The organism is Flavobacterium luteum (assembly GCF_008806775.1).
GTDB lineage: Bacteria > Bacteroidota > Bacteroidia > Flavobacteriales > Flavobacteriaceae > Flavobacterium > Flavobacterium luteum.
The window spans coordinates 1-115,343 of sequence record NZ_WAEM01000004.1; the positions used below are offsets into that span (position 1 = coordinate 1).

A 115,343-nucleotide genomic window follows, 5' to 3' on the forward strand; every position below is an offset into this window, starting at 1 on the left:
CGAACAGAGTAGTTAAGCCCGCCTGCGCAGATGGTACTGCAGTTATGTGGGAGAGTATGTCGTCGCCTTTCTTTTTAAAAACCTCGTTCTAAAAAACGAGGTTTTTTGTTTTATTGGATACTGTACTAAAAAAGTGTGTAAAGTTAAAAATTTGTAATTTTAAATTACTAACGATAAACTCACAGACTAATGAACTTTACACAAGAACAAATTTCTGAATTAATGTTGAATATAGCAAATTCAGAAAATGGCACCAATTTACTAATGCAAATGATTTTGAACACTTTTATGAAAAGTGATCGTCATCTTCATCAACAAGAAAACCCTGATACCTATGCCAATGGTTATCGAGAGAGATAAGCACGCGGTTTTGGTAAGGAAATGGTTTTAAAAGTTCCTAGAACCCGCGATGGTGGATTTTATCCTGTATTACTAAATGTACTTAGAGATGGAGATGAAGAACATGGCAAACTTATTTTTAGTTTGTATAAAAAAGGTTTAACTACCGAGCAAGTCAGCGATGTTTATCAAGAAATTTACGGAAATGATTATAGTAAACAGCAGATTAGTTACTTGATGAAAGATAGCCGAGAAGAAGTTTCAGTTTGGTTAAATCGTAGATTAGATACACATTATTTAGTTCTTTATATCGATACAACTTTTGTACATACACGACGAGATAAAACTGTAAGCAAAGAGGGGTATTATACTATTTTAGGTATAAAAGAAGATGGTTCAAGGGAAGTTTTGAGTATTGTAAATCATCCAACAGAAGGTGCTACTTTGTGGCAATTAGAGCTAAATTCATTACAAAAAAGAGGTGTTCAAAGTGTTGGTTTGATAGTCTCGGATGGTCTGGCCTCTATTGAAAATGCAATTGCAAAATCCTTTCCAAATGCACAACATCAACTCTGTGTAGTACATATTAAACGCACGATTTTATAAGTTTTTCCAAGAACAAAAAGATTAGAAATAGGAAAAGAATTGTTGGAAATATTTGCTATTGAAACAAAAAAAGTTGCTCCACTAGTAGCATTTGAAAATTTATGTAAATTTACAGAGAAATATAAAAAGAGTTACCCGAGCTTAAAAACACTTTCAAGTGATAGAAATGTAGCTTACTTTTCTTATTTAGAGTACCCAGCTACAATACAACGAATGAATTATTCTACTAATTGGATTGAGCGTTTAAATCGAGATTATAAAAGGGTCTTAAAAATGAGAGGTGCAATGCCAAGCCCAGAGGCAGTTTTATTTTTAATGGGATCGGTTGCTATGGAAAAAGAATACAAATCGTATAATTATCCCGTGTCCGTATTTAGATATGTCGACGAATTAAAAAGAAAAGTAATAATAAATAAATAAGAAGTTTAGTGAAGCGTAGCGGAACTAAACTTCTTATTTATTTGATGAAAATGATAATAGTAACAAACAATTTTACACACTTTTTTATACACTACCCCTTTGCTTCGCCTATTCGGATAACATCTCGGGTTTTTTGTTTACAGAGGTATGTCTTTAACAAATTCATCATATTCTAAATAAAACAACTCTAAAGTATTCATTTTCTCATTAAAAAAATTGAAAATGTCATTCCAATAGGAACGATTACTTACGGTAACATCTGTTTTTTCAACCCAAATGCGGCTGATGGTTTTGCCGTTTTCTAGCGTGTAGTTTTTTTCGAAAATCAAATCGGGAATGAATTCATCTTCTAAAATATTTTTTAAGGCTACAATTTTTTCAAAATAGGCTAGGCGTATTTCTTCATTGCGATGTTCGATATCAATACTTACTTGTGCTTTTTTATTGTCTACAAAAAATTTAAAAGAGAAATCTTTAATTTTGGTGTCGTAAAGAATCCATTTGCGTGGATATTTTTCTGCAAAAGTAATCCAGAATTCTTGTTTTAACTTTTGATTTTCTTGCTTGGAATACATATCTAAATACAAAATTTATTAAGTAAGTAATTGAATTTATGTAAATTCGTTGTCTTGAGTAGTTCTCGATACATTTTTTTTTGGTTGCACTACACAAAAACACCCAAACTGACGTTTAGGTGATTACAAAAATAAGCGTTGATTATGGATTTTCAAGATTTTCTTACTAGTATTCCTAAAATGGAAAAAGAGCCACTTCTTGCTAATTTGGCTCATCAAATTATGGTTCCGCCAGAACGTGCAGAATTGATGAGAAATTTGAATGTTGAAGAAGAAAATCCAAGAGCTGCAGCAGTTATGATGTTATTTTATCCTAAGAATAAGAAGACGCATTTGGTTTTAATTATTAGAAATTCTTATTTTGGAGTTCATTCGTCTCAAATTGCATTTCCTGGAGGTAAAGTAGAACACAACGATAAGTCAATTGAATATACTGCTTTGCGGGAAACAGAGGAGGAAATAGGCGTAGCAATTGATAAAATAACTGTCATTAAAGCTTTTACAGAAGTATATATTCCTCCAAGTAATTTTATGGTTTTTCCTTTTTTGGGTTATTGTAAAGAGGAGCTTGTTTTTAAACCTGATCCGAAAGAAGTGGCAGGAATTCTCGAACTCTCATTGGCCGATTTCTTAGATGAAAACGTTATTGTAAACAAATCGATGTCGACTTCCTATTCTGAAGACATTGTTGTTCCTGCTTTTAAAGTTCAAGAGCATTATGTATGGGGAGCAACAGCAATGATGATGAGTGAATTGAAAGAAATGCTCAAAAAAGTACTATAAATTATAAGATTTTGTATGTTTGTAGCTAATGATTTTTTAATATAAATTTATTATGGGATTCTTAAGACGAAATCCTTTTGGTCATATTCTAATTATAAAAAAATGGTTAATCCGAATTTTTGCGGTTCTAACCCATAGACGCTATAGAGGGTTTAATGAATTGCAAATAGAAGGTTCTGAAATTATTAAATCTTTACCAGATACCAATGTACTCTTTATATCCAATCATCAAACGTATTTTGCTGATGTTGTCGCTATGTTTCATGTTTTTAATGCCAGTTTAAGTGGTCGTCAAGACAGCATTAAAAACTTGGGGTACATTTGGCAACCTAAAATGAATATATATTATGTGGCCGCAAAAGAAACCATGGAAGCAGGTTTACTCCCTAGAATTCTTTCCTATGTTGGGGCCATCACAGTAGAACGTACTTGGCGCGCCAAAGGAAAAGATGTTACAGAGAAACGCGAAGTCAACCCAAACGATACAGAGAATATAAAAATAGCTTTGGCTGATGGTTGGGTGATTACTTTTCCGCAAGGCACAACCAAATCGTTTAAACCTGTTCGAAAAGGAACGGCACACATCATAAAACAACACCGTCCAATTGTTGTACCTATTGTAATTGATGGTTTTCGACGTTCGTTTGATAAAAAAGGACTCCGAATGAAGAAGAAAGGTATCTTACAATCGTTTATTATCAAAGAACCTTTAGTTATTGACTATGAAAATGAAACCATCGAAGAAATTGTTGAAAAAGTAGAATTTGCAATAGAGCAACATCAATCTTTCTTAAAAGTACTTTCTGCAGAAGAAATTGCCGAACAAGAAAAGTTAGACAAATTAAGAGAATGGGAATATTAACTATTTTTTATTACAAATCTATTTTCTTTAATTCATGGTAATTTTTATATAACTTCTTAAGTAAAATGCCATAAATTAGTCTATAAAACAGCCAAAACAAACCTACAAAAAGCAGTAAAAATGCACCGCACAACAAAATTGTCAATGTAAATACTTTAGTATTTAAGGTAAGTTCATGCACCTTTGGATTTAACGAAAAAGCTAAAATAAAGCCCATTATCATACTAAAAACTATCATTCCTAAATTATACCAAACGTAGTATTGAACCGTTTTTCTGGTCTTTAAAATATCCTTCATTAATTGTTTGGTAGAAGTAATAGTAGAAATGTTTTTATAATTTTTATAAAAAATCAGAATAAAAACCGCTACAACAGCATAATTAAAAACTGTTAGAAATTTTAAATACTCGATATACGCTTCTCCATGCACCTCTTTTAAATAATCGTCAGTGTTAAAAAGCAAACTAATTCCTGTCCATAACAAAACCTCTAAAATGCTAATAATCAATATCCACTTCACTATCGAAGACGATTTTTTATGCAACATCTTATAGATTTCCATTTCCGAAACTTGTTCAAAAGAATTTTCATTCTTTTGCCAGTCTTTTTTCAATAAATCCAACTCCTCCATAATCCTTAAGGATTTAATATTTTTTTCAATTTCCCTTTTATTCTATTCATTTTCACTCTAGCATTCACTTCGCTAATTCCTAAAGTTTCCGAAATTTCAGTGTAATCCTTATCTTCTAAATACATAAAAACTAATGCTTTCTCAATGTCATTCAACTGATAAACCGCTTGATACATCAATTTAATTCGCTCCTCTTCTTCGTAATTGTAATCTTCTTGGCTAATAAAAAATTGATGTTTTTCATAATCAACTGTTTGTACTGATTTGGTGCTTTTTCTGTACAAAGTAATTGCTGTATTCAAAGCCACACGATACGCCCATGTCGAAAATTTACTGTCGCCACGAAACTTCGGGAACGCTTTCCACAATTGTATCGTAATTTCCTGAAACAAATCCTTGTGTGCATCATCACCAGCAGTATACAACCTACAAATTTTGTGGATTATATTCTGATTTTCTCGCAACTGCTTTACAAAAGATTGTTCTAAACCCTCACTCATATCTTATTAGTAATCCTGTACTTCATTTTGTTACAAAGTACAATAAATTATTTAGGAGCACAAATTTTAGGCATTTCTTGGCAAGTTTGGTCCCGCTGTATATTACAATCTGACATTGCAAGGTACAAAGCAATCTTTAACTGGATTGCTTCGTGCCCTGCCATGTCAGGATTTCCATTGCCATCGGGGCTAGGAAGTAATGTTTGGGATTCTTTATAAATTTCAATGTAAGCAAACCTTGAAACTTTGTATCTTTGAATCTATACAAATTTGAAATATTTTAAAAATGAATATTCCTAATACTACAAAACCAAGAATCGTAATTATAGGCGGAGGTTTCGCAGGCATTGCAATTGCCAAAAAACTGAGAAATAAAAAGGTTCAAGTGGTATTAATCGACAAACATAATTACCATACTTTTCAACCATTGTTATATCAAGTAGCCACTGGCGGACTCGAAGCGGGTTCAATAGCCTATCCCATTAGGAAAGTAATTCAAGAATACAAAGATTTTTATTTTAGGTTAACATCAGTTGCCGAAATTGATACTAAAAACCAAAAAGTTATTTCAGAAATTGGAGAACTTCACTACGATTACTTGGTCATTGCAACGGGGTCTAAAACCAATTTTTTTGGCAATAAAGAAATAGAACGCAATGCTATGGGAATGAAAACCATTCCGCAATCGCTCAATATTCGTAGTTTGATATTAGAGAATTTTGAACAAGCTGTTCTTACTAATGATATTTTAGAAAAAAACAGCCTTATTAATTTTGTTCTCGTTGGCGGAGGACCAACAGGAGTTGAACTTGCCGGAGCATTAGCCGAAATGAAAAAAGCCATTCTCCAAAAGGATTATCCAGATTTAGATATCAATAAAATGCAAATCAATCTTATTCAAAGTGGTGACAGAATACTCAATACCATGAGCGAAATATCATCCCAAGAAGCAGAAGAATTTCTAAAAAATTTAGGGGTTAAAATCTGGAAAAATGTCCGTGTCACTAATTATGATGGAAAGACTATATCCACTAATTCTGATTTAACTTTTGAAACCGCAACTGTAATTTGGACCGCAGGTGTAAAGGGCGCTCTAGTTTCTGGACTTGATGCACAATCATTAGTAGAAAATGTAAAGCGCATTCGAGTAAATCAATTCAATCAAGTTAAAGGGTATGATACTATTTTTGCAGTAGGTGATATCGCAATGATGGAATTGGAAAATTATCCCGAAGGACATCCCATGATGGCACAACCAGCAATACAACAAGGAAAATCACTTGGGGAAAACATTATAAAATTAATCAACAAACAGCAAATGTCTCCTTTTGAATACAATGATAAAGGAGCAATGGCGACTATTGGTCGCAATAAAGCCGTTGTCGACTTACCCAAATTTCATTTTAGTGGCGTTTTTGCTTGGTTTGTTTGGATGTTTGTACATTTATTTTCATTAATTGGCTTTAAAAATAAAGCGGTCGTTTTCCTAAATTGGGTGTATAATTACATTCGTCTCGATCGAGAAGGGCGACTGATTATTAGACCTTTCAAGCGAAAAAGTTTTGTAACCTTTACCAGTGATGAAGTATAGTTTATTGTATTTACAATTGTTTGTTCTTATAATAATTAATCAACAAATCCACAAACTTGCTATAACTGTCCATACCGTCTTCTTGTTGGTTGAACTTTAAGAATTGATCGTAAAAAGCATGAAATCCTTTGTCAATGAAAGTATCGTATTGTTCCCAAAAAACATCACTCTCTTTGTAATTGGCTATAATTCCGGGGTTGATTTTTGATTTTAAAATTTTGAATTTCGTTTCGTCTTTCATACCAATATTAGCCATACAATACCGTAAAGCATTGCTGTAAGCCGAATATTGAAAGTATAAATCCTCATTTTTGATGCTGGCTAAAAACCCAATAAAATTGCACTCACTTTCACTTGCAAAACCTATTTGATGTGCCATTTCGTGACAAACCACGTTAGGAAATCCATACGTTGGTAATTTGTCATTGACTTGCGCTTCATTGGTAAACGGATTCAAATAACCTCCAAATCCCATATAAGTCAATGGCAAACTGAACAACGATTTCTTTATACTTGGTGATTGATAGGTGAAAAATGGATATTGTTGAGCTAAATTATCATAGCCATTTTGTGATATTTTAAAAACAGTGTCTTGAGAATGAGGATTGATTACTTTCAGGTTTTTATTTTTTGCAATTTCAAATTGAATCGCATTTGTTTTCACAATTAATTTTTCGGTGAAAGCAAACAAATCTTCATAAGTATATTCTCTTTGAATGTTCATTTTTTCAAAAAGGGGCACACGATAATAATTTAATGCCCAAAGAAAATGAAATAGAAAATACCCGACAGAAACAAAACTTGTAACCTTTAGTAATTTATCTTTCCAAGTTGTTTTTCTTGATTTTTGAATTCTCCGAATTGAAATCAATAGGTAAATAATCACAAAACCATAAAGTAAATCTCCAACTGAAAAAGGAATCCACCCCAATGAAATTCGAATTGTTTTAGATAACAAAATATACAAATCATTGCTATAAAATCGCTCTACAACTTCTGGAAAAAAAGCAATCACTTTAAGGAAAATAATTTGGAAGATTAGAAATATTGGAAGGATATATTTACGTTTCACTTAATTGATTTTAAAACGTAAATATAATCACAATAACAATTCCTAAAGAAATTAAACTTTGTAACTTTGATGCTCTTAAACATTGAAATTTATATAAAAGAATGAGCCAAGAAATTAGAAACCTAGAACCAAAAGACCTTTGGAATAAATTTGCCGATTTAAACGCAGTGCCAAGACCTTCTAAAAAAGAAGACAGAGTAATTAAATTTATCAAAGACTTCGGAAATAGTTTAGGATTGGAAACGTTTGAAGACGAAATTCGTAACGTAATTGTCCGCAAACCGGCAACTTCCGGAATGGAAAATCGTAAAGCCATAGTGTTACAAGGTCATTTAGATATGGTGCATCAAAAAAATAATGATACAGTTTTTGATTTTGATAATCAAGGCATCGACATGTATGTAGATGGCGACTGGGTTCGTGCTCGCGGAACCACTCTTGGCGCTGATAACGGTTTAGGAGTTGCAATGATTATGGCAATTCTTGAATCAAAAGAAATAAAACATCCAGCTATTGAAGCATTGTTTACTGTTGATGAAGAAACTGGAATGACAGGAGCTTTAAACTTAAAAGGAGGGGTGCTTCGTGGTGACATTTTATTAAATATGGACACTGAAGAGGATGACGAAATTGATATTGGTTGCGCAGGTGGTATTGATGTTACTGCCAATCGTTCGTACAATGAAGAAGAAACCCCAGAGGGTTCTGTAGGGTATGGCATTACCGTAAAAGGATTAATAGGCGGACATTCAGGAATGGACATTCACAAAGGTTTGGGGAATGCCAATAAAATTATGAATCGATTGTTGTTTGACGGATTTGAAAATTTTGGTTTACAAATAGCTGAAATATCTGGAGGAAGTTTACGCAATGCTATTCCTAGAGAAAGTGTAGCCAAAGTAATTGTTGCAGGAATGTATGACGAGGCTTTTGTTTTTGATATGCAAGAAATTATTGGGGATATTAAAACCGAATTCAAAACAATGGAGCCTAATTTGGCTATCGAAATTGAGAAGACAGATGTGCCAAGCAAAGTAATGGATTTAGGTGTTCAAGAAGGTTTGCTTCGTTCTATTTATGCAGCTCACAATGGAGTTTATCGAATGAGTGCAGACATGGAAGATTTAGTAGAAACTTCTAATAATATTGCAAGAGTAATTGTAAAAGATGGGGAAATCTCTATTCAAAATTTAACACGTACCTCAGTTGAAACTTCTAAAATAGATTTGGCGAATAGTTTGCGTTCGGCATACGAATTATTTGGTTGCGAAGTTACTTTTGGAGGAAGCTACCCCGGTTGGACTCCTAATGTAAAATCGGAAATATTAGATGTTTTAACTTCAATTTACGAAAAGCAAAATGGTAAGAAAGCCAAAGTTGTTGCTTGTCATGCGGGATTAGAATGTGGTATTTTAGGAACTAATTACCCAGATATGGATATGATTTCATTTGGGCCTACGATTCACGGCGCGCACTCGCCAGACGAAAGAGCTTCGATAAAATCTTCTCAGAAATTTTATAAATTTGTGTTAGAGATTTTAGAAAATATTCCAGTAAAAAAATAGAAAATTAATTTAAAGAGCCACTTTGTCAAATTACGTAGTGGCTCTTTTTATTAATTGAATGTACCTGAAAACCCAAAATACAAACTTCTGCCCACAGCAGGAATTATTCCTGGTCCAGGATATTCGTCAGTTCTTCGGGTAAAATAGGAAGTATCCGTAAGATTGTTTACTCCAAATTTAAAGGAATAATTATTTATTCTGTAGGTTCCGCTCCAATCAAGAACTGTGTACGATGGAATATAACCAGCAATCGGGTCTTCACTTACCATTTGATTAGAAGCATCTCCAAAAGCGTCTCCAGTATAGTTAACTTGAAAAGTGGTAGATAATTTTGAGGTGCTAAAAATCAATCCAACTCGGTTTATGTTTCTTGCTGCAGCTTCTACTCGTTTTCCTTTAAAATCTCCTGTTGTATATTTAGCATCAATAAAAGCATAAGAGTTAAAAATACTCAAGCCATATTTTGATTGAGAATTTAAATATTTTAAAATATTAAACTCTACATAACTTTCAATTCCTTTATGCACACTATTAGCAATGTTTTTTCTAATCGAAAATAAATCGCCAGTAATAGGATCTATTTCTAATGTAAGTCCAATGCGTTTGTTGTAAGCGAGATAGAAACCTCCAATATCAAAATTTAAATAGTTCTTAATGGTGCCTCTATATCCCAAATCACTGTTATAGCCTTTGCTGTCTTTTAGATTGGGGTCAATTTTTGAAGCAATACCAAAAGGTTCTAATTGGCTGTAATCTATAGGTCGAAAAGCCTGACTGATATTAGCATAAAAATTGGTGTTTTTTGATGGTTTTAATTCGAAACCAATTCCGCCTAAAGCAAATGTTCGATTTCTAATTTCATTTGAAATCAGAATATCACCATCCACTTCTTTTACTCCTTTTGAAGTACTTCTTAAATATTCAAAACGCATCCCAGGAGTTATAGTAAAGTTTTTTGTAATCTTGAAAATGTTTTCTACAAAAGGGGCAATATTTGTTGTAGTAAAATCTAAGTCATATCCCCAATTTCCATTTATTGATATATTGAAATCACTGCCAGTTGTGCCCTCTCCTCCGCCTTGTCGTTTAAACCAAGCATAACTTTGACGAATGCCGCCTGCAAAAGTCGACTTCCCTTTTCCTAAAGTATAGTTTTGAGAAAATCGAATTTCAGTTGTTGAATTGTTCATTTTTTCGATACCTACTTCTCTAGGTACAAAATCGTTGGTTGCGGGATCTATTGCGTCTATAGCCTCAGCTCCACCGTCTTCATTTCTCCATACTAAGGAACGGCCACTAAATAAAAAACTCGATTTTATACTTAATGTGCTATTTGTAGAAGGCGAATAATTTAAATAAGCAGTTACAATATTCCAAGGACTTTTTAGCCAGTTTCGGGCTCTTGTAGATTGCTGTGGGTCGTTTTTAAACTGGGTATCTGTTAACCCTCCTGGCATTTTTATTTTGTTTCGTAATAACGAATATTCTAGCCCAAAATTCAATTTTTCAGATTGGTTGTACTGCAATTTACCAAATCCCGAAACTTGAGTTTGTTCACTGTTTGGTCTATATCCGTCAGCATTTCGGTATTGTAAAAAGCTATAATAACTCCATTTTTTATAATTGCCTCCAGCTGAGTTAAACGAGTTAAATAATCCATAACTTCCAACGGTTTGTGACGATACAAATTCAAAGGGTTTGTCAATTGGAGCCTCTTTGGTAACATAATTTACTAAGCCGCCAAATTGAGAGCCAAATTGTAGAGAAGCGGCACCGCGAACCATTTCTATTCTAGAAACTCCTTCCATTGGGGGTAAATAGTAGGCTTCGTTATAACCATAAATATCGGCACTAACATTATAGCCATTTTGACGTGTATTCATTTCAATGCTTTGAGAAGGATTTAGACCTCGAGTGGCGATTCCGTTGGCTGTAAAACCGCTACTTTCAGTTTCTACTATATTTAATCCTGGAATTCTGCCTAATATTTGTCTAGTATTATTTACGGCTTTATTAGCATCTAGACTGTCAATTAAAATGATTTCATTTTTCTTTCCGGCATAAATAATTCCGTTTTTTGTTTCCTGTAAGTGTCCCAACCCATTTACGGTTTTAAATCCTTTTAATGTTATTTCTTTTAATTTGGTGGTGTCTTTTGTTTGAGCATTTGAATTTTGAAAATAGAATAATAAAAATGCTAAAATGAGTATGATTTTTCGAAAGTTCATAGAAAGTGTTTTATTTATTTTCGGTAATGGTCAGTTAATGTTTCTAGAAATTTTTCCAATTGCAATTCCTCTTTAGGAGTTAGTTTTAAATCGCCAAGCTCATCATTATTAACGTTTTGATTCAATTCTGGTCCTGCAAATTCTCCAGTTTTCAAATCTCTAACATTGTAAAAATGAATGACTTCTTTCAATGTTTTAAATGAACCGTTATGAAAATAGGGGCTGGTAATGGCAATATTTCTTAATGTAGGTACTTTGAATTTGCCATTATGTTGCGGTTGTTTTGTTATTGCGCCAATTCCTAAATCAACAAAGTTTGTTCCAAGAGGATTTACTGATGTTGGCTGCGAATAAAATGGATTTGTAGCGTTTCTAGGAACACCAATGTTGTCGTAGCTAAAATCGGTAAATAATACTTTTCCAGTATTTTCATCGCCATCAAGAATATGACATTGTGCACATTTCCCCTTTTCTTTAAAAATAGTTAAACCGTTTTTTTCGTCATCAGTATATTGCAATAAACCTCTAGAAACATAATCAAATTTTGAAGTGAATGAATTTACTTCACTCGATTTTTGAAATTTAGACAGCGCATCAGCAACATAACTTAAAAGTATTTCATCAGAATTGGGCTGACCATATACACCAGTTAATGTGCTATAATAACTGGCATTTCTAATCTTACTTGCTACTTCGCTTGCGCTAGAATTATTCATTTCTAATGGATTTAGCATTGGATGAATAAACTGTTCTTGTAAACTTTCTGATCTTCCGTCAAGAAAAATCCCGCCAATAAAGGTTTCGTCAACAGTATTATAATATCTTTTAGGAGAAAAAACATTGTATGATAAACTTGGCGCATTTCTGCTCCCAAATGAAGTCCCGTTTGCACCAACAGTTATACTATTGTTGTTAGGATCACTAAATGCTTTTTCTGGAGAATGACACGAAGCACAAGCTTGACCAATTGGATTAGATAAATCCGAGTCAAAAAAGATGGACTTACCTATTGCAATTTTTTCCGAAGGAATTGATACATAAGAAGTTTGATCGTCTGTACAACTTATCGATATAATTGAAAGAATAAAAAGTAGAAATAACAGAAGGTTTTTCATTTATTTAGAATAATTAAAAATAACTTTGCAAAGATAAAATCTCTTTTTAAATGCGCAAACTTATTTAGACTAATTATCGATAAAGAAAATATTTTTGTTTATTTTAACAAAAACGAATAGGAAAGAGGTAGGCGATTTAGATTTTTTTTTTAAGATTTAAAAGTGGTAATTAATTTGAATTGGCTATTTTTTCTTCATCGAAAAGCTTTCTTTACTTGCCTTTCCTTGCTGAATTCCAGAAATAATTACTACTAAACTGTCTTTTGTAATGTACTTATAAATGATTTTTTTAGGATAATCATTTTTAGGATTTTCAAAAACCAATTGGTTATTATTTTCCGATACTAATTTAAAATCTAATGCTAAGTCATTGTTTTGCCCTTTTACGTTAGAACAATAAATAACAGTGTCGCCAATTTGTTTCATTTGAATGGTTTCAAAATGTAAAGTGTCTTTTGATTTAATAAAATATGATTGTCCAGTATAAACAGTATCATTTTCTTTTTTCCAAATTTCAACTAAATTGCCTTTGTCAGAATTGTTTTCCCAAGTTCCAATAAGCTTGTTTGCTTGATTTAATTTATTGGCTTTGTCAGCTTTTTTACAAGATAAAACAGTTAAAAGAAACAGTAAAATTAAGGTTGCTTTTTTCATAAAGTTTCAAATAAAGATTCAATTCATTTTTTGCAATAGTATGAAAAAAGATTGTAATCTACAGTCAGAAATGCACTTAAAAAAAATCTAAAAACTGAAATCTACAATTTGCAATCTTTTTTGTAAATTTGCAATCCAATAAAGGAAAAGAGAAAATGTTAGACAGACTTCAAATAGTAAAACAACGCTTCGATGAAATTTCGGATTTAATCATTCAACCAGATGTAATTGCCGACCAAAAGCGTTATGTACAATTGAATAAAGAGTATAAAGATTTAAAAGCTTTAGCCGAAAAACGTGACGAATATGTGCTTTTGATGGCTAATATTGATGAAGCCAACGAAATAATTGCTGACGGTAGTGATGCTGACATGACTGAAATGGCCAAGATGCAACTAGATGAAGCTAAAGAAAGATTGCCTGAACTTGAAGAAGAAATTAAGTTTATGTTGATTCCTAAAGACGCTGAAGATGCTAAAAACGTAATGGTAGAAATTCGAGCTGGAACCGGAGGAGATGAAGCGTCTATTTTTGCAGGTGATTTATTTAGAATGTATACTAAATATTGTGAAAATCGTGGTTGGAGAACTTCAGTAGTAGATATGAATGAAGGAACTTCAGGTGGATTTAAAGAAGTCATTTTTGAAGTTACAGGCGAAGATGTTTACGGAACTTTAAAATTTGAAGCCGGTGTCCATCGTGTACAGCGAGTTCCACAGACTGAAACACAAGGTAGAGTTCATACTTCTGCTGCTACGGTTATGGTATTGCCTGAGGCGGAAGAATTTGATGTTCAAATTGATATGAATGATGTCCGTGTCGACTTTTTCTGTTCATCAGGTCCAGGAGGTCAATCGGTGAACACCACAAAATCGGCAGTTCGTTTAACACATATTCCTTCAGGATTAGTGGCGCAATGTCAAGATCAAAAATCACAACATAAAAATAAAGATAAAGCATTAACGGTTCTGCGTTCTCGTTTATACGAACAAGAATTAGCTAAAAAAGAAGCTGAAGATGCTACCAAGCGTACTTCGCAAGTAAGTTCTGGAGACCGTTCGGCGAAAATACGAACCTATAATTATGCACAAGGTCGTGTTACAGATCATAGAATAGGTATGGATATTTTTGATATGGATGGCGTTATGAATGGTAAAATCCAAAAACTTATTGATGAACTTCAATTAGTGAACAATATGGAAAAATTAAAAGAAGCTAGCGAAGTTTTTTAAAACAAGATATACTAAAACTATTAAATGCCATACTGAATTAGTTTGGCATTTTTTTTAACACTTTGTGAAAACTTTGCGAACTTTGCGGTTAAATACTTAACAATGACTACACAACAATTAATTAAACAAATCAAACTCAAAAAATCTTTTCTTTGTATAGGACTTGATGTCGATTTAACTAAAATCCCTCATCATTTACTTGAATTAGAAGACCCAATTTTCGAATTTAATAAAGCAATTATAGATGCTACTCACGATTTATGTGTTTCCTATAAGCCCAACACTGCTTTCTATGAGGCCTATGGTTTAAAAGGTTGGCAATCTTTACAAAAAACAATCAATTATATTAATGAAAAGTATCCTGAAATTTTTACTATTGCCGATGCAAAAAGAGGAGATATAGGTAATACTTCGACTATGTACGCTAAAGCTTTTTTTGAAGATTTAAATTTTGATAGTGTGACTGTTGCTCCCTATATGGGAAAAGATTCAGTTGAACCTTTTTTAGCTTTTAAAGACAAGCATACTATATTATTAGCTTTAACATCTAACGAAGGTGCATTCGATTTTCAAACTAAAATAAGCAAAGGAACCCAAGGAGAATCTGAACTGAACGGAGGTAAAGAATTGTATAAAGTAGTTCTAGAAACTTCTAAAACTTGGGAAAATTCAGAAAACTTAATGTATGTTGTTGGCGCAACCAAAGCTGAATATTTTAGAGAAATTCGCAAAATTGTGCCAAATAGTTTTCTTCTGGTCCCAGGTGTTGGCGCACAGGGAGGAAGTCTATCTGAAGTTTGTAAATTTGGAATGAATGAAAATGTTGGTTTGCTAATAAATTCTTCTCGCGGAATAATTTATGCTTCTAATGATGTCGATTTTGCTGATGAAGCAAGGGAAGAAGCTTTAAAAATGCAGTTGGAAATGGCAACAATTTTAAAGAATACTAATTTTTTATAAATTTATAGGTTTTAGTTCCTTTTTTACTTTCTATACCAATCAGATAAATTCCTTTTTGATAATTCGAAACATCGATTATATTTTGCTGGTTGCTTAATTGCAACGATTGAAGCTCTTGACCTAAAAGCGAATAAATTTTTGCAGAAGCTCCTAAAAGTTCTTCATTTACAGTTATTATTAATTCATCAGTAGCTGGATTCGGAGACAATACAACATTGTTTAATTTTCCTATTTTAGAAGTTGCTAATTGACTTTCTTGATACACTCTAACATAGTCTATCTCCATAGTGCTTTGGCTAAAGTTTGGAGTCACACTTGGCAACATCGCAACATTTAGTAGGATGTATTGCTCTCCTAAAAAAGGCCAAGTTTCAGTATTTTTTACCGTTGGATTATAGATATAGTGCACAACACCATCAACACTAAAGATCATCTTTTCTGTTGTCCATTCTAGTGCATAAACATGAAACTCGTTAGATACAGTACTTATAGTTTGACCTCCTTTATTTACTGTAGCACCAAAACTAGATGGAGTGTGCATAGCACTTTGTACAAAATTCTGATTAGTTCCCCAATGCTCTATAATATCTATTTCTCCGCAGGCTGGCCAACCCACTTTGCCATATGTACTCGTCCAATAAGAACCTGGTTCAATAATGTTTTTACCTAACATCCAAATAGCAGGAAATGTTCCTGGTCCGGTTGGCATTTTTGCTCGGACTTCTACTCGGCCATTTTTAAAAGCAAATTTAGAGTTTAGTCGAGCCGATGTAAATTGTTTTGTTTGTCCTTGATTGGTAAAAGCTTCTCTCTTAGCAACAATTTTTAAGGAACCATTACTTACAAAGGAGTTTGTCTGACGATTGGTATAATGTTGTATTTCTCCATTAAACCAAGTTCCTCCATCTGGAAGCTGTGTTTGCTGAAACCAATTATTTGCATTAAATGCCCCATTTGCTTCAAATTCATCTGACCAAACTAATGTATTAAATTTTGGACCGTTGTCAGTGTAGGTATAAAGAAAATCATCTATGTAAGCTACAACTTTATCAGTATTATTTTCTCCATTGATTTGAATTAAAACTCTATTAAAATCATTTCGAAACAAAGGATTCGGTGAGTTTGAATCTAAATTTAAATAAGGATCAGATGCAAAATTGAAAGTGACAACCTGCCATTGGTTTAAAATGAGAGGTTTAATAATCTCGCATTGAGAGGACCAAGGCTCAGATAATGTATTGTTTTGTAGTTTTAAAGAGATTTTATTAGTTTGATTACCAGTAATTCCCGATGACGGAACATATATTTTTATTGAAAAAGTATGGTTTGATATTAAGTTAAAGTTGGAACTTGTATTAAATCTTATGTTAGCATATAAACCTCCTACATCTGAATATTTGAATACTGTTGCCGAATTATTTATTCCAATTTTGAAAGGATTTACAAATGCTTTATCTAAACCGCAATCATCTTCAACCCAGCTAGAAATATTTCCGTTACCCTCAAAAGTATCCGATAAAGTTTGAACTTGAGAATAAGTCCAATTAGAAATAAATAGAAATAAAAATGAAAAGAAAACAAAATTTCTCATGAGTTTTGATTTAATTACAAATCTATAACATATTTACACCATATATAGTAAAAGTGACCTATACATTAACTATACAAATAAAAACATATTTGAATTAATTAATAACTTTTAGATGCTTTTACTTAAACTAAATGATATTAATTAGTAAAATTAAACATTTCCAATAATCACTTCTAGAAATATAAATGACAAATTTATTGTCATTTATTAATCATCTTTTATCTTTACTCAAAATTAATATAAAAAAAGAGTGATCAATTACACCATATACGAAAACGAAACGAGTACCCAATGGGTAACTTTTGTGCATGGTGCAGGAGGCAGTTCGTCTATTTGGTTCAAACAAATCAGAGATTTTAAAAAACAGTACAATGTTCTATTATTGGATTTAAGAGGCCATGGTAATTCAAATACTCAAATAAAAAATGCATTAAAAGGAAAATATACGTTCCAGTCAATTGCAAATGACGTTTTGGAAGTTATTGATTACCTTAAAATTGAAAAATCACATTTTGTAGGAATTTCACTCGGGACTATTCTTATTCGACAATTGGCTGAGACACATCCCGAGCGTGTTCAAAGTATGATTCTTGGCGGAGCTATTCTTAAAATGAATTTCCGTTCACAAATACTAATGAAATTGGGGAACATGTTTAAATATGTTTTGCCTTATTTAGTATTGTACAAGTTTTTTGCTTTTGTAATTATGCCAAATAAAAATCATAAACAGTCTAGAATATTGTTTATAAACGAAGCTAAAAAGTTATATCAAAAAGAATTCATACGATGGTTTAAACTCACTGCAGAAATTAATCCAATTCTAAAATGGTTTCGTCAAGTTGAATTAGGAATTCCAACTCTGTATGTTATGGGTGAAGAAGATTATATGTTTTTACCATCAGTAAGGCAAGTTGTTGAAAAACATTATAAATCTTCCCAATTATTTGTAATTAAACAATGTGGCCATGTTGTAAATGTTGAGCAGCCCGAAATTTTCAATAAAAACGTAATTTTATTCCTTAAAATGATTCAATAAAAAAGCCAACACCCTAAGATATTGGCTTCTTTTTTACTAATTCTGAACAAATAATAAAAAACCTTATTACCATACAAATATGGTGATTATTAATGAGTTGTAATGTTAATGCTTTGTTATTTATATGTTTGAGTTTTGTTAAGTTTTAAAATTTTATTTCTTGTCTTGCAATGCAAAAACACTTTTCAATAAATCAGAATTTCTTGAAGTTAGTTTTTCTCTGATATTTTTTTCTTCAACTGCAATCATTTTAAAAACGCCGTCCATAGCTTTTTTTGTTACATAATCTGTTATGTCTGGGTTTACTTTCGAAATAAACGGTATTGTATTATATTTATTAATTATAGATGGCCAAAGCACATCTGCACCAACTTTCCCTACTGATTCCTGAACTACGGGATTGAATTTAGCATACAAATCTTTATTAGTAGCTGTTTGTAAATAAGTTGTTGCAGCATTTTCTTTTCCTAGTAGTATGCTTTTAGCATCTGTAATGTTAATATCTTTAATAGCAATAACAAAAATTGGAGTTGCTTCTTTTACAGCATCTTCGGCAGCACGATTTAAGGATTTTATTCCGTCGTCAACCAAGTTGCCCATGCCTAATTTTCTTAAGGTAGCATCTACTCTTTGTAATTCTTCTGGCATAGTGATTTTAACCAAATCATTTTTATAAAAACCATCTATAGCGGTTAATTTAGAAACTTGTTCGCTAACCCCTTTGTTTAAGGCTTCTTTTAATCCGCTACTAATATCTAAAGCAGTAGTTGGAGTGAGAGCCTTGTTTACTGCTTCAATTTTTGGGACTTTGATTTTGCTTTTTTTAGCTTTGGTTTTAGCTTGTCCAATACATAAAAGCGGTGTTAGAACTAAAAGCAAGAATAATTTTTTCATAAATATTTTTTAATTTTTAAGACAAAGATTGTGCCGTTTTAAGAAAAGATAACGGTTTTGTTACTGTAGACCATAGTTTTTCTTTCCGCATGCAATCTAATCGCTCTTGATAAAACAATACGTTCTAGATCCTTACCTTTCATTATAAAGTCTTCAATAGAATGACTGTGTAAAACACGAGTAATATCTTGCTCAATAATTGGCCCTTCATCTAATTCTTCGGTTACATAATGGCTAGTGGCTCCAATGATTTTCACACCTCTTTTGAATGCTGAATGATAAGGTTTTGCGCCAGGGAAAGCGGGCAAAAAAGAATGATGAATGTTAATGATTTTGTTTTTATAAAGCGAAATTAATTGAGGAGTTATAATTTGCATGTATCGAGCCAAAACTATAAAATCGACATCGTATTGTTGCAATAGTGCAATGTGTTGTTTTTCACCTTCTATTTTATTTTCCTTATTAAAAGGTACATGATGAAACGGAATATTAAATCGGTCTGCTATTGGTTTTAAATCTTCATGATTACTAATAATTAAAGGGATTTCTAACGGTAATTCTCCAGCACTATAACGGCCTAATATGTCAAATAAACAATGCTCATATTTGGAAACAAAAAGAGCCATTTTTGGTTTTTGGTCTTTGTTATACAATTGCCATGACATTTTAAAATCGTTGGCAATTGATTCTTGGAAATCTACTTTTATAGATTCTACATTCCACCTTTCATTCATCAACTCGCATTCCAAACGCATAAAAAACACATTTTGGTCTACATCTACATGCTGATCAATGTAAGTAATATTTCCTTCTACTTTTAAAATAAAATTGGTCACTGCCGCAATAATTCCTTTTTGGTCTTCACAGTGAATAAGTATTGTAATGTTTCGCATCTTATTTTATTAAATCAATCCCTTTTTTATATGAAATTAAGTAATTTGTAATCAATTTTTTTCAAAACTAATCTTATTTTTTGTAAAAAAAAGCTCGGAATTGATATTTTGCGTTTTATCTGATTTTATACGATGAATTTTTTTTAATTTGCCTAAATTGCACGAACAAATTCTTAGCTACTCACATGGAGCCTCAAACGCCTTATATTCCTAAAAATAAAGTCCGAATTGTAACAGCTGCCTCTCTTTTTGATGGTCATGATGCTGCCATAAATATTATGCGTAGAATAATACAATCTACAGGTGTAGAAGTTATTCACCTTGGTCATGACCGAAGTGTTGAAGAAGTGGTAAATACAGCCATTCAAGAAGACGCAAATGCTATTGCCATGACATCCTATCAAGGTGGTCACAACGAATATTTTAAGTATATGTATGATTTGCTAAAGGAAAAAGGAGCAGCTCATATCAAGATATTTGGTGGCGGTGGCGGTGTGATTTTGCCAACTGAAATTTTAGAATTACACAAATACGGAATCGAACGAATATATTCTCCGGATGATGGTCGAGCCATGGGATTACAGGGAATGATAAATGATTTGGTAAAACGGTCGGATTATCCAATAGGGGATAAATTAAACGACGAATTGAATAATATTGAGGATAAAAATCCAAAAGCTATTGCACGATTAATTTCTGCGGCTGAGAATTTTCCTGAAATTGCCAAAGCTACTTTTGATGCGATTCATGCAACTAACGAAACTTCAAAAATTCCTATTTTAGGAATTACAGGTACTGGTGGATCAGGAAAATCATCTTTAGTAGATGAGTTAGTACGCCGATTTTTAATCGATTTCCCAACAAAAACTATTGGATTAATATCTGTCGATCCTTCAAAAAGAAAAACAGGAGGGGCGTTATTAGGCGATAGAATTCGTATGAATGCCATTAATAATCCTAGAGTTTATATGCGTTCCCTAGCAACACGTCAATCAAATTTGGCATTGTCAAAATATGTAAATGAGGCAATTGAAGTGTTAAAAGCTGCTAAATTCGATATTATTATATTAGAAACTTCGGGAATTGGGCAAAGTGATACTGAAATAATTGAACATTCTGATGTTTCTCTTTATGTCATGACACCTGAATTTGGCGCTGCAACTCAATTAGAGAAAATTGATATGTTAGATTTTGCCGATTTGGTTGCATTGAATAAGTTCGATAAACGTGGTGCTTTAGATGCGATTCGGGATGTTAAAAAACAATACCAACGTAATCATAATCTTTGGGATATAAATCCTGATAAAATGCCAGTTTTCGGAACTATAGCTTCTCAGTTTAACGATCCAGGAATGAATACACTCTACAAATCTATTATGGATAAAATTGTAGAGAAAACAGGAGCTGATTTAAAATCAACTTTCGAAATTACTCGTGAAATGAGCGAGAAAATTTATGTTATTCCGCCACATAGAACCCGTTATTTATCTGAAATTGCTGAGAGTAATAGAAAATACGATGAAACTGCTTTAACTCAAGTTGAAGTAGCTCAAAAATTATATGGAATTTACAAAACCATAGAAACCGTTTTTGGAAGTAAACCCAATCTAACTAAAGCAGGAATCGAAGAAATTGTCATTCCAACAAAGGAGGATAAGAGCAAAAGTGAACTAGCTCAGCAATCTCACCTATTTTTAGTATTACTTCTAAAAGAGTTCGACCGTGTAAAAATGAATCTCGATCCATACAATTGGGAAGTCATTTTAACTTGGGACGAAAAAGTAAATAAATACAAAAACCCTTTTTATAGTTTTAAAGTCCGTGATAAGGAAATAAAAATAACCACTCATACCGAAAGTTTATCGCATTCTCAAATTCCTAAAATATCATTACCAAAATATCAAGCTTGGGGTGATATTTTAAAATGGAACTTGCAAGAAAATGTTCCTGGCGAATTCCCTTTTACCTCTGGATTGTATCCTTTTAAACGCGAAGGTGAAGATCCGTCACGTATGTTCGCAGGCGAAGGTGGGCCAGAACGTACTAACAAGCGTTTTCATTATGTGTCAGCGGGATTACCAGCAAAGCGCTTATCGACGGCTTTTGATAGTGTAACGTTATACGGAAATGACCCACACATTCGTCCGGATATTTACGGAAAAATTGGAAATGCGGGAGTTTCTATTTGTTGTTTGGATGATGCCAAAAAATTGTATTCTGGTTTCGATTTGAGCCATCCAATGACTTCGGTTTCTATGACAATTAACGGTCCAGCTCCAATGTTACTTGGGTTTTTTATGAATGCGGCTATTGATCAAAATTGTGAAAAATACATTAAAGAGAATAATTTAGTTGATGAAGTTTCAGCTAAAATCAACGAAATCTATAAGAAAAAGGGAACAGTGGTCCCAAAATACCAAGGCGAATTGCCTGAAGGGAATAATGGTTTGGGCTTGATGCTTTTAGGAGTTACTGGTGATCAAGTATTGCCTTTAGGTAATTATAATGATATTAAAATAAAGACCTTAGCACAAGTTCGTGGAACGGTTCAAGCTGATATTTTAAAAGAAGATCAAGCGCAAAACACCTGTATTTTTTCAACGGAGTTTGCATTGCGATTGATGGGCGATGTACAAGAATATTTCATAAAAGAAAACGTTCGTAATTTCTATTCGGTTTCTATTTCAGGTTATCATATTGCTGAGGCAGGAGCGAATCCAATAACGCAATTGGCATTCACTTTATCAAACGGTTTCACTTATGTGGAATATTATTTGAGTCGTGGCATGAATATTAACGATTTCGGACCCAACTTATCGTTCTTTTTCTCTAATGGAATTGATCCAGAATACGCGGTAATTGGTCGTGTAGCACGTAAAATTTGGGCAAAAGCCTTGAAAAATAAATACGGAGCCAACGAAAGAGCGCAAATGTTAAAATACCATATTCAAACATCAGGTCGCTCATTACATGCTCAAGAAATTGACTTTAACGATATTCGTACCACTTTGCAAGCCTTATATGCTATTTATGATAATTGTAATTCATTACACACCAATGCTTACGACGAAGCCATTACTACGCCAACAGAAGAATCAGTGCGTCGTGCCATGGCGATTCAGTTGATTATTAATAAAGAATTAGGTTTGGCTAAAAACGAAAATCCAATTCAAGGTTCGTTTATTATTGAAGAATTAACCGATTTAGTTGAAAATGCTGTTTTACAAGAATTTGACCGAATTACTGAGCGTGGAGGTGTTTTAGGCGCAATGGAAACGATGTACCAACGCTCTAAAATTCAGGAAGAAAGCTTGTATTATGAAACCTTAAAACATACGGGAGAATTTCCAATTATTGGTGTAAATACGTTTTTGAGTTCTAAAGGTTCTCCAACGGTTATTCCAGCTGAGGTTATTCGCGCTACTGAACAAGAGAAACAATATCAAATCGATATGTTAACCAACTTGCACAAAACAAGTGCTGAAAAAGTTATCGAACATATTGAAATTTTACAAGAAGCAGCCATTTCCAACAAAAATATTTTTGAGAAATTAATGGAAGCAACAAAGGTTTGTTCTTTAGGACAAATTACGAATGCATTATTTGAAGTTGGTGGTCAATATAGACGGAATATGTAATTTTGATTTAAAATTGATTCACTGAAGTAAAGAAATGACCAAAAAAATAGTTGTAGTTTTTATTTTAAGTTTCACTTCCTGTTTTCTAAATGGCCAAGTTGCTGGCTGTACAGATGTATTGGCTAAAAATTATAATCCATTAGCCACTTTAAACGATGGAAGTTGCAGGTACAAACACAAGGCTATAAAACCTAATTTCTCACTTATTTTAGATAATTCACTTCATGAAACTTCTGGTTTAACCTTTTGGAACGGTTTGCTGTGGACGCATAATGATGATACAGATGTAAATTTGTATGCCTTAGACACCTTATCGGGAGCTGTTGTAAAGAAAATTCAATTAAGTCATGTTGCAAATAGGGATTGGGAGGAAATAGCTCAAGATAGTTCGTATTTGTATATAGGAGATTTCGGGAATAATTATAGAGGGAATCGAAAGGACTTGCATGTTTTAAGAATAGAAAAGGCTTCTTTGCTTTTGAACAAACAGGAAATAGATACTATATCTTTACGTTATTCAGATCAATTTGATTTTGAACTCAAAAAATCGAATCGAACCAATTTTGATTGTGAATCAATGATTGCTACCCGAGATAGTTTGTATTTGTTTACCAAACAATGGAAATCAAATAAAACTAGTATTTATTCTTTACCTAAAATACCTGGAAACTATGTTGCTCAATATAAAACATCCTATCCAATTAAGGGATTAATTACTGGTTCCGCTTATGTTGAAGAAAAGAAAATAGTTGCTTTATGTGGTTATAACAAGAAGTTAAAACCTTTTATTTATTTGTTGTATGATTATAAAAACAACGATTTTTTTTCAGGAAACAAAAGAAAAATTAAGTTAAAACTTCCTTTTCATCAAATTGAAGGAATAACAACTAGTGATGGTTTGCATTATTATTTAACTAATGAAAATTTTATTAATAAACCAATTGTTTCAAATCCTCAAAAGCTGCATTGGTTTGATTTAACTGCATTTTTAGAACAGTACCTAGAAGGCTTAATCTTAAAGTAATAGAGTATTGTATTTTAAACTATTTAAAAACAAAATTAAAGTTTAATATCTGCGAGTATTACTCTCAAAGTATTTTATATATTATTATAATTATGTTTTCTTTCTAAAAATTTCACTTCCATTTTTCACATTAAAAATAGTCTATCTAATACCACATGAAAAATAGACTTTCAATTCTCTATTTTAAACTTTATTCATAAATACCTCAGGAAAAAAATGACTATTTAAAAGTTTACTTTATATGCAATTTTTTTAAATAATTTTTAGCAATCAATGAATAATTTAATTATTTATAATAAAATAATATAAGAATTTTATTATAAAAATATCTATATTAAGTATTTAATCGATGATTTTATCACTTTTGTCGATATTTTATTTGTTTTTAGTTTTTTAAATATATAGATTTGAAATGTGAAAAATAATTAAGCAAAATAATTAAATCGCATTATTTCACTTTTTTAATATTTCCAAAAACATTTTAATATTTTTTAGTAATCACAAATTACAGTACCATGAATGAGGCCAAAAAAATTGTACTAGCAGAAGATAATTCAGTTCTTTCGTTGCTACTTAAATTCAGATTAGAAAAAGAAGGGTATAAACTACTTATTGCTAAAGATGGAAAAGAAGCATTAGAATTAATAGAACAATTTGACCCCGAATTAATTTTAACTGATATCATGATGCCTTTTGTAAGTGGACTTGAAGTCATTAGTCATGTAAGAAATAAATTGATTTCACAAACACCTATAATCGTATTTTCTTCTGCTGGACAAGAAGAAATAGTTCTCAAAGCATTCGATTTAGGAGCAACTGATTTTATGAGTAAACCTTTTAGTCCTCACGAATTGGTTATTAGAGTAAAAAGATTACTTCAGTAAAGCATTTAAAAATTATAAATTATGAATGAGTATAATTTTATCTTACAATATTTTAATCAGTTTCCATTAATAATTAAAGTTGTTTGGATTACAAGCGTTATTTTAATGACAAATGTTTTTATTCTGATAATTTATTTGAGATATCTAAGAAACAAATTAAGAGTTAAATCTAGTTTAGAATCAAAATGTCAAATGTATTTTGAATCAAGTCTAATTACTTATTTATATTCTGGAAATGAAGAGGAGGATTTTAGTATTGAACAAAAGAAAATCATAAAAGAATTGAAAGGCGTTACTTCAGAAGCTTTTAAAAGAAAAGTACTAATTGCAACATTATTGAAATTAAGAAATGAAATAACAGGTGAAATAGCTGACTCAATAGATAAGCTCTATATTGAACTGGGTCTTTTGCAATACCCATTAAGTAAATTAAGGCATAAGAAATGGGATGTTATAGCAAATGCAATTAGAGAACTTACTCTATTTCAAGTAAAAGGAATTCAGAGTGTGGTTATGAAAAATATAAATCATCCAAAGAAAGAAGTTCGAAAGGAAATGCAATTGTACCTAGTTCAATTATTTACTTTCAAAGGGTTAGAGTTTTTAAATTTATTACAGACTCCATTATCAGAATGGGATCAGATACAATTACTAGAAATTCTTCAAAAATCAGATGATCAGGATATTACGGATATTAAACCTTGGTTAAAATCAACAAATGAATCAGTAGTAAGTTTTGCTTTAAAATTAGCTAGACTTTATAATCAATATGAAGTAAAGGATGAAATCATAGCACTTTTAAATCATAAAAACGAACTGATAAGAGTGAATGCTATTGAATCATTAAATCATTTGAACGTTCTTGAAGCTAAAGTGGTTTTGAAAAGTAATTTTATAGAAACAAGTCTTGATGAACAAATAGCATTTGTCAAAATGCTAGAAAACACGTATGAAAGCAGTGACAAATTCTTTTTGTTAGATTACAGAAATCATGAAAATCAAGAAATTAAATTAATAATAATGGAAATCATGAAAAACCTAAACTTTGAAGAATACTATTTGTACGATACCGAATTATTTGAAGACATAACAAACAAAAAAACAACTGCTTAAAACTAAACAAATATGAATGCAAATACTTGGCAAATTATACTGACAATAATTCAATATTTTTTTCTTATATTTTCTATTTCGGCTATAACTTCTTATATTTTATTAGGTATAATTTCAGCAATAGAAACAAGAAGCTATATGAAAAAAAACAGCTTTGTAAACTACAAGGAAATACTATCTTCTCCTTTTTCTCCTTCTATTTCAATAATAGCACCTGCTTATAATGAAAGCTTAAATATTGTTGAAAATGTTCGCTCATTGTTATCAAGCCATTATGTAAATTATGATGTGATAATAGTAAATGATGGAAGTAAAGATGACAGTTTAGAAAAACTCATAAAAGCTTATGACTTGATACAAATTGATATTCCTATTAATGAACAAATAAAAACAAAGCCATTAAGAGGTGGTGTATATAAATCTACAAACCCAGCTTTTGATAAATTAATTGTTGTTGATAAAGAAAATGGAGGAAAAGCAGATGCTTTAAATATGGGATTAAACATTAGTAAAAATAAGTATGTTGCCTCAATTGATGTCGATTGTTTGTTACTAGAAGATGCACTGCAAAAATTAATTAAACCATTTTTAGAAATAACAGATCAAAAAGTAATTGCAGCTGGAGGGGTAATTAGAATTGCAAACTCATGTACTATTAAAGATGGTAAATTACTAGAAATAAATTTCCCTAATAAATGGTTAGAACAAGGACAAATTTTAGAATATCTAAGAGCGTTTTTGTTAGGAAGAATGGCTTGGAGTAGGCTAAATGGTTTATTAGTTATTTCAGGTGCTTTTGGTTTGTTTGACAAGAAAATTGCAATCGAAGTTGGTGGTTATGATACCAATACAGTTGGAGAAGACATGGAGATAATTGTCCGAATGAGAAGACATATGCAGGAAATAAATCAGAAATACAAAGTAGCTTACATTCCTGATCCGTTATGTTGGACTGAAGCACCGGATAATTATAAAACTTTTATTTCGCAAAGAAACAGATGGACAAGGGGTACAATAGAAACTCTAAAAAAGCATAAAAAAATTGGATTTAATAAAAAATACTTTTCACTAGGTTTATTGAGTTATCCATATTGGTTTATTTTTGAAAGAATGGCTCCTATTGTAGAAGTTGCAGGTCTAATTTACTTTGGAATTCTAATCTTTTTTGATTATGTGAGATGGGATTACTCGCTTTCATTTATACTTCTAGCTTACTCATTCTCGGTTCTATTCTCTATCGTAGCAATAATTTCTGAAGAATTAACGTATAATCAATACAAGAAGAAAAAAATTGGTATAAAATTAATCATAATATCTTTTTTAGAACCAATAGTGAATCACCCATTTATACTTTATGCGGCAATTAAAGGAAATATTGAATATTACTTTTATAAAAAAATTGAATGGGGGACCATGACAAGAAAAGGAATGGGAAACACCTAATTAAAACTAAATGAAAGAACAATTTAAATACCAAAACAATTTAGAATATATTTATTCAACAGTTTCATTAATCATAATTTTTTGTTTTTTGAGCTTTATTGATGTATTCAAAAATTTTGATGTACAATCTTTTGGACTTAAAATACTAAATGATTTTTTTACTGGTTTAATAATCGGATTGTTGTTTTTCCCTCTATATTTAGTAGTAAAATACTTTAAAATCAAATTAGGAATTGTAGTAATTAAAATCCTATTTATTATTGTCATAGTCATCCAGCTTGGATTGACAGGATACAGCCTCACCACTCATATTAATCTGGGTGCTGATATTTTAGGGTATTCTTGGAGCGACATGTACACGACAGTTACCGCTTCTATAAAACTATCCTTTCTAATGATATTGCCATTTATGATTTTACCTTTTGCTTATCTAGGTTTAATAAGGCTTTTTCATTTTTTTGAGCATAAAATTAACAGTAAAATTTTACTTGTATTTCTATTCTTTTTTAGCGGTTTACATTTTCTAGTTGCCAGTAGTAATAAGTTTGAAACTCAAAACAAATTAAATTTCTTAATGAGCGATATTATGAGGTCAAGAAATGATAAAGCTTTAGCTTCTGAAGGAACTTTTTCATCTAAAAAAGAATATCCTTTAGAAATAGCATCTAAAGATACCAAAGATGTATTAGCGCCATTTTTCAACATTCATATAGAAAAACCAAATGTGGTATTCATTATTGTGGAAGGACTTGGTAGTGATTTTACAGATGACGGCGAGTATAAAGGCTTTACACCATTTCTTGACTCATTGACTTCAAAATCGCTTTATTGGGAGAATTTTGTGAGTAATGCTGGCAGAACATTTGGCGCCCTACCTTCATTAATGGGTTCTCTGCCTTTTGGAGAAGACGGGTTCATGGAACTCAATCCATTGCCGAAACACAATTCGTTAATTAGTATTTTAAAATCAAACGGATATGAAACCAATTATTATTGTGGGGATGAATCAACATTTGACAGAAAAAGTAATTTCTTAGAATATAATGGTATTGATAAAATCATAGATATCAATAAATTTGGACCAGGATATGTCAAGACAAAAGAAAATTCAGGTGGTTTTTCTTGGGGTTATCCTGATGCTGAGATATACCGTAAAACTTTGACAGAGCTCAAAGATAAGAAGAAGCCTCGATTAGATATCATCATGACTCTTACCAATCATGAACCCTTTGATTTCCCTTCAAAAAATGCTTATTTAGGAAGAGTAGACCGAATATTAAATACAAAACCTACTTTCGAAAAAAATAGGATGAGTGAATACAAAGACATATTTGCTTGCCTACTTTATACAGATAATTCTATAGAGAGTTTCATAAAAGCCTATTCAAAAAGACCAGATTATCAAAACACCATTTTTGTAATTACAGGCGATCACAGGTTAATTCCAATTCCTCAAAAAGATAATTTATCCCGTTTTCATGTTCCTCTTTATATCTATAGTCCCATGTTAAAGAAAACTGCAAAATTCAAATCTATTTCTTCTCATAGTGATGTAACGCCAAGCTTAGTCTCATTTTTAATGAATAATTATAAGTTTAACAAATTAGAAAAAACGACTTGGTTAGGAAAAGGATTAGATACTGCAAGACAATTTAGAAACATTCACAGCATTCCATTGATGAGATATAAGGGGAGCATTAATGATTATATCTATAAAGATTATTATTATTCAGATGGGAACCTTTTTAAAATTGATGAAAATTTCAACATTAGTGAAACTGACAATAATATGATGGAAACCATAAGCGGTTCTTTTAATGATTTTAAAAAATTGAATGTTTATTTAACTAAAAAAAATAAAATTTCTAATGTTACTAGCAGCTTTGTAAAACCTACATATGAATTTACAACAAAGCAACTTGCAATGATAAAAAAATTAACAAAAGGATTGGATCGAGATCATATTTTTTTTCTTGCCAGAGATTTAGCCTTTAAAAAAGAACGCGAAAAAGCACGATTATTATGCAATTTTGTTTTAAATGACTTGCCTAATTATGGTGATGTAAGAACTTTAAAAGCCAGAACACTTGCTTGGGATGGCGACTATAAAAATGCGGAAATAGAATTACTAGAAGTCATCAACAGAACTCCATTTTATAGCGATGCTTATCTCGCAATAATGGATGTATATTGGTGGTCAGATCAAAATAAAAAAGCAGTTGCAATAGGTGAAAAAGCAATAAGCAACCAGCTAAATGATCCGGAATTGACTTATAAATTGGCTCAAGCTTATATGAGAATGAAAAATTTAAAAGACGCTAATAAAACTATTGATATTCTTTTGAAAATACAACCAGAGAATAATTCCTATTTAACTTTTAAAAAATCCTTGAAATGATGATTTCAAAAACAGTTACTTCAATCACAATACTATTTGCTTTTTTTTGCTTCTTTCAAGGTAATTCCCAAGAAATAAAATTTAAAGGAGATCCTGATGTTTCTTTTGAAACGGCTCGTAATTTAGCATTTAACAAGCAACGCAAACAAGCACAAGATACATTAATGTTTATTTTGACAAAATATCCTAATTATCATGATGTTCGTGCTTTTTTGGCAACAACATATTCATGGGATGGAGATTATAAAAAAGCACGCTCTGAGTTTAAATATATTTTAGAGAGAGATTCAAATACTAAAAGTACTTGGGTTGCAGCCATAAATAATGAATTATGGTCAAATTCTCCTTTTGTTGCTTTAGAACTGTCGAATGAAGTTTTAAAAAAATTTCCAAATGATGCTGAAATACTGTATTTAAAGGCTAACGCTGAAGAAAATGCTAATCATCCACAAGAAGCACTAAATATTATTGAATTGTTATTAGCAAAAAATCCAGAGTTTAAGAAAGCAATTGACTATAAAGAAACACTTTTGCAAAAACTCAGAAAAAACATAATTGGATTTAGATCTGAAGTAGATGTGTTTTCTGATGTTTTTGATCCATTTGAATATTATACATTAAAATATGGTCGTCAAACCAAATATGGTAGCATGATTGCAAAGATAAATTATGACAGACGATTTAATGATAGCGGAATCCAATATGAAATTGACTTATATCCTAGAATATCAAACGGATTTTACACCTATTTAAATTTTGGATTTGCAAGTAGTGATTTATTTCCAAACATAAGATATGGAGCCGAGCTCTATAAATCATTACCCAAAAGTTTTGAGGCTTCACTTGGATTTCGAACTTTAAAATTTTCAACCGTAACAAATATTTACACGGGCTCTATTGGTTGGTATACAGGAAATGACTATTGGACATTAAGAACCTATTTAACTCCAGGGGATGCTGGCTTAAGTTCCTCAGGTACTTTGGCATATAGAAAGTACAGAAAAGATGCAAATAATTTTATAGGCTGTTCACTTGGGCTTGGTATTTCCCCAGAAAACAATCAATTTTTTATTTTAAATGAGACAAATTCAACTATTATATTAAAATCTCAAAAATTTAGAGTAGAATATGATTTTTCTAGTAAAAGTAATAAACATATATGGGGTACCCAATTTGGTATTATTCATCAAGAAAAGAGTTTTAAACCTGGCGAGTACTTCTTTATGTATACATTTACGTTAGCATGGGAGTTAAACTTTAAATAGAGCTCTTCAAAAAACTTTAGTATTTAGAATATCTTAATTTAAGTTTTTGTTAATCTTAATGTCAATAAGAAACACATAAGAAAACAGAAAAGAGACTATTACTGATAATAGCCTCTTCATTTTAATTATTGATGTTGGTCTAATTTATTATTATAAAATTTCTTTTGCAGTCACATTTGAAATTTCTTGGCCATTTATAATTATTTCATGCTTTACTTTTTTCAAACAAGTTTCTACAACAAAATAGTAAGTTCCTTCAGGAAATTCCTCTAGATTGTATATTTTTGATACCCCTTCTTTACCAGTAGCTATTTCTGAGTAGATTAAGTTGTCTTCTTCATCATAAATAGAAACTTTTGCCTTATTTATTCCGTTCAAAGAAACTTTTATTTCTTTTTCATTCCCTTTTCTAACGCTTAAGAAAGAGTTCTCTTCTGATGCATAAGTACCTATTGTTGTTAATACAAATGCAAATACTATACTTAATTTTATGATTTTTTTCATGATTTTGTTTTAAAAATTAATTTATTTTAAACTTGTTTTTTAGCTTTTGATTGTAATTATAAGGTTGCTAAAACTCCTTTTTTGTTTTCAATAGTTACTTTATAAACTTCAGAAATTACTTTTTTTGATAAAGAAGCAATAAAGTCAGAAACAACAATCTCGTATTTCACTTTTTTTACATCATTTTCAGCAATTAAGAAATACTTTCCGGCTGGAAGCTCGTCTAATTTGTAGGTTCTTAAAATACCTGTTTTGCCTGAAGCATTTTCTGAATAAATCAAATTATTATCTTCGTCATACAATGCCAAATTAATTTTTTTGATTCCGTTTAAAGAAAATCTAATTTCTTTTTCGTTCCCTTTTTTTACATAAAGTAAAAAATCGCCTTCTTGTGCATATGTCTGCATAGTAGTCAAAGCTACTAATAGTACCAAACTTAATTTTAAAATCTTTTTCATAATCGAATGCTTTAAATTAATACTCAATATTAACAGTACAAAATTAGGACAACAATATTGACCTTAATAGGTCTGTGTTTTCCAATATGTTTGCTATTTTAACATGGCTAAAACGATATAGGTTAATTATTGGTAATTAAACACACTTATGTGATAATTTTGCATATATTAAAATATAGCACTATGATAACATTAGCCCCTCCTTCATTAGAAATTATAGCACCATCTTATGGTAGCTCTTTTTATTTTTCTAAATACGACGAAAATGCGAATATAAAATCGCATCTATGGCATTATCATCCTGAAATTGAGTTGGTTTATGTAAACGGCGGTAGTGGTAAACGGCAAATAGGAAGTCATATTTCGTATTATACCAATGGCGACCTAATACTTATAGGTAGTAATTTACCGCATTGCGGTTTTACAAATGATCAAACAGGGAACAAAAACGAAACAGTAATTCAGATGAAACCTAATTTTTTAGGCAATGATTTTTTTGAAATACCAGAAATGAAGAATATTCAAAATCTTTTTATTCAAGCCAAAGCGGGAATCGCTTTTCATGGGGATACTAAAAAAATAATTGGAGAAAGGATAGAGGCAATGGAAATTCAAAGCCCTATTGATCGATTGTTAACAATGATATCTATTTTAAATACTTTAGAGCGTTCTAAAGAATATACTATTTTAAATGCTGATGGATTCTCTATCGAAATGCAAGTTCAGGATAATGATAGGATTAGCAGCGTTTTTAATTATGTAAAAGATCATTTTCAAGAACCTATTGCTTTAGAGGAAGTGGCTAATTTAGTGAGTATGACCAATCCTTCTTTTTGTAGGTATTTCAAGAAAATCACTAATATGACGTTTACAAGTTTTGTAAATGATTATCGATTGGTTCACGCTTCTAAATTATTAGCTGAGAAACCTATAAGTATTTCTGAAATTTGTTATGAAAGTGGCTTTAATAATTTTAGCCATTTCAATAAATCATTTAAAGCCTATACGGGAAGGAGTGCTTCGCAGTATCGGCAAGAATTAAAAACTATTATTAAATAGAATTACTGTTTTAAGTTGCGCTGATTACCAAAGAAATTCGCTAAATTATGAATAGGGTTAAGTCTGGAATTTATGGTTTCGTCTTTAAAAAAGGCAACATTAGTAACAAAATCTATAACAGATTCTGGATTTGAAACCTTTTGAGTATTGTTTATTACAACTTTTGTTTTATCTCCTATTTTAATAAATGATACACTTTGTTCTTTTGTTAGTTCTTGAAGGTAAGGCGCTAAGTCCATTTTACATTCTTGTAATTTTCGCATTACACCATCAATAACCGCTTGGGGAATTTCGATTTTGATATTGTTTTCGGTTTTCATCTTGAATTCTTTAAATTATTTTTGCAAAATTGGACATTTTAATTGGAATAATAATGATGTTTTGTTTTATTTTAACATTAAAGTTGTGTAATCTTAAAGATTCTTGATTTCGATGAATTAATAAATTTTCTTTAAAGAACACGTTAATTTAATAAAAGAAGACCCTTCAATTAAGAATGGTCTTTGCTGATTTGATATTTTTATTTATTCTATTTTGATTTTTTTAACTTTTTTTGTTCCTTTTTTATGTTAGTATTGAATACAAGAATTAATTTTGATAGCTGAATAGTTGGTTTAATTATTTTAGCGAATCTAATTTTAAATAGCCAATATGTAAAATGTCTTCTAAAATAGGGAATTCGCTTTTTGTAATTTTTAATTCGTATTTTTCTTTTAATGCTGTCGGCAGAATATCTTTTACTTTATAAACATCATCAACATCTAAACCATATTTATCATCTATATGTGAAGTTGCACCTTTAAAACCAAAATGTTTAAAGAAAGAAGTGGATTTAGCCGTTTTTATTGCTTGAGCTAATGTGTCGCTTGCAACGAGTATTTTATAATGATATTCTTCAAATTCTTGTTCTTTATAGCCACCAAGATTAATAAAGAAGAGTTGTGAGATAGATTTTATTTCACTTTTTTTCGGAACAACTTCGATTGTATGATTGTTTACAACAGTTACTTCTCGCCAAGCATCAATATGTATCTTGCCTTTAGCCTCAGGCCAAAAGGTTTTCATATTAGGTATTAATTCGGCTACTGAATTTCCAATTCCGAAAAAAATATCGTGCTGTTCTGTCAATCGACCTTTTGGCCTACAGCCTATCATTATCATGTATAATTTCATGTCAGTAAAAATAAGAAAATATATTTTTCATTAAAATTTACTTAATTAGTTTTTTTGGTTTGATTTTTGGAATACTTTTATAAATAGTTAAAAAATAAACGTTATGAAAAAAATAGTTGTTTTAATCGCAATAATTGGTTCAATTATTTTCTCAAGTTGTGAAGGACCTCAAGGCATACCTGGGCAAAATGGAGTTGATGGGCAAAATGGATTATTAAGTGAAGTTTTCGAACTTAAAAATATAAATTTTAGTTTTATAGATAATGAATATAAAATTTACCAAACTTTAAATCCTCCAATTTTTGCTGCTGATGCTCTATTAATTTATAGACTATCAGGAACAATAAACGAGACTACACCAATATGGCAACCAATTCCTAGAACTTTGTTTTTAAACATAAATGGTTCAGATGTAGAACTAGATTATGACTTTGATTTTAGCAAACAAGATTTCACTATATATGCTGGAGGAAATTTTGATTTGGCAAATGCGCCAAGTTACATTCAAAATCAAACCTTTAGAATCGTTATTTTACCAGGCTATTTCTCTGGAAAAAGCCAAAAAACAGTCGATTTAAATGATTATTACGCTGTAATTAAAGCCTTTAAAATTGATGATAGTAAAGTGAAAATATTGAAATAAAAAAAAGTTTAAGTAAATCGTTCAAATTTGGACGATTTTTTTATCCTTTTAAATACGCTTCTCTGACTTTTTTGAATAAGTTAGACGAATAAACAAATTCAACAATTGCTTCATTATCAGTTCTGAAAATTTCTTCTTTCGTTCCTTGCCAAGCTTTTAATCCATTTTTCAGGAACAGTATATTCTCTCCAATTTCCATTACAGAGTTCATATCGTGAGAGTTAATTACTGTGGTAATGTTGTATTCTTCTGTAATTTCTTTAATTAAATTATCAATTAAAATAGAAGTGTTAGGGTCTAAACCGGAGTTGGGTTCATCGCAAAATAAATATTTTGGATTGTTTACAATAGCTCTTGCAATGGCAACCCGTTTTTGCATACCGCCAGAAATTTCAGAAGGGAGTTTGTGATGGGCATCAATCAGATTCACTCTTTTTAGCACAAAATCGACTCTGTCTTTAGTTTCAGATTTTGAATTGTTGGTAAACATTTTTAGCGGAAAACCCACATTTTCAGCAACTGTCATGCTATCAAATAAGGCACTTCCTTGAAAAACCATTCCAATTTCAGTTCGTAACTCTCTTTTTTCATCGGGAGTCAAATCAGAATAGATTCTTCCGTCAAAAGAAATTGTTCCAACTTCTGGTGTGTGAATGCCTAGTAAACTTTTTAGTAGTACTGTTTTTCCAGAACCACTTTGTCCAATAATTAAATTGGTTTTGCCTGTCTCAAAAACAGTTGAAACACCTTTCAATACTTTGGTTCCGCCAAATGATTTTTCTACATTTTTTACTTCTATCATTATGTTAAAAGCAATTGAGTTAATATATAATTCATCAAAATGATAGTAACAGATGTCCAAACAAATGAAACAGTACTGGCTTTACCCACTTCGAGTGCGCCTCCTTTCATGAAATACCCATGAAAAGAAGGGATAGTTGCTAAAAGTAAAGCGAAAATTAATGTTTTTATAAAGGCATAAGTGATATGAAAAGGAATAAAATCTATCTGAAGTCCATCAATAAAGTCCGAACTATTACCAAAACCACCATAAACACTTGCGATAAAACCTCCAAAAATGCCTAAAAACATAGAAATTCCTATTACAAATGGATATAAAAGTAAAGCAATTAGTTTTGGGAAAACCAAATAATTTAGAGAGTTTACTCCCATTACTTCAAGTGCATCAATCTGTTCGGTAACACGCATTGTTCCTATACTAGATGTTATAAATGAACCCACTTTACCCGCCATAATTATGGAAATAAAGGTAGGCGCAAACTCCAAAATAATAGATTGTCGTGTTGCATAACCAATTAAGTATTTCGGAATTAATGGATTGGTTAAATTTAAAGCGGTTTGAATAGCAACAACTCCGCCAACAAAGAAGGAGATAAAGGCAACAATTCCTAAAGAGCCAATTATTAAATCGTCAATTTCTTTGAATATGAGTCCTTTCATTACAGACCATTTTGTTGGTTTGTTGAAAATTTCTTTCCACATCAAAAAATATTTTCCAATTTGCGATAAGTAGCGGATGAGCATCATTATTATTGAAATATTGTCAAAAATAGTTATAAGTTATGAGTTTTAAGTTATGAGTTAATTTTATTTATTCAAAACAATTTCTCTTTCATCTTTTGTAAGCGATAGGTTCTAATAAACTTGGCTTGCTCCTTAGTTACAAGTAATGGTTTATTTGCCATTGTGGCTTTCCAAAATCCTTTTATATAGTCAAAGAAAAGCAGAGGTTTCTTTTTCATCAAGGCTAATTTTGCAGATGCAATAGTTGTAATAATAAATCCATAACCTAGAGTATAAAATGCTTCTCCCTGTTTGTAACGAGCTGTTTTATTATAATTAGCTCCAGTTGGTTTTAGATGTTTTACTTTTAAACTTTCATCAGTAACGACTTTCCATCCATAAAACTTACATAATAATTCATCAACCGTATCCCAACCCATAGCAGGTTTTAAATTTCCTATTTCTATAAAACATTCTTTTCTGTACGCTTTAAAAGCACCACGAATGTGATCTTTATCGGTTAAGTTTTCTAAAATCCATTCTCCGTTTTTTTCGATATAGGCGAATCCTCCAACCATACCAATTCTCTGGTCTTTCTTGAAATGAGAAATTATGGTTTCAAAATAATTGTTTGGTAAAATTAAATCAGCATCTAATTTTACTATAATGTCATAATTTGAATCCAGAGTTTCAAATCCTTTATGAAAAGCTTGAATAACTTTACTGCCTGGCAAATGAATGGCTGTTGAAATGGTATTTATTAAGGAAATTGAAGTATTTTTTTCTGAATATTCTTTTACAATAGCTTCTGTATTATCAGTTGAATTGTCATTTACGACCACAATTTTTTGTGGTTTTGTAGTTTGATTCAGTATAGATTGTAAAGTTAATGCAATAAATTTTTCTTCGTTATGAGCTGGAATGATAATATATAAATTCATTTTATTTACAACTTTAAATGAAGTGGTAAAATTATAACTTTAGGAAATAAAAAAAGGGGATTTCAGTTAAGAAATCCCCTTTTTATTTTATTTGTATTTAGTCAGCATTTGCAATTACTGTTTTTTTCTTAGTAAATGCTTCTATATTGTCATATACAACAGGAATAATTTCTTTTCCAGTTTTGTCAATAAATCCTAATTTGTCTTTTCTGTCTCTAACAAGTGACCAGTTTTTTCTAACATTGTCAAATTTCTCAATGTCAACATATTTTACAGGAACTATAATGTTTCCTTCTTTGTCAACAAATCCTTTTAGGCCGTCTAGCTCTACTAGCATCCAATCTTTTGAATATTCTCCAAAAGCACTCACTTTATCATAAATAGGAGGGATGATTTCCTTTCCTGAATTGTCAATGAAGCCAAATTTACCTTCTTTTTGAACTAAAGCCCAGCCTTCTGTGTAAGCATTATAGTTGCTAATTGCTTCATATTTTGGTTCAACAATAATTTTTCCGCTTTTGTCTACAAAGCCATAAAGATTATTTAATCCTACCTTGCTCCAGTTTGGATGCAGTTTGTCAAAGTCTTCAATTGAAGTGTATTTTGCTGGAATAATCTCAACTCCGTTCTCGTTTATTACACCATATTTCTCGTCAGAACTAACTATAAATAGTTTTTGACCAAATGAAAATGTAAACAACATTAATGCGACTGATGTGTAAATGACTTTCATAATTAATTTTTAATTTTGTTTTGATTTTTATTGATTTTTATTTTCTCATTATTATGGTACAATGATAATATTTAAATCCGTTTAAATGCAAAAAAAATCGTTGAAATACACAAAACATATAAATATATAAATAAAAATCTTACAAATTAATACGTATAAATCTTGAATGATTAGGTTAATTTGTAAAAATTTTTATATAATTTTTTCAGCATACACAATATAGTATCTTGGAGTAAAGAATCTTAACAAAGGTCTAAAACCTATCTTTTTTACAGGATGTGTAAATTTTTCTCGGGAAATTACTTTCCAACCTGTTTTTTCTAACAGCCAATCTAATTGCCAATCTTCAAATTCGTGATAATGTCTGTCCCACATATCGGTCTTACTTTTGTAAGCTGAAGAAAACCATAAACGGAGTGGAATTGATATTAATAATTTATCACATTTTATATTTTGTAAAACGGTATAGGGATTTAATAAATGTTCAAAAATTTCAAATGCAGTAAATACAGAATACTTTTCTATTTGTAGGGCAGTTTGGTCGTTGTCTAAATCTTCCCCACTTGTATTTTTTACGTTATAACCGTTTTCTTGCATTATTTTAGAAAATGGATTAGGAACACCTAAATCAAAAATGGTTTCAGAAGTAGTGATATGTTTTTGTAAAAAATCTAATGTGTGTTTGAATCGTTTGTTTGGAAAAGTTTTTTCGTACATAGTAATTGCGAGGAACGAAGCGATCTCTCGTTATTTAGATTAATAAGGATGCAAAGTTAAAAGTTTAAGATTAAAAGTATGCAAACCAGCAACTTTATACCTTAAACTTTCAATATTTTATTTTTTAGTATCTGTAAACAAAGGCGTTAACATTCATTCCTGCACCTACTGAGGCAAAGATAAGAACATCGCCTTGATGAATTTGTTGTTTTTCGATTTTTCCATTAACAAGAAGATCGAGTAGTGTTGGAATTGTTGCCACACTACTATTTCCTAAATTTGTTATGATCATTGGCATTATACCTTCAGGCATTTCTTTATCGTATAATTTATAAAAACGGGAAACAATTGCTTCGTCCATCTTTTCATTAGCTTGATGGATTAGAATTTTTTTAACGTCTCCAATCGCTACACCACTTTTGTCTAAACACTCTTTCATGGCCTGCGGAACTTTGCTTAAAGCAAATTCGTATATTTTACGACCATGCATTTTTATGTAACGTGTATTTGGATCTAAATCTTTGTTAAAAGAGCATCCATAATATAAATAATGTGCTTCTTCAAAGGAATAGGTCGCACTCTCGTAGGATAATAATCCGGAATCATCATTTGCACTTTCAATTATTGTGGCACCAGCACCATCAGCATAAATCATACTATCTCTATCATGAGGGTCTACCACTCTAGACAGCGCTTCGGCACCAATTACTAAGCATCGTTTTGCCATTCCCGACTTAATAAATGCATTGGCTTGAAGAACACCTTCTATCCAACCAGGACAACCAAAAAGAATATCATAAGCAACACATTTTGGGTTTTGTATTTGTAATTTATGTTTAACGCGTGTTGCCAAACTAGGCACTGTATCAGATTGAAAAGTATTTGGTATAACATCCCCGAAATTATGCGCTACAATTATATAATCTATAGTTTCTGGATTTATAGCTGCATTTTCAATGGCTTTTTGAGCGGCAAAAAAAGCTAAGTCAGAAGTATTTAAATGAGGTGGAGCATATCTTCTTTCTTCAATTCCAGTTATCGATTTAAATTTGCCAATCACAATTGCATTAGAATGAGCAAAAGGAGAACCATCTTCGTTTAGAAAAACATGTTTCTCAAAGTCAGTATTTGCTACTTTTACTTCAGGAATGTAACTTCCTATTCCAGTTATTTTTATGTTCATCGGAATAATAATGATAAATTAAATGTAAATTTAATATAATAAATCAATAAACAGTGTAAAAAAATAGTATGCATGCATATAATTATTGATTTAATACTGTTTCCTTATTTTTTTTGAAATAAAATTAATGTTTTTGATTTTGTTGAAAAACTTTAATTTGCATTATAGTTGCAAGACTCAGTGCCTGAGTTTTTATCTTTTCAGCTTTTTCTCCAATAAAAATTTCATCAACAGTGGTATAAAAATGGTTGAGCCAAATATCGAAAAGCTCTTTGGTGAGATGTTCTTTTTTATCAATATCCATATGAATTTGGGTCAAATTATTGGTATAACCGCCAGTTCCTAAAATGGCTTGTGACCAAAAAGTAACTAAAATAGGTAAATGTTCTTCGATTTTTATTTTAACGACATCAGTAAAAATGTAACTAATCGAATCATCAGATAGTAATTTTTTATAAAATTCGTCAACTAGTAGGTATAAATCGTCTTGATTTTCAATGTCTTTCATTAGCTAGTCAAAATGTCTTAAAGTCAAAAGTCGAATTTCAAAATAATTTAGGGTATTAAGAAACTCGACTTTACAAACTTTATTATGGTTATTAATTTTCCATGTAGGCTTCAATTGGAGCACAACTGCACACTAAATTTCGATCTCCATATGCTTCATCTGCACGACGAACGGTTGGCCAAAATTTATTATCTGCAATATAATCTAATGGAAAAGCGGCTTGTTCACGAGTATAAGGATACATCCAATTATCAGTTGTAATCATTGCTAAAGTATGTGGAGAATTTTTAAGCACATTATTAGAATCATCTGCATTAGCAGCTTCTATTTCTTTTCGAATCGAAATCATGGCATCACAAAAACGATCTAATTCGGCTAAGTCTTCGCTTTCTGTTGGTTCGATCATCAACGTGCCAGCAACTGGGAACGAAACGGTTGGCGCATGAAAACCATAATCCATTAATCGTTTGGCAATATCGGTTACTTCAATTCCTTTTTCTTTAAACGGGCGACATTCCAAAATCATTTCGTGAGCAGCTCTACCCATTTCTCCAGAATATAAAGTGTCATAATAACCATTTAATCTTTCTTTGATGTAATTAGCATTTAATATGGCGTGTTCTGTTGAACTTTTTAATCCTTCTGCGCCCAACATACAAATGTATCCGTAAGATATTAAGCAAACCAAAGCAGAACCCCAAGGCGCAGCAGAAATTGCAGTAATAGCGTGTTCTCCACCTGTTGCAATAACAGGATTTGTTGGTAAAAAGGGCACTAATTGTGGGGCAACGCAAATTGGTCCAACACCAGGCCCGCCACCGCCATGAGGGATAGCAAATGTTTTATGTAAATTTAAATGGCAAACATCAGCACCAATAGTAGCAGGATTTGTTAATCCTACTTGAGCATTCATATTAGCGCCATCCATATAGACTTGTCCTCCGTTGTCGTGAATAAGTTGTGTAATTTCTTTAATTGCACTTTCAAAAACGCCGTGGGTAGATGGGTAAGTTACCATCAAACAGGATAAATTATCTTTGTGTAAAATTGCTTTTTCACGCAAATCATCCACATCAATATTTCCGTTTTCTAAAGTTTTTGTAACTACAACTTTCATTCCAGCCATAGCTGCTGAAGCTGGATTGGTTCCGTGTGCAGATGATGGAATTAAAGCAATATTTCTATGATGGTCTCCACGTGATTGATGATAAGCACGGATAACCATTAGACCGGCATACTCTCCTTGTGCACCAGAATTAGGTTGTAAAGTAGTTCCCGCAAAACCGGTAATTTCATTTAATTGTTGTTCTAATTTGGCTAACATTTCCTGATACCCTTGCACTTGATTTAAGGGAGCAAATGGATGAATGTTGTTCCATTGTGGCATGCTTAAAGGCAACATTTCTGATGCGGCATTTAATTTCATGGTACAGGAACCAAGTGAAATCATAGAATGATTCAAAGCCAAATCTTTGCGTTCTAACATTTTGATGTAACGCATTAAAGCACTTTCTGAATGGTATTTATTAAAAACATCGTGTTGCAAAAAGGGAGACGTTCTTTCTAAACTAGATGGCAATTGACTGTTTTCTGATAATTTTATAATGGTTGAAGCCTGTTTGTCATTTGCTTGAGCGAAAACCGAAACAATCAAATTCAAATCGGCTATCGATGTAGTTTCATTTAATGAAATTGAAACCGTATTTTCATCGATATAATAAAAATTGACTTCATTTTGTTCAGCAATGATAAGTACTTTTTTGGCATCGACTTTAATGGCAATAGTGTCAAAATACGCTGTATTGATTTGGTGTAAACCTAATTTTTCTAATTCGTTTGCTAAAGTTATCGCCGAAGCATGTACTTTATTGGCGATATATTGTAATCCTTTTGGGCCATGATACACGGCATACATTCCAGCCATAACTGACAATAAAACTTGTGCTGTACAAATATTAGAAGTGGCTTTATCACGTTTGATGTGTTGCTCTCGAGTTTGCAATGCCATGCGTAAAGCACGATTTCCATTAGTGTCAACTGTTACGCCAATAATTCTACCCGGCATCGAACGCTTGTATTCCTCTTTGGTAGCAAAATAAGCAGCATGTGGACCCCCATAGCCTAACGGAATTCCGAAACGTTGAGTAGTTCCAAGTACAACATCGGCTCCCATTTCACCTGGGGAAGTTAATAGTGCCAAACTTAAAATATCCGCTGCAACAGCTACTTTTATTTCGTTTGTTTTTGCTTTTGAAATAAACCCAGAATAATCGTTTACTTGACCATGTTTTCCAGGATATTGAAGTATGGCTCCATAAAAATCAGTTGAAAAATCAAATGTTTCATGGTTTCCAATCACTAATTCCACTCCAATAGGAGTAGAACGTGTTTGTAAAACGGATAAGGTTTGAGGTAAAATTTCTTCAGAAACAAAGAACTTACAAATGTTATTTTTCTTTTGGTCACGGGTTCTAACATCAAATAATAATGCCATGGCTTCAGCTGCTGCTGTACCTTCATCTAATAAAGAAGCATTGGCTATTTCCATTCCTGAAAGCTCAATAACCATGGTTTGAAAATTCAAAATAGCTTCCAATCTTCCTTGAGCAATTTCTGCTTGATATGGAGTATAAGCAGTATACCACCCTGGATTTTCAAAAATATTTCTTTGAATAACTGCAGGAATAATAGATTGATTATAACCTAAACCAATGTATGATTGGAACACTTTATTTTTATTTCCTAAGGTAAAAATGTGTTTTGCAAACTCATATTCGGTCATGGCTGGTTCCAAATTCAAGTCGGATTTTAAACGAATATCGTCAGGAAGAGTTTCATAAATAAGCTGTTCCATACTCGAAACACCAATAGTCTTGAACATATGTTGAAGATCAGTTTCTCTTGGACCAATGTGTCTTAAAGCAAAAGTGTCTGTTTTCATATAGGGAAATATAAGTAGTAATTTGCGTTGTTTTTAACGCTAACAAAAGTAATTATTAATGTTCTAATTTTGTCTTAAACATTGGCTAATGTTTAGATAGTTTTTCAACTAAAAAGGGTTCTTATTAACAGTTTGATTATTTTTGTGAAATGATAATTTTAAGAAAGTTATTCGATTTTTATATTCAATCTTCATTGCATGTTGGTATAGCTGTTTTTTGTTTGGTAAAAATCACAGATTGTTATTTACTGACAAAACATATTGATAACTATTCAATGCTGGTTTTTTTTGGAACTGTTATCGGATATAATTTTTTAAAATATTATGATGTTTTTAGAAACGGAAATTTCCATTCCAATAAACATTATGGAATTCTAGTCTTTAGCCTATTGAGTTCTATAGGTTTTTTGTTTTTCTTTTTGTGGTTAAAAAAGGGAATTCAAATTTCAATATTGATTTCAGGAATTTTCGTATTACTATATCCTTTTCTCAGGAAATACGGTTGGTTGAAATTGCTTTTTGTGAGTATTGTGGTAACTTATGTTACCGTTTATATTCCGTTTCAAACTGTTAAATGGATGCCTTTTGATTTTTATGTGAGCTTGACACAACGTTTTTTTATTCTTACCAGTTTACTCATTCCTTTTGAAATTATGGATACTAAAACCGACCCGAAAAGCCTAAATACCTTACCGCAATTATTTGGTATTCGAAAAGCCAAGCAGTTGGGTTATGGTTTTATAGTAATTTTTTTGTCTTTAGATTTTTTGAATTATAGAATTCACAATTTTATAATTGATGCTTTAATTGCTATTATAACTGCAATTTTTATTCGTTTTACTTCTTTAGAGAAGAATGAATATTATACTTCGTTTTGGGTAGAAAGCGTGCCGATATTTTGGCTAGGATTATTGATTTTATTTCAATAAAAAAACCGAAACGTTAACTTCGGTTTCTAAATATCTAAAATTCTAAACATCTAAATCAATCCCGCTCTTTTCAACAAAGCATCTGCTTTCGGTTCCTGACCTCTAAAACGTTTGTACAATTCCATTGGCAATTCGGTACCGCCTTTTGAAAGTACATTCTCCTTAAATTTGGTCGCCACTTCTGTATTAAAAATGCCGCACTCTTGAAAATAAGCAAATGCATCTGCATCTAAAACCTCGGCCCATTTGTAACTGTAATATCCAGAAGAATACCCACCGTTAAAAATATGAGAAAACGATACACTCATGCAGTTTTCAGCTACATCTGGATATAATGTAGTGCCTTCAAATGCATTTTTTTCGAAAGCTTTTACATCTGTAATCTCAGTTGGATTGTTGCTGTGAAAAGCCATGTCAAGCAATCCAAAACTGATTTGTCGCAAGGTTGCCATGCCTTCTTGAAAGCTAGCACTTTCTTTTATTTTTTCTACAAATTCTTGTGGAATAACTTCTCCAGTTTGATAATGCTTGGCAAATAACGCTAAAGCTTCGGGTTCGTAGCACCAATTTTCCATCACCTGACTTGGTAATTCTACAAAGTCCCAATATACCGATGTTCCTGAAAGACTCGGGTAAACCGTATTGGCTAGCATGCCATGTAATCCGTGACCAAACTCGTGAAACAAAGTGGTTACTTCGTTAAAAGTTAGTAACGACGGTTTTGTCTCGGTTGGTTTTGTAAAATTACAAACGTTGGAAATATGCGGTCTTTCGTTGGTATTTCCTTTTATGTATTGTGATTTAAAGCTGGTCATCCAAGCACCATTTCTTTTGCCTTTTCTTGGGAAAAAATCGGCATAGAAAATGGCGACTAGTTCTCCAAATTCGTCTTTTACTTCGTAAGTTGTAACTTCTTCATGGTATTTGTCAATATCGTAGACTTCGGTAAATGTTAAACCAAATAATTTTCCGGCAATTGTAAAAGCACCATTCAACACATTTTCCAATTGAAAATAAGGCTTTAGTTTTTCATCATCCAAATTGAATAATTGTTGTTTCAATTTTTCAGAATAATAGGCACCATCCCATTTTTCTAGCTTTTCAATTCCATCTAATTCTTTTGCAAAAGCGGAAAGTTGGGCAAATTCTCTTTCGGCCGCAGGTTTCGCTTTGGCTAATAAATCATTTAAAAATGATTTTACTTTATCGGGATTTTGAGCCATTCGTTCTTCTAAAACAAAATGGGAATGGGTTTCATAACCTAATAAATTGGCTCTTTCGTAACGTAGTTTAGCAATTTTTAAAGTGATTTCTTGATTGTCGAATTCGTTATTCTGAAATGCTTTTTTTCCAGCTGCAATGGCCATTTCTTTTCGCAATTCGCGATTGTCGGCATAGGTCACAAACGGAATATAGCTTGGATAATCTAATGTAAAAATCCAACCTTCTAAATCTTTAGATTTTGCTAGTGCTTTAGCTGCTTCAATGGTTCCTTCGGGCAACCCTTTTAAATCAATTTCATTAGTAATATGCAATTGATAATTATTGGTTTCGGCCAAAATGTTTTCACCATATGTTAACTTTAACTTGGCTAATTCGGTGTCGATTTCTCGTAATTTTGATTTTTTTTCTTCTGATAAAAGTGCCCCATTTCTTGAAAAGCCTTTGAATTTTTTATCCAATAAAGTGGCTTGTTCTATAGTGAGATTTAAACTTTCTCGTTGTTCGTAAACCGTTTTTATTCTTTTGAATAAATCTTCGTTTAGCGTAATATCATTACTGAATTCAGTTAATAAAGGAGAAACTTCTTGAGCGATTTTTTGCATTTCATCACTGGTTTCTGCTGAATTTAGATTGAAGAAAATAGAAGACAATCGGTCCAAAGCATCACCTGAAAAATCCAAAGCTTCGATGGTATTTTGGAACGTTGGAGCTTCTGCATTGTTGGTTATTGCATCAATTTCGGCTCTTGCAGCAGCAATAGTTGAAATAAAGGCAGGTTTATAATCTTCAATGTTGATTTGAGAAAAAGGGGCAGTATTGTGTTTGGTTTGGAATTTTTGAGTAAGTAATTTCATTGTAACAATTTGTATTTTTTTAAACAATTAAGGAGTTGTGTTTTATTAAGAATTCTGTTGATTAAAAACTCCTAACTTTCTTAATGGATTAACATTTTTTTTTTTAAATTTTCAGAAGATTTATTCACTGCATCCTTCAAACTTTCTTTGTAAAAAACAATTTTGTCAAGAACACATTTATCGTGACTGCCAATAATTTGAGCTGCTAAAATACCAGCATTTTTTGCTCCATTTAAGGCTACAGTTGCCACTGGAACGCCTCCCGGCATTTGCAGAATAGACAAAACACTATCCCATCCATCAATAGAATTACTCGATTTTACAGGTACACCAATTACAGGCAATGGCGACATAGATGCTACCATTCCCGGTAAATGCGCAGCACCACCAGCACCAGCAATAATTACTGAAATTCCTCGAGTGTGGGCATTTTTGCTAAAATCAAATAGTTTTTCGGGAGTTCGGTGTGCTGAAACGATATCCACTTCGGTTTCAATATCAAAACCTTTTAGAATATCGATGGCTTCTTGCATGATGGGCATATCAGAGATGCTTCCCATTATTATGGCTACTTTGCTCATTTTTTATAGTTTAAATGGGTTTAATTTGGGCTTACTACTAATTACTCGTATGGTGTTTTTTACTTTTTCGGCTAGAATTCTAGCTTCATTTAAATCCTTGTGCACTATGGTTACATGGCCCATTTTTCGAAAAGGACGAGTTTCTTTTTTTCCGTAAATATGAGGAGTAACTCCACTCCAGCTTAAAATTTGTTCTAAGTTTTCGTACACTACATTTCCTGTAAATCCTTCTTCTCCTGATAGATTGACCATAATTCCGGCAAGTTTACTTTGCGTGTCACCCAAAGGTAGATTTAAAATGGCTCTTAAATGATTTTCGAATTGCGAAGTGTAACTAGCTTCAATTGAATAATGGCCTGAATTATGTGGTCTAGGCGCTACTTCGTTAACAATGATTTGATCGTCTTGGGTTTGAAACATCTCAACTGCTAATAGTCCAACATGATCAAATTTTATAGAAACATTCAAAGCAATTGCTCTCGCTTTTTCTGCAACTTTTTCGTCAATTCTGGCAGGACAAATGACATATTCCACTTGGTTGGCTTCAGGATGAAATTCCATTTCCACCACAGGATAGGTTCTTATTTCTCCAGATGCGTTCCGACAAACAATAACAGCAATTTCATTTTTGAACGGAATCATCTCTTCAGCAATACATTCTACATTTGGTAGACTTTCTAAATCAGCATAGTTCCGAATGATTTTAACACCATTTCCATCATAGCCAAATTCAGTGCATTTCCATACAAAAGGAAGTTGAATTTGATTGTTTTCTACTTTTTCTTTTAAAGCGGTTAAAGCAGAAAATTTTTCATATTCAGCAGTAGGGATTTTATTGTTTATATAAAATTCTTTCTGTATTCCTTTGTTTTGAATTCCTCGGAGTGTTTTTGGTGATGGAAAAACTTTTATGCCTTCACGTTCTAATTTTTCAAGGGCATCAATATTGACTAATTCAATTTCGAAAGTTAAAACATTGACTTGTTTGCCAAAATTATAAACAGTGTCGAAATCTGTAATGTCGCCTTTAAAAAATTTATTGCAAGCAATTTTACAAGGAGCATCGTCACTGGGGTCAAGGACATAGGTTTGAATGTCAAATTTTCTAGTTTCAGACAAAAGCATTTTGCCTAATTGACCGCCACCTAATATTCCTAGTTTAAAATCGGATGAGAAATAATTCATCGTATAGTTGTTATGTTGCCTGTATGTCGACAATTAGATTTGAGCAAAGATACTCAGGAATTGATAATTGTTATCCCAATTTTAATAAAAAAATGGTATCAATATAAATTTTAGAACATAGCCTTTTCTATTTAAATTTAGTTTTTTAAGAGATTTATACTATTTAATTTTAGCTACATTGTAGAAATTAGAAAGCTTTAGGTTTAAATTTTTTAAAGGCAATGTTTTATTTCTAGTCTACACCTGCTATTGCTTGCATTTTATTTGTTATAAGTATTTCCATAACTGCGACTCATATTATTGATTACATCTTTTAACTTTTGTTAAATGTCTTTAGCCATTAAAAAGATATAATTTTGGTGTGTTATTTTATTTTAGAACATGAAACAAAATGTTGGGATTATTGGTGCTGGAATTGGAGGTCTTGCGCTTGCCATTCGTTTAGCAAAAAAAGGTTTTAATGTAACCGTTTTTGAAAAGAATAGCTACCCTGGAGGAAAGTTAAGTGAGCTAAAAATCAACGGGTTTCGTTTCGACAAAGGCCCATCTTTACTGACTATGCCTAATTTAATAGAGGAGTTATCCAATAGCAACGATTCACAGCGAAAATTTGAATATAAAAAACTAGATACCATAACTCATTATTTTTATTCAGATGGGACACAACTAAAGGCATCCTCAAATGTGGATGATTTTGCAGAAGAAGTACATCTAAAGTTAAATGAAAAAAAAGAATCCGTTTTGAAGCATATCAAACGAAATGCTTTTTATTTTAAAACTACTGAAGATTTATTTCTTAAACAATCTTTGCACCAAATAAGAAATTTTATCAACTTTAAAACTATAAAAGGTATTTTATGTGCCCCTTTTTTGGGATTATTCAGCACAATGCATAATAAAAACAACAAAATATTTGTTAATCCTAAAACAGTACAGCTATTTAATAGATACGCTACCTATAATGGTTCTAATCCATATAAAGCTCCTGCTTTGATGAATATGATTTCGCATTTAGAAATTAATTTAGGGGCATATTTGCCAGTTAAAGGAATGCACCAAATTACAACTCATTTAGTCAATTTAGCAAAAGATTCTGGAGTAACTATTAACTATAATTCCTTAGTTGAGACATTACTAGTTGAATCCAATAATACTATAAGTTCCATAAAAACTAATGGGCTTAGTTATTCATTTGATATTGTGGCAAGTGATGTAGATATTCATGTACTGTACAACCATTTATTACCCAAAAAATTCACTCCTAAGAAGTTAATGGCGCAACAAAAATCGAGTAGTGCTTTTGTTTTTTATTGGGGAATAAATAAGGAATTTCCTTCGCTGGGATTGCATAACATTTTGTTTAGCGAGGATTATAAAAAGGAATTTGATTATTTATTTTCTAAACAATATCCCACAGAAGATCCTACGGTTTACATTAACATTACCTCAAAATATTGTAAAGAAGATGCCCCAAACGGCTGTGAGAATTGGTTTGTGATGGTAAATGTACCCCATAATAGTAGCGCCAGTATTGGCTATGCTAGCGACCTTAGAAAAAATGTTATTGCAAAAATCAATAGTATGCTAAAAACGGATATCGAACAACATATTATTGCTGAAAGTAGTTTAAGCCCTCTTGATATCGAAAATCAAACTTCATCACTTGGAGGGTCGCTTTATGGTAATGCAAGTAACAATAAATTTGCTGCTTTTTTAAGACATTCTAATTATTCATCCAGTATCAAAAATCTATATCTAGTGGGCGGAAGTGTTCATCCTGGTGGCGGTATTCCGCTTTGCTTGTTGAGTGCCAAAATAACAAGTAACCTAATAACAAAACGAGCTAACTAATGACAAAGGACTATAAAAGGTATTTTTTGTATTTTCTTATACTTGTCTATGTGTCAGGCTCTATAGGTTTTGTTCTCAACCCTTCTTTTTTTAGTCCTTTTACGCCATATACACTTTTGCTTACTTGTTTTGTGTTTTTGATCCATCAACCATTACTTGAAAAGAAATTTATACTGTCCTTTCTTTCCATAGCTGTCATGGGATTTATAATAGAAGTAACAGGAGTAAAAACAGGATTAATATTTGGACAATACAGCTATGGCGATGGATTGGGCTATAAATTGGTCGATGTTCCGCTCATCATCTCCATCAATTGGGCCATATTAATTTGTGCAGGAGTTATTACCGTAAGCAGTATTTTTACTAATAAATTAATAGTTTTGGGAGTTTCAGCTTTACTTGTTACAGGGATTGATTTATTAATTGAACAAGTTGCTTACAAACTCGATTTTTGGCAATTTAAAGGAGGCTTGCCAGATTTACACAATTATATTGGTTGGATTTTAGTTGCCTTTTTCACACCGTATTTATTTTATTCCACTATAATCAAAGGGCATCGAAAGGTGTCTTTAATTGTATTAATTTTACAAATTATATTTTTTACTTATTTATTTTTATTTTATTAATCATGGAAATTCTACTTAACACAAGTATTGTATTAACCACATTCGTCCTAACTGAATTTTCAGCTTGGGCAAACCACAAATATATTATGCACGGATTTATGTGGTTCTTTCATGCCGATCATCACAAAAAAGATCATAAAAGTTGGTTTGAAAGAAACGATTTATTTTTTATTATTTATGCCGTTCCTAGTTGGCTTCTTATTATGTTTGGGATGATGAATAATGCATGGTATACTTGGGTTGGTTTTGGTATTCTACTGTATGGATTAGCTTATTTTTTTGTCCACGATCTTATTATTCATCAACGTTTTAAAGTATTTACAAAATCGAATAATGTATATGTTTTAGCATTGCGTCGAGCACACAAAATGCATCATAAGAACATTGGGAAAGAAGGTGGCGAAAGTTTTGGAATGTTAATCATTAAAAAGAAATATCTACAAGCGGCCATGAAACAAGTTAAAGTCTAATTTTTATAGATTTATAAACAAAGAGCTATTCAATGGAGAAAACAAGTGTAATGTGTTGTCCTGTTTGTGAAAAAACGGAAAACAATTTTTATATAGCAACAAGTGCATTAATGCACAAGCCAAATACAGATCTTTATGTTTTTAATAAGTGTGAAAATTGTGAAACCGTATTTTTAACTAATAGAGTAAATCAAGAGAAATTAGAACATTATTACACAGAAAATTATTTGCCCTACAAAGGTTCGGCTGCATGGGGAAAGTATCACTTTTTTGTTGAAAACAGCCAAAAAAATCTTGATTTAAAACGGGTCAATTTGGTGAAAAAAAATATAAATAAAAATAATGGAATTGTTTCTGTCTTAGATGTTGGTTGTGGTAATCCAACTTTTTTAGAACTTTTACAACAAAAATCAAATGTTAGTTGTACTGGAATTGATTTTTCTGACTCAGGTTGGGTCGGAAAAAACTACACTAATATTGAGTTGATTAAAGTTGCTACGGAGGATTTTAAATCTACTAAACTTTTTGATGTAATTACACTTTGGCATTATTTAGAACATGATTACAACCCAAATCAAACTATTCAAACACTCTATAATTGTTTAAAACCAGGAGGTAAAATGATTATTGAAGTCCCAGACTACCATAGTATTAGCGCAAAAAAACAAAAGTCATATTGGCAAGGATGGCACAGTCCAAGGCATATTTCATTATTTTCTAAAAAAAGTTTTTCGCTTTTATTTGACAAATATAAATATAATATTAATTTTCATTTACGTTATGGAACTTTAGATGCCTTTACTTTGTGGTGGCTCGGTAAAATGGAAAAAAGAGGTATTAATTGGTCTGGGAATATGGAGTCAAATTTTTGGATGCTTGTTTTTCTTAAAGTTGTTACTTATCCTTTTTTTATGTTTGAAAAATTAGTCCCTCTTGGGGTTCAAATTTTAATAGTGGAAAAAAATAAATCAAATACTTTTCATGTACAATTTTAATTTCAAAACGATTATATGACCCAAATTACAACCTGTTCCTTTTTTAAACTGAAAGGATTTTCAAATAAATTTTGGGCTTTTTCTCAAATGCAATTTGGGCATCAATATTTAAAAAATAGTAAAGGATTAGTATTTTACAAACTTTTGGGTTCAGGAGCCGAAAACGGTTTTAGTGCCAAGCCAAATTTAGGCACTTATGCGCTTCTTTGTGTTTGGGATTCCGAGGATTATGCTACGGATTTCTTTAAAAACAATTTTTTTTTTAAAAAGTATCAGTCAAAAAGTACTGAATTGTTTACCGTTTTTGCACATTCTGCAGAAGCTCACGGAAAATGGGATGGTAAACAACCTTTTGTTAAAAATGCAACACTATTTATTGACAAACCCATTATGGTTTTGACACGGGCTAGTATTAGGTTTTCCAAGTTGTTTTCTTTTTGGCGTCGCGTAGGTAATGTAAGTAAAAGTTTAGAGGAATACAAAGGATTGTCGTTGTCTATTGGAGTTGGTGAATGGCCATTAATACAACAAGCCACGATTAGTATTTGGAAAACACAAGCAGAAATGATGGATTATGCCTATAAAAATCAAAAGCACAAAGAAGTTGTACTGCTTACTAGGAAATTAAATTGGTATAAAGAAGAACTGTTTGCACGTTTCGTTCCCTATAAATTCAAAGGAAAATGGAATGGTAAAATTTTGGAATTATAAATAGTCATAATGCTTTAAGTGTAATTATTTACAATAAAATAAATGGATTTGATAATAGTCAAGATCCTGAAATTAAGAAACTTGAATCTGACAAATAACCAATATCTACGATAAATATAGTAAAAAATTATCTTAGAGTTTTAGAAGTAGTAACAACAAAATTAGCATCTCGGTTTTTAAAAGATTTAGATTATTTCATCGTGGATAGTTTGCCGTTGGAGATTTGCAAATTTGCACCTCATAAGAGAATTAAAATCTATAAAAATGAGTTTGAAACGGCTTCTTCAAAAATGGGTTTATGCTTCACAAAACAAATGGTTTTAAGGATATAGATCGCATGTATTTTATTCTATAAAATGCAATTTCCCATTTATTAGATATTAAAAAGGCAGAAGTTCATGTTGCTTATTTTTCGAAAAACATAAAACAACAAATGTCTTATTATATTTTTCTTGACGATAGAGGGTATTTGTTTCAAACTGTAAATATCAAATTGGAAACATCAAAAAAGCGAATCAAAAAGAGTAGAGTCCATATCCCAATATTTTAGAAAATCAAGAAAATGAATTGAAATATTGTTTTCACAACTAAGCGACTAGTCCATGATTAGAATCTATTGTGCTAAGACTTTTGAATCTTTTAAAGCAAGAATTTTAGCAAAAGTAAGAACAATAACATTTGTGCATTATATCAATAGATTCTTTTTGATAGACCAATAAACAATGTTAAAAACCAAACATTTTATTACACCCAACCAGTTAAATATAGTGTTTTTCAAAAAAGGTTAAATTAAGTACTACTTACTACTGAATACTTTACTAAATTTGCACCTTATAAAAAATAAAAAATGATACAACTACACGATAAACATTTTGTTCCTTTTATCTCAGCTAAAGAAATAGCATTCGCTATAGAGAATATGGCAAAAAAAATGGATGATGATTTTTTTGATGAAGTCCCTGTCTTTATAGGTGTTTTAAACGGTTCATTTATGGTCTTGTCGGATTTAATGAAACAATACCGAGGAATGTGTGAAGTTTCTTTTGTAAAAATGGCTTCATACGAAGGAACAGAATCCACAAACTCAGTAAAAGAACTTATCGGCATTAACCAAAATCTTGAAGGGAGAACAGTAGTAATTGTGGAAGATATTGTTGATACGGGAAATACTATTGAAGAACTAAAATCTATTTTTAAAGCTCAAAAAGTAAAACACTTAAAAATAGCGACCTTGTTTTTAAAGCCAGACGTTTATAAAAAAGATATAAAATTAGATTATGTAGGAATACGAATTCCAAACAAATTTATAGTTGGATATGGTCTTGATTATAACGGATTAGGCAGGAATCTAAGAGACATTTACGAATTAAAATAAAAAACAACATCTACAAAATAACTACTCAACTCACTCATGATTAATATTGTTTTATTTGGAAAACCAGGAGCTGGAAAAGGAACTCAAGCAGAATTTTTAAAAGGAAAATACAATTTAACACACATTTCAACTGGAGATGTTTTTAGATACCATTTAAAAAACAATACTGAACTAGGAAAGTTAGCAAGAATATTCATGGATGCTGGCGATTTAGTTCCAGATGAATTGACCATAAAGATGTTACAAGATGAAGTAGAAAGGCATACAGATACCAAAGGCTTTTTGTTTGATGGTTTTCCCAGAACGATAGCCCAAGCTCAAGCTTTAGATGTTTTTTTAGCAACAAAATCATGGGAAGTTACTGCAACAATAGCTTTAGAAGCAAATGATGAAGTTTTAATTCAACGATTGTTGGAAAGAGGGAAAACAAGCGGAAGAATTGATGATCAAGATGAAGAAAAAATCAGAAATCGATACGTAGAATATAACGAAAAAACAGCTCCTTTAATAGAGTATTACTCAAAACAAAACAAATTTTATCCAGTAAATGGGATTGGTTCTATAGCAGAAATTACGGAGCGCTTAAGTACTGTAATCGATAAGCTGTAGAGCATACGTTTTCTAATCTAAATTATGGAAATTTTAATAATTTTATTTTTAATCATCTTAAATGGAGTTTTTTCGATGTCAGAAATCGCTTTGATATCAGCAAGAAAAAACAGATTAGAAAATGCTGCCAAAAAAGGCAATGCAAGTGCACAAGCAGCTTTAGATTTGGCAAATGCACCCAATAAATTTTTATCGACTGTACAAATAGGAATTACTTTGATAGGAATTTTAACAGGAATTTTTAGTGGTGATAAAATCACTACCGATGTTCGGGTCTTTGTAGAAGGTTTTGCCATACTTAGGCCCTATGCAGATACTATTGCTGTTGGAATTGTAGTAATGGTTTTAACTTTTTTTTCATTGGTTTTAGGAGAATTATTACCTAAAAGAATTGGACTAAACCATCCGGAGAGTATTGCTAAAGCAGTTGCGATTCCCATGAAAATGATTTCAATAATTACAGCTCCTTTTATTTGGTTGTTGACAATTTCGACTGAATTTTTGCTTAAAATACTGAGTATAAAACCTTCAGCTGACGGAAAAATTACAGAAGAAGAAATCAAAGCCATTATAAAAGAAGGTACCGAAGGTGGCGAAGTGCAAGAAATAGAGCAAGATATTCTAGAACGTGTTTTTCATATCGGAGACCGGAAAGTAAATTCATTAATGACGCACAGAAAATCAGTGGTATTTCTTCCCTTAAATTCAGACAAGGACCAAGTAAAAGAGTTGATGTTGAAAGAGTTGCATTCTATTTATCCAGTTTATGATAAAAATTATGATGATATTATAGGAGTCGTTAATTTGAAAAACATCTTTGCTCATTTTGAAAATGAGAATTTTAATTTAGCAGATATTATTACTGAAGCTCCTTTTATAATGGAGCAAACCTCGGCTTATCAAGCTTTAGAAAATTTCAAAACCAGTGGAATTCATTATGGTTTTGTGTCTGATGAATATGGTATTTTTCAAGGAATAATCACGCTTAATGATATTCTTGAAGCTTTGGTAGGAGATGCATCCGAATTTTATAAAGATGATTTTCAATTGGTTGAACGTGAAGATGGTTCCTGGCTTGTAGATGGTCATTATTCATTGCACGATTTCTTAACTTATTTTGAGTTGGATGACTTGATAAATGATTATGAAGTCACCACGGTAAGCGGACTAATTATGACTGAACTTTCTCGTATTCCTAAGCAAGGAGAGAAATTAATTTGGCAAAAATTTGAATTAGAAGTCATCGATATGGATGGTGTGAAGATAGATAAAGTGATGGTGAAGGCCATAAAAAAATAAAAACAGATAGTAGTTTTTAGGTTTCAGTCGCAGTTTTGCATTAAAATCTAAAATCTAAAATCTAAAATTTAAAATTAGAATGACAGAAGGCAATTTTGTAGATTACGTAAAAATATATGTTTCATCTGGAAAAGGAGGAAAAGGTTCTACGCATTTACATCGAGAAAAATTTATAGAAAAAGGAGGCCCAGACGGTGGAGATGGTGGGCGTGGAGGACACGTGTATTTAGTTGGCAATAAAAGTCTTTGGACATTGTTTCATCTAAAATTTGCTCGACATGTAAAAGCAGGCCATGGCGGCGATGGTGGTGGTGATAGAAGTACAGGAGCCGATGGAGAGGATAAGTTTATTGAAGTGCCGTTAGGAACAGTGGTAAGAGACAAGGAAAGCAATGAAATTTTGTTCGAAATCACGGCGCATGGAGAAAAGCGAATTGTTGCACAAGGCGGAAAAGGAGGGTTAGGGAACTGGCATTTTAGAAGTTCTACCAACCAAACACCACGATATTCTCAACCTGGCTTACCATCCGAGGAAATCGATATGATTTTAGAACTAAAGGTTTTAGCTGATGTAGGCTTAGTAGGATTTCCAAATGCAGGAAAATCGACTTTACTTTCCGTTTTAACGTCTGCCAAACCTAAAATTGCTGATTATCCTTTTACAACTTTAAAACCCAATTTAGGAATTGTAGCTTATAGAGATTTTCAATCGTTTGTAATTGCTGATATTCCTGGAATTATAGAAGGAGCTGCTGAAGGAAAAGGCTTAGGACATTATTTTCTTCGACATATAGAAAGAAACTCCACCTTGTTATTTTTAGTTCCAGTTGACACACCAGATATCAAAGCGGAATATGATATTTTAGTAAATGAATTAAAGAAATACAACCCAGAAATGCTCGACAAAGAACGAATGTTAGTTATTTCTAAATGTGATATGCTTGATGATGAATTAAAATTAGAATTAAAAATACAACTGGATAAAGATTTCAAAAATATTCCATATTTGTTTATTTCTTCTGTTGCTCAGCAGGGTTTAACAGAGTTAAAAGATAAATTATGGAATATGTTAAATACAGAAAATTAGATAACTTCTGAAATATTTTAAGCGTCCCTTTGGGACGTTTTTTTTGTAAAAACATCAAAATAAAGTTAAAATTCACTATTGTGTTATAGTTTTATTACTATTTAGTGCTCTTTATTGCTGAAATAATTTATTTTTACACTTCTAACAATTAGTGTTATTATTTTAAATAAATGTAACAATTTGCACTTTATTTACACTAGTAAACTAAATCTATTAACTTTTATAACTTTTCAAATGAAGAAAATTATTTTATCTCTTATTACAGGAATCATGCTTTTACCTATGAGTATGAAAGCCGACGAGGGAATGTGGTTTCTAATGTTTTTAGAACGCTTGAATCACAGAGACATGCAAAAAATGGGGTTGCAACTAACAGCCCAAGAAATTTACAGCATTAACAATCACAGTTTGAAAGACGCTATTGTACAATTCAATGGGGGTTGTACTGCTGAATTAATTTCTAAAGATGGTTTGGTTTTAACGAATCATCATTGTGGTTATGACGCAGTTGCTGAGTTATCTACTGCAGACAAGAACTATTTGAAAGATGGCTATTGGGCAGAAAATCGTAAAGCAGAAAAAAAACCATCAAGTTTATATGTTCGTTTCTTTGTCAGAATGGACGATGTTTCTAAACGAATTTTATCAAAATTAAATGATAAAATGACTGAGTTAGAGCGAGAAAAAGCAGTAAATCAAGAAATTGCATTGATTGAAAAAGAAAATAACGAGGGCGGAAAATATACCGTTTCTGTTCGTTCCTTTTTTCAAGGAAATGAGTATTACTATTTTGTATATCAAGATTATAAAGATGTTCGTTTAGTAGGAGTGCCGCCAGAGAGTTTAGGAAAGTTTGGTGGCGATACAGACAACTGGGAATGGCCTCGCCACACCGCAGATTTTTCAATGTTTAGAATTTATGCCGACAAGGACGGTAATCCCGCTGAGTATTCTGAAAACAATGTGCCTTTAATCCCAAAACATTATTTGCCAGTAAATTTGGGCGGAGTAAAAGAAGGCGATTTTGCCATGATTTTAGGCTATCCGGGAAGAACTAACAGATGGATGCCAGCAGGTGGAATAGAGCAAAATGTAAAATTTTCTTATCCTGCTTGGGTTGAAGGTGCTAAAACAGGAATGGACAATATGAAGAAATATATGGATCAAAGTGATGCTTTGAGATTGGTATATGCTTCTAAATATGCTTCAGTGGCCAACTATTGGAAAAACCGTCAAGGTATGATTGATGCGTTAACTAAGTTTGGAACTTCAAAATCGAAAGCAGCTCAAGAAGCAAAGTTTAACAAATGGGCCAATAAACCTGAAAACAAAGCAAAATATGGTAATGTAATAAATAACATAAATACTTTTTATAGCATTACCAACGAGAAAGCCCGTCACGATAATTATTTGCAACAATTGTTTAGAACCACTGCTTTTGGAACAATTGGTAGAACAATAGGAAAACAATTAGATACTTATGCTAAAGCTGATAATGCGAAGCGAAAAGATATGGCTCCCGATATTCTTGCAGGTGCTGAAGAAATTTTTAAAGAACTCTATATTCCTGCAGAGAAAGATTTATTGGCAGCACAATTAAAATTATATACAACAAAAGCTACAGGATATGCATTAGCACCAATGGTAGATAAATTAGCAAAAGAAAACAACAACGATTTTACAAAATATGCAAGTGCTGCTATCGATATGAGTATTTTGACATCTATTGATAAAATAAAAGCGTTTCTAGACTATCCAATGCAGTCGGTTTTAGATAACGACCCTATTTACACCTTGTCAAATGATATGATTACCCATATAAATTCTAAATCAGATGCAATTGCTAAAGCGCAAAATGATTATGGTGCTGGGTTTCGTTTATTGGTAGAAGGATTAAGAGAATCAAAAATTGGAACAATTAAATATCCAGATGCAAATTCAACCTTGCGATTAACGTATGGAAAAGTACGTGCTTTGCCAGCTGATAAGAGAAATGACGCCAAAATTAACAACTATACTACAATGGATGGGATGGTTAAAAAATACAAAAAAGGCGATGAGGAATTTGATATGCCTATTCGAGTAATTGAAATGAATAAAAATAGAGACTACGGAAGATTTGCTGACAAAGACGGCTCGATGCATGTGAATTTTTTAACAGACAATGATATTACAGGAGGAAATTCAGGGTCGCCAGTATTAAATGGTAAAGGGGAATTGATAGGTTTAGCTTTTGATGGAAATATTGAAGCCATGGCAGGTGATGTCATTTTTGATGATAAACTACAAAGAACTATTAATGTTGATATTCGTTATGTGTTATGGGTAATTGAGAATTTCTCAGGTGCAAAACATATTGTCGATGAAATGACTTTGGTAAAATAGTTAACTAATATTTCTTCAAATTAAAAAATCCGTTTCAAAAATTTATTGAAACGGATTTTTTTGTTTTATTTTCAATTAATCAATTTTTTAGTAACTATTGAATTATTATCTAATTTAATCTTTGCTAAATAAATTCCTTCAGCAAAAAGAAAATCATCCTCAAATTGTTTAAGAGATTCTTTAGGAGTTTTCGTTTTAATTAATTTTCCGGTTAAATCAAAAATCGAAATGCTTATAATATTTGAAGTTGCTTGGATGGTAATTTTTTTATTTTTTATAAATGCATTTATACCTGTTTTTATATTTTGATTTGCAACTCCTAATGTTGGGTTAGTATAACGTAATATAAAACGATTATTAAATGTTCCAATCCCAGAAGTAAATTCATATGGATTATTTTTCAGATTATGTATAGTATTCAAAACTTTATCTTCTAGATATACTCCTTGGTTTCTAGTAAAAATTCCATCAACATGATCTATAGCTATAGTTTGATTTCCGGCAGAGCCAGTTTTATACCCTAGATTTATACTATCATTTTCGTCAAATGGTAAAGCTCTCCCCTGAATATTTAATAATTTTTCATCAAGTATAGAATATAAATCAGTTTTAGAATTTGAAATAGTCATTCCATCAAAACTTCTATCTTCTTCATTAGTTGCTCCATCTATATACCCTACTAAAGTTTGACGGAAAGCATTGCTGTTTGAAATATTCAACCAAATTCTGTGACTTTCCTCTTTTTCTGAAACAGTATTGTTTTTAGAAAGCCGATAAAAAGCATTATTAAAATTGGCTGTACGCATATAATTTTTAAAAACAATTGGTCCATCAGCTATCATTTGTACCATAAAACCCTGTCCAGAAGCTATTGTTCCATTAAAACTCAATCCAGGAGGAGGTAGTCCTAATGTACCTCCCGTTTTATTCCAAGTCACATAATCGCCTACATTATAAGAGCCAGTACCTGAATATACCGTTGTTGATGTCCATAAATAAATAGTGCCGCCTACATAAAGTTTATTAGCTGGATCGTCTAAAAATAATGTAGCATCAACGGCACATGGGTAAGGATTTGCAAGTAATTTAGAATTGCCAAATGCGGTAGTAATTCCGCCGTCATAAGTTGTGCCAGAAGTAGATATAATCCCATTATTAGGAACTCCAGTATAGGTAAAATCAATTGTTGTTGGAGTAACATTATATGGGGCTATGTTTTTAACTCTTGTTATAAATCCTTCACCTGCAGTAGTTGTCGTTAATGGAGTCCAAACACCAGTAATGGTTTTATTAGTTACATATTTATATTTTAAATCATACTGAATAGGTATCTGACTAATAATATTTCCCGCTATTGGAGAACCATGATATACATAATCCCATCTGAACATAGGTCTAGAAGTTCGTTTTACTATTACATCTCCCGAATTAATAGCGTTATCGTTTATTTGTACTAGACTAGCGCTATTTTTAAGGTCAAATATCCCCCCAGTTTTAACTACAACTTCGTCGGTTATTGAAATATTGTTATCTGTATTAATTGTCAAAACAGCTCCGCTTTTAATAGTAATATTCTTTCCGAAAGCATTATAACTTGTTCCTGAAATAATTGGGTCGATTGCTGTATCTGGAATAATAATACAGTTGCTAGAAGTTGGTTTTCCAATTGGTTTCCAATTATTATTATCATCCCAAACAGAACTTCCTCCTTGCCAAACTTTAGAATTATTAGTTACAGTAATCACTTGCGATTTTGTACAACCATTATCTAATAGTGCATTAACAGTGAAATTAAAACTTCCAAGTTCTAATTGTGCAAATGTTGGTTTTACATATATTGTCGATGCTGTATTATTAGAATCATAAGCAATAGTACAAGGAGCATCAGTAAATGCTGGAATAGTAGTTGTCCAGTTAAAATCGACATTTGGTCGATTACCAAATAGTTTAATATCATCTAGAGCAATTCCGTCACACCAATTATTATTGAAATATTTCACTCGAACTTTAAATTGACTAACACCGACATAAGAGGATAAATCATAAGAAAGAGTTTCAAATCGGGTTCCAATACCAATATCTTCTGTAAATCGTTTTATTTCTATCCAGTTTGCTCCATTGTTAGTAGAAACATCAATAGTAATGTATTCTTCTGCGGGGTAATCACCGTCTTTAAAATATCTTGAATAATACAACCGTATACTTAAACTTAAATTGATAAAGTTTAATGTGCTTACAGTTGATGAAGCTATTTGGTTGTGAACGAAAGGTATGGCATTTGCAAAATCAGATGTTGCCATTGCAAATTTATTGCCGTTTATTCCTGAAGAAATGGCTGGATACCATGTGTTTACACCAGAAATAGCAGTAGGAATGTATGTGCTCGTTCTGTTTTGCCAAGCAGTATCAGCATCACGAACACTAGTAGTTATGTTAGTGTTTGTAAACGATCCTAATCCGCTATTGAACTTTTCATTAATCAAATAAGCTTCTTCCAAATCCCCAGTTGCAGATAATTGAACTCCAACATCTTCTCCACATGAAATTGGGTTTGAAGGAGCAAAAGAAACATTGGGTACAGGGTTAACAATTGCATTAATTGGGGTTCGAACTAAAGACTCGCAACCATTAAAAGCTGTTACATAATAGGTAGTTGTAGAATTTACAGATGGTGTTGTCCAAGTTCCATTTGGCGTTGTGCCTACAAGTGTTGATCCGGTTGGAGAAGAATACCATCTAAATTCTGAAACTGCTGGTACAACTACTGAGCTTGTTGCATTTAGAACTACTATACCACTACCACAAGTTTTACCATCAGTAATACTTGATATCTGAGAATTACAACTAGGTACTACAGTAAATAAATAATCTTCTGTTTCTCCTCCATTATTAATATTTCCACAAGCTAAAAAAGTTGGGGATCCTCCAGCACTTGCATCTACTCGAATGCGAATTCTATAACTTCCTAAAGCTTGTCCCAGAGGGATAACGAAACCAAATGTAGTCGAACCCGTTGATATTGTTCCTGAATCATAAACTAACTCTTTTGTTGGCAACGTGTCGTCAAAATCACCATCTTTATTCCAGTCTACCCAGGCTTTTGTATAAGAAGAGAAAAGTGCCTGAATAGAAACATTAACTCCTTCACCTTGAGATTGTCTAGATATATTTGTTAAACCTGTAAAATCTTGATAACCCAAGGGACTGCCAGAGAATGTTGAAAAATTAGAAATGTCATTTAATGTTCCAATAAAATTAACTTCTGATAAATAGTTGTCATCTTCTCTACCATTAGTAACCGAAGCGGTACAATAATTGGATGCAATAGTAGCAACATTGCCAGTTAATGGACTGAGGAGATTGTATTTTGTTCCACCAGTACAAATGGAGTTGTATGAGAAAATAAAGAAATAATATGTGGTAGAAATGGTCAATGAAGATGCAATGAAAGTAGTGTTTGAATCATTATCAACAACTGTGCCGCCAGTTAATGCACTTCCAATGGTATAATTGGTTCCATTTGAAGGTGAAGGAGTAGTTCCACTTGTATTGATAACTACTAAATAATTATTTGGTGCTGGTGACATAGGAGTAAAGCTTCCAGAAATCGTTGTTCCCGTTGAACTTAAAATTAGAGAGGTTGGCTGAGCAGTTGGAGCAACACATGCTATTGGATCAGCTATTGTGATTGTATAATCCTCTGTTTCCCCAAAAGATCCTGACATAGTACAGGGCATACTTGAAGTCACAGTTATTTTTTGACCATAACGAACTCTCATTCTTGTTGCGCCTAATGTTGCTCCCACTGGAATTGTTATAGCAATGGTATTGGTGGAGCTCGCAATAATATTATTTCCTATTAAAAAATATTCTCCAGCATCAATAAAATCTCCATCTTTGTTAAAATCAAACCAAACAGCTGCACCGTGTTTTTTATTTCCCGGACCTGTTCCAATATTTAAATTAAAAGTATTTCCTCTAATTAATGTTGTTGTTTGACTTAAAGTTGCTGAATAATTAATATAGCCTCCTGGAGAGCAGGTACTACTGTTATTTAGAGTATTTATGGTTACATTACCAATATAATCACCATTAGTTGTACAATCTAAATTTCCTGTTGGAATGCAATAGCTCGTTGATAATGTTGTAGTTGTGCTATTTAATGGACTTGTATTAAGGTATAAAGGAACGCCGGTACATAAAGAATTAAATGAAAAAACAAAAATGTAATACGCAGTAGAAACTGTCAATCCGTTTGCTACAAAACTAGTGTCAGAATCAACGTCAACTACAGTACCACCAGTTATTGCACTACCTATTGTATATGTAGCTCCATTTGTAGGAGTGGGAGTTGTTCCTGTAGTATTAATAACTACTAAATAATTGTTCGGGGCAGGGGATGCAGCCGTAAAACTTCCTGCTAACGATGTTCCGCTAGGAGACAAAACCAATGCAGTTGCTTGTGCAGTAGGAGTTGTGCATGATGGTGGTGCAATAATATTCAGTGTGTAATCTTCTATTTGACCATAAGTTATTGTTCCACACGCAGGAGCATATCCTGTCAATATTCTATTAATGACTCTCATTCTTGTAGCTCCAATAAATGCAGTTATTGGAACATTAATTGTTGTTGTAAAAGCATTAGTAGCCGTGTTATTAGTTCCTAATTGCGTTTCTTCGGATATATCAAATATTCCATTGTTATTCCAATCGAACCAAACACTTGTATAATGTGTATTCAAGTTGACTCCAACTATAGAAACAGTGATTGTATAACTATAGCCAGCTGTTAAATTTGTTGAAATTGAAGTGAAGTTTTCATATCCCGTTGTGCCTACAACTGCATTGTTTATCGAGTTAAGACTTACTGAAGATATGGCGTAAACATTTGTTGCTGTTGCAGCACAATAAGTCCAACAACCAGCACCTATAGGAGAAGTAATGACAACATCATCAAAAGTACTTCCACATCTTCCATTATCTATAGTCCAACGTAATATCGCAGAACTTCCAATTGTCAGTCCTGTTATTGTTGATGTTGGTGAATTTGGAGAATTTATAGTCGCAGTTCCTGAAACTAGTGTCCAAGTTCCAGTTCCATAAGTTGGGGTATTGCCCGCTAAGGTTGATGTTGTTGAACAACCAATCAAAGTTTGATCTGATCCAGCTGCCGCTATTGTATTTATGGGACAAGTAAAGGTTATTTTAACATATCCACTAGCTCCTGCTCCACCAATTTTATTTTTATTTCCCCCACCACCAGCACCACCGTAATTGGCACCAGGACATCCCTCTCCACCAGCACCGCCTCCGCAGGCGCCTCCATTACCTCCCGTTCCTGTACCTCCAGTCCCAGATACTCCTCCAGTAGCATTTATGGCACTATTTCCATTAGTCGAAGTTCCTGCACTACCGCCGCCGCCGCCGCCAGTGGATGTAGTTCCAATAAAACCATTTCCACCGATAAAGGTTCCTGTTCCACCAACTCCAGCAATAGGAATAGTAGAAGAGGTCTGTGTTTGTCCACCACCACCACCATTTGCCGTTAATAATGTGGAAGCTCCAAGCATAAATGTTGAATTTCCTCCAGCACCTCCATTAGCAGTTATTGTTCCAGCGATTCCCCCACTGCCTATTGTAACGGTATAGGATTGTCCAGCTAATACGGGTAATGATGTTAATTTTTGGTAAGCACCACCACCACCACCAGCTCCTCTGTAATTAGTTGTGTTTGAAGCACCGCCACCACCGCCACCGCCGCCCCAAGCTTCAACTTGAATTGAAGTAACCCCTTGTGGACAAATCCAAGTTCCAGAAGTAACAAATGTAGATTGTGAATAAGAATAATTGGTATACAAAAAAGGCACTAAAATAATAATACATAAAACTAAACTGTGTGAAATAGTCTTTGTGGAGGTGGTATTGAAGGTTAATTTTTTTAATTTATATTTTGTTAATAAATTAAAAAAATGTGTGAAATAGTATTTTTCAACCATAACTAAAATCTTAATAATTAAAAATTTAAGTGTAAATATTCAAATATTTTTTAAAAAAGATGTTTAACTTATACATGTATTTCTTAACAATTAGATTAAAAACCAAAATAATCGATAAAAGCACTCATTTTTATTTTATTTTAATTTAAAAGAGGGGTTTGTGTTTTTTCTTTAAGAATAATTCAACAAATTAGACAGGAAAGCGAATTTTCTTAAATGCTTTAAAAATAGGATATGAAAAATCAGACTCTTGTTTTTAACGAATCAATTTTTTAGTCACTATGGAATCATCTTCTAATTGAATTTTAGCTAAATAAATGCCTTCAGCAAAAAGAAAATCATCTTCAAAATGTTTAAGAGATTCTTTAGGAGTATTCGTTTTAATTAATTTCCCTGTTAAATCAAAAATCGAAATACTTATAATATTTAAAGGTGCTTGAATGGCAATTTTTTTATTTTTTATAAATGCATTTATACCTATTTTTATATTTTGATTTGTAACTCCCAATGTTGGGTTGGTATAACGTATTATAAAACGATTATTAAATGTACCTACCTCAGATGTAAACTCATATGGACTTTGTTTCAGGTTATGAATACTATTCAAAACTTTATCTTCAAGATAGATTTCTTGATTTTCTGAGAATAAACCATCAACATGGCCTATAGCAATAGTTAATTTACCTAAGGTAGCCGATTTATAACCTAAATTTACGATGTCATTTTCATTAAAAGGTAAAGCTCTTCCTTGAATGTTTAGTGCTTTTTCGTCTACTATAGAATAGAGATCAATTTTTGAGTTCGTAATCGTCAAACCATCATAACTTCTATCATCACTATTTGTAGCGCCATCAACATATCCTATTAAAGTTTGTCGGAACGATGTTTCATTTGTCATGTTCAACCAAATTCTATGGCTTTCAGATACTTCAGCTATTGAATGATTAGAAACCCGTAAAAAATTCGAATTAAAATCTTTTATTCTCATATAATTTTTGAAATTGATAGGGCCATCAGCAATCATTTGCACCATAAAACCTTGTCCAGAAGCAATTTTTCCATCGAATGAAATTCCTGGCGGAGGAATCCCAATTGTGCTACCAGTTTTATTCCAAGGAATATAATCAGAAACATTATAGGCCCCTGTACCTGAATATACTGTCGTCGAAGTCCATAAATAAATTGTACCACCTACATAGAGTTTATTATTTGGGTCGTCTAAAAATAATTTAGCATCTAAAGCACAAGGGTAAGGATTTGCAAGTACTTTAGAATTACCATAAGCGGTTGTAGCTCCTCCATTAAATGTTGTGCCAGATGTAGATATAAGTCCGTTATTGGGAACGCCAGTATAGATGAAATCAATTGGAGTAGGATTAACGTTAAATGGCGTTATATTTCTTACTCTTGTAATAAAACCTTCACCTTCAACAGTAGCAGTTAACGGAGTCCAAATTCCAGTAAAGGTTTTGTTGGTAACATATTTATATTTTAAATCATACTGAATGGGTATTTGACTGAAAATATTACCAGCAACTGGCGAACCATGATACACATAATCCCAACGATACATCGGTCTAGAAGTGCGTTTTACGTTAATGTCTCCTGAATTTATGACATTATCATTTATTTGGATTAAACTGGCATTATTTTCTAAAGTTAATGTTCCATATACAGTTATTTCATTAGTTAATGTTAAGTTGTGACCAGAATTTATTGTTACAGATGTGCCAGAATTAACTTGGCAAGAACAACCTTTTAAATCTACAGTCGAACTAAATGAAGGTGCTTCAAAAATAATTCTTTCTGTATCACTAGAAGGTGGAAATCCTCTGGACCAACCTGAAGTTTTCCAAATATTATCTATTAAAGTAACAGGGTTTATCAGAACATCTGCCGAAGTTGGAGAGGTACAAGAACCACTTGTTATGGTGTAATTATATATACTAGGGGTTAATCCTGAAATGGTACAACTCGTTCCTAAATAAGAAATGTTTCCAGGATTTATAATTCCACCTGCTGGTAAATTAATTAAAAGTACACTACCAGTAGCTAAAGAACAACTCATGGGTTGTGTAATTGTACTAATTGTTGGTGCAGCAATTGCAGGAGTTACTGCAATACTATAAGTATCCGTTTCTATTTGTGGGGCACAGGTATTGTTGCTGGTTACCGTCATGGTCAAGGTTACTATATTTCCGATATCACCAGCCGCTGGAGTATAGGTGGGCGTAAGTGTTGTAGCTCCTGATGTAATTAAACCCGCTCCATTTTCTGTCCATAATATAGTACCGTTTGTTGCTGTAGCGCCACTAATAATTGCAACACCATTAGAACATATGGTCTGACTTCCTCCAGCAGTAGCGGTTGGCAAACCTTGTAAGGCTACTGTCGCTGGTAACGATGGAGCACTTTGACAACCTCCTGTATTAATAACTTGTACGGTATAATTTCCAAGAGTACTTACAAATAGGAATTGAAGAGTTTCTCCACTAATAGCATTACCATTCAAATACCATTGATAACTGTTTCCTATAACTGTAGAGCCTAAAGTAACACTATCTGTTTGACAAAAAGTTAATGGTCCTGAAGCAGAAATTGTTGGAGTTGAGGGTAAAGTTGCTAAAGTTGTTACAAACGATGGAACTGCTGGCACATTAATACTGGAACTACAACTGACTGCTCTAACTCGATAATAGTAAACAGTTCCTGAACTCAATCCTGTAAAAATATAAGGTGATGATAAAACTCCTGTTACAGTAACTAAACCAGCAGTAAAACCGCTGTCTAAAGCACGTTCTACTGTATAGCTTATGGCACCTGCAGAAGTCCCCCAAGACATGGTAAATTGACTACATAAAATTGAAGATGTTGTTACGCCTGTTGGAGCAAGGGGTGAAGCAGTTAAAGTTGTAATATTAGGTGAACCCGTGCCATTACGAACGACTCCAAATCCACAACCATTTTCAGCAAATACTCTAAAATAATATCCAGTTGAAGCTGTCAATCCTGTAATTGTATATGTTAATCCTGTTATGCCGGTTACTGAGCTAAAACCAGTTGTAAATGTTGAATTTGTAGCCCATTCTACTTTATAGCTAATAGCTTGAGAAGCTGTTCCCCAATTAATTGTAAATTGATTGCAAAAGGTTCCTGGACTAGCGGGGATAGTAATAGCACCTGGTTGTCCTGGAAGAGAATTGACAAGGGAAATATTAGCACTTGTTATATATGAACTTTGATTACATCCATTCACTGAACGAACTCTATACTTGTATGGCTGAGAAGTATTTAATCCTGTTATTGTATAGTTTAGAACAGTTATTCCAGTTGCAGTTCCTAAAATAGTTGCAAAATTATCTGTAGACCATTGAACTTCATAGTTTGTTGCTCCACTACCCGCTGTCCAACTTATCTTAAGTTCATCACACCCTCTACTAACGGTTGTTAAACCGCTCGGTACATTTGGTGTACCAGCTGTTGCATAAGTTATTGTTAAAGAATTAGCACTAATACAAAGCCCATTAAAAGCTCTAACTCTGTAAAAGTATGTTGTCCCGGGAGACAACCCAATAATGTCAGATGAAGTAATTAAACCAACATTTAAGGCATTATACCCTGTCACAAAACTGGCAAATGTACTAGAGGTAGAAACATCCAATTCATAGTAAGTAGCATCAGCCATTGGTTGCCAATTGGCGGTAATTTGTGTGCAAGTCGCTCCAGATCCTGCTGAAGCCGTAGGAGCAGCTAATGAAGCAACAACAGTAACAGTATCAATATTATTCGTATTAATAGCTGAAGAGCAAAGTCCTGAGGCTATATTAGTAATTGTTATAGTTCTAGTCCCAATACTTGTAAATCCACTATCTACAAAAGACCCAATTCCAGCAGTAGTAACTATCATAGGTGATGGAGTTTGTGGAACACCTTGTATTTCATAAGAGACTATATAAGAACCTACAGGAAGTCCTGCTGCTGTAGCGGTCAATGTAACAAGAGAAGATGAGCCCAAACAAACATTAACGCTTGATGAAGTTGTACTTAATAAACTGAAAGTGGGGCAAACATAGGTTGTTATTGTTCCGCTAGCAGATTTTTGAGCGCATCCGCCAGCAGCTATTGTGGTAACCGTATAATTATAGACCCCAACGGTTGTTGGTGTTCCACTAATTGTAACTGCACCTGATGCCCAAGTTCCAATTACTCCTAGAGGTAGCCCACTAAAAGTTGCCCCAGTTGCTCCAGTCGTAGCGAAAGTGATATTCAACATTGGGATTGTCACGGGTGTTGTTGGAGAATTAGTTCCTGCTCCAGAGGTCAATGTAATGCCATTTCCAGTATTAGTTAATCCGTATGTTATTGACAAGTTTGAATGAGTAGTTCCCCCAGAGTTTGAAATACTAGTAGGAGGAACACTAGTGCCACAAAAGTTAAAGGTAGAAGTTGGATCCACAGCAACTGTAATCATACTACTTCTAAAATTATTAATATTATAATCTACTACAATCGGCACGGCTGCTGCTAATGTTACTGTAACATTAGCTCCAACATTAAAATTACTTAAAGTTTGCCCAGCTGAAGCACTTCCAGTATGAGAAAAAATAATTGAATTTGCAGAAAGATTGCAGGGGCTATTAATATTCCAAACGGGTTGAGAAGATTTGCCACCAGGGTCATCGTTGTTAGAGGTAATATCTCCACTCACAGTCAAAGTACTTATGCTTATTGTAAGTGTGTTTTTTAAATTGTTGACAGTACTTGTAACAGTTGGGACACCTACATTTAGTGATCCACAAAGCAAGGTGCCTAAACCACTAATAGAAGCATTAGTAAACGTTGTTGATGAGTTTAATAATGCAACAGCTCCAGTAACCGTTAAAGTTGATCCTAAAGCGACTGTTATACCTGAAAGCGCAGTATCCGTATTATTGAAATACAATGAAGCAACAGCATTTATGGGTGTTGTGTTAACAGTAACTATGTCGCCTGGTCTAATGATAACCGCCTCTAGTGGGCCTGGTACTCCCGCTGGAGACCAAGTGCTTGCAACATTCCAATCAGTACTTCCAGTACTTGTTTTTTGAGCAACTATAATATTTGTAAAAAACAAAAACGTTATAAAAAATAAGACTAGGCTTAATTTTGAATATTCTAGTTCCTTTTCCATAATCTCTTTCTTATGTATATTGAAGAATTGATTTAAATTTATTCTGATTCAATCAGAGTCCTTTTAATAATTTAGCTGAACCGAATCAGAAATTATTTAACTATGTACAAAAGTATTTTTATTTGAAGATTTTAAATAATTTATTAGGTAACTAGCCATAAAACTCGACGAATTGCACCTTTTAGAAAGTATATTTAAAACTATAACGTAATAGGCTGTATATCTGATTTTTAATTCAAATTTTTAACATTCATTTCATCGATTATTTATGTATTTAATGGAGATTTTGTATTCAATTGTTATGAATTAATAAAATACAATCAAATTTCATTACTTTTGATTTTCAATTTTTTAGAATGAAATATTTTATACTTGTTTTTCTTTTATTTCCAATTTTTGTCATGGCTCAATCTGATTTTGATAAAGCTGAAAAATGCTATGAGAAAGGGCAAATTTCTCAAGCAAAATTACTTTTCGAAAATGTTGTAAAAGAAAGCCCCAATCATATAAAAGCGTTAGAATATTTAGGGGATATTCAGGGAAGTATAAAAAACTGGGATAAGACTATCTTTTATTATGAAAAAATAAAAAATCTAAAACCTTCTGTAGCGAACTATCATTATAAATATGGTGGTGCATTAGGGATGAAAGCCAAAGAAAGTAATAAATTTAAAGCATTGGGAATGATTGGAGAAGTAAAATCTTCATTCGAAAAAGCAATACAATTAAATCCAAAGCACATAGAAGCCCGATGGGCATTGATAGAATTGTATTTACAATTACCAGGCATTGTAGGGGGAAGCGAAGCAAAAGCGAAGCGGTATTCCAATGAGTTAGCAGCCATTTCTCCAGTTGATGGTTATCTTTCTAAAGGCTATATTTCTGAATATTTTGAAAGGTATCAAGAGGCTATAAAACAATATAAACTAGCCATCGAAATCGGGAAATCTAAACTTTGTTATGAAAAATTAGCCAATTTATATAAAAATAAAATGAATCAACCAGAAAAAGCAAAACAAGTTTTAGTAGAATATGAGAAAATAAAAGGTTGATTTATAACACAATAAAAAAAATAAAAATGCGTACACATTTTATAGCTATTGGCGGAGCTGCCATGCACAATTTAGCTCTTGCATTACACAACAAAGGATATCAAGTAACAGGAAGCGATGATGCTATTTTTGAACCCTCAAAATCACGATTAAATAATAAAGGGTTATTGCCAGAAGAGATGGGCTGGTTTCCGGAAAAAATTACTGAAGATATACAAGCAGTTATTCTAGGAATGCATGCCAAATCAGATAACCCAGAATTATTAAAAGCCCAAGAACTGGGGTTGAAAATTTTTTCCTATCCCGAGTTTTTATACGAACAATCCAAAAATAAAACACGAGTAGTTATAGGTGGTTCACACGGTAAAACGACAATCACGTCAATGATTTTGCATGTGATGCATTTTCATAACATCAATGTCGATTATATGGTAGGAGCTCAACTAGAAGGGTTTGATACTATGGTACATCTCACTGAAGAAAATGATTTTATTGTTTTGGAAGGCGATGAATATTTGTCTTCACCCATAGACAGACGGCCTAAATTTCATTTATACCAACCCAATATTGCTTTAATTTCTGGAATTGCTTGGGACCATATTAACGTTTTTCCGACTTATGAATTCTATGTTGAACAGTTTGAGGTTTTCATTAGTAAAATTACTAACGGAGGAATTTTAGTGTATAATGAGGATGATTCTGAGGTAAAAAGAGTAGCAGAAGCCGCAACAAATCCGATACGGAAATTACCGTATTCAACACCAAAATATAAAGTAAATGATGGAATAACCTTATTAGCAACTCCAGAAGGTGATATGCCAATAGAAGTTTTTGGAGCACATAATTTGAATAATCTAGCGGGTGCCAAATGGATTTGCCAAAATATGGGTGTTGATGAAGCTGATTTTTACGAAGCAATAGCTACTTTTAAAGGAGCTTCTAAACGTTTAGAGAAAATTGCCGAAAGCAAAACCAAAGTTGCGTATAAAGATTTTGCGCATTCGCCAAGTAAAGTTGCCGCCACTACAAAAGCGGTAAAAGAACAACATCCAAACCGAACGTTAGTGGCTTGTTTAGAATTACATACCTATAGCAGTTTAAATGCAGAATTCCTTAAAGAATACCAAGGAGCATTGGAGTATGCAGATGTTGCAGTTGTGTTTTATTCTCCTGATGCAGTCAAAATTAAACAACTAGACGAGGTGACTTATGACCAAATTGCCAAAGCATTTAATCGTGAAGATTTAATTATTTACACCAATCCAAAAGACTTTAAAGATTATCTTTTCAATATCAATTTTGAAAATTCTGCACTTTTATTGATGAGTTCAGGAAATTATGGCGGATTAAATTTTGATGAGGTAAAAGCGTTAATCACTAGTTAATAATTATTTTAAATAAGTCAGCAATGTCTGAAAGCGGATCATTTCCTATAACAAATTGGAACGAAGACGATAAGCCTCGAGAAAAGCTTATGCTCAAAGGCAAACAAGCGTTGAGCGATGCTGAATTGATTGCTATTTTAATTGGTTCAGGAAGTCGTAACGAAAGCGCGGTTCAATTAAGTAAACGAATTCTTTCAAGTATAGATAATAATTTAAATGCTTTAGGAAAATTGTCTATTCAGCAACTTATGACTTTTAAGGGAATAGGAGAGGCCAAAGCAATTTCTATTCTTGCTTCAATGGAATTAGGACGAAGACGACGAGCTGAAGAAGCTTTAGAGTTGCAAAAAATTACTTCCAGCAAATCAATATTTGAATTGATGCAGCCTATTATTGGTGAATTGTCTCATGAAGAATTTTGGATTATCTATTTAAATAATTCTAATAAAGTACTTTCAAAATCACAGTTAAGTAAAGGCGGAATTACAGGAACACTTGTAGATGTTCGTTTGGTATTCAAAATGGTTTTAGAAATGGGTGCCGTCAGTATTATTCTATGCCACAATCATCCGTCAGGAGCATTAAAACCTAGTGATGCTGACAAGCAAATTACTCGAAAATTAAAGCTAGCTGGAGAAAGCCTCGATATAAAAATCTTAGACCATTTGATAGTTACTGAAAATAATTACTTTAGTTTTGCCGATGAAGGTATTCTTTGAAAATTAACATATTTAAAATAAAATAATTCCACTTTGAAAACGATTATTACTGATGTTTTTTTTGATTTAGATCATACGCTTTGGGATTTTGAAAAAAACTCTGCATTGGCATTTGAAACTATTTTCAAAAACTACCAAATTGAGATTGATTTAGATAAATTTCTCAAACATTATATTCCAATAAATTTAAAATATTGGGAAATGTATCGTATGGAACAAATTACTCAAATCCAATTGCGATTCGGAAGATTAAAAGATACTTTCGATTTAATAGCCTACGAAATAGAAGATGAGAAAATTAATTTATTATCCGATAAGTACATCCATTATTTACCCAAATATAACCATCTTTTTGAAGGAACAATTGAAATTTTAGAGTACTTAAGACCTAAGTATAAGCTACATATTATTACAAATGGTTTTGCAGAAATTCAAAATAATAAATTAAATAATGCTAATATCAGTCATTATTTTCAAACCATTACAAATTCAGAAATGGCAGGTGTTAAGAAGCCAAATCCTATTATTTTCGAGCATGCGCTAGATAAGGCACAAGCTAAAAAAGAAAGCAGTATTATGATTGGAGATTGTTTAGAAGCCGATATTTATGGGGCTATTCATTCCGGTTTTGAAGCCATATTATTCAATGAACATAAGAAAACTATTCCTGAAAATATAAAACAGGTTCATCATTTGTTACAATTAAAAAAACACCTTTAAGCCATGAAAAGATGCATTTTTATCATTTTATTTTCTCTAGCTCTAAACCTCTCTTTTTCGCAATCGGTAAATGAGTATAAATATGCTTTAGTTCCATCAAAATTTATTTTCCTAAATGAAGTTGATCAATACAAATTGAATACGTTAACAAAATTATTAATGGGTAAATATGGCTTCGTTGCCTTTCTAGACAATGAAGTGTTACCTGATGACGTTCTTAACAATAACTGCAATAAAGTATATGTTGATGTTGTAAAATCGAGTGGTATTTTTACAACTAAACTGAGTATTGTTTTAAAGGATTGCAAAAACAATATTCTGTTTACAACTGCCGAAGGAAAGAGCAGAGAAAAAGAATTTAAAGTTGCTTATAATGAGGCACTTCGTGATGCATTTGCTTCATTCGAAACATTAAAATACAAATATTCACCTAAAGAATCGTTACCAGTACTAACAAATACAGAAAATCAAAAGAATCAATTAATACTAAAAAATGAATCATTTCAAGAAAATAAAGAGATGCTTTTTGCTCAACCTATTTCAAATGGTTTTCAGTTAATTGATGCAAGCCCCAAAGTAATTTTAAAGATTTTTAAAACTTCATTGCCAACTACTTTTTTAGCAACAAGAGAACAAATTCAAGGCGTTTTAATATATAAAGAAAATCAATGGTTTTTTGAATACTACCAAAATGCAACATTAATTTCAGAAACAATCAACGTTAAGTTTTAAACTTAATAACCATATTTGTCTTTCCAACGATTTTTTAAAAATTCACGTGTTCCGTTTTCTCGGGTGTTATTTCCTGGATTATATATTGGAGTATTGGATATTGCGTCAGGTAAAAACTCCTGTTCAGCAAAATTATTTGGATAATCGTGAGCATATTTATAGTCTTCACCATAGCCCAATTCCTTCATTAATTTTGTTGGAGCATTTCGCAAATGTATTGGAACAGGTAAATCACCAGTTTGCGCCACAATTTGTTGCGCTTTGCTAATGGCTAAATAACTAGCATTGCTTTTAGGAGACGTAGCTAAGTAAATAGCACATTGACTCAAGATAATGCGACTTTCAGGATAACCAATAGTTGCAACTGCCTGAAACGTATTATTTGCCATAATAAATGCAGTTGGATTGGCATTGCTAATATCTTCACTCGCTAAAATTAGCATCCGTCGTGCGATAAATTTTACATCTTCACCACCTTCAATCATTCTGGCTAGCCAATAAACCGCACCGTTTGGATCACTCCCTCGAATCGATTTTATAAATGCAGATACAATGTCATAATGTTGCTCGCCCGTTTTATCATAAAGAACAGTGTTTTGTTGCACTAATGCTAAAACACGATTATTGGTAATTAAAATTTCGTCTTCATTAGCTGCGTTTACGACCAATTCAAAAATATTCAATAGTTTGCGTCCGTCACCACCAGAAAGTCTCAATAGCGCTTCTGATTCTTGCAAATTTATTTTTTTGGTTTTCAAAACAACGTCAACAGTCATAGCTCGCTCTAATAACGCTTCTAAATCGGTTTTAGAAAACGGATTTAAAATATAGACCTGACATCGCGACAATAGGGCAGGAATCACTTCAAAACTAGGATTTTCTGTAGTGGCTCCAATAAGTGTAATCCAACCTTTCTCAACAGCTGCCAATAAAGAATCTTGTTGCGATTTGCTAAAGCGATGGATCTCGTCTATAAATAAAATAGGGTTCTTAGCTGTAAAAAGACCACCACTTTGTTTTGCTTTTTCTATAACATCCCTTATGTCCTTTACGCCTGAATTAATAGCACTCAAAATATAAAAAGGACGTTTCGATTCTTGAGCTATAATTTGTGCTAAGGTTGTTTTGCCTGTGCCAGGTGAACCCCAAAAAATCAAAGACGGGATAATTCCCTTTTCAATTTGTTGTGTCAACGACCCTTTTGGACCTACTAAATGCGATTGACTGATATAATCTTCTAATCGCTGTGGTCGAATTCGTTCGGCAAGAGGTGCTTCCATTTTTTTAATCTAAAATCATTACATGTTTTGGTAAAATTACTGTTTTTATTTGAAGTTGCTCTCTCAAAACATATTCAGTCTATTATCTCGTCGTGTATAATCCTTATTTCACTTTCTAATATATGACAAAATAGCATTAAAAACCTTTTTGGTTGTATTTTTGATTTGTGTTTGATGTTGATAATTCCAAATCAAAAGACAGCAAATGAGCGACAATCATTTTAAATTCACCCCATCAGTAATAGCACTTCCGTTTTTGTTTGTGTTGCTTCTTTGGGTCGTTTTTTGGGCTAATATTAAATTTAATTTAGATATGGAAGAGTTAGGCATTTATCCTAGAACTTTTTTTGGTTTACTTGGCGTTTTTTTCAGTCCGTTTATTCACGGAAATGTAGAGCATTTATACAACAATTCTATTCCTTTGCTAATTCTACTGGCTGCGTTACGATACTTTTATAGAGAACAGACATTTAGAGTATTGGGCTACGGAATTTTAATCTCTGGCTTTTTAACTTGGGTTATTGGACGAGAATCCCACCACATTGGGGCTAGCGGATTAGTTTATGTATTGGTTAGTTTTATTTTTTTTAAAGGATTACGAACAAAATATTACCGATTAGTTGCTTTGTCTTTATTGGTGATTTTGGTTTACGGAAGTTTAGTTTGGTATGTTTTTCCTAATATAGAAGAAGGAATTTCTTGGGAAGGACACTTAGCGGGATTGATTACCGGTTTTACTTTTGCAATAACTTTAAAAACGAATGATTACAAAAAAATGATTCGTTATGATTGGGAAGCCCCAAATTATAATCCAATAGAAGATAAATTCATGCAACGATTTGACGAAAACGGAAATTTTGTCAACTTACCAATACCCAAAATGGTAGAGGAATTACCTATAAGTATTGATTCTACATCTTCAGAATATTTTGTAGAGTATGATGCTCTTGAAAATAAATATACTATCAAAAAGAGGGAGTAATTTTATTTTAACTTCTTTGTCTTACTGCTTCATATAAAAAGGCTCCACAAGCAACAGATACATTTAGGGACCCAATAGTACCAAACATAGGAAGCTTTGCTTTTTCATCAACAATTTTAAGTACTGATGGATTAATACCACGTTCTTCACTTCCCATTATTAAAGCTATACCTTCTTTTAAATCAATATCATAAATGTTTTGATCTGTTTTTTCGGTAGCAGCTACTGTTTTTATTCCTGAACCTTGAAGATAAAACAGTGCGTCTTTTATATGTTCTACTTTACAAATCGGTACATTAAATACGGCTCCAGCTGAGGTTTTTACTGTGTCTCCATTTACGGGTGCTGAACCCGATTTTTGAACAATAATTCCGTTAACTCCAGTACATTCTGCAGTTCTTATAATGGCACCAAAATTTCTAGCATCAGATATCTGATCTAAAATTAAAAACAAGGGCGCTTTTCCAGATGCTAAAGTAGAATCGACCAAATGTTCTAATTCTATAAAACCAATAGGAGAAATACTGGCTACTGCACCTTGATGATTATTTGGAGTTAGCCGGTTTAATTTTTCTACAGGAACATACGAAAAATTTATGTTGGCGCGTTTCATGACTTTCATCAAATCCTTCATTAACTCACCAGATATTTCTTTTTGAATGAATACTTTATCAACTGCTGCCCCTGATTGAATGGCTTCTATTATTGCTCGAATTCCAAAAATTAAATGTTCTTTTTCCATGGTTAAAAGATATAAAAAAAACCATCCCATTTTTGGGATGGTTTTAGAAATTATTTAATGTATAATATTAATTTGTAGCTTTTATTAATGACAAAGCATTTCCATCAGAGGCACCACTAAAGTTTAATTTTAGATTTATATCGCCTGTACAAGAACCCACACTCCCATTTCCAGTTACTGTTGTAATAAATCCTCCACCATAGTCCCAATCTTCATTTGATGTTACTGTAACACTTGCATCACTTGGGTCTATATTGACAATTATATAAGATGTTTGTGAATTAATAACATATGGATTTGCTGTATTAAGTATTCTAAATTGTAATAGACCATTTGCTGAATCGTAAACTACAGGTATTTTAGTTCCAACCGAATAGTCTTGCCACGCATCAGCTGTAACTTCATATTCTCCATTAAAAAGGGAAGCATCTGCTAAAGGGCATGAAAACTGAACAGAATATTCAAAAGGAGATCTATAGTAACTTCCTGTGGTAACTCTCGGAGAATTATCGTCTACTGAAAACTTTCTTCCATCGGTTAAATTTAACTCTAGTCTCATCGTAATTTTATCTGATGAAAAATATTCTCCTGTGGAAAGACCTAAAGCACTTAATGTTTCAGCAAGCGAAGCAGTAACATCACCTCTAAGATAACCATTAAAACCTTCAACTTTAAAACTTGAAGCAGGTATTGATTTTAAGAAAACTTCTTCAGAATCCACACCATCAGAAGTATGTGTAGCATAAATCTTAATGTCAGAAAAAATCGCTCCATTGGTTCCGTCTTGCTCTTCAAGGGTTACTGACCATTTTGAAGAGGTGTCATTAAAATCAAAGGTAGCTTGATTTACTTTTATCGTTCTTAATATTGCTCCACTTTGAACATTATCAAAAACACCGTCAATTATTTTGTCGTCGTTACTACAATTAATTAAAATTAGTGCAGTAAAACAAAAAACAAATATTTTTATAATATATTTCATTTTCATTTTTTTATTAGTTAGCAATAGGTGAACTATTAGTATTCCAAAAAACAGGTACTGTTTGGTTTGGTTTCTGAGTAATGCTAGAATTATTATTAGCAGAATTTGACGGGTAGTATAATGATCTCATAAAACCACCTGGCGTAGGTTGAAGCATAGGTTGCAAACTTGTTGGATAACCAGTTCTTCTGTAAAAATTGTAAGACTCTATACCATTACCATAAACATTAAAAAAATATTGAACTGCAAAAATATTCCACTTTCCAGCATTATCTGCTGTTTCCCAACTATTGCTAATAAAATCTATATAGTCAGTTATAGCAGATGATGATGGTTCAAATGCATCTTTTGCATCTGAATAGTCTGGGTCTAATTGTCCGAAAGAGATTACTTTAGAGATAGATTTATTCATTCCATTTATCATCTCTGTTTTTGCTAATGCAGGATTGTTTTGAACTAAAGCGACTTCAGCTTTCATAAAATCTACCCAAGAGGCTAAAAGGATAGGTGTTATACCTTTTCCTTTCCCTCCAGATGTAGGAGTAATGTCTGTAAATTGATCAGCATCAAATTTTCCTCCAGCAGGATATACCCCAAAAGTTGTTTTCTTAAAACCATCAGCGGGAGAACCACTTACATCACCATGATCCCTACCCCAATAACCATTTTTAAGTCCGCAAAAAGTAAACCCTCCTGCAATATAATGTGCCGGTGCTGAATTTAAAGAACAAGGTAATATTGCTTCGTTAGGATCTATCTCTTGACCAGGTACAGCAGATTCTTGTCTATAGTAATAATATCTAATCCGAGGATCTTTTAAATTATTCATTGTGCCCATAAACCAATTAGATAAATAATCTGCTGCTCCAGTAGTAGTGTAATTTAAACCATATCTAGGATGACGATTGTCTGGATTTGAGGTGTTTGTACCAAACCAATTGTATACTAAATCATCCGCAGAGTCATTAATATAATCTCCTGAATTTACAATCGTATTAAACTTATTTATAGCATCACTATCAACAAGTCTAGTTTGAAGATACAATCTCATTTTTAAAGTGTTTGCAGCTTTTATCCATTTTTCATAATCATTGTTATAAAACAAATCTGATGGTTCTGATTTTGCTGTGCTTTTAAAATTAAGTATTGCCTTGTCTAATAAAGCTATACAAGCAGCATATACTGATGCACCAGAATCAGCAGCAGGATTTAAATTATCGGCTCCTAGAAGGGCTTCGGTGTAGGGAATATCACCATAAAAATCTACCATTGCGGTCATAGTATACGCTTCAATAAATTGAGCAATTCCTATATGATGAGTTTTATCTTGAGCTTCTGCTAATGGTGTCATGGCTCTTATGTTTAATAAGATACCACTATAAACATTTAGCCATTCATCATCTGAGTCTGACGCATTAAAAGCGGAATTATATGTAGCTGCACCGGAGTTAGTTAGTCCGTACATTCTAGTAAGTTGTCCTCCGAATAAGGATAAACCATCACCAGCAGTAGCACCACCAGATTGCCAATTATCACCAGTACTATAGTCTCCATCACCTTCTATTTGTCTAGCAAAATCCTCTTGTAGACCATTAAACAAAAATTCCACATCAGCTTGGTCTGGTGTTAAACTAAAAGGGTCTTTAGATTTGTCTAGTTCAAGTGTTTCACAAGAAGAACCAATAAATAAACTTAAAACTAGTATAAGTTTAATATATAATTTATTTTTTTTCATTTTTTTAAATTTAAGATTGTTAAAAGGAAACCTTTACAGAAAAACCATATTTTCTAGAACTTGGACCATTTAAATAATCAAATCCTACACCATTTCCTACACCAGTTCCTGATGTATTAGGGTCAAAATTAGCACCTTTAGGTGTATTTATTGCTCTGTAATATAAATTATTTCCAGAAACATTAAATGAAACAGAACTAAATGCGGTTTTCTCTAAAATTTTTGAAGGAATGGTATACCCAAATGAAACTTCTTGTAATCTAATAGTAGTTGCATCATAAATCTGTAATTCATTCGGTCCGAAAAGTACATTGCTAAAAAAGTAATCTGAATTATTAATTTGTACATTATTGGTTTGCCCTTGTTGATTTACTCCTGGTAAAATAAATGTACGTTCTCTATCAACAGTTTCTTCTATTAAACCTCTACCTAACAATGTAGATATAGTGCTCGATAAAATATCTCCTCCTTTAGTGTAATTTACGGTAATTCCTAAATTAAAATTTTTATAAGTAAAAGTATTACCCACATTCATTATCCAGTCAGGATTAGCATCTCCAATAATACCATCTACAGGGCTATCAATATAATTTCCTTCAGCATCAACAACAAACTGACCGTTTTCATCTCTAAGTATTTTACCACCAAAAATAGAAGTTAAAGGATAGCCAACTTCTGCTACATTCCCTAAATTTGAAAATCCAGAATAAATTACTCTTTCAGTATCTAATCCTAAATTAATTACTTCTGTATCATTTGTTGTAAAATTAATATTAGTGTCCCAATTAAACCCATTAGCTTCATTATTAATAATTGCCGCAGTAAGATCTAACTCTAAACCTTTTCCATCTATTTGACCAACATTTGTTTTAGTCTGAAAATAACCAGTAGCAGGATCTAAAGGCCTATTTACTATTAAGTCTTTTGTAGTTCTTTTAAATAAAGATAAATCAATACCAAATCTGTTTTTAAAAAATTTTGTTTCTAAACCTACTTCATACTCTGTTAAAAGCTCAGGTTTTAAATTTGGGTTTCCTAAAACTTGACCTATTGCATTTGTAATAATATTTGTACCCGCTTCATCTTGATTATCTCTAACATCTAGTGTCAAAGTTGGCGAAACTGGATAACCCCCAAAATCTCCAAAATTTGCTGATGTTCCAACTCCAAATCTAAGTTTTAAGAAATTAAGACCTTTATCAGAAGAAATATTTTCAAATGCGCTAGTAGGTATAAATGAAACGTTTGCACTTGGATAAAATTGAGATCTGTTTTCAGGAGAAAAATCGGATACCCAATCATTTCTACCTGAAAGTGTTAAATATAAATAATTGTCGTATTCAAATTCTGTTTGAGCATACAAACCTACCAAGTTTCTATCGGCATAGCCTTCAATTGGTAAAGAATTTCTAAAGTTATAATGTCTTAAAACTCCAAATATTACTTGACCATCACTAGCTACACCATTACTTGCATTAACTTCATTTCTAGAGGTAGCTCCTAAATTATAATTTAAATTTAATTTATCAGAAAACAAATATTTACCGTTTAAAACTAAACTATGATCCCAAATGGTGTTGGTATTATTCCAAGTCTCATAAAATCCAGACGGTGTTCTTGTTCCAAAACCATCATTTGTGTTTACACCCCCTTTGTTTTGAAAGCTAACATTGGCTTCGTTATAATTATCTAATCCAGCTCTATATAATACATTTAAATTAGAATTTATTTCATAATTCAAGGATAAATTACCATAAGCTCTATTGGTTGATTGAGTTGTCCCTGAATTGTTAAGAGTCCAATAAGGATTCTGAATTGAATTATCCTGTCTGTAATAAGCACTACCGCCATCGGGTCTTTGGTATGGAAACCCTTGTAGATTAACGCTTCTAGGTGTAAACCATAAATCACCAAAGATAGATGATCCAGTACCTGTAGCTCCATTACCTTGGCTTAATGCTACAGGGGGAGACTTAAAGTCAGTTTTTGAATAATTAAGGGTTCCATTAATAGTAAATTTATTTGAAAGTTTGGCTCTACCACCCATAGACAAAGTATTTCTTACAACACCATTACCTGGAGTAAATCCTTCATCATCATTATGACCATAATTTAAGTTATATGAAGTGTTTCCATCATCAGATGTTCCTTTAATATTTACAGATAAATTCGAAATAACTCCTTTTCTAAAAAAATCTTTAACACTACTGTAAGGCTTATATTCATATCTAACACCAGCAAGTTCAGGAAAGAGTTCTGAGATGTTTGAAGTTGAATAAGGATGAGCTACAGTTCCATCAGGAGCAAAAGCCGCACTATTTCCCCAGCCTGCAGCACCTTCTTTTTCAAAAGTGGGTCCCCAGTTACTAAAAGCCCATGAAAAGGCTTGGTCAAAACCACCTCCGTATTTGTTTTGATAATCAGGTATTGAAGCTACTTCATTAATAAACAAAGAAGAGGCTACCGATATTTCACTTTTTTTATTGGATTTTTTAGAAGAACCAGATTTAGTGGTTATTAAAATAACCCCATTTCTACCTAAACTACCATATAAATTTGCAGCTGCCAGACCTTTTAAAACACTTACGCTTTCAATGTTGTTTGGGTCTAAATCTAAAAACCGACTAGAGCCATTGTTTCCATTTACAAAATCATTTCTGTCTCCTTGTCTCCCTGATGAATTTGTATCAGAACTAAATGGCACTCCATCTACTATAAATAATGCTTGGTTACTTCCTGAAAAGCTTTTTAATCCTCTAATCACTACATTCGTTCCAGAACCCGATAAGCCGTTTTGAGAAATGATACTCACTCCCGATGCTTTTCCGTTCAAAACCCTAGCTATGTCTCCGTCTGGCCGTTGTTCTAAGTCTTTAGATTTCACTTCGCTTACCGCATAACCCAAGCTTCGCTTTTCTCTTTTAATACCTTGCGCAGTAACAACTACACCTTCTAATTGTACAGAGTCATCTTGCATCTTTACATTTAAGGTTGTAGAGGTAGCTGCGACTTCTTGTTTTTTCAAACCAAGAAAGCTAAAGACTAACACTTGTCCTTGGCTAGCAGCAATTTTAAATTTTCCGTCAAAATCGGTTTGCGTTCCGGTTTGCGTTCCTTTTACTAAGACATTTACTCCGGGAATTGGTAGCCCACTTCCGTCGGTAACAACACCAGTTACAGTCCTGTCTTGCGCAAACGTAATTTGCGCTAATAACACTAAAAGAAGTGTTAAAAATCCATTAAACTTTAGTTTCATTTTTGATTATTTTGAATTAGTTAATCAAAAGTCCTAATTATTTGTTAAGTTTCCTAATATTTTTTAGATTTTTTATCCAGTATTAACACATAAAATTAGAAATTTGTTTTAAAACTAACATGAACTATTGAGTTGGAGCTTTTTATGGTTTGCTCTTTTTTACTTCCATTGGCATAAATCAAATTGATTAATCCGTTTTTTGTAAGAATTCCTAAGCCCATTCCCAGACTTAGAAGATTTTCGTTGGTATTGCTAGTCTGATCTTTGTAGTAGCCATAATCAATTATAGAATGTATATATAGGCTTGGGCTAATTGTATATCGATATTCAGTTAAAATTGAAGTAAATAAATTTCCTTGTAAGCTGTTTTCATTAAATCCACGTATCGAATTAACTCCTCCAAATCGATACAATTCATTAATAATATATTTATTGCTTTCTAGATAATAATTTTGACTTTTAATATTGATGCTGTTTTTATTATTCAAATAAAAATTGTGTTTTAAATCTATTGCAGTAAACACTTGTTTATTGTTGTTTAAACTCGAATTTCTTGAGCCAATGCCAATTTTGATATTAATTTTTGTTTTTTCTGGAAACATAAAATAATCATTTTTAAAAGCTGAATACTCAAAGTTCCCTGTTACAAATGTGTTGCTAAAATCGCTTATGCTAGAATTATTTTGGTTTAGAATGTCACTTGATTCAGTAGATTGATACCCAATATAGGTTCGAGTATTGTAATTAAAGAAATAACCCAAATCAATGGCGGTCTTTGTGTTTTGAAAAGTACTGTCTTGTCTAAAAATATTAAGTTGAGCCTTTAGTCCAAAAGGGCTTTTAAAAATATAAGGAAGTGTTATAGAAGTGTTAAACGTTTTTTGATCATTTCCGTCACTTTTCCAAAATAAAGAAAACTGTTCTCCGGAATTTAAGGCATTGTTTAAGTTTAAATCTAAATAACCATTTAATAGGACTTTATTTGAATTGTCATTAGAAAATCCTATAAATCCATCAAATGTATTCGATTTCGCCTTTTCGAGATAGACATAAATTTTTGTAGAATCTTTTTCAAAAAGTATTTCTGGATATTTGAGTTGTTTTACAAATCTAAATTTTTCAAAATCAGTGTAAATGCTTTTTAGATTTTCTTGATTGAATGTATTATTTTTATTGGCACGTTTTATGTTTTTAAGATGCCCTTTAGGAAATGCCTCATAACCTCTAATAACAATATCATTCAATTGTCGCTGTTTTTCTAGTGCAATTTGTAAATCAGCGCTCAAATAATCGTTTGTTTTTTTAATATTAATGAGTTTTAACTTAGCAAGAGCAAATCCCTTTCGTTCTAGTGTGTTTAAGGTTTTTTTTAAAAACGTCTCGATTTCATTAAACGGAATAATTAAAGTATCTTTTTTGGAGTCAAAAAGCGAAGCCAAATTAAGCGAAATAGTTTTACCTATATATATGTGTATAAAGTCTGTCTTTTTGCCTAAACTAAAATTCCATAAAAAAGTGCTATCGTTAGGTTTTGTAGTTTCTAGGACATGATTTTCAATGTAGCCGTTTTGAGTTAGTTTTTCTGATAGTTGATTTACTTCATCAACAATCGATTTACCATTTTCGTGTTTTGACTTGTAACCCATTGAGTCAATAATTTTTTTTTCGGCTTCAATCTTTGTTGCAATTAGTAAATGCAGTTTTTGTGCAGAAGCATCAATGCTAAGGCAGAAGATTAAAAATATAAAAGCTGTTTTATTCAAAAGAAATCTAAGTTTTGATAAAAGTAACGCAAAAAAAGTTCAAATAATATAAAAATATTTTTCAAAAAATCGGAATATGAATTAAGGTTCTGGTATTTTAAATATTTTATTCTCTTCTTCATAAATGCTGCTTTGTATTGTATTAAAAGACAAATATTTAATTCGAATAAAAATTAATTAATTATGGTTTGTTTCATTAAAAATAATTACTACATTTGCAACCCCGTAAAAAGCGGGAAATTTAATATATAAGTAATTTTTAGTATTAATTATGCCAACAATTCAACAATTAGTAAGAACAGGAAGAACTCAGATAACTAAGAAGAGTAAATCGGTTGCTTTAGATTCTTGTCCTCAACGAAGAGGTGTTTGTACGCGTGTTTACACTACAACTCCAAAAAAACCAAACTCAGCCATGCGTAAAGTAGCGCGTGTACGTTTGACTAATGGAAATGAAGTAAATGCCTACATCCCTGGAGAAGGACACAATCTACAAGAGCACTCGATAGTATTAGTTAGGGGTGGAAGGGTAAAAGATTTGCCAGGAGTAAGATACCACATTGTGCGTGGTGCGCTTGATACATCAGGTGTGGCGGGAAGAACACAAAGAAGATCTAAGTACGGAGCAAAACGACCTAAAGAAGCAAAAAAGTAAATTGAAACGTTAGAAGCTAGGTGTTAGTAGTGGATGTTCGCATCACAACTTTTGACACGTAACGGATAACTTTCTAAAACAAAAAGACATGAGAAAAAGAGCGGCAAAGAAAAGACCACTTTTACCAGATCCAAGGTTTAATGACCAATTGGTGACACGTTTTGTAAACAACTTAATGTGGGACGGTAAAAAATCAACAGCTTTCACAGTGTTTTACGATGCAATGGATATCGTAGAAGCTAAGAAACAAGATGCAGAAAAATCTTCTGTAGAAATTTGGAAAGATGCACTAACTAATGTTATGCCTCACGTAGAAGTGCGTAGTCGTAGAGTAGGTGGAGCAACATTTCAAATTCCTATGCAAATTCGTCCAGATAGAAAAATTTCTATGGCGATGAAATGGATGATTCTTTATGCAAGAAGAAGAAATGAGAAATCAATGGCTCAAAAGTTAGCTTCAGAAGTTTTAGCTGCGGCTAAAGAAGAGGGAGCAGCGGTTAAGAAAAGAATGGATACTCACAAAATGGCAGAAGCTAACAAAGCATTCTCTCACTTTAGATTTTAATTCTTAAGAAATGGCTAGAGATCTTAAATACACAAGAAACATAGGAATTGCTGCTCATATTGATGCTGGTAAAACAACAACAACTGAGCGTATATTATTCTATACCGGAAAATCACACAAAATTGGTGAAGTACACGATGGTGCTGCAACAATGGACTGGATGGCACAAGAGCAAGAAAGAGGTATAACTATTACTTCTGCGGCTACAACTTGTGAATGGAATTTTCCAACAACACAAGGTAAAATTTTACCTGAAACTTTACCGTATCACTTTAATATTATCGATACTCCAGGACACGTCGACTTTACAGTTGAAGTAAACCGTTCTTTGCGTGTACTTGATGGTTTGGTTTTCTTATTTAGTGCTGTTGATGGTGTTGAGCCGCAATCAGAAACTAACTGGAGATTGGCAGATCAATACAGAGTGCCACGTATAGGTTTCGTTAATAAAATGGACAGACAAGGATCGAACTTTTTGATGGTATGTCAACAAGTACGAGATATGTTAAAGTCAAATGCAGTTGCAATCACTTTGCCAATTGGTGAAGAAAATGATTTCAAAGGTGTTGTAGATTTAGTAAGAAATCAGGCTATTGTTTGGGATGATGCGGGTATGGGAGCAACTTATGAAGTTGTACCAATTCCTGAAGATATGCTTGATGAAGTGAAAGAATACAGATCAATTCTTATTGAAGCAGTTGCTGATTATGATGAGAATTTGTTGGAGAAATTCATGGAAGACGAAAGTACTATTACTGAAGAGGAAATTAACATTGCTCTAAGAGCAGCTGTTATGGACATGGCTATTATTCCAATGATTGCCGGTTCTTCTTTTAAAAATAAAGGAGTGCAATTCATGTTAGATGCAGTTTGTAAGTATTTGCCATCTCCAATGGATAAAGCGGGTATTGAAGGAATTCATCCTGATGATGTTGATTTATTGGAAGAGGATCAAACTAAAATTTTGCGTAAGCCAGATGTTAAAGAACCATTCGCTGCTTTAGCATTCAAGATTGCTACTGATCCATTCGTGGGTCGTCTAGCTTTCTTCCGTGCCTATTCAGGACGTTTAGATGCTGGTTCTTATGTTTTGAACACTCGTTCAGGGAATAAAGAAAGAATATCTCGTATATACCAAATGCATGCTAACAAACAAAATCCTATAGATTATATCGAAGCGGGTGATATTGGTGCGGCAGTTGGATTTAAAGACATAAAGACTGGAGATACATTGTGTGATGAAAAAAACCCAATTATTTTGGAATCAATGAAATTCCCAGCACCAGTAATTGGTATCGCTATTGAGCCAAAAACTAAAGCTGACGTAGATAAAATGGGTATGGCTTTAGCCAAATTAGCTGAAGAAGATCCAACATTTACGGTAAGAACTGACGAAGCTTCAGGACAAACTATTATCTCAGGAATGGGTGAGTTGCACTTAGATATTCTTGTTGATAGAATGCGTCGTGAATTTAAAGTTGAAGTAAACCAAGGGGAGCCTCAAGTTGAATACAAGGAAGCGTTTACTAAAAAAGCACAACACAGAGAAACATACAAAAAACAATCAGGTGGTCGTGGTAAATTCGGTGATATCGTATTTATTCTTGAGCCAGCAGATGAAGTTGATGGTAAGCAAGTAGCTGGATTACAATTTGTTAATGCAGTAAAAGGCGGTAACGTTCCTAAAGAATATATCCCATCTGTAGAAAAAGGTTTTCGTGAAGCTATGAAACAAGGTCCTTTAGCAGGATACCAAGTCGATAGTTTAAAAGTAACTTTATTGGATGGATCTTTTCACCCTGTCGATTCTGACGCACTTTCATTTGAACTTGCTGCAAGAATGGGGTATAGAGAAGTAGCAAAAGCGGCTGGCGCTATTGTTTTGGAACCTATCATGAAAATGGAAGTGATTACACCTGAAGAAAACATGGGAGATATCGTTGGTGATATTAACCGTCGTAGAGGTCAGGTAAATGACATGGGAGACAGAGCAGGTGCTAAAACTATTAAAGCCGATGTGCCATTATCAGAAATGTTTGGTTATGTAACAACATTAAGAACATTGTCTTCTGGTAGAGCAACTTCAACAATGGAGTTCTCACACTATGCAGAAACACCTGCTAATATTTCAGAAGCAGTTATCAAAAAAGCAAAAGGAAACGCTTAATTCTAAAGAAAATGAGTCAAAAAATCAGAATAAAATTAAAATCTTACGATCACATGTTGGTAGATAAGTCTGCTGAAAAGATTGTAAAAACTGTAAAAAGTACAGGTGCAGTAGTAACAGGACCAATTCCTTTACCTACTCATAAAAAACTTTTCACCGTTTTACGTTCTCCGCACGTTAATAAAAAAGCAAGAGAGCAATTTGAAGTAATGTCATATAAGAGATTAATCGACATTTACTCTTCTTCTTCAAAAACTATCGATGCCCTAATGAAATTAGAGTTGCCAAGCGGTGTTGAAGTAGAAATTAAAGTATAATTTCCAGTGTTATAGAAACTTTGTATTAAGTATAAGATTAGTCTTAATACTTAATACATTAATCTTAATACAATTTTAATAATCAATAAATAATAATTATGTCTGGGTTAATTGGTAGAAAAATCGGCATGACTAGCATTTTCGACGAAAACGGGAAGAATATTCCTTGTACAGTAATCGAAGCTGGGCCATGTGTTGTTACCCAAGTCAGAACCAAAGCGGTCGACGGGTATGAAGCGTTGCAACTTGGTTTCGATGACAAAAACGAGAAACATTCCACGCAAGCGGCCGTAGGTCACTTTAAAAAAGCAGGAACTGTAGCTAAGAAAAAAGTCGTTGAATTCCAATTTGAAAACGAGTACAAATTAGGAGAGGTATTAACAGTTGATGTTTTTACTGAAGGAGAATTTGTAGATGTTCAAGGAGTTTCTAAAGGGAAAGGTTTTCAAGGAGTTGTAAAACGTCACGGTTTTGGTGGTGTTGGACAAGCAACTCATGGTCAACACAACCGTTTAAGAGCGCCGGGTTCTGTAGGAGCTTCTTCTTATCCTTCTAGAGTATTCAAAGGAATGCGTATGGCTGGAAGAATGGGAGGAGATAATGTAAAAGTACAAAATCTTAGAGTTTTAAAAGTAGTGGCTGATAAGAACCTACTTGTTATTAAAGGATGTATTCCTGGATGTAAAAACTCTTATGTAATCATTCAGAAGTAATGGAAGTAAAAGTTTTAGATAAAACCGGAAAAGATACTGGCAGAAAAGTACAACTTTCTGATGCAGTATATGGAATTGAGCCAAATAATCACGCAGTATACCTTGATGTAAAGCAATATCTTGCAAATCAAAGACAAGGAACGCACAAAGCTAAAGAAAGAGCTGAAGTAGCGGGAAGTACACGTAAGATTAAAAAACAAAAAGGGACAGGTACTGCTCGTGCGGGTAGTGCGAAAAACCCTTTGTTTAAAGGTGGTGGAACTGTTTTTGGACCACGTCCAAGAAGTTATTCATTCAAATTGAATAAAAACTTGAAACGTTTGGCTAGAAAATCAGCTTTCTCAATTAAAGCTAAAGAATCAAATATTATTGTAGTAGAAGATTTCAATTTTGAAACACCAAATACTAAGAATTTTATCTCTGTTTTGAAGGCTTTAGGATTAGAAAGTAAAAAATCTTTATTTGTGTTGGGAGAGTCAAATAAAAATGTATATTTGTCCTCACGCAATTTAAAGGGCTCTAGCGTGGTAAGTAACTTAGAATTAAGCACTTACGCTATTTTAAATGCTAATAATTTAGTTCTTTTAGAAAGCTCTTTAGAAGGAATTGAAGATAATTTAAGTAAATAATAGGAATATGAGCATTATAATCAAGCCTATAGTAACAGAAAAAGTAACCAAGCAAAGTGAAGTTTTAAATCAATTTGGTTTCGTTGTGGATAGAAAAGCAAATAAAGTACAAATTAAGAAAGCTGTTGAGGCTGCTTATGGAGTAACTATTTTGAGTGTAAACACAATGAATGTTAGACCAGATAGAACTACAAAATACACTAAAAGTGGTTTAATAAGTGGAAAGACAAATGCTTATAAAAAAGCAATTGTACAAGTACAAGAAGGAGAAACAATAGATTTTTACAACAATATCTAGAATATAAAGATGTCAGTAAGAAAATTAAAACCTATTACCCCTGGTCAGCGATTTAGAGTTGTGAATAGTTTTGACGCTATTACAACTGATAAGCCGGAACGCTCTTTGATAGCGCCGATAAAAAACTCAGGAGGTAGAAATAGTCAAGGAAAGATGACCATGCGTTATACGGGTGGTGGTCACAAGCAGAGATATCGTATCATCGATTTTAAAAGGACTAAAGATGGAATTCCGGCTTCAGTAAAATCAATCGAATACGATCCAAATCGAACTGCGTTTATCGCTTTATTAGCTTATGCTGATGGTGAGAAAACTTATGTAATTGCTCAAAACGGATTGAAAGTGGGTCAGAAATTAGTTTCTGGTGCTGACGCTCAACCAGAAATTGGTAACACGTTGCCTTTGAGTAAAATTCCATTAGGAACAGTAATTTCTTGTATCGAATTACGTCCAGGACAAGGAGCAGTTATTGCTCGTTCTGCTGGAACATTTGCGCAGTTAATGGCAAGAGATGGAAAATATGCAACAATTAAAATGCCTTCTGGTGAGACAAGATTAATTTTGTTAACTTGTTCAGCTACAATTGGAGCAGTATCAAATTCTGATCATCAATTAATTGTATCTGGTAAAGCAGGTAGAACAAGATGGTTGGGTAGAAGACCAAGAACAAGACCAGTTGCAATGAACCCTGTCGATCACCCAATGGGTGGTGGTGAAGGACGTTCTTCTGGAGGTCATCCACGTTCTAGAAACGGCATACCTGCTAAAGGGTATAGAACCCGTTCTAAAAAGAACCCGAGTAACAAGTATATCGTAGAACGTAGAAAGAAATAATAAGATATGGCACGTTCATTAAAAAAAGGACCTTTCGTTCATTATAAATTAGACAAGAAAGTTCAAGAAAACATCGAAAAAGGAAATAAAGGAGTAGTTAAGACTTGGTCTAGAGCTTCTATGATAACTCCTGACTTTGTTGGACAAACAATCGCAGTTCATAATGGTCGTCAGTTTGTACCAGTTTACGTAACTGAAAACATGGTAGGACACAAATTAGGAGAGTTTTCACCAACAAGATCTTTTAGAGGTCACGCTGGAGCAAAAAATAAAGGTAAAAAATAAGAAGCAATGGGAGTTCGTAAAAGAGAAACAGCAGATGCAAGAAAAGAGGCTAATAAGTCTCTAGCCTTCGCGAAATTGAATAACTGCCCTACTTCACCTAGAAAAATGCGCTTAGTAGCGGACTTGGTAAGAGGTCAGAAAGTGGAAAGAGCTTTGAATATTTTAAGATTCAGCTCTAAAGAAGCTTCAAGAAAATTAGAAAAATTGGTTTTATCTGTTATTGCCAACTGGCAAGCAAAAAACCCTGATGCTAATATGGAAGAAGCAGGCTTATTTGTAAAAACTATCACTGTTGATGGCGGAATGATGTTGAAAAGACTTCGTCCGGCTCCACAAGGTAGAGCACACAGAATTAGAAAACGTTCAAACCACGTAACAATCGTGTTAGGAGCTATTAACGATAACACACAAGCAAATTAATAAAGATGGGACAAAAGACAAATCCAATTGGAAATAGACTTGGTATCATCAGAGGATGGGACTCTAACTGGTATGGTGGAAATGATTACGGTGATAAAATTGCCGAAGATTATAAAATCAGAAAGTACATTCATGCTCGTTTATCAAAAGCTAGTGTATCAAAAGTAATTATCGAGAGAACTTTAAAACTTGTAACCGTTACTATCACTACTGCTAGACCTGGTATCATTATCGGAAAAGGCGGACAAGAGGTAGACAAGTTAAAAGAAGAACTTAAGAAAGTTACCGACAAAGAGGTTCAAATTAACATCTTTGAAATTAAAAGACCTGAACTTGACGCGTATCTAGTTGCTACAAGCATCTGTCGTCAAATCGAAAGCAGAATTTCTTACAGACGTGCTATTAAAATGGCCATCGCAGCCTCTATGCGTATGAATGCTGAAGGAATTAAAGTTCTGATTTCTGGTCGTTTGAACGGTGCTGAAATGGCGCGTTCAGAAGGTTTCAAAGAAGGTAGAATTCCTCTATCAACTTTCAGAGCCGACATCGACTATGCTTTGGCTGAAGCACATACTACTTATGGTAGAATGGGTATCAAAGTATGGATCATGAAAGGTGAAGTTTACGGAAAGAGAGATCTTTCTCCACTTGTTGGAATGGACAAAAAACAAGCCGGTATTGGTGGTGGTAAAGGTGGTGATGCTCCAAGAGGAGATCGTAAGCCTTTCAATAAAGACAGAAAACCTGCTGGAGACCGTAAAAGAAAGTAAATTTTTAAACTAAAGAAAAATGTTACAGCCTAAAAGAACAAAATACCGTAAGGTACAAAAAGGTAAGATGAAAGGGAACTCTCAAAGAGGGCATGAACTTTCTAATGGAATGTTTGGTATTAAATCTGTTCATGAAGATGGAATGTTCTTAACCTCTCGTCAAATCGAAGCTGCACGTATCGCTGCAACTCGTTTCATGAAAAGAGAAGGACAATTATGGATCAAAATATTTCCAGACAAACCAATTACTAAGAAACCTCTTGAGGTACGTATGGGTAAAGGAAAAGGTGCCGTTGAATATTGGGCAGCTGTTGTTAGACCCGGAAGAATCATGTTTGAAGTTGGAGGAGTACCTTTGTCAGTTGCAAAAGAGGCGTTACGTCTTGCAGCTCAAAAGCTTCCATGTAAAACAAAGTTCGTCGTTGCAAGAGATTTTGAAGCATAATTAATTAATTATTATGAAACAATCAGAGATAAAAGATCTTTCTGCAGCGGAGTTGCAAGAAAAACTTAGTCAAACTAAGAAAACTTATGCCGACCTAAAAATGGCTCATGCTATTTCTCCAATAGAGAATCCTCTTCAGATTAGAACTGTGAGAAGAACTGTTGCAAGATTAGCTACTGAGTTAACTAAAAGAGAGCTACAATAAATTGTATTCTGCAAAATGGAAGATAAAAGAAATTTAAGAAAAGAAAGAATTGGTGTAGTTACTAGTAACAAAATGGATAAATCTATTGTTGTTGCACAAGTAACTAAAGTAAAGCACCCATTATACGGTAAGTTCGTGTTGAAAACTAAAAAGTATCATGCACACGACGAAACAAACGACTGTAACATTGGAGATACTGTAAAGATTAGCGAAACGCGTCCTTTAAGTAAAACAAAATGTTGGAGACTAGTTGAAATCTTAGAAAGAGCTAAATAATTATGGTACAACAAGAATCAAGACTAAAAGTAGCAGATAACACAGGAGCTAAAGAAGTTTTAACTATCCGTGTTTTAGGAGGTACCAAAAGAAGGTATGCCTCTGTTGGTGACAAGATTGTAGTATCTATCAAAGATGCAACTCCAAACGGTAATGTTAAAAAAGGAGCTGTTTCAACTGCAGTTGTTGTACGTACCAAAAAAGAAGTGAGAAGAGCCGACGGTTCATACATTAGATTTGATGACAACGCATGTGTGTTATTGAATGCTGCTGGTGAAATGAGAGGAACTCGTGTTTTTGGTCCAGTAGCAAGAGAACTTCGTGAAAAACAATTCATGAAAATTGTATCATTAGCACCAGAGGTGCTTTAATTAGTTGCAAGATGATAAAGCTAAAAATAAAATCAGGTGATATTGTTAGAGTAATTGCTGGAGACCATAAAGGTGCTGAAGGTAAAGTTCTAAAAGTAGATCGTGAGAAGAATAAAGCGGTTGTTGAAGGTGTAAACATGGTTTCGAAACATACAAAACCAAGTGCTAAAAGCCCTCAAGGAGGAATCGTTAAGAAAGAGGCTCCAATTCAAATTTCAAACATATCTCTTATAGATCCTAAAACAAAGGAAACTACCAGAGTTGGAATAAGAGTTGAAGGAGATAAAAAAGTAAGATTTTCAAAAAAATCTAATCAAGTACTATAGTAATGGCTTATATACCTAGACTAAAAGAGGAGTATAAGAACAGAGTAATCTCTGCTCTTAAAGAAGAATTCGGATACAAAAACGTAATGCAAGTTCCTAAATTGGAAAAAATCGTTTTGAGTAAAGGAGTTGGCGCAGCAGTGTCTGATAAAAAACTAATTGACTATGCAGTTGATGAGTTAACAAAGATAACTGGACAAAAAGCTTTGGCTACAATATCAAAGAAAGACGTTGCGTCTTTTAAATTGAGAAAAGGAATGCCTATTGGAGCAAAAGTTACTTTGCGTGGAGAAAGAATGTACGAGTTTCTTGATAGATTAGTTACATCAGCTTTACCACGTGTACGTGATTTTAGCGGAATTAAAGCTACTGGTTTTGACGGAAGAGGAAACTATAACCTTGGGGTTTTAGAACAAATCATTTTCCCTGAAATTGATATCGATAAAGTAAATAAAATTTCTGGAATGGACATCACATTTGTAACTTCTGCAAAAACAGATAAGGAAGCAAAATCGTTATTGGCTGAACTAGGATTACCTTTTAAAAAGAATTAAGATATGGCTAAAGAATCAATGAAAGCCCGTGAGGTGAAGAGAGAAAAAACGGTAGCAAAATATGCTGAGAAAAGAAAAGCTTTGTTAGAAGCTGGAGATTTCGTAGGTTTGCAAAAATTACCAAAAAACGCTTCGCCAGTTCGTTTACATAACCGTTGTAAATTAACAGGTAGACCAAGAGGGTATATGCGTCAATTCGGTATTTCACGTGTTACATTTCGTGAAATGGCTAACAACGGATTAATTCCTGGAGTTAAAAAAGCGAGTTGGTAATCAAACATTTATAAATTGGTTTCAGGTTCGATAAAATAGTTTTATCGAAAACCAAAACCGCAAATCAATAAACATGTATACAGATCCTATTGCAGATTATTTGACGAGAGTTAGAAACGCTGTGGCTGCAAACCACAAAGTTGTCGAAATTCCAGCATCTAATCTAAAAAAAGAAATAACAAAGATCTTGTTTGATCAAGGTTATATCTTAAGTTACAAATTTGAAGATAATGCCGTTCAAGGTTCTATCAAAATTGCTTTAAAGTATGATAAGGATACTAAAGAGCCAGTAATAAAAGATATCCAAAGAATTAGTAAACCAGGTTTACGTAAATATGCGGGTGCTTCTAAAATACCAAGAATTCTTAACGGATTAGGTATTGCTATTGTTTCTACATCAAAAGGTTTGATGACAGGAAAACAAGCCAAACAACTTAACGTTGGTGGTGAAGTAATTTGTTACGTATACTAATTTTAAAGACCAAATAAGATGTCAAGAATAGGTAAAAATCCCGTTGTAATCCCTGCCGGAGTAACTGTTGAAGTCGCAAATGGTATTATTACAGTAAAAGGAAAAGGTGGTCAACTTACACAGGAGTTTTCGGACGTAACTGTAACTGTTGAAGACGGTCAAGTTCTAGTTGAAAGATCATCTGATCATAAAGACGAAAGAGCTAAACATGGATTATATAGATCATTAATCAATAATATGATTATCGGTGTATCTGAAGGTTTTACAAAATCTCTAGAATTAGTTGGAGTTGGTTATAGAGCTTCAAATCAAGGCCAAAAACTTGATTTAGCTTTGGGATTCTCTCATAATATTGTTTTAGAAGTTGCTTCAGAAGTAGTTGTCGAAACGATTTCAGAAAAAGGTAAAAATCCAATAGTTAAATTAACATCATTTGACAAACAACTTTTAGGTCAAGTAGCTGCGAAAATCAGAGGTTTCCGCAAGCCAGAGCCTTACAAAGGAAAAGGTGTTAAATTTGTAGGTGAAGTATTAAGAAGAAAAGCAGGTAAATCAGCTTAAAAAATAACATTATGTCATTAACAAAACCTGAAAGAAGACAGCGAATTAGATTCAGAATAAGAAAAACAATTAGTGGTACTGCTACTAATCCAAGGCTATCTGTTTTTAGAAGTAACAAAGAAATTTACGCACAACTTATTGATGACGTAAATGGAGTTACTTTATTAGCTGCCTCTTCAAGAGAAAAAGAAATAGGAAAAGGTACAAACATTGAGGTTGCTACAGCAGTTGGAAAACTAGTTGCAACTAAAGCGTTAAAAGCTGGGATAGAAGTAGTAACTTTCGATAGAGGAGGTTATTTATATCATGGTCGTATTCAATCATTAGCAGAAGGCGCGAGAGCAGCTGGACTTAAATTCTAATATAGTATGTCTAATAAATACAAAAGTATAGAGTTAGTAAAACCGAGTGGTCTTGAATTAAAAGATCGTTTGGTAAGTGTGAATCGTGTTACTAAAGTTACAAAGGGTGGTAGAGCATTTGGTTTTTCTGCTATTGTAGTTGTAGGTGATGAAAACGGAGTAGTTGGTCATGGATTAGGAAAATCTAAAGATGTTTCTGAAGCTATTGCGAAAGCAGTAGAAGATGCTAAGAAAAATCTAGTAAAAATTCCTTTGAATGGTCAATCAGTTCCTCACGAACAAAAAGGTAAATTTGGTGGTGCACGTGTATTCTTAATTCCTGCATCACATGGAACAGGAGTTATTGCTGGTGGAGCTGTTCGTTCGGTTCTTGAATCAGTAGGTATTCATGATGTATTATCTAAATCTCAAGGATCATCAAATCCGCACAACGTAGTAAAAGCAACTTTTGATGCATTATTGCAAATGAGAAGTGCTTATACTGTTGCGAAACAAAGAGGTGTTTCTTTAGAAAAAGTTTTTAAAGGTTAATTCAAGGAAATTATGGCTAAATTATTAGTAAAACAAGTTAGAAGTAAAATCAACTGTCCTCTTACTCAAAAGAGAGGATTAGAGGCTTTAGGTCTTCGTAAAATGGGACAAGTTGTTGAGCATGATTCAAATCCTGCAATCCTTGGTATGATAAATAAAGTAAAACACTTAGTTTCTGTAGTAGAAGCTAAATAACAAATTATAGTTATGAATTTAAGTAACTTACAGCCTGCTGAAGGTGCTACTCACAATCAAAATAAAAGATTAGGAAGAGGAGAGGGTTCTGGTAAAGGTGGTACTTCTGCAAGAGGTCACAAAGGAGCAAAATCTCGTTCTGGATATTCTAAAAAGATTGGTTTTGAAGGTGGTCAAATGCCATTACAAAGACGTGTGCCTAAGTTTGGTTTCACAAACATCAATCGTAAAGAATATGAAGGTGTTAATCTTGATACATTACAATTATTAGTAGATAATGGTATTGTTACTGATGCAGTTGATATGACTGTATATGTTTCAAATCGTTTGGCAACTAAAAATGAAATCGTAAAGATTTTAGGTCGTGGTGAATTGAAAGCAAAATTAAAAGTATCTGCTCACAAATTTACTGCTACAGCTAAGGCAGCTATTGAAGCTGCTGGTGGAGAAGCAGTAACACTATAACTTTCTAGTACGATGAAGAATTTTTTTGAATCATTAGCCAATATTTGGAAAATCGAAGAACTAAAAAATAGAATTCTAATAACATTAGGTATTCTTTTAGTGTATCGTTTTGGTGCTCATGTAACACTTCCAGGTATTGATGCAACTCAATTGCACAGTTTAGCTGGTCAAACAAAGAACGGTATTGGTTCAATACTAGATATGTTTACTGGTGGTGCTTTTTCAAAAGCTTCCGTTTTTGCTCTAGGGATTATGCCGTACATCTCAGCTTCTATTGTAGTTCAGTTAATGGGAATCGCTATTCCTTATTTACAAAAATTACAAAAAGATGGTGAAAGTGGTAGAAAAAAAATCAATCAGATTACTCGTTGGCTAACTATTGCAATTACTTTGGTTCAAGGTCCTGGATATATTTATAATTTATACAGAACTTTGCCTCAAAATGCTTTTTTATTAGGATTTGATTCATTTTCATTCTTGTTTTCTTCAGTTTTAATTTTAACAACAGGTACTATATTTGCTATGTGGTTAGGAGAAAAAATTACTGATAAAGGAATTGGAAACGGTATCTCCCTTTTAATAATGGTTGGTATTTTAGCAAGATTGCCACAAGCATTTATTCAAGAATTTTCATCTACAATCACAAACAATAATGGTGGTCCAATGTTATTGGTAATCGAAGTGATAGTTTGGCTTTTAGTTATTATTGCTTGTGTTTTATTGGTAATGGCAGTCAGAAAAATTCCTGTGCAATACGCTCGTAGAACAACAATTGGTGATTTTGAAGCTGATATGATGGGAGGTAATAGACAATGGATTCCTTTAAAGCTTAATGCTTCTGGAGTTATGCCTATTATTTTTGCTCAAGCTATTATGTTCATACCAGCAGCTTTAGCGGGTTTGTCTCAATCTGAAACATCTCAGTCTATTGCAGGAGCTTTTAGTAACATGTTTGGGTTTTGGTACAATTTTGTATTTGCAACTTTAATAGTTGTATTTACTTTCTTTTACACAGCAATTACGGTTCCAACAAACAAAATGGCTGATGATTTAAAAAGAAGTGGTGGTTTTATTCCTGGCGTTAAGCCTGGAGTTGATACTTCAGATTTTTTAGATCATATTATGTCTTTAATTACTTTTCCAGGTTCATTATTTCTGGCTCTAATAGCTGTGTTCCCAGCAATTGTAGTTAGTTTTGGTGTGCAACAATCTTGGGCAATGTTTTTTGGAGGAACGTCATTAATAATTATGGTTGGTGTTGCCATAGATACTATGCAACAAATTAATTCCTACTTATTAAACAAACATTATGACGGTTTGATGAAGAGTGGTAAAAATAGAAAAGCAGTAGCTTAATTTTTATGGCAAAACAATCAGCAATAGAACAAGACGGTTCGATAATTGAAGCATTATCTAATGCCATGTTCCGTGTAGAATTAGAGAATGGACATATTGTAATAGCACATATTTCTGGTAAGATGCGTATGCATTACATCAAATTATTACCTGGTGATAAAGTGAAACTAGAAATGAGTCCTTACGATTTGTCGAAAGCAAGAATTACTTATAGATATTAAAAAGCAATAAGCAGTAAGCAATAAGCGATAAGCGGTAAAACTTATAGCCTAAGCCTAGAGCCTAAAGCCTAAAGCAAATTTACAATGAAAGTTAGAGCATCAGTTAAAAAAAGAAGTGCCGAGTGCAAGATTGTACGAAGAAAAGGCAGATTATACGTAATCAACAAAAAGAATCCTAGATTTAAACAAAGACAAGGATAATTATGGCAAGAATAGCAGGGGTAGATGTCCCAAAAAACAAAAGAGGAGTTATCGCTTTAACCTACATCTTCGGAATTGGTAAAAGTAGAGCAATTGAGATTTTAGAAAAATCTCAAGTTAGCCAAGATATTAAAGTACAAGATTGGAATGACGATCAGATTGGAGCTATCCGTGATGCTGTATCATTTTTCAAAATTGAAGGTGAACTACGTTCAGAAGTTTCTTTAAACATTAAACGTTTAATGGATATTGGATGTTATAGAGGTATCCGTCATAGATCTGGTCTTCCGTTAAGAGGACAAAGAACTAAGAACAACTCTAGAACAAGAAAAGGGAAAAGAAAAACTGTTGCAAACAAGAAAAAAGCAACTAAATAATAGGTAATATGGCAAAAGCAACTGCAAAAAAACGTAAAGTTATCGTTGAATCAACGGGAGAAGCTCATATTTCTGCTACCTTCAATAATATCATTATTTCGTTAACGAATAAAAAAGGTGAAGTTATTTCATGGTCTTCAGCTGGTAAAATGGGTTTTAGAGGTTCTAAAAAGAACACTCCATATGCTGCTCAAATGGCAGCAGAAGATTGTAGCAAAGTAGCTCTAGAAGCTGGACTAAAAAAAGTAAAAGTATATGTTAAAGGACCAGGTAACGGACGTGAGTCTGCGATTCGTTCTTTGCATAATGGTGGAATTGAAGTAACTGAGATTATCGATGTTACACCAATGCCCCATAACGGATGTCGTCCTCCTAAAAGACGTAGAGTTTAATACTCAAAGTAATTATAGTATAACATAGATAGATTATAGATTATCGAAGGATAAGACCTGAATTCATAATCTCTATCTTAAAAAATTTAAAATGGCAAGATATACTGGTCCAAGTACAAGAATCGCACGTAAATTTGGTGAAGCTATTTTCGGAGACGATAAAGCTTTCGAAAAAAGAAATTACCCTCCTGGACAACACGGGATGGCAAAAAAAAGAGGAAAAAAATCTGAGTATGCTGTTCAATTAATGGAAAAGCAAAAAGCTAAATATTCTTATGGGATTTTAGAAAAACAATTCAGAAATTTATTTGAAAAAGCATCTGCTACAAAAGGTGTAACAGGTGAAGTTTTACTTCAACTTTGTGAAGCAAGATTAGATAACGTTGTTTTTAGAATGGGTATTGCTCCTTCTAGAAGAGGTGCTCGTCAAATCGTTTCTCACAGACACATCACAGTAAATGGTGAATTGGTAAACATTCCTTCTTATCACCTAAAACCAGGTGATGTAGTTGCTGTTCGTGAAAAATCTAAATCTTTAGAGGCTATCGAGCGTTCTTTATCAAATTCTTCTCATGTTTATGAATGGATAACATGGAATAATGATACTAAATCAGGAACTTTTGTTACTGTTCCTGCCAGACTTCAAATTCCAGAAAATATTAAAGAGCAGTTAATCGTCGAATTGTACAACAAATAATAATTGACTTAGTCGAAATTATGGCAATATTTAATTTTCAGAAGCCCGATAAAGTTATCATGATCGATTCAACCGATTTTGAAGGTAAATTTGAGTTTAGACCTTTAGAACCTGGTTACGGATTGACCGTTGGTAATGCACTTAGAAGAGTTATGCTTTCTGCTTTAGAAGGATACGCAATCACATCTGTTCGAATAGAAGGTGTAGATCACGAATTCTCAACTATCTCAGGAGTTGTTGAAGACGTAACTGAAATCATTTTGAACTTGAAACAAGTACGTTTCAAACGTCAAATAGAGGATATAGATAACGAAGCAGTTACTATATCAGTTTCAGGTAAAGATCAACTTACCGCTGGTGATTTTCAAAAATTTATTTCAGGTTTCCAAGTACTGAATCCAGAATTGGTTATTTGTAATTTAGATTCTAAAATCAAGTTGAGTTTAGAATTAACTATCGAAAAAGGTAGAGGTTATGTTCCTGCAGAAGAGAACAAAAAACAAAACGCAGCCATCGGAACTATTTTTACAGATTCTATTTTTACACCTGTTAAGAATGTAAAATATGCTATCGAAAACTTCCGTGTAGAGCAAAAAACAGATTATGAAAAATTAGTTTTCGAAATTAAAACTGATGGTTCAATCAATCCAAAAGATGCTTTGACCGAAGCTGCTAAAGTGTTAATTCATCACTTTATGTTGTTTTCTGACGAAAGAATTACTCTTGAAGCTGATGAAATTGCTCAAACTGAATCCTATGATGAAGAGTCATTACATATGAGACAATTGCTTAAAACTAAATTAGTCGATATGGATTTATCTGTAAGAGCCTTAAATTGTTTAAAAGCTGCAGAAGTTGATACACTTGGAGATTTAGTATCTTTCAATAAAAACGACCTAATGAAATTCCGTAATTTCGGTAAAAAATCTTTAACAGAACTAGATGAACTAGTGGCTATTAAAAATTTAAACTTCGGAATGGATTTAGCAAAATACAAATTAGATAAAGAGTAAATTACTTCATATTTTGCTCTCCAAAGCGGATTGAAGCAAGATGAAGTTTAAAAAAATACGTCATGAGACACGGAAAAAAATTCAATCACTTAAGCAGACAGACTGGACATAGAAAAGCTATGTTAGCTAATATGGCTTGTTCTCTAATCGAGCACAAACGTATTAACACAACTGTTGCTAAAGCAAAAGCACTTAAACAATTTGTTGAGCCGCTTATAACAAAATCAAAAGAAGATACAACTCACAACCGACGTATTGTTTTCGCTTACTTACGTAGCAAATATGCAGTAACTGACTTGTTCAGAGATGTAGCTTCAAAAGTAGGAGATCGTCCAGGTGGTTATACTCGTATCATCAAAGTTGGAAATCGTTTAGGAGATAATGCTGATATGGCAATGATCGAATTAGTTGATTTTAACGAACTTTATACAGGTGGTAAAAAAGAAGTTAAAAAAGCAAAAAGCCGTCGTGGTGGAAAAGCTAAAAAAGAAGATGCTGCTGTTGATGTGGCTCCTGAAGCTGCTGCTCCAGAAGCACCAACTACAGAAACTGAAGAATAATGACTATCACTATTTAATACAAATCAAGGATAAACTTTTATTAGTTTGTCCTTTTTTTTTGGTCATTGCGAGAGACGAAGTAATCAGGAGCATGATTTTTAGGTATTTTAATTTTTCATATTCCCGCTCTGCATTACAATCTCCCGATTAATATCGGGAGGATTTTCACTGCGATCGGGGCTAAAAGATAAATTTCGGCTTCTCGAGAAATTAAATTTTCATAAGCCCACAAATTAAATTAAATTTACAACCGCAACACAACAACTATACAAAGAATGAAATACACTACGAGACAAAAAGCCATATTACTGCTAAGTGACGGAACCATTTTTCATGGAAAATCCATTGGAATCAGTGGAACCACTTTCGGTGAAGTGTGCTTTAATACAGGAATGACGGGGTATCAGGAAATATTTACCGACCCATCTTATTTTGGTCAAATCATGGTGGCTACTAATCCACATATTGGTAATTATGGTGTAAACAAAAATGAAGTAGAATCTGATTCTATTAAAATATCAGGATTAGTTTGTAAAAATTTTAGTTTCAATTATTCCAGAGAAGATGCTTCTGAAAGTTTAGAAAGTTATTTCTTAAAACAAAATCTAATTTGTATTTCAGATGTAGATACCCGTGCTCTAGTAAGTTATATTAGAGATAACGGAGCAATGAATGCTGTAATTTGTACTGACGGAACAGAGGTTGAAGATTTGAAAAATCAATTAGCAAAAGTTCCCGATATGAAAGGTTTAGAATTGGCTTCTAAAGTTTCTACCAAACAGACTTATTTCTTTGGCGATGAAAATGCTACTTATAAAATAGCCGCTCTAGATCTAGGTATAAAAACCAATATACTTCGTAATCTAGCCAAAAGAGATTGCTACATTAAAGTTTTTCCGTACAACGCATCGTATTCTGATTTAGCTGCATTTAATCCTGATGGCTATTTCTTGTCTAACGGTCCTGGCGATCCAGACCCTCTTTTTAGTGCAATAGTTGTTGCAAAAGAAATTATAAAAAACGACAAACCACTATTTGGAATTTGTTTAGGACATCAAGTAATAGCTTTGGCAAACGGAGTTTCTACCTATAAAATGTTTAACGGGCATCGAGGTATCAATCATCCTGTTAAAAATATCATAACAGGCAAAGGAGAAATCACTTCTCAGAATCACGGGTTTGCTGTTAACAAAGAAGAATTAGAAAAAAATGCCGACTTAGTAATAACGCATTTGCATCTAAACGACCATACGGTTGCCGGAATGAGAATGAAAAATAAAAATTGTTTCTCAGTACAATACCATCCTGAAGCAAGTCCTGGCCCTCATGATTCCAGTTATTTGTTTGACCAATTTGTAGAGAATATAAAATCTACAGTAAACTAAATCGTTATCGTTAATAACATTCGATATTTTCACATTATCAGTATTTTAATAGAATTATATTTGTATTACAAAAATTAGTGTATAAAATTTAAAAATCAATATATTATGAGCATTATTATCAAAGTTCACGCAAGACAAATTTTTGATTCAAGAGGAAATCCTACCATTGAAGTGGATGTAATTACAGAAAGTGGTGTTCTAGGAAGAGCTGCTGTTCCCTCTGGAGCTTCTACTGGCGAACATGAAGCGGTTGAATTGCGTGACGGTGGAAAAGCATTTTTAGGAAAAGGTGTTTTGAAAGCTGTTGAAAATGTAAACACAAAAATTGCAAATGAACTAGTTGGAACTTCTGTTTTCGAACAAAATCTAATTGATCAAACGATGATTGAATTAGATGGAACTCCAAATAAATCAAACTTAGGCGCTAATGCAATACTTGGAGTTTCACTTGCAGTTGCAAAAGCCGCCGCTAATGAATTAGGATTGCCTTTATACAGATATATTGGTGGTGTTTCTGCAAACACATTACCAGTTCCTATGATGAATATTATCAACGGAGGATCACATTCTGATGCACCTATTGCATTTCAAGAATTTATGATTTTCCCAGTAAAAGCAACATCATTTTCTCATGCTATGCAAATGGGAACGGAGATTTTTCACAGTTTGAAAAAAGTATTACACGATAGAGGGCTTTCTACTGCTGTTGGTGACGAAGGTGGTTTTGCACCAAATTTAGCTGGAGGAACTGAAGATGCTTTAGACACCATCAAAAAAGCGGTTGAGAAAGCAGGTTATACTTTTGGAGACGAAATTATGATTGCTTTAGATTGTGCTTCTGCAGAATTTTATGTAAACGGAAAATACGATTACTCAAAATTTGAAGGCGAAACGGGTAAAATTAGATCTTCTGCTGAGCAAGTAGATTATTTAGCTGAATTAGTAGCGAAATATCCAATCATCTCTATTGAAGACGGAATGGACGAAAATGACTGGGACGGTTGGAAATTATTAACTGAAAGAATTGGAGATAAAGTACAATTAGTTGGTGATGATTTGTTTGTTACTAATGTAGAGCGTTTGTCAACAGGAATTGAAAAAGGAATCGCAAACTCAATCTTGGTAAAAGTAAACCAAATCGGAACTTTAACTGAAACTATTGCAGCTGTAAACATGGCTAAAAATGCTGGGTATACATCAGTTATGTCGCACCGCTCAGGAGAAACAGAAGATAACACTATTGCTGACTTAGCGGTAGCATTAAACTGTGGACAAATTAAAACAGGTTCAGCTTCACGTTCTGATCGTATGGCAAAATACAATCAATTAATACGAATTGAAGAAGAATTAGGAAATACAGCGTATTTCCCTGGTTTAAAAGCGTTTAAACAAAAATAGAATTTTATAAATTTTTATTTTCTAAACCCTTTCAGATTTTTAATTCTGAAAGGGTTTTTGATTTTTATACTATTCAAAAACTAAATAATAAATCAAAGCTCTTTAATACTAAATCAAGAGTATAGAATACTATTTATTTCTTAAAAATCACTACAGAAAAAGGAAGTAAAGTAGAGAAAGTATTTAAGAATTAATTCCGAAAAAATCACTTTTTTTATAATATAACCCCTTTTTTTAAAGGGTTTAGGGTTTTTTATGAATCAAAAAACTGTTTTTAAGGTATAATTAACGAATTCATCATTGAAATCATTTTTTAATTCGTGTTATATTCCATAGATTTGTTAAATTATTATTTAAAAAGATAAATTACAGATTTTATTATGTCAAAAACAGCAACACTAGAAATTGACGGCAAGAAGTATGAGTTCCCAATTATAAAAGGGAGCGAGAATGAAATAGCTATCGATATTAACAAATTACGTGATTTGTCAGGAGCAATCACTTTAGATAGAGGGTATAAAAATTCTGGTTCTTGTCTAAGTGAAATAACTTTTCTTGACGGAGAAGAAGGTATTTTGCGTTATAGAGGTTATTCTATAGAAGAGTTGGCAGAGAAAGCACATTTTCTTGAAGTATCGTATTTGTTAATTTTTGGCGAATTGCCTACAGCTGAGCAGTTGAAACAATACGAGACTGATATAAGAAAATATACTTTGGTAAATGAGGAAATGAAAAACATCATTGACGGTTTTCCAAAAACCGCTCATCCTATGGGAGTTTTATCGGCATTGACAAGTGCTTTAACCGCTTTTAATCCTAAAGCTGTAAACCCAGACAATCCAAAGGAGTTGTATGAATCGGTTTGTAAGATCATGGGTAAATTTTTAGTAATTGCCACTTGGACGTATAGAAAAACAATGGGTTATCCTTTAAATTATTACGACAATACAAAAGGTTATGTAGAGAATTTTATGAATTTAATGTTTCATTTACCAACAGAGCCTTACACTGCCAATCCAATTATAGTGGATGCTTTAGATAAATTATTTATACTTCATGCCGATCACGAGCAAAACTGTTCTACTTCTACAGTACGAATGGTTGGTTCTTCGCATGCGGGGCTTTTTGCTTCTATATCTGCAGGAGCCTCGGCACTTTGGGGACCATTACATGGTGGTGCAAACCAAGCGGTACTTGAGATGTTAGAAGAGATTCATGCAAATGGTGGTGATACTGACAAATATCTTGCGAAAGCAAAAGATAAAGAAGATCCCTTCCGTTTAATGGGTTTTGGACATAGAGTGTACAAAAATTTTGATCCAAGAGCCAAGATTATTAAAAAAGCAGCCGACGAAGTTTTAAATACGTTAGGTGTAGATGATCCGATTTTAGAAATTGCAAAAAAACTGGAAGCGGCGGCACTTGTTGATGAATATTTCGTATCAAGAAAGTTATATCCAAATGTCGATTTTTATTCTGGAATTATTTATAGAGCACTAGGAATTCCTACAGATATGTTTACTGTTATGTTTGCAATAGGTCGTTTGCCAGGCTGGATTGCACAATGGAAAGAGATGCGAATCAATAAAGAACCAATAGGGCGACCACGACAAATTTATACAGGACATACTCTTCGAGGATTTGTACCAGTTGATAAAAGATAATTTGTTAAAATAATTTATATATTTAAAAAGCTTCTTCTAATCGAGAAGCTTTTTTATCTTTGAATAGATACAATAATATTTAAAACTAGAGTATGCTAAAAGCGGTTCTATTTATTTCAAATAAGAAACAAATTTCTTTATCAAATAGAATTGAAAACGGAAAAAGTATTTACTTACACCCTCAATTAGAAATTAATAATAATGAATCTTTTGATTTACAATTTACATTTAATGATGAGATTGTCAAGTTTCGGAATCATGATTATACTTGGGTTGAAATTTTGAAAGATGATATAGTTGCCAATCAATTTACACCAAAAATTATTCAATTAAAAAACGGATTTTTTATTCAAGCGAATATTAACTTCGGTATTTGGGAAATAAAAAGTAATGATAATAAAACTCTCTTTTGGCGTTTTAATCCAGAAAATTCAAATTCATTTACAAGTTTTTCTAAAAATGCTGATAAATCAATCACTCAGGCACGAACAATAAATAAATTTCTAGTATTACCACAATTATTATTTACAAAGGGAAGCACAATCGAATTTAGTAGATCAAAAATTCCTTTTACCGCAATCGCTTGTTTTACTGATCATTGTGATTTTGATACGCCTGAAAATTTAGAAACTCAAAGACTTTTTTTTGCTAAACATAAAATTAAAGTAACAAAAGGATTTTTTCTCAATCATTTTTCGAAAAGAAATGATAATGCATCATTTGAAAATGAAAGTCATGAGTTCTTAAAATGGATTGACGATGGTCATGAATTGGCGTACCATTCACTTTCACAATCTTTGAAAATTAGAGAAGAAAGTATAAAAGATTTTAAAAGTTTTAAACCACCACTACCTTCAATACCAGTTTGGATTGACCATGGTTATCAACCCTATAATTTTTCAGTTTATAAAAATCATAATTTATCAGATGAAAATTATGAAAACAATTTAATGGAGAAGAAAATAAAAATCCTTTGGAATTATATTGATAGTGGTACAGCAACACTTGGAGTAATTAATCAATTAAATAGTAATGATTTTACTCTAAATAGTTTTTATAAAGGCAGTAAATCGCTCAAGTTAAAAGAACGATTAGGTACTTTAATAAAAAACATGACAATACATTACTATGCTAACCAAAAGATTATTAAGCAATATAGAAATGTAGCTATTTCTTTCAAATCTGTTTTTTTAGAAAGAAAATTAAACTATTTATTTAAGTTTATTGTGAGTTTATTTGGCATAGCTTTTCCAATATTAAAAGTTTTTTTTACATGGCATAAAAGTAAAAAAATACCTTATAAACAAGCTAAATATTCATCATTGTTTTTTAAACATAAAATAAATCAAAATGATTTTTATATTTTTCAAACTCTAAAAATGGTTGATTTTAAAGCATCGTTATGTGAAACGAACATTGAAAAACTTGTAGCTGAAAAAGGTGTTTTTATTGCACATACTTACTTTTCTTTACCTATGACTTACCACAAAGGGAAAATGTTTAAAACCATAACGACCATTGATGAGGCAGTAGATGAAAATTTTGGATTGCTAGCCCAAAAAGTTGTAAATCAAGAAATTTGGAATCCAACCCTAAGCGAATTAATCAACTATTTATCAAAATTAGAAGAAGTAGTTTTAGATATCGATGAAAATGAAAATGTATACATAAGTCAGAATTCAGGGGTGGCCTTTAGAAATGTAAATTAATGAAACTACTAATTACAAAAGATATCGATTGGTTAAAAAAATGGGATGATTATGTTTTAAATGAAAATCATGGAAGTCATTTGTTATTGTCAGATTGGAATAAATCTTTTATTGTTTATGGATTTGACTATGAAATCTGTATACTTTTAGATAATCATAAAATAGTTGGAGGTTATGCTTCTATCATTGCTAAAGTAGCTTTTTTTAAATTTTATATTGTTCCATTCGGTCCAATAGTTAGTACCAAATATGAATCTAATTTGGATAATTTAATTGATAAAGTAAAAGAACAAGCCCGTTTTCATACTTGTTCTTATGCACATGTCACATTGCCCTTTTCTGATATAAAAAATAAACACTCCTATTTTCCTAATCTTAGACTAAGAAGTTTAATTGATGCAAAAAAAGGACAATTGTTTAAACATATATATTCAACATCAGGAATAAATTGGAAATCAGTTAAAGAGTTTGAAACAGAAGAAGCATTGATTGCAAGTTTTAGAGCTTCTGTTAGACGATACATTAGAAGTTCTCAACGTAAAGGATTAGAGTTACAGTTTCTATTAAAAGAAGATGAAATAAAAAAAGGGTATGACCTATGTTTAGAAAACGCAAATAAAAATGGGTATTCGCTAAGGGAATGGAATACCTTTAAAAATACAATTATGAGTTTGGTAGAAAAAGGACATGCCAAATTTATAGTTGCTGTTTTTGATAATCAAATTAAAGGATCAGCTTTTATTATTAAATCGGGTAATTATTATACTTATATTTTAGGAGGAACAGTTAAAGAAAAACCGGATTTTTTAGCTGGACATTTTCTTCATTATGCCGCAATAAAGTTGGCTTATGATGAAAAATTGTCAGGTTATAATATTTCGCTTGGGGGTTCAACAGGAGTTGTGAGTTTAAAAAGCAGTTATGCTGATGAACAAATTTATTATAAATTAGGACATTATCATTGGGTATTAAGACCCTACTATTTTAAATTTTATTTGTTTATTGAAAAACATTTAAAATCTCATAAAAGAACAATTTCTAAACTATTATCACTAATGAAACTATGATTAAAAAGTTACTAAAATATTTCATGATTAAAAATATAGATGTTTTTATTTATTACATAAATAAAGAAATGCTTTCTGCTTTTCCAGAACCAAACTATTTAGTAACTCAAGAGGAAATAAATCAAAATAAAACAAGGTATTCTATTGTTGAAAAGGACAGAATAATTCACGAGAGTTTTTTGTTTAATAAACTTTTTCTTCTAAGATTAATAAAAAAGAGAGGGCCAACTATTGGTGATTGTAAAACTATTCAAGAATTTAGAGGAAAATCTATTTATCCCTTTGTTATAAATCATATTGCTAAGGATCAGATTCTAAATCACAATAAAAATGAAGTCTTTATTATTGTTAACACCAACAATCATAGTTCTATAATAGGAATTGAAAAAGCGGGTTTTAAATTGCATATTAAGATTAAAGCAAAAAGATTTTTCATTTTTCATTATAATGTTATAAAGACATTTTATTTTTAATGATTTCTTGAAATACTTATAAATAAAAGCTTAGTTAATCTGTTTAGCTTTTTTATCTTTATACACTTTTAAAAATGCTTTATGCTACACTTAAACATTAAAGACGAAACCTCACGATTAAGAGCTGTAGTTCTTGGTTCAGCAATTAATAATGGGCCTACACCAAGCATTGAAGAGGCCTACGACCCAAAATCTTTAGAGCATATTTTAGCAGGAACGTATCCAATAGAAGCCAATATGGTTAAAGAAATGGAAGTATTTTATCAAGTATTTAAAAAATATGATGTTACCGTTTATAGACCAGAAATGATTGAAAATTACAATCAGATTTTTGCTAGAGACATTGGTTTTGTCATAGACGATATTTTTTTTAAATCGAATATTCTTCCAGATAGGGAAAGAGAACTAGATGCTATCCAATACATTATAGCTCAAATGAATCCTGAAAAAGTGGTTCGTCCGCCAGAGGAAGTCCATATAGAAGGTGGTGATGTGATGCTTTGGAATGATTATATTTTTATTGGAACCTATAAAGGAAGCGATTATAAAGATTATATTACAGCAAGAACAAATACGGAAGGTGTAAATTTTATAAAGAATTTTTTCCCAAATAAAATAGTGAAAGAATTCGATTTGGTAAAATCTAAAATTGAAGCTCGAGATAATGCGTTGCATTTAGATTGTTGTTTTCAACCCGTTGGTGTAGATAAAGGAATTATTTACAAAAGAGGCTTTAGAGAAGAATCCGATTATCTATTTTTAGTTAAACTGTTCGGAAAAGAAAACCTTTTTCATATTACTAGAGACGAAATGTATCATATGAATTCTAATGTTTTTTCAATTGCTCCCAATGTAGTTGTTTCAGAACGAAATTTCACGAGATTAAACAATTGGCTTCGCAGTAACGGGTTTATTGTTGAGGAAATCCCGTATGCCGAAATAGCCAAACAAGAAGGGTTGTTGCGCTGTTCTACCTTGCCTTTAATTAGAGATTAAATAGATATTTAAGTTTTAATATTTCTCAAAAATATTCTTTAGACTTTTTTGCTTTAAAATATAAAAAATCATGAAACAAACTACAAACTCCATCTTAATGATTCGTCCAGTGGCGTTCAGGATGAACGAACAAACTGCTGTAAATAATTACTATCAAAAAGTAATTGATACTTTATCACCAGCTACAGTAAATGCTAAAGCACAGGAAGAATTTGATGCTTTTGTCAACAAACTTCGCATGGTAGGAGTAGATGTAACTATAGTAAATGATACCTTGCAACCAGATACACCAGATAGTATTTTTCCTAACAATTGGATTTCTTTTCATGAAGAAGGCGACGTGGCTATGTATCCAATGTTTGCAGAGAATCGACGTAAAGAGCGTCGTGAAGATATTTTAGATTTGCTTGAAGACAAAGGGTTTATAATCAACGAAATCATGGATTATACTGAAGCCGAGGAAGATGGCTATTTCTTAGAAGGTACAGGAAGTATGGTTTTAGATAGAGAAAACGATAAAGCCTATTGTGCACTTTCGCCTCGTTCTGATGAAGAATTGTTTATCGAATTCTGTGAAGATTTTGAATATACTCCAGTAATTTTCGAAGCATTTCAAACCATAAACGGAGAACGAAAATTGATTTACCATACCAATGTTATGATGAGCGTTTGTGAAACTTTTGCCATTATTTGTGCCGATTGCATCGATGATAAAAAAGAACGCAAAATGGTTTTGGATAGCTTAAGAGGAGATGAAAAAGAAGTCATACTAATCACCGAAGATCAAGTAAATTGTTTTGCAGGAAACATGCTTGAGGTAAAAGGAGCAGATGAAAGAAGATATTTAGTAATGAGCACCGCAGCACATAAAAGCCTTACCAAAAAACAAATCGCACAAATAGAGGAACACGTAACCATTTTGAGTTCGAGTTTAGATACCATCGAGGCATGCGGAGGCGGTAGCGCAAGATGTATGATGGCGGAGGTTTTCTTGCCAAAAGAATAAATAATTATATTCCCTTTTTATGAACATTTACACATATGAAAAATAAAAAAACATTAGTTCTAGGAGCTACAGCCAAACCAGAGAAATATGCTTATTTAGCAATTACGATGCTTGTAGACAAAGGACATTCGGTTTTGGCAATTGGTCAAAATGCAGGTGAGGTTGCTGGAATAAAAATTCAAACTAAAGCCATTCCCTTAAAAAATATAGATACAGTAACCTTATATTTAAATCCAGCTCGTCAACGTGATTATTACAATTATATCGTCGAGGCAAAACCCAAACGTGTCATTTTTAATCCAGGAACCGAAAATCCAGAATTTTACCAGTTGTTGCAATTGAATAATATTAAAGTTGAAGTCGCCTGTACATTGGTTTTATTAACCACAAACCAGTATTAGATTTTTCAGGAGCTTGTCCTGCTATTCACTTTATCTTTTGTGTTTTAAAGAAAAACACAAAAGTATGCCGTTACTATCAGGGCTAGGACATTCAATTAAAATCTCGTTTCATTAATTGCAGGTTTACTTATCAATAATAATCCAATAAAAGTGATTAATCCGTTTACGATTATAAGTTCATTGTCAAAAACATAATCACCAAAAAGCAGTGATGAATTTTTACTGATAAAAAAACAAATTGCTGGAGAAACCAAACAAATCATTGGAACCAATTTGTCATGAACCGTCCGGGATTTCATAAACAATCCAAAAGTATACAGTCCTAAAAGAGGCCCATAAGTATAAGATGCGATTTTAAAAATCATACTCACTACAGATGCGTCATTAATCGCATTAAAAATTACAATTACCAAAAACATCAAAAACGAAAAGCCAAGATGAACAAAATGTCGGTTTCTAACCATATTGTGTTTGTTGAGGTTTTCTACTTTATCCATTCCAAGAAAATCTACACAAAAAGAAGTGGTTAAAGCAGTTAAAGCCGAATCTGTTGTGGCAAAAGTAGCAGCTGTTAATCCTAATAAAAATACAATCGAAGGAATTAATGTTAAATGATGAAAAGCGATTTCTGGAAATAATAAATCGGTTCTAGGTTTTCCAGTAATTAAATCAGTTGGAATAGCAATTCCATTTTTTTCAGCATAAATATAAAGTAGTGCACCAACGCTAAGAAAGAAAATATTTATGATTACAAAAATACCAGTAAAGGTAAACATGTTTTTTTGAGCTTCTCCAATGGTGGCACAACTTAAATTTTTCTGCATCAAATCTTGGTCTAATCCCACCATGGCAATGGTAACAAAAATCCCGCCTAGAATTTGTTTCCAAAAATAGGTTCCTTTCATATAATCTTCAAAGAAAAACACTTTAGAATAATTGCTATTTTTTACTTCTTCAAAAGCTTCAAAAACAGATAAATTTAAACTGTTACAAATAAAAAATATCGTCAAAAAAACAGAAGAAACTAAGAAAAATGTTTGTAAAGTATCTGTAATTATAATCGTTTTTAGACCGCCACGATACGTATAAGCAAAAATTAATAGTAATGAAATTAAAACGGTAACCCCAAATGGAATGTGATAAAAGTCGAATACATACCGTTGCAAAACAATAACAACAAGATACAGTCTAAAGGATGAGCCAATAGTTCTGCTGATTAAAAAAATACTTGCTGCGGTTTTATAACTTACAGTACCCAATCGTTTTTCGATATAACTATAAATCGAAGTTAGGTTCATTCTGTAATATAACGGGAGCAATACTTTGGCAATGATTATAAATCCAATG

110 protein-coding genes and 2 pseudogenes (1 of these 112 running past the window's edge) are annotated in these 115,343 nt (G+C 32.5%); 78 read left to right on the top strand and 34 right to left on the bottom strand.

Annotated features, from left to right (window positions below; all coding sequences use genetic code 11):
- Positions 1–189: 189 nt before the first annotated feature.
- Together F6464_RS14650 and F6464_RS14655 are read left to right on the top strand one after the other, a co-directional pair.
- The gene (locus F6464_RS14650; RefSeq protein ID WP_225318054.1) at positions 190–360 is read left to right on the top strand and encodes a hypothetical protein; all 171 of its coding nucleotides are present in this window, start codon (positions 190–192) and stop codon (positions 358–360) included.
- 21 nt (positions 361–381) lie between these two features.
- Positions 382–1,365: pseudogene (locus F6464_RS14655) on the top strand (IS256 family transposase).
- Between the two features lie 137 nt (positions 1,366–1,502).
- Here the strand turns inward: F6464_RS14655 and F6464_RS09125 are convergent.
- Positions 1,503–1,940, bottom strand: a complete 438-nt coding sequence (locus tag F6464_RS09125; protein ID WP_151107505.1) for a DUF4268 domain-containing protein — start codon at positions 1,938–1,940, stop codon at positions 1,503–1,505.
- A gap of 144 nt (positions 1,941–2,084) precedes the next feature.
- On the opposite strand from F6464_RS09125, the gene F6464_RS09130 reads away from it, so the two are divergent.
- Entirely contained in the window at positions 2,085–2,723 is a 639-nt protein-coding gene (locus F6464_RS09130) for an NUDIX hydrolase (protein WP_151107506.1), read from the top strand.
- Positions 2,724–2,775: 52 nt separating this feature from the next.
- A complete protein-coding gene (locus F6464_RS09135; protein ID WP_151107507.1) occupies positions 2,776–3,585 on the top strand; it encodes a lysophospholipid acyltransferase family protein in 810 nt (269 codons plus the stop codon).
- 10 nt (positions 3,586–3,595) lie between these two features.
- On the opposite strand, the gene F6464_RS09140 is transcribed toward F6464_RS09135, so the two are convergent.
- Together F6464_RS09140 and F6464_RS09145 are read right to left on the bottom strand one after the other, a co-directional pair.
- A complete protein-coding gene (locus tag F6464_RS09140) occupies positions 3,596–4,216 on the bottom strand; it encodes a hypothetical protein (protein WP_151107508.1) in 621 nt (206 codons plus the stop codon).
- Positions 4,217–4,221: 5 nt separating this feature from the next.
- A complete protein-coding gene (locus F6464_RS09145) occupies positions 4,222–4,716 on the bottom strand; it encodes an RNA polymerase sigma factor (protein WP_151107509.1) in 495 nt (164 codons plus the stop codon).
- Positions 4,717–4,743: 27 nt separating this feature from the next.
- Here F6464_RS09145 and F6464_RS09150 point away from each other — a divergent pair, with 27 nt between their 5' ends.
- Both F6464_RS09150 and F6464_RS09155 read left to right on the top strand, forming a co-directional pair.
- Positions 4,744–4,935: a hypothetical protein gene (locus tag F6464_RS09150; protein WP_151107510.1), complete on the top strand. Its 192-nt coding sequence runs from the start codon at positions 4,744–4,746 to the stop codon at positions 4,933–4,935.
- 67 nt (positions 4,936–5,002) lie between these two features.
- Positions 5,003–6,307: an NAD(P)/FAD-dependent oxidoreductase gene (locus tag F6464_RS09155; protein ID WP_151107511.1), complete on the top strand. Its 1,305-nt coding sequence runs from the start codon at positions 5,003–5,005 to the stop codon at positions 6,305–6,307.
- A 10-nt stretch (positions 6,308–6,317) separates the two neighbouring features.
- Here F6464_RS09155 and F6464_RS09160 read toward each other — a convergent pair whose 3' ends face one another.
- Complete coding sequence (locus tag F6464_RS09160; RefSeq protein WP_151107512.1) at positions 6,318–7,379, bottom strand: DUF3810 domain-containing protein; 1,062 nt, start codon at positions 7,377–7,379, stop codon at positions 6,318–6,320.
- A gap of 101 nt (positions 7,380–7,480) precedes the next feature.
- Between F6464_RS09160 and F6464_RS09165 the strand changes: the two genes are divergently transcribed.
- Entirely contained in the window at positions 7,481–8,944 is a 1,464-nt protein-coding gene (locus F6464_RS09165; protein ID WP_151107513.1) for an aminoacyl-histidine dipeptidase, read from the top strand.
- Between the two features lie 50 nt (positions 8,945–8,994).
- On the opposite strand, the gene F6464_RS09170 is transcribed toward F6464_RS09165, so the two are convergent.
- The 3 genes from F6464_RS09170 to F6464_RS09180 all read right to left on the bottom strand — a co-directional run bounded on the left by F6464_RS09170 (position 8,995) and on the right by F6464_RS09180 (position 12,941).
- Positions 8,995–11,172: a TonB-dependent receptor family protein gene (locus tag F6464_RS09170; RefSeq protein ID WP_151107514.1), complete on the bottom strand. Its 2,178-nt coding sequence runs from the start codon at positions 11,170–11,172 to the stop codon at positions 8,995–8,997.
- Positions 11,173–11,186: 14 nt separating this feature from the next.
- Entirely contained in the window at positions 11,187–12,287 is a 1,101-nt protein-coding gene (locus F6464_RS09175) for a cytochrome-c peroxidase (RefSeq protein ID WP_151107515.1), read from the bottom strand.
- A 183-nt stretch (positions 12,288–12,470) separates the two neighbouring features.
- Entirely contained in the window at positions 12,471–12,941 is a 471-nt protein-coding gene (locus tag F6464_RS09180) for a DUF6265 family protein (RefSeq protein ID WP_151107516.1), read from the bottom strand.
- Between the two features lie 155 nt (positions 12,942–13,096).
- On the opposite strand from F6464_RS09180, the gene prfA reads away from it, so the two are divergent.
- The gene (gene prfA, locus F6464_RS09185; protein ID WP_151107517.1) at positions 13,097–14,173 is read left to right on the top strand and encodes a peptide chain release factor 1; all 1,077 of its coding nucleotides are present in this window, start codon (positions 13,097–13,099) and stop codon (positions 14,171–14,173) included.
- A 102-nt stretch (positions 14,174–14,275) separates the two neighbouring features.
- On the top strand, positions 14,276–15,133 hold the full coding sequence (gene pyrF / locus F6464_RS09190) for an orotidine-5'-phosphate decarboxylase (RefSeq protein ID WP_151107518.1): 858 nt from the start codon (positions 14,276–14,278) through the stop codon (positions 15,131–15,133).
- Here pyrF and F6464_RS09195 read toward each other — a convergent pair.
- Entirely contained in the window at positions 15,120–16,724 is a 1,605-nt protein-coding gene (locus tag F6464_RS09195) for a family 16 glycosylhydrolase (protein WP_151107519.1), read from the bottom strand. The two genes, pyrF and F6464_RS09195, sit on opposite strands and share 14 nt — an antisense overlap.
- Positions 16,725–16,974: 250 nt before the next feature.
- Between F6464_RS09195 and F6464_RS09200 the strand changes: the two genes are divergently transcribed.
- Entirely contained in the window at positions 16,975–17,760 is a 786-nt protein-coding gene (locus F6464_RS09200; protein ID WP_151107520.1) for an alpha/beta fold hydrolase, read from the top strand.
- 153 nt (positions 17,761–17,913) lie between these two features.
- Here F6464_RS09200 and F6464_RS09205 read toward each other — a convergent pair whose 3' ends face one another.
- Complete coding sequence (locus tag F6464_RS09205; protein ID WP_151107521.1) at positions 17,914–18,654, bottom strand: DUF4197 domain-containing protein; 741 nt, start codon at positions 18,652–18,654, stop codon at positions 17,914–17,916.
- Positions 18,655–18,692: 38 nt separating this feature from the next.
- A complete protein-coding gene (purU, locus tag F6464_RS09210; protein ID WP_151107522.1) occupies positions 18,693–19,547 on the bottom strand; it encodes a formyltetrahydrofolate deformylase in 855 nt (284 codons plus the stop codon).
- Positions 19,548–19,732: 185 nt separating this feature from the next.
- On the opposite strand from purU, the gene F6464_RS09215 reads away from it, so the two are divergent.
- From F6464_RS09215 to F6464_RS09245, 7 genes are all read left to right on the top strand, one after another.
- Positions 19,733–23,185, top strand: coding sequence for a methylmalonyl-CoA mutase family protein (locus F6464_RS09215; RefSeq protein ID WP_151107523.1), 3,453 nt, complete (start codon positions 19,733–19,735; stop codon positions 23,183–23,185).
- 34 nt (positions 23,186–23,219) lie between these two features.
- Complete coding sequence (locus F6464_RS09220) at positions 23,220–24,209, top strand: T9SS C-terminal target domain-containing protein (RefSeq protein WP_151107524.1); 990 nt, start codon at positions 23,220–23,222, stop codon at positions 24,207–24,209.
- A gap of 515 nt (positions 24,210–24,724) precedes the next feature.
- Positions 24,725–25,093 (top strand): response regulator transcription factor, encoded by a 369-nt coding sequence (locus tag F6464_RS09225; protein WP_151107525.1) that lies wholly within the window; start codon positions 24,725–24,727, stop codon positions 25,091–25,093.
- Between the two features lie 21 nt (positions 25,094–25,114).
- Positions 25,115–26,206 (top strand): HEAT repeat domain-containing protein, encoded by a 1,092-nt coding sequence (locus tag F6464_RS09230; RefSeq protein WP_151107526.1) that lies wholly within the window; start codon positions 25,115–25,117, stop codon positions 26,204–26,206.
- A gap of 12 nt (positions 26,207–26,218) precedes the next feature.
- On the top strand, positions 26,219–27,649 hold the full coding sequence (locus tag F6464_RS09235) for a glycosyltransferase family 2 protein (protein ID WP_151107527.1): 1,431 nt from the start codon (positions 26,219–26,221) through the stop codon (positions 27,647–27,649).
- 10 nt (positions 27,650–27,659) lie between these two features.
- Positions 27,660–30,047: an LTA synthase family protein gene (locus F6464_RS09240; RefSeq protein WP_151107528.1), complete on the top strand. Its 2,388-nt coding sequence runs from the start codon at positions 27,660–27,662 to the stop codon at positions 30,045–30,047.
- The gene (locus F6464_RS09245) at positions 30,044–31,312 is read left to right on the top strand and encodes a YaiO family outer membrane beta-barrel protein (RefSeq protein WP_225318055.1); all 1,269 of its coding nucleotides are present in this window, start codon (positions 30,044–30,046) and stop codon (positions 31,310–31,312) included. The genes F6464_RS09240 and F6464_RS09245 overlap by 4 nt, the downstream gene beginning before the upstream one ends.
- 150 nt (positions 31,313–31,462) lie before the next feature.
- On the opposite strand, the gene F6464_RS09250 is transcribed toward F6464_RS09245, so the two are convergent.
- Both F6464_RS09250 and F6464_RS09255 read right to left on the bottom strand, forming a co-directional pair.
- Entirely contained in the window at positions 31,463–31,816 is a 354-nt protein-coding gene (locus tag F6464_RS09250) for a secretion protein (RefSeq protein WP_151107529.1), read from the bottom strand.
- Between the two features lie 56 nt (positions 31,817–31,872).
- A complete protein-coding gene (locus F6464_RS09255) occupies positions 31,873–32,274 on the bottom strand; it encodes a secretion protein (RefSeq protein WP_151107530.1) in 402 nt (133 codons plus the stop codon).
- Positions 32,275–32,457: 183 nt separating this feature from the next.
- Between F6464_RS09255 and F6464_RS09260 the strand changes: the two genes are divergently transcribed.
- Complete coding sequence (locus tag F6464_RS09260) at positions 32,458–33,333, top strand: AraC family transcriptional regulator (RefSeq protein ID WP_151107531.1); 876 nt, start codon at positions 32,458–32,460, stop codon at positions 33,331–33,333.
- A 2-nt stretch (positions 33,334–33,335) separates the two neighbouring features.
- Here F6464_RS09260 and F6464_RS09265 read toward each other — a convergent pair whose 3' ends face one another.
- On the bottom strand, positions 33,336–33,653 hold the full coding sequence (locus F6464_RS09265; RefSeq protein WP_151107532.1) for a hypothetical protein: 318 nt from the start codon (positions 33,651–33,653) through the stop codon (positions 33,336–33,338).
- A 298-nt stretch (positions 33,654–33,951) separates the two neighbouring features.
- Positions 33,952–34,506, bottom strand: coding sequence for a DUF1543 domain-containing protein (locus F6464_RS09270; protein ID WP_225318056.1), 555 nt, complete (start codon positions 34,504–34,506; stop codon positions 33,952–33,954).
- A gap of 103 nt (positions 34,507–34,609) precedes the next feature.
- Between F6464_RS09270 and F6464_RS09275 the strand changes: the two genes are divergently transcribed.
- Positions 34,610–35,149, top strand: coding sequence for a hypothetical protein (locus F6464_RS09275; protein ID WP_151107534.1), 540 nt, complete (start codon positions 34,610–34,612; stop codon positions 35,147–35,149).
- 40 nt (positions 35,150–35,189) lie between these two features.
- Here the strand turns inward: F6464_RS09275 and F6464_RS09280 are convergent, their stop codons facing one another.
- The 8 genes from F6464_RS09280 to gcvP all read right to left on the bottom strand — a co-directional run bounded on the left by F6464_RS09280 (position 35,190) and on the right by gcvP (position 43,696).
- Positions 35,190–35,951 carry an ABC transporter ATP-binding protein gene (locus F6464_RS09280; RefSeq protein ID WP_151107535.1) on the bottom strand — a complete coding sequence of 254 codons (762 nt, stop codon included), beginning with the start codon at positions 35,949–35,951 and terminating at the stop codon, positions 35,190–35,192.
- Entirely contained in the window at positions 35,951–36,697 is a 747-nt protein-coding gene (locus F6464_RS09285; RefSeq protein WP_151107536.1) for an MlaE family ABC transporter permease, read from the bottom strand. Before F6464_RS09285 ends, F6464_RS09280 begins: the two co-directional genes overlap by 1 nt.
- Before the next feature lie 68 nt (positions 36,698–36,765).
- Positions 36,766–37,614 carry a glycosyltransferase family 2 protein gene (locus tag F6464_RS09290; RefSeq protein WP_151107537.1) on the bottom strand — a complete coding sequence of 283 codons (849 nt, stop codon included), beginning with the start codon at positions 37,612–37,614 and terminating at the stop codon, positions 36,766–36,768.
- Positions 37,615–37,711: 97 nt separating this feature from the next.
- Complete coding sequence (locus tag F6464_RS09295; RefSeq protein ID WP_151107538.1) at positions 37,712–38,347, bottom strand: WG repeat-containing protein; 636 nt, start codon at positions 38,345–38,347, stop codon at positions 37,712–37,714.
- Between the two features lie 192 nt (positions 38,348–38,539).
- On the bottom strand, positions 38,540–39,064 hold the full coding sequence (locus tag F6464_RS09300; RefSeq protein WP_151107539.1) for a methyltransferase: 525 nt from the start codon (positions 39,062–39,064) through the stop codon (positions 38,540–38,542).
- Positions 39,065–39,188: 124 nt separating this feature from the next.
- Positions 39,189–40,247: a 3-oxoacyl-ACP synthase III family protein gene (locus F6464_RS09305; RefSeq protein ID WP_151107540.1), complete on the bottom strand. Its 1,059-nt coding sequence runs from the start codon at positions 40,245–40,247 to the stop codon at positions 39,189–39,191.
- 124 nt (positions 40,248–40,371) lie between these two features.
- Positions 40,372–40,755: a group III truncated hemoglobin gene (locus F6464_RS09310; protein WP_151107541.1), complete on the bottom strand. Its 384-nt coding sequence runs from the start codon at positions 40,753–40,755 to the stop codon at positions 40,372–40,374.
- Between the two features lie 91 nt (positions 40,756–40,846).
- Positions 40,847–43,696, bottom strand: a complete 2,850-nt coding sequence (gene gcvP / locus F6464_RS09315; protein ID WP_151107542.1) for an aminomethyl-transferring glycine dehydrogenase — start codon at positions 43,694–43,696, stop codon at positions 40,847–40,849.
- Between the two features lie 149 nt (positions 43,697–43,845).
- Between gcvP and F6464_RS09320 the strand changes: the two genes are divergently transcribed.
- Positions 43,846–44,625: a hypothetical protein gene (locus F6464_RS09320; RefSeq protein ID WP_151107543.1), complete on the top strand. Its 780-nt coding sequence runs from the start codon at positions 43,846–43,848 to the stop codon at positions 44,623–44,625.
- Between the two features lie 50 nt (positions 44,626–44,675).
- On the opposite strand, the gene F6464_RS09325 is transcribed toward F6464_RS09320, so the two are convergent.
- The 3 genes from F6464_RS09325 to F6464_RS09335 form a co-directional block, all read right to left on the bottom strand.
- On the bottom strand, positions 44,676–46,703 hold the full coding sequence (locus F6464_RS09325; protein WP_151107544.1) for a M3 family metallopeptidase: 2,028 nt from the start codon (positions 46,701–46,703) through the stop codon (positions 44,676–44,678).
- Positions 46,704–46,783: 80 nt separating this feature from the next.
- Complete coding sequence (gene purE, locus F6464_RS09330; protein WP_151107545.1) at positions 46,784–47,284, bottom strand: 5-(carboxyamino)imidazole ribonucleotide mutase; 501 nt, start codon at positions 47,282–47,284, stop codon at positions 46,784–46,786.
- Positions 47,285–47,287: 3 nt separating this feature from the next.
- Entirely contained in the window at positions 47,288–48,469 is a 1,182-nt protein-coding gene (locus F6464_RS09335) for a 5-(carboxyamino)imidazole ribonucleotide synthase (RefSeq protein WP_151107546.1), read from the bottom strand.
- A 381-nt stretch (positions 48,470–48,850) separates the two neighbouring features.
- Here F6464_RS09335 and crtD point away from each other — a divergent pair, with 381 nt between their 5' ends.
- The 11 genes and pseudogenes from crtD to F6464_RS09385 all read left to right on the top strand — a co-directional run bounded on the left by crtD (position 48,851) and on the right by F6464_RS09385 (position 59,877).
- Entirely contained in the window at positions 48,851–50,320 is a 1,470-nt protein-coding gene (crtD, locus tag F6464_RS09340; RefSeq protein WP_151107547.1) for a 1-hydroxycarotenoid 3,4-desaturase CrtD, read from the top strand.
- Positions 50,320–50,946, top strand: coding sequence for a carotenoid biosynthesis protein (locus tag F6464_RS09345; protein ID WP_151107548.1), 627 nt, complete (start codon positions 50,320–50,322; stop codon positions 50,944–50,946). The genes crtD and F6464_RS09345 overlap by 1 nt, the downstream gene beginning before the upstream one ends.
- A gap of 2 nt (positions 50,947–50,948) precedes the next feature.
- Complete coding sequence (locus F6464_RS09350) at positions 50,949–51,416, top strand: sterol desaturase family protein (protein ID WP_191963349.1); 468 nt, start codon at positions 50,949–50,951, stop codon at positions 51,414–51,416.
- 32 nt (positions 51,417–51,448) lie between these two features.
- Positions 51,449–52,411: a class I SAM-dependent methyltransferase gene (locus F6464_RS09355; protein ID WP_151107549.1), complete on the top strand. Its 963-nt coding sequence runs from the start codon at positions 51,449–51,451 to the stop codon at positions 52,409–52,411.
- A gap of 15 nt (positions 52,412–52,426) precedes the next feature.
- On the top strand, positions 52,427–53,122 hold the full coding sequence (locus F6464_RS09360; RefSeq protein WP_151107550.1) for a DUF3291 domain-containing protein: 696 nt from the start codon (positions 52,427–52,429) through the stop codon (positions 53,120–53,122).
- 143 nt (positions 53,123–53,265) lie between these two features.
- A pseudogene (locus F6464_RS14660) lies at positions 53,266–53,915 on the top strand (IS982 family transposase); the annotation flags it as partial.
- Between the two features lie 54 nt (positions 53,916–53,969).
- Positions 53,970–54,497, top strand: coding sequence for a hypoxanthine phosphoribosyltransferase (hpt, locus tag F6464_RS09365; protein WP_151107551.1), 528 nt, complete (start codon positions 53,970–53,972; stop codon positions 54,495–54,497).
- 36 nt (positions 54,498–54,533) lie between these two features.
- Positions 54,534–55,106 (top strand): adenylate kinase, encoded by a 573-nt coding sequence (locus F6464_RS09370; RefSeq protein WP_151107552.1) that lies wholly within the window; start codon positions 54,534–54,536, stop codon positions 55,104–55,106.
- Positions 55,107–55,130: 24 nt separating this feature from the next.
- Positions 55,131–56,405: a hemolysin family protein gene (locus F6464_RS09375; protein WP_151107553.1), complete on the top strand. Its 1,275-nt coding sequence runs from the start codon at positions 55,131–55,133 to the stop codon at positions 56,403–56,405.
- A 79-nt stretch (positions 56,406–56,484) separates the two neighbouring features.
- Positions 56,485–57,492, top strand: a complete 1,008-nt coding sequence (obgE, locus tag F6464_RS09380; RefSeq protein WP_151107554.1) for a GTPase ObgE — start codon at positions 56,485–56,487, stop codon at positions 57,490–57,492.
- Between the two features lie 234 nt (positions 57,493–57,726).
- Entirely contained in the window at positions 57,727–59,877 is a 2,151-nt protein-coding gene (locus F6464_RS09385) for a S46 family peptidase (RefSeq protein ID WP_151107555.1), read from the top strand.
- 71 nt (positions 59,878–59,948) lie between these two features.
- On the opposite strand, the gene F6464_RS09390 is transcribed toward F6464_RS09385, so the two are convergent.
- Entirely contained in the window at positions 59,949–65,873 is a 5,925-nt protein-coding gene (locus F6464_RS09390) for a GEVED domain-containing protein (protein WP_151107556.1), read from the bottom strand.
- A gap of 256 nt (positions 65,874–66,129) precedes the next feature.
- On the bottom strand, positions 66,130–71,043 hold the full coding sequence (locus tag F6464_RS09395) for a fibronectin type III domain-containing protein (RefSeq protein WP_151107557.1): 4,914 nt from the start codon (positions 71,041–71,043) through the stop codon (positions 66,130–66,132).
- A gap of 356 nt (positions 71,044–71,399) precedes the next feature.
- Between F6464_RS09395 and F6464_RS09400 the strand changes: the two genes are divergently transcribed.
- Genes F6464_RS09400 through F6464_RS09420 form a run of 5 tightly spaced genes read left to right on the top strand, consistent with a single transcriptional unit; the run spans position 71,400 to position 75,651 of the window.
- Positions 71,400–72,095: a tetratricopeptide repeat protein gene (locus tag F6464_RS09400; protein WP_151107558.1), complete on the top strand. Its 696-nt coding sequence runs from the start codon at positions 71,400–71,402 to the stop codon at positions 72,093–72,095.
- Positions 72,096–72,121: 26 nt separating this feature from the next.
- The gene (locus F6464_RS09405; protein WP_151107559.1) at positions 72,122–73,480 is read left to right on the top strand and encodes a UDP-N-acetylmuramate--L-alanine ligase; all 1,359 of its coding nucleotides are present in this window, start codon (positions 72,122–72,124) and stop codon (positions 73,478–73,480) included.
- A 23-nt stretch (positions 73,481–73,503) separates the two neighbouring features.
- A complete protein-coding gene (gene radC, locus F6464_RS09410) occupies positions 73,504–74,199 on the top strand; it encodes a RadC family protein (protein WP_151107560.1) in 696 nt (231 codons plus the stop codon).
- A 33-nt stretch (positions 74,200–74,232) separates the two neighbouring features.
- Positions 74,233–74,919, top strand: coding sequence for a YjjG family noncanonical pyrimidine nucleotidase (locus tag F6464_RS09415; RefSeq protein ID WP_151107561.1), 687 nt, complete (start codon positions 74,233–74,235; stop codon positions 74,917–74,919).
- Between the two features lie 3 nt (positions 74,920–74,922).
- Complete coding sequence (locus F6464_RS09420) at positions 74,923–75,651, top strand: hypothetical protein (protein ID WP_151107562.1); 729 nt, start codon at positions 74,923–74,925, stop codon at positions 75,649–75,651.
- Between the two features lie 2 nt (positions 75,652–75,653).
- Here the strand turns inward: F6464_RS09420 and F6464_RS09425 are convergent, their stop codons facing one another.
- Positions 75,654–76,931: a replication-associated recombination protein A gene (locus F6464_RS09425; RefSeq protein ID WP_151107563.1), complete on the bottom strand. Its 1,278-nt coding sequence runs from the start codon at positions 76,929–76,931 to the stop codon at positions 75,654–75,656.
- 205 nt (positions 76,932–77,136) lie between these two features.
- Here F6464_RS09425 and F6464_RS09430 point away from each other — a divergent pair, with 205 nt between their 5' ends.
- Positions 77,137–77,913 (top strand): rhomboid family intramembrane serine protease, encoded by a 777-nt coding sequence (locus F6464_RS09430; protein ID WP_151107564.1) that lies wholly within the window; start codon positions 77,137–77,139, stop codon positions 77,911–77,913.
- Positions 77,914–77,920: 7 nt separating this feature from the next.
- Here F6464_RS09430 and rlmB read toward each other — a convergent pair whose 3' ends face one another.
- The 5 genes from rlmB to F6464_RS09455 form a co-directional block, all read right to left on the bottom strand.
- Positions 77,921–78,655 (bottom strand): 23S rRNA (guanosine(2251)-2'-O)-methyltransferase RlmB, encoded by a 735-nt coding sequence (rlmB, locus tag F6464_RS09435; RefSeq protein ID WP_151107565.1) that lies wholly within the window; start codon positions 78,653–78,655, stop codon positions 77,921–77,923.
- A gap of 67 nt (positions 78,656–78,722) precedes the next feature.
- Entirely contained in the window at positions 78,723–79,637 is a 915-nt protein-coding gene (locus tag F6464_RS09440) for a hypothetical protein (RefSeq protein WP_151107566.1), read from the bottom strand.
- A 13-nt stretch (positions 79,638–79,650) separates the two neighbouring features.
- A complete protein-coding gene (locus F6464_RS09445) occupies positions 79,651–81,372 on the bottom strand; it encodes a SusD/RagB family nutrient-binding outer membrane lipoprotein (protein ID WP_151107567.1) in 1,722 nt (573 codons plus the stop codon).
- Positions 81,373–81,391: 19 nt separating this feature from the next.
- Positions 81,392–84,628 (bottom strand): SusC/RagA family TonB-linked outer membrane protein, encoded by a 3,237-nt coding sequence (locus F6464_RS09450; RefSeq protein WP_151107568.1) that lies wholly within the window; start codon positions 84,626–84,628, stop codon positions 81,392–81,394.
- Positions 84,629–84,723: 95 nt separating this feature from the next.
- Positions 84,724–86,391: a BamA/TamA family outer membrane protein gene (locus F6464_RS09455; RefSeq protein ID WP_151107569.1), complete on the bottom strand. Its 1,668-nt coding sequence runs from the start codon at positions 86,389–86,391 to the stop codon at positions 84,724–84,726.
- Between the two features lie 271 nt (positions 86,392–86,662).
- Here F6464_RS09455 and rpsL point away from each other — a divergent pair, with 271 nt between their 5' ends.
- From rpsL to F6464_RS09660, 41 genes are all read left to right on the top strand, one after another.
- Positions 86,663–87,046, top strand: coding sequence for a 30S ribosomal protein S12 (gene rpsL / locus F6464_RS09460; RefSeq protein WP_007136570.1), 384 nt, complete (start codon positions 86,663–86,665; stop codon positions 87,044–87,046).
- 88 nt (positions 87,047–87,134) lie between these two features.
- Positions 87,135–87,611 carry a 30S ribosomal protein S7 gene (rpsG, locus tag F6464_RS09465; protein WP_116725070.1) on the top strand — a complete coding sequence of 159 codons (477 nt, stop codon included), beginning with the start codon at positions 87,135–87,137 and terminating at the stop codon, positions 87,609–87,611.
- 10 nt (positions 87,612–87,621) lie between these two features.
- A complete protein-coding gene (gene fusA, locus F6464_RS09470; protein ID WP_151107570.1) occupies positions 87,622–89,778 on the top strand; it encodes an elongation factor G in 2,157 nt (718 codons plus the stop codon).
- 11 nt (positions 89,779–89,789) lie between these two features.
- Entirely contained in the window at positions 89,790–90,095 is a 306-nt protein-coding gene (rpsJ, locus tag F6464_RS09475; RefSeq protein WP_011963470.1) for a 30S ribosomal protein S10, read from the top strand.
- 98 nt (positions 90,096–90,193) lie between these two features.
- Positions 90,194–90,808 (top strand): 50S ribosomal protein L3, encoded by a 615-nt coding sequence (gene rplC, locus F6464_RS09480; protein ID WP_151107571.1) that lies wholly within the window; start codon positions 90,194–90,196, stop codon positions 90,806–90,808.
- Positions 90,808–91,437: a 50S ribosomal protein L4 gene (gene rplD, locus F6464_RS09485; RefSeq protein WP_151107572.1), complete on the top strand. Its 630-nt coding sequence runs from the start codon at positions 90,808–90,810 to the stop codon at positions 91,435–91,437. The genes rplC and rplD overlap by 1 nt, the downstream gene beginning before the upstream one ends.
- 7 nt (positions 91,438–91,444) lie before the next feature.
- Positions 91,445–91,735, top strand: coding sequence for a 50S ribosomal protein L23 (gene rplW / locus F6464_RS09490; protein WP_151107573.1), 291 nt, complete (start codon positions 91,445–91,447; stop codon positions 91,733–91,735).
- Between the two features lie 9 nt (positions 91,736–91,744).
- Positions 91,745–92,569: a 50S ribosomal protein L2 gene (gene rplB, locus F6464_RS09495; RefSeq protein ID WP_151107574.1), complete on the top strand. Its 825-nt coding sequence runs from the start codon at positions 91,745–91,747 to the stop codon at positions 92,567–92,569.
- 6 nt (positions 92,570–92,575) lie between these two features.
- Complete coding sequence (gene rpsS, locus F6464_RS09500; RefSeq protein WP_014085019.1) at positions 92,576–92,854, top strand: 30S ribosomal protein S19; 279 nt, start codon at positions 92,576–92,578, stop codon at positions 92,852–92,854.
- A 6-nt stretch (positions 92,855–92,860) separates the two neighbouring features.
- A complete protein-coding gene (rplV, locus tag F6464_RS09505; RefSeq protein ID WP_151107575.1) occupies positions 92,861–93,274 on the top strand; it encodes a 50S ribosomal protein L22 in 414 nt (137 codons plus the stop codon).
- A gap of 5 nt (positions 93,275–93,279) precedes the next feature.
- On the top strand, positions 93,280–94,044 hold the full coding sequence (rpsC, locus tag F6464_RS09510; protein WP_151107576.1) for a 30S ribosomal protein S3: 765 nt from the start codon (positions 93,280–93,282) through the stop codon (positions 94,042–94,044).
- A gap of 19 nt (positions 94,045–94,063) precedes the next feature.
- Positions 94,064–94,489, top strand: a complete 426-nt coding sequence (gene rplP / locus F6464_RS09515; protein ID WP_073370564.1) for a 50S ribosomal protein L16 — start codon at positions 94,064–94,066, stop codon at positions 94,487–94,489.
- Between the two features lie 13 nt (positions 94,490–94,502).
- Positions 94,503–94,694, top strand: a complete 192-nt coding sequence (gene rpmC / locus F6464_RS09520; RefSeq protein ID WP_151107577.1) for a 50S ribosomal protein L29 — start codon at positions 94,503–94,505, stop codon at positions 94,692–94,694.
- Positions 94,695–94,709: 15 nt separating this feature from the next.
- The gene (gene rpsQ / locus F6464_RS09525) at positions 94,710–94,970 is read left to right on the top strand and encodes a 30S ribosomal protein S17 (RefSeq protein WP_151107578.1); all 261 of its coding nucleotides are present in this window, start codon (positions 94,710–94,712) and stop codon (positions 94,968–94,970) included.
- A gap of 2 nt (positions 94,971–94,972) precedes the next feature.
- A complete protein-coding gene (gene rplN / locus F6464_RS09530) occupies positions 94,973–95,341 on the top strand; it encodes a 50S ribosomal protein L14 (RefSeq protein WP_007803649.1) in 369 nt (122 codons plus the stop codon).
- Positions 95,342–95,352: 11 nt separating this feature from the next.
- Positions 95,353–95,667, top strand: coding sequence for a 50S ribosomal protein L24 (rplX, locus tag F6464_RS09535; protein WP_151107579.1), 315 nt, complete (start codon positions 95,353–95,355; stop codon positions 95,665–95,667).
- A gap of 2 nt (positions 95,668–95,669) precedes the next feature.
- A complete protein-coding gene (gene rplE, locus F6464_RS09540) occupies positions 95,670–96,221 on the top strand; it encodes a 50S ribosomal protein L5 (protein ID WP_151107580.1) in 552 nt (183 codons plus the stop codon).
- A 3-nt stretch (positions 96,222–96,224) separates the two neighbouring features.
- Positions 96,225–96,494, top strand: a complete 270-nt coding sequence (rpsN, locus tag F6464_RS09545; protein ID WP_026707007.1) for a 30S ribosomal protein S14 — start codon at positions 96,225–96,227, stop codon at positions 96,492–96,494.
- A 73-nt stretch (positions 96,495–96,567) separates the two neighbouring features.
- Positions 96,568–96,966 carry a 30S ribosomal protein S8 gene (rpsH, locus tag F6464_RS09550; protein ID WP_077377752.1) on the top strand — a complete coding sequence of 133 codons (399 nt, stop codon included), beginning with the start codon at positions 96,568–96,570 and terminating at the stop codon, positions 96,964–96,966.
- Positions 96,967–96,984: 18 nt separating this feature from the next.
- Positions 96,985–97,527 carry a 50S ribosomal protein L6 gene (rplF, locus tag F6464_RS09555; protein ID WP_151107581.1) on the top strand — a complete coding sequence of 181 codons (543 nt, stop codon included), beginning with the start codon at positions 96,985–96,987 and terminating at the stop codon, positions 97,525–97,527.
- Between the two features lie 11 nt (positions 97,528–97,538).
- On the top strand, positions 97,539–97,889 hold the full coding sequence (gene rplR / locus F6464_RS09560) for a 50S ribosomal protein L18 (RefSeq protein WP_151107582.1): 351 nt from the start codon (positions 97,539–97,541) through the stop codon (positions 97,887–97,889).
- Positions 97,890–97,895: 6 nt separating this feature from the next.
- A complete protein-coding gene (gene rpsE / locus F6464_RS09565; RefSeq protein ID WP_151107583.1) occupies positions 97,896–98,420 on the top strand; it encodes a 30S ribosomal protein S5 in 525 nt (174 codons plus the stop codon).
- Positions 98,421–98,432: 12 nt separating this feature from the next.
- Complete coding sequence (rpmD, locus tag F6464_RS09570) at positions 98,433–98,615, top strand: 50S ribosomal protein L30 (protein WP_151107584.1); 183 nt, start codon at positions 98,433–98,435, stop codon at positions 98,613–98,615.
- A 12-nt stretch (positions 98,616–98,627) separates the two neighbouring features.
- Positions 98,628–99,080 carry a 50S ribosomal protein L15 gene (gene rplO, locus F6464_RS09575; protein WP_151107585.1) on the top strand — a complete coding sequence of 151 codons (453 nt, stop codon included), beginning with the start codon at positions 98,628–98,630 and terminating at the stop codon, positions 99,078–99,080.
- Between the two features lie 12 nt (positions 99,081–99,092).
- Positions 99,093–100,436, top strand: a complete 1,344-nt coding sequence (gene secY, locus F6464_RS09580; protein ID WP_151107586.1) for a preprotein translocase subunit SecY — start codon at positions 99,093–99,095, stop codon at positions 100,434–100,436.
- A 5-nt stretch (positions 100,437–100,441) separates the two neighbouring features.
- A complete protein-coding gene (gene infA, locus F6464_RS09585; RefSeq protein ID WP_007136545.1) occupies positions 100,442–100,657 on the top strand; it encodes a translation initiation factor IF-1 in 216 nt (71 codons plus the stop codon).
- Between the two features lie 84 nt (positions 100,658–100,741).
- Complete coding sequence (gene ykgO / locus F6464_RS09590; protein ID WP_073370549.1) at positions 100,742–100,858, top strand: type B 50S ribosomal protein L36; 117 nt, start codon at positions 100,742–100,744, stop codon at positions 100,856–100,858.
- A gap of 2 nt (positions 100,859–100,860) precedes the next feature.
- Positions 100,861–101,235, top strand: a complete 375-nt coding sequence (rpsM, locus tag F6464_RS09595) for a 30S ribosomal protein S13 (protein ID WP_151107587.1) — start codon at positions 100,861–100,863, stop codon at positions 101,233–101,235.
- A gap of 8 nt (positions 101,236–101,243) precedes the next feature.
- The gene (gene rpsK, locus F6464_RS09600) at positions 101,244–101,627 is read left to right on the top strand and encodes a 30S ribosomal protein S11 (protein WP_024981527.1); all 384 of its coding nucleotides are present in this window, start codon (positions 101,244–101,246) and stop codon (positions 101,625–101,627) included.
- Between the two features lie 91 nt (positions 101,628–101,718).
- The gene (gene rpsD / locus F6464_RS09605) at positions 101,719–102,324 is read left to right on the top strand and encodes a 30S ribosomal protein S4 (protein ID WP_151107588.1); all 606 of its coding nucleotides are present in this window, start codon (positions 101,719–101,721) and stop codon (positions 102,322–102,324) included.
- Between the two features lie 20 nt (positions 102,325–102,344).
- A complete protein-coding gene (locus tag F6464_RS09610) occupies positions 102,345–103,337 on the top strand; it encodes a DNA-directed RNA polymerase subunit alpha (RefSeq protein ID WP_151107589.1) in 993 nt (330 codons plus the stop codon).
- A 62-nt stretch (positions 103,338–103,399) separates the two neighbouring features.
- Positions 103,400–103,897 carry a 50S ribosomal protein L17 gene (gene rplQ, locus F6464_RS09615; RefSeq protein ID WP_151107590.1) on the top strand — a complete coding sequence of 166 codons (498 nt, stop codon included), beginning with the start codon at positions 103,400–103,402 and terminating at the stop codon, positions 103,895–103,897.
- A gap of 275 nt (positions 103,898–104,172) precedes the next feature.
- Positions 104,173–105,282, top strand: coding sequence for a glutamine-hydrolyzing carbamoyl-phosphate synthase small subunit (gene carA / locus F6464_RS09620; RefSeq protein WP_151107591.1), 1,110 nt, complete (start codon positions 104,173–104,175; stop codon positions 105,280–105,282).
- Between the two features lie 105 nt (positions 105,283–105,387).
- Positions 105,388–106,680 (top strand): phosphopyruvate hydratase, encoded by a 1,293-nt coding sequence (eno, locus tag F6464_RS09625; RefSeq protein WP_151107592.1) that lies wholly within the window; start codon positions 105,388–105,390, stop codon positions 106,678–106,680.
- A gap of 380 nt (positions 106,681–107,060) precedes the next feature.
- A complete protein-coding gene (locus F6464_RS09630; protein ID WP_151107593.1) occupies positions 107,061–108,344 on the top strand; it encodes a citrate synthase in 1,284 nt (427 codons plus the stop codon).
- A gap of 92 nt (positions 108,345–108,436) precedes the next feature.
- A complete protein-coding gene (locus tag F6464_RS09635; RefSeq protein WP_151107594.1) occupies positions 108,437–110,053 on the top strand; it encodes a hypothetical protein in 1,617 nt (538 codons plus the stop codon).
- Entirely contained in the window at positions 110,053–111,120 is a 1,068-nt protein-coding gene (locus F6464_RS09640; RefSeq protein WP_151107595.1) for a lipid II:glycine glycyltransferase FemX, read from the top strand. The genes F6464_RS09635 and F6464_RS09640 overlap by 1 nt, the downstream gene beginning before the upstream one ends.
- Before the next feature lie 23 nt (positions 111,121–111,143).
- Positions 111,144–111,593 carry a hypothetical protein gene (locus tag F6464_RS09645; RefSeq protein ID WP_151107596.1) on the top strand — a complete coding sequence of 150 codons (450 nt, stop codon included), beginning with the start codon at positions 111,144–111,146 and terminating at the stop codon, positions 111,591–111,593.
- An 81-nt stretch (positions 111,594–111,674) separates the two neighbouring features.
- On the top strand, positions 111,675–112,589 hold the full coding sequence (locus F6464_RS09650; RefSeq protein ID WP_151107597.1) for a dimethylarginine dimethylaminohydrolase family protein: 915 nt from the start codon (positions 111,675–111,677) through the stop codon (positions 112,587–112,589).
- Between the two features lie 70 nt (positions 112,590–112,659).
- A complete protein-coding gene (gene ctlX, locus F6464_RS09655; protein WP_151107598.1) occupies positions 112,660–113,595 on the top strand; it encodes a citrulline utilization hydrolase CtlX in 936 nt (311 codons plus the stop codon).
- Between the two features lie 35 nt (positions 113,596–113,630).
- Positions 113,631–113,996 (top strand): CoA-binding protein, encoded by a 366-nt coding sequence (locus F6464_RS09660; RefSeq protein WP_151107599.1) that lies wholly within the window; start codon positions 113,631–113,633, stop codon positions 113,994–113,996.
- A 95-nt stretch (positions 113,997–114,091) separates the two neighbouring features.
- Here the strand turns inward: F6464_RS09660 and F6464_RS09665 are convergent, their stop codons facing one another.
- On the bottom strand, positions 114,092–115,343 hold the 3' portion of the coding sequence (locus tag F6464_RS09665) for a sodium:solute symporter (protein WP_151107600.1). The gene runs 251 nt beyond the window's last position; only the last 1,252 of its 1,503 coding nucleotides appear in the window; the start codon falls outside the window, past its right edge; the stop codon is at positions 114,092–114,094.

Coding starts and splice junctions, on each gene's coding strand:
- F6464_RS14650 (WP_225318054.1), top strand. CDS start 190: ATGAACTTTACACAAGAACAAATTTCTGAATTAATGTTGAATATAGCA.
- F6464_RS09125 (WP_151107505.1), bottom strand. CDS start 1,940: ATGTATTCCAAGCAAGAAAATCAAAAGTTAAAACAAGAATTCTGGATT.
- F6464_RS09130 (WP_151107506.1), top strand. CDS start 2,085: ATGGATTTTCAAGATTTTCTTACTAGTATTCCTAAAATGGAAAAAGAG.
- F6464_RS09135 (WP_151107507.1), top strand. CDS start 2,776: ATGGGATTCTTAAGACGAAATCCTTTTGGTCATATTCTAATTATAAAA.
- F6464_RS09140 (WP_151107508.1), bottom strand. CDS start 4,216: ATGGAGGAGTTGGATTTATTGAAAAAAGACTGGCAAAAGAATGAAAAT.
- F6464_RS09145 (WP_151107509.1), bottom strand. CDS start 4,716: ATGAGTGAGGGTTTAGAACAATCTTTTGTAAAGCAGTTGCGAGAAAAT.
- F6464_RS09155 (WP_151107511.1), top strand. CDS start 5,003: ATGAATATTCCTAATACTACAAAACCAAGAATCGTAATTATAGGCGGA.
- F6464_RS09165 (WP_151107513.1), top strand. CDS start 7,481: ATGAGCCAAGAAATTAGAAACCTAGAACCAAAAGACCTTTGGAATAAA.
- F6464_RS09170 (WP_151107514.1), bottom strand. CDS start 11,172: ATGAACTTTCGAAAAATCATACTCATTTTAGCATTTTTATTATTCTAT.
- F6464_RS09175 (WP_151107515.1), bottom strand. CDS start 12,287: ATGAAAAACCTTCTGTTATTTCTACTTTTTATTCTTTCAATTATATCG.
- F6464_RS09180 (WP_151107516.1), bottom strand. CDS start 12,941: ATGAAAAAAGCAACCTTAATTTTACTGTTTCTTTTAACTGTTTTATCT.
- prfA (WP_151107517.1), top strand. CDS start 13,097: ATGTTAGACAGACTTCAAATAGTAAAACAACGCTTCGATGAAATTTCG.
- pyrF (WP_151107518.1), top strand. CDS start 14,276: ATGACTACACAACAATTAATTAAACAAATCAAACTCAAAAAATCTTTT.
- F6464_RS09195 (WP_151107519.1), bottom strand. CDS start 16,724: ATGAGAAATTTTGTTTTCTTTTCATTTTTATTTCTATTTATTTCTAAT.
- F6464_RS09205 (WP_151107521.1), bottom strand. CDS start 18,654: ATGAAAAAATTATTCTTGCTTTTAGTTCTAACACCGCTTTTATGTATT.
- purU (WP_151107522.1), bottom strand. CDS start 19,547: ATGCGAAACATTACAATACTTATTCACTGTGAAGACCAAAAAGGAATT.
- F6464_RS09215 (WP_151107523.1), top strand. CDS start 19,733: ATGGAGCCTCAAACGCCTTATATTCCTAAAAATAAAGTCCGAATTGTA.
- F6464_RS09220 (WP_151107524.1), top strand. CDS start 23,220: ATGACCAAAAAAATAGTTGTAGTTTTTATTTTAAGTTTCACTTCCTGT.
- F6464_RS09225 (WP_151107525.1), top strand. CDS start 24,725: ATGAATGAGGCCAAAAAAATTGTACTAGCAGAAGATAATTCAGTTCTT.
- F6464_RS09230 (WP_151107526.1), top strand. CDS start 25,115: ATGAATGAGTATAATTTTATCTTACAATATTTTAATCAGTTTCCATTA.
- F6464_RS09235 (WP_151107527.1), top strand. CDS start 26,219: ATGAATGCAAATACTTGGCAAATTATACTGACAATAATTCAATATTTT.
- F6464_RS09240 (WP_151107528.1), top strand. CDS start 27,660: ATGAAAGAACAATTTAAATACCAAAACAATTTAGAATATATTTATTCA.
- F6464_RS09245 (WP_225318055.1), top strand. CDS start 30,044: ATGATGATTTCAAAAACAGTTACTTCAATCACAATACTATTTGCTTTT.
- F6464_RS09250 (WP_151107529.1), bottom strand. CDS start 31,816: ATGAAAAAAATCATAAAATTAAGTATAGTATTTGCATTTGTATTAACA.
- F6464_RS09255 (WP_151107530.1), bottom strand. CDS start 32,274: ATGAAAAAGATTTTAAAATTAAGTTTGGTACTATTAGTAGCTTTGACT.
- F6464_RS09260 (WP_151107531.1), top strand. CDS start 32,458: ATGATAACATTAGCCCCTCCTTCATTAGAAATTATAGCACCATCTTAT.
- F6464_RS09265 (WP_151107532.1), bottom strand. CDS start 33,653: ATGAAAACCGAAAACAATATCAAAATCGAAATTCCCCAAGCGGTTATT.
- F6464_RS09270 (WP_225318056.1), bottom strand. CDS start 34,506: ATGAAATTATACATGATAATGATAGGCTGTAGGCCAAAAGGTCGATTG.
- F6464_RS09275 (WP_151107534.1), top strand. CDS start 34,610: ATGAAAAAAATAGTTGTTTTAATCGCAATAATTGGTTCAATTATTTTC.
- F6464_RS09280 (WP_151107535.1), bottom strand. CDS start 35,951: ATGATAGAAGTAAAAAATGTAGAAAAATCATTTGGCGGAACCAAAGTA.
- F6464_RS09285 (WP_151107536.1), bottom strand. CDS start 36,697: ATGATGCTCATCCGCTACTTATCGCAAATTGGAAAATATTTTTTGATG.
- F6464_RS09290 (WP_151107537.1), bottom strand. CDS start 37,614: ATGAATTTATATATTATCATTCCAGCTCATAACGAAGAAAAATTTATT.
- F6464_RS09295 (WP_151107538.1), bottom strand. CDS start 38,347: ATGAAAGTCATTTACACATCAGTCGCATTAATGTTGTTTACATTTTCA.
- F6464_RS09300 (WP_151107539.1), bottom strand. CDS start 39,064: ATGTACGAAAAAACTTTTCCAAACAAACGATTCAAACACACATTAGAT.
- F6464_RS09305 (WP_151107540.1), bottom strand. CDS start 40,247: ATGAACATAAAAATAACTGGAATAGGAAGTTACATTCCTGAAGTAAAA.
- F6464_RS09310 (WP_151107541.1), bottom strand. CDS start 40,755: ATGAAAGACATTGAAAATCAAGACGATTTATACCTACTAGTTGACGAA.
- gcvP (WP_151107542.1), bottom strand. CDS start 43,696: ATGAAAACAGACACTTTTGCTTTAAGACACATTGGTCCAAGAGAAACT.
- F6464_RS09320 (WP_151107543.1), top strand. CDS start 43,846: ATGATAATTTTAAGAAAGTTATTCGATTTTTATATTCAATCTTCATTG.
- F6464_RS09325 (WP_151107544.1), bottom strand. CDS start 46,703: ATGAAATTACTTACTCAAAAATTCCAAACCAAACACAATACTGCCCCT.
- purE (WP_151107545.1), bottom strand. CDS start 47,284: ATGAGCAAAGTAGCCATAATAATGGGAAGCATCTCTGATATGCCCATC.
- F6464_RS09335 (WP_151107546.1), bottom strand. CDS start 48,469: ATGAATTATTTCTCATCCGATTTTAAACTAGGAATATTAGGTGGCGGT.
- crtD (WP_151107547.1), top strand. CDS start 48,851: ATGAAACAAAATGTTGGGATTATTGGTGCTGGAATTGGAGGTCTTGCG.
- F6464_RS09345 (WP_151107548.1), top strand. CDS start 50,320: ATGACAAAGGACTATAAAAGGTATTTTTTGTATTTTCTTATACTTGTC.
- F6464_RS09350 (WP_191963349.1), top strand. CDS start 50,949: ATGGAAATTCTACTTAACACAAGTATTGTATTAACCACATTCGTCCTA.
- F6464_RS09355 (WP_151107549.1), top strand. CDS start 51,449: ATGGAGAAAACAAGTGTAATGTGTTGTCCTGTTTGTGAAAAAACGGAA.
- F6464_RS09360 (WP_151107550.1), top strand. CDS start 52,427: ATGACCCAAATTACAACCTGTTCCTTTTTTAAACTGAAAGGATTTTCA.
- hpt (WP_151107551.1), top strand. CDS start 53,970: ATGATACAACTACACGATAAACATTTTGTTCCTTTTATCTCAGCTAAA.
- F6464_RS09370 (WP_151107552.1), top strand. CDS start 54,534: ATGATTAATATTGTTTTATTTGGAAAACCAGGAGCTGGAAAAGGAACT.
- F6464_RS09375 (WP_151107553.1), top strand. CDS start 55,131: ATGGAAATTTTAATAATTTTATTTTTAATCATCTTAAATGGAGTTTTT.
- obgE (WP_151107554.1), top strand. CDS start 56,485: ATGACAGAAGGCAATTTTGTAGATTACGTAAAAATATATGTTTCATCT.
- F6464_RS09385 (WP_151107555.1), top strand. CDS start 57,727: ATGAAGAAAATTATTTTATCTCTTATTACAGGAATCATGCTTTTACCT.
- F6464_RS09390 (WP_151107556.1), bottom strand. CDS start 65,873: ATGGTTGAAAAATACTATTTCACACATTTTTTTAATTTATTAACAAAA.
- F6464_RS09395 (WP_151107557.1), bottom strand. CDS start 71,043: ATGGAAAAGGAACTAGAATATTCAAAATTAAGCCTAGTCTTATTTTTT.
- F6464_RS09400 (WP_151107558.1), top strand. CDS start 71,400: ATGAAATATTTTATACTTGTTTTTCTTTTATTTCCAATTTTTGTCATG.
- F6464_RS09405 (WP_151107559.1), top strand. CDS start 72,122: ATGCGTACACATTTTATAGCTATTGGCGGAGCTGCCATGCACAATTTA.
- radC (WP_151107560.1), top strand. CDS start 73,504: ATGTCTGAAAGCGGATCATTTCCTATAACAAATTGGAACGAAGACGAT.
- F6464_RS09420 (WP_151107562.1), top strand. CDS start 74,923: ATGAAAAGATGCATTTTTATCATTTTATTTTCTCTAGCTCTAAACCTC.
- F6464_RS09425 (WP_151107563.1), bottom strand. CDS start 76,931: ATGGAAGCACCTCTTGCCGAACGAATTCGACCACAGCGATTAGAAGAT.
- F6464_RS09430 (WP_151107564.1), top strand. CDS start 77,137: ATGAGCGACAATCATTTTAAATTCACCCCATCAGTAATAGCACTTCCG.
- rlmB (WP_151107565.1), bottom strand. CDS start 78,655: ATGGAAAAAGAACATTTAATTTTTGGAATTCGAGCAATAATAGAAGCC.
- F6464_RS09440 (WP_151107566.1), bottom strand. CDS start 79,637: ATGAAATATATTATAAAAATATTTGTTTTTTGTTTTACTGCACTAATT.
- F6464_RS09445 (WP_151107567.1), bottom strand. CDS start 81,372: ATGAAAAAAAATAAATTATATATTAAACTTATACTAGTTTTAAGTTTA.
- F6464_RS09450 (WP_151107568.1), bottom strand. CDS start 84,628: ATGAAACTAAAGTTTAATGGATTTTTAACACTTCTTTTAGTGTTATTA.
- rpsL (WP_007136570.1), top strand. CDS start 86,663: ATGCCAACAATTCAACAATTAGTAAGAACAGGAAGAACTCAGATAACT.
- rpsG (WP_116725070.1), top strand. CDS start 87,135: ATGAGAAAAAGAGCGGCAAAGAAAAGACCACTTTTACCAGATCCAAGG.
- fusA (WP_151107570.1), top strand. CDS start 87,622: ATGGCTAGAGATCTTAAATACACAAGAAACATAGGAATTGCTGCTCAT.
- rpsJ (WP_011963470.1), top strand. CDS start 89,790: ATGAGTCAAAAAATCAGAATAAAATTAAAATCTTACGATCACATGTTG.
- rplC (WP_151107571.1), top strand. CDS start 90,194: ATGTCTGGGTTAATTGGTAGAAAAATCGGCATGACTAGCATTTTCGAC.
- rplD (WP_151107572.1), top strand. CDS start 90,808: ATGGAAGTAAAAGTTTTAGATAAAACCGGAAAAGATACTGGCAGAAAA.
- rplW (WP_151107573.1), top strand. CDS start 91,445: ATGAGCATTATAATCAAGCCTATAGTAACAGAAAAAGTAACCAAGCAA.
- rplB (WP_151107574.1), top strand. CDS start 91,745: ATGTCAGTAAGAAAATTAAAACCTATTACCCCTGGTCAGCGATTTAGA.
- rpsS (WP_014085019.1), top strand. CDS start 92,576: ATGGCACGTTCATTAAAAAAAGGACCTTTCGTTCATTATAAATTAGAC.
- rplV (WP_151107575.1), top strand. CDS start 92,861: ATGGGAGTTCGTAAAAGAGAAACAGCAGATGCAAGAAAAGAGGCTAAT.
- rpsC (WP_151107576.1), top strand. CDS start 93,280: ATGGGACAAAAGACAAATCCAATTGGAAATAGACTTGGTATCATCAGA.
- rplP (WP_073370564.1), top strand. CDS start 94,064: ATGTTACAGCCTAAAAGAACAAAATACCGTAAGGTACAAAAAGGTAAG.
- rpmC (WP_151107577.1), top strand. CDS start 94,503: ATGAAACAATCAGAGATAAAAGATCTTTCTGCAGCGGAGTTGCAAGAA.
- rpsQ (WP_151107578.1), top strand. CDS start 94,710: ATGGAAGATAAAAGAAATTTAAGAAAAGAAAGAATTGGTGTAGTTACT.
- rplN (WP_007803649.1), top strand. CDS start 94,973: ATGGTACAACAAGAATCAAGACTAAAAGTAGCAGATAACACAGGAGCT.
- rplX (WP_151107579.1), top strand. CDS start 95,353: ATGATAAAGCTAAAAATAAAATCAGGTGATATTGTTAGAGTAATTGCT.
- rplE (WP_151107580.1), top strand. CDS start 95,670: ATGGCTTATATACCTAGACTAAAAGAGGAGTATAAGAACAGAGTAATC.
- rpsN (WP_026707007.1), top strand. CDS start 96,225: ATGGCTAAAGAATCAATGAAAGCCCGTGAGGTGAAGAGAGAAAAAACG.
- rpsH (WP_077377752.1), top strand. CDS start 96,568: ATGTATACAGATCCTATTGCAGATTATTTGACGAGAGTTAGAAACGCT.
- rplF (WP_151107581.1), top strand. CDS start 96,985: ATGTCAAGAATAGGTAAAAATCCCGTTGTAATCCCTGCCGGAGTAACT.
- rplR (WP_151107582.1), top strand. CDS start 97,539: ATGTCATTAACAAAACCTGAAAGAAGACAGCGAATTAGATTCAGAATA.
- rpsE (WP_151107583.1), top strand. CDS start 97,896: ATGTCTAATAAATACAAAAGTATAGAGTTAGTAAAACCGAGTGGTCTT.
- rpmD (WP_151107584.1), top strand. CDS start 98,433: ATGGCTAAATTATTAGTAAAACAAGTTAGAAGTAAAATCAACTGTCCT.
- rplO (WP_151107585.1), top strand. CDS start 98,628: ATGAATTTAAGTAACTTACAGCCTGCTGAAGGTGCTACTCACAATCAA.
- secY (WP_151107586.1), top strand. CDS start 99,093: ATGAAGAATTTTTTTGAATCATTAGCCAATATTTGGAAAATCGAAGAA.
- infA (WP_007136545.1), top strand. CDS start 100,442: ATGGCAAAACAATCAGCAATAGAACAAGACGGTTCGATAATTGAAGCA.
- ykgO (WP_073370549.1), top strand. CDS start 100,742: ATGAAAGTTAGAGCATCAGTTAAAAAAAGAAGTGCCGAGTGCAAGATT.
- rpsM (WP_151107587.1), top strand. CDS start 100,861: ATGGCAAGAATAGCAGGGGTAGATGTCCCAAAAAACAAAAGAGGAGTT.
- rpsK (WP_024981527.1), top strand. CDS start 101,244: ATGGCAAAAGCAACTGCAAAAAAACGTAAAGTTATCGTTGAATCAACG.
- rpsD (WP_151107588.1), top strand. CDS start 101,719: ATGGCAAGATATACTGGTCCAAGTACAAGAATCGCACGTAAATTTGGT.
- F6464_RS09610 (WP_151107589.1), top strand. CDS start 102,345: ATGGCAATATTTAATTTTCAGAAGCCCGATAAAGTTATCATGATCGAT.
- rplQ (WP_151107590.1), top strand. CDS start 103,400: ATGAGACACGGAAAAAAATTCAATCACTTAAGCAGACAGACTGGACAT.
- carA (WP_151107591.1), top strand. CDS start 104,173: ATGAAATACACTACGAGACAAAAAGCCATATTACTGCTAAGTGACGGA.
- eno (WP_151107592.1), top strand. CDS start 105,388: ATGAGCATTATTATCAAAGTTCACGCAAGACAAATTTTTGATTCAAGA.
- F6464_RS09630 (WP_151107593.1), top strand. CDS start 107,061: ATGTCAAAAACAGCAACACTAGAAATTGACGGCAAGAAGTATGAGTTC.
- F6464_RS09635 (WP_151107594.1), top strand. CDS start 108,437: ATGCTAAAAGCGGTTCTATTTATTTCAAATAAGAAACAAATTTCTTTA.
- F6464_RS09640 (WP_151107595.1), top strand. CDS start 110,053: ATGAAACTACTAATTACAAAAGATATCGATTGGTTAAAAAAATGGGAT.
- F6464_RS09645 (WP_151107596.1), top strand. CDS start 111,144: ATGATTAAAAATATAGATGTTTTTATTTATTACATAAATAAAGAAATG.
- F6464_RS09650 (WP_151107597.1), top strand. CDS start 111,675: ATGCTACACTTAAACATTAAAGACGAAACCTCACGATTAAGAGCTGTA.
- ctlX (WP_151107598.1), top strand. CDS start 112,660: ATGAAACAAACTACAAACTCCATCTTAATGATTCGTCCAGTGGCGTTC.
- F6464_RS09660 (WP_151107599.1), top strand. CDS start 113,631: ATGAAAAATAAAAAAACATTAGTTCTAGGAGCTACAGCCAAACCAGAG.